This is a genomic window from Lautropia mirabilis (assembly GCF_900637555.1).
GTDB lineage: Bacteria > Pseudomonadota > Gammaproteobacteria > Burkholderiales > Burkholderiaceae_E > Lautropia > Lautropia mirabilis.
The window spans coordinates 2023325-2138667 of the sequence record NZ_LR134378.1 but is presented as its reverse complement, the minus strand read 5'-3'; the positions used below and the strand labels follow the sequence as shown (position 1 = coordinate 2138667).

Below are 115343 nucleotides of genomic sequence, written 5' to 3'. Positions count from 1 at the left end.
GCCTTGGCGGCCTGCGCATCCTTGCCCGCGTCCTTCACATCCTTTGCGTCCTTCGCGGCGTCCTTGCCTGCATCCTTGGCCGATGCCGCAGCGCCCTTCGCGCCCGCAGCACCAGCCGCACCAGCCGCACCCGCGGCGGCTGTACCCTGAACGCTCAGGCCCGCATCGGCCGGCGCCTGCGCCACCACCGTGGGCTTGGGTGTCCCGTAGGGGCGTTTCATGCCCTGCGGCCCCACCTTCAGGTTCGGATCCTGCGGCGCGCCGTACTTGCCCGGGGCATTGATGGCACCCTGATAGATGGGCGTGACCTCTGCGGCGCCCTCGTCAGCCTGCCCCTCGTCGCCGGCCGTGCCGGCATCGGCCACACGGCCCGGATCAGCGGAATGCCCGTCCATGGCGGGCACCACCGGTGCAGGCTGGGGAGCCGTCGCCACCGGCGCCGGTCCCGGACTGGTGCGGTGAACCACCGGCGCAGGCCGCGTGGCCGCACATCCGCCCAGCAGCAAAGCCACGGAAACCCACAGCAACAGGTGCGACTGTTTCTTCAGCGCATCGCTTTTCATGCAGAAAATTCCTCCGTCTTCGCCACCTACCGGGCAACGCCGGCACGCAGCGGTACGAATCGTACCGGATCCAGAACCGTCAGCGACCATTCGTCCGGGCTTACCCGATCCACCACATGCAGGGTCTGCATGTCGCTGTCGGGTGCCTTGACAGGCGCCACCAGACGCCCGCCCACCGCCATCTGCCGCAGCCAGTCCTTCGAGATCGACTCGCTGGCCGCAGCACTGATCACCACATCATAGGGAGCCCCGGCCGTCACGCCCGCCGTGCCGTCCCCGAAAATCAGGCGCAGATTGGGCAGCCGGAACGGACGCACATTGACCTTGGCCAGCTCATGCAGCCAGTGTACCCGCTCCACCGACACCACGTCCGCAAACAGCCGGGCCATCACGGTCGCCTGATAGCCACAGCCGGTGCCGATCTCCAGCGCCCGCAGCTTGCGCACCTCCTGGGGCCGCACCGATTCCGCCAGCAGCCAGAGCATCCGCGCCACCGTGGACGGCCGGGAGATGGTCTGGCCGTGCCCGATGGGCAGCGCCACGTCCTCATAGGCCCGGCTGGCCAGCCCCTGCTCGACGAACAGGTGGCGCGGCACCTTCTTCATGGCGCCCAGCACCAGCTCGGAATCGATGCCCTGATGCGCCAGCTGCTCGACCATGCGCAGCCGCGCACGCTCGGAAACCAGACCGTCGCTGTCGGAACGCTGGATCACGCCAACCATTGCCGGGTCTTTTCCAGCTGGGCCGTGGAAGTCAGGTCGATCTGCAGCGGGCTGATCGACACCTTGCCCTGCGCCGTGGCGTGGAAGTCCGTGCCTTCCCCGTTGTCCGCCACCGGCCCGGCCTTGCCGATCCAGTAGACCGTCTCGCCGCGCGGGTTCAGCGCCGGAATGACCGGCTCGGTGTGATGCCGCCGTCCCAGCCGCGTCACCTCGTAACCCTTCAGTTCCTCATACGGCACGGACGGAATGTTGACGTTGAGCAGCACCGGCTCCGGCCAGGGATCGGCCAGCTGCCGCACCACCAGCTCGCGCGCCACGCGCATTGCCGTGTCCAGGTGCGCATAGCCCTTGTCCACCAGCGAGAAGGCGATGGAGGGCACGCCCAGCAGGTAGCCCTCGGTGGCTGCTGCCACCGTGCCGGAATAGATGGTGTCGTCGCCCATGTTGGCGCCGTCGTTGATGCCCGAGACCACCAGGTCAGGCGGCCCGTCCAGCAGGCCGGTGACGGCCACGTGCACGCAGTCGGTGGGCGTGCCATCGACGAAATGGAAGCCGTTGGGTGCCTTGCGCACCGTCAGCGGCCGGCTCAGCGTGAGCGAGTTGGACGCGCCCGAACGGTCGCGCTCCGGCGCGAAGACGACGACTTCTCCCAGATTGGCCAGCGCGCTGGCCAATGCCTCGATGCCCGGCGAAAAATAACCGTCATCATTACTGATCAGTATCCGCATCGGATCATTCTATCAATGCCGGGCCGCCGGCTGCGCGACACGCCCCTGCAGCGTCGCATCCGTGCACCGCCTCAGAGCCCGCCACCCTGGGTGTTGTTCTCGTCCTGCGGCCAGTCGCGGATGTAGGCCTTCAGCATCCTGTTCTCGAAGCTCTGGGCCTCCAGCACCGAACGGGCCACATCATGGAAGGAGAGGATGCCCAGCAGCACCCCATCGTCCATCACCGGCACATAGCGGGCGTGCGATTCCACCATCACCCGGCGCAGCTCGTTCACCTCCGTCGACGGCGTCACCACCACCGGGTCGGACACCATCACGTCGGACACACGGATCTCGGCCACCGGCCGGGTGGGGCCACTGCGGCGCTCCAGCTGGCGGCGCGCCAGCATCCGCACCACCTCCCGGAAGGTGAGCATGCCCACCAGCTTGCCGTTTTCCATCACGGCCACCGAGCCGATATCATGCTCGTCCATGGTCAACACGGCGTCGGACAGCATCATGTCGGGGTTGACCGTAAAGAGCGTGGTGCCCTTCAGGCTCAGAATATCGGCAACGATCACGACGATTCTCCTTGTCATTCCTGTTTCCGGCCCCTGCCCGAACCTTGCTGCATCCACGGGCCATGGCCAGGCCAGCACTGTAGCAAATTTCCATCGCGCCCCCGGCCTTTGGCAACCCGCCGCGTGCTGCCTTCTGCGCTGGCCGCATGGGCCCATGCGCAGAGCCTGCTATCTTCGGGGGTTGGCTTCCCGCATCACAAAGCGTCCAGACGCTGCTCCAGCCACCGCCTCCCAGCACCTTCCTCAACCGCCCTGCCGCTGCCATGCCCCGTTCCCGCCCTGCCGCTGCCATGCCCCGTTCCCGTCCTGCCCTCATCCCCTCCGATCCGGCCGCCCTGCGCGCCGCCTGCCGGCGCTGGCGCCTGCTGACGGTCGTCCTGGTGGCTGCGCTGATCCTGCTGGGCAGCCTGTGGGAACTGTGGCTGGCCCCGCTGCGTCCGGGCGGCTCAATGCTGGCCCTGAAAGTGGTGCCGCTCGTCTTCGTGCTGCCGGCCCTGTGGCGCGGCTGGGTGCGCGCCTATCAGCTCTGGACCATGCTGATCCTGCTGTACCTGTGTGAAGGCATCGTGCGCGGCATGAGCGACCCGGGCTTCTCGTCCACCCTGGGATGGATCGAAACCGCGCTGGCCGCCGGCAGCTACGCCACCCTGATGCTCTACGTGCGCAGCTACCGCGCCTGGGCTTCAGCTCCGTCCGGACAGCGCTGAAACAGCATGCGTCCTGACACGGCACGGGCACACCGGACACCTGACGGCCCGAAGCGGTCGTGTCACACGCCCCGGCCCTGGGCCACCCTGGCCGCCTCGGCCTCCACCGCGGTGCAGGCTTCGCGCAGCAGGCCGGGATCATTGCGCGACAGCGCCCGGCTCTCGCTCAGCATCCGCCGCCACAGCCGTGCCGCCGGATGACCCAGATACAGCCCCAGCACGTGCCGCGCCAGGTGGCGTACCTCCACCCCGTGCGCTGCGCCCCGTTCCAGATAGCCCACCAGCGCCGCCACCACCGCGGCCCGGGTCAGTGGTTGCGCCGCGTCTGTCACCGGCGCTTCTGCCGCGTGCCGGGCCAACCAGTCATCCACCCCGGCCAGCAGCCAGGGGTCATGGTAGGCACGACGGCCATACATTGCGCCCACCAGCCGCGTGGCGGGGCTGTCGGCCTCGGCCCCCGCCATCGCATCCACCACGGCCGGCCCTTCGGAAGCTGTTTCCGAATCCGGGCCTGATGCCTCCGTCGGACACACCGCCGCCAGCCCGTGCGCCAGGTCCTGCAGCCCGCCGTTCAGCTCGAAGGCACAATGCGGAAAATCCTGCGCCAGCCGGTGCACCACCTCATAGCGCAGCGGCGGAATCTCGCGGTTCTGCTTCGGGTCCAGCCCGTCCAGCCAGGCATTGCGCGCGTGCACCACAAAGCGGCGGCAGCCGGCCGCGGCCACCACGTCCACGAAGTGATGCACGAACTCGTAGTCCTCGCGCCGGTCGATGCCGATGCGATGCTTGACTGTCACCGGCACCTGCACCACCGCCTGCATCGCCGCCACGCAATCCGCCACCCGCTCGGGCTCGGCCATCAGGCAGGCGCCAAAGGCCCCCTCGCGTACCCGGTCACTGGGGCAGCCGCAATTTAGGTTGATCTCGTCGTAGCCATAGGCCTGCCCCTCACGTGCGGCCCGCGCCAGCAACTGCGGATCATTGCCGCCCAGCTGCAGCACCACCCGGTCGCCCTCCTCGCCCCGCCCCAGCAGATGGTCCAGATCGCCGTGCGCAATGGCCTGCGCCGTCACCATCTCGGTATACAGCCAGGTGCGCCGCGACAGCAGCCGGTGAAAGCTGCGGCAATGGCGATCGGTCCAGTCCATCATCGGCGCCACCGAGACGCGGAAACCGGCAGGAAGGACAAGGGCGGAAGGGGCAACGGACATCGGACAGGCACCAGACAAGGGGGAAAGCGCATTCTAGAGTGAACCGGCGGCGGCCGATGTTCCGTTCCCCGCCATCCCCATCGTTCACGTTAACATCCCCGGCAGTCCGTTCCAACGCCCCCTGTCCACCATGAGCCGAGCCCGCCGCACCGAAACCCTCAACGCCGAATTCGTCGATGGCTATGCCCAGGGCTGGTGCTTCGGCGTGCACGAGTCCTTCCGCGCGCCGCTGGACATCAGCCTGGACACCCGCATGGACCGCGCCGCCAACCAGGAACTGGCCGAGCGCCTGGGCCGCAAGCCCACCGCCGCCGAACGCATCACCCGCACTGTCTACACGCAGGGCAATCCGCCCGCCTACGCCTTCTCGCGCGGGCAGCTGATGCACGAACCCGCCATCGTCCACACCCTGCCGTGGCAGGAAGCCCTGCCCCGGCTGCGCCGCTCGGTCATGGTGCTGGACGCCCAGCCCGATGCCGGCGCCCTGCCCGAGGCGCTGGAAGAAGCCAGCCAGACGGACGAAGCCCTGGATGACGAGACCCCGTCAGCCCCGGAGGATGGCGCCGATACGGCCTCTGGCACCGCCTCCGGCTGGGTCGACATCGAGCTGTACCACTACGATCAGGGCCGCATCAGCCGGCGTGAACGCCACCGCCTGAGCCAGGCCGGCTTCGTGCAGTTGCTGAAGGACGGGGTGCTGCCGGAAGGCCTGGCATCCCAGGCATGATGAACATTCAGGATGCCTGACCCCATGCGCCCTTCCGCCATTCTGAATTGCGAAAGCGAAGCCCATTTGACCCCTGTTTTGCGTTGCCGCAGATGCTGCCGGGTACGGTGCTGTCGTGGATAGGGGGAGGGATATCGGATCCAGGGGAGAGCAACGCGGTGCAGAGTGTGCGGAGTCAGATGGCGGGTTCGACGGGCCAGCGTATATTCAACCCCTTGCGTAGACCCGAAAAGGAAGAAGCGGTGAAGGGGCCAGCGAGCAAGAAAGCTGGCAACGTGAACAGCAAGGGCAACCAGACCCTGCAGGGTGGTCAGGGGACTGCGCCGGGGAGTTCAAAGAAAACAAAGTCATAAAACAATTTGCCCCGGCCTGCAGAACATGCAGCCGGGGCAATGATTCAGTGATGGGCGTCGAATCAGCTCATCAGGGCCTCATGAATGAACCTGCTGGTTCGAGGCGCTTCCCTCAGAAACTGCGCATCCTGGTGGATCTGACCATGGAGAGTTCCATCCTTCAGACTTTCTTCCGTCTCGCGTAGATAGCGCTTCTTGAAGGCGCGCAGAATGGCCTTCCGGGCCTCTGGATTCTCGTCGCGCAGAGATTCAATCGCATCAAGGTAGACACTGCACAGAAGAACCTGCTGGTTATATTCCTCCAGTTCCACCCGAGCCTGCAGCTGCTGCTGCAGATCCTCAATCATCTGCTGTTGCTGCTCGATGACCTGGTTGGCCTGCCTGACGGCCTGGTTCCATCCAGCGTTGCGGCCTTGCTGGAATCCCTCGTCCCTGCCGAGGTTGCGGCCACGGGCGACGTAGACCTCGGGAGCCAGTTCCCAGGGATTTTGTTGTTGAGGGACGGGGCGTCCGGGAAACATGATGGGACTCCTTGAGCCTTGAAACCTGCGATTGAGGCTACAGAACACGTTCAGCCGTGTCAATCCCCGAGGCTGATCGGCTTGCTGACCTTGCCGGCATGCCGGCCGATGAAGTCATTGATTGACCCGGTCGGCCGCGCCGCCCTGATCCGGATCTCGCCCCCCGGCATCTTGTCGAACTCGATCCGCTCACCGGGCCTGACCCCCAGATGCTGAAGCAGCTCCCGCTCGAGCGTGACCTCTCCTTTCATCGTGACTGCGAGAGACGACATGCCACCTCCTTCCGTTTCCGGCTTCATCCCATCGTACAACTATAACTTGCCTCAGTCCCCCTGCCCCTCATCCTCCACCGGCGGGGCCGATGACACCCGCCGCACCGGCCCGGCAAAGGTGGGCGGCAGGCCGTCCTCACCAGCGGCGCGCCGCCGGAACAGCGCCGCGCGCGCCAGCAGCACCACCGTCACCGGCACGGTGATGGCCATGAACACCACCACCAGCCAGGCCCGCAGCACCAGCGTCTGGTAGGTGAACGAAAAGCACAGCACCAGCGCCGCGGCCACGCACCACAGCGCCAGCGTGGAGCCCAGCGCCAGCGGGTGCAGCCGGGTGAAGAACTCGCGGATGCGCACCAGTCCCAGCGCCCCGGTGAACGACAGCAGGCCGCTGATGATCAGCAGCACCCCGATCAGCACGTCGGCCCACACCGGCAACGCACCGCCGAACATCGGGATCTGGGTGCTCATTCGATCACCTCGCCGCGCAGCAGGAACTTGGCAATGGCCGATGACGACACGAAGCCGAACATCGACATCAGCAGCGCCGACTCGAAGTAGGCATCCGACGCGTAGATGATGCCGCCGGCCAGCACCATCAGCATGCCATTCACATACATGTAGTCCAGCGCCATGACCCGGTCCTGCGCCGTGGGGCCGGCAAACAGCCGGAACATGGCGATGGCCATGGCCGCCAGAAAGCAGCCCAGCGCAAAATGCACGGTACCCGACAGCCACAGGCTCATTCGAAGATCTCCATCAGGAGCACCTCATAGCGTTCCTTGTACCAGGCCGCAAAGTCCTGGCCTTCCGGAACGTGAAAGACATGGAACAGCAGCCGGCTGCGGTCCATCGACAGCTCGCTCCAGACCGTGCCGGGCACGATGGCGGCAATGGCCGACAGCGCCGCCAGCGCAGCGGGTGTCCGCAGCTGCAGCGGGATCACCACCCACTGCGTGCGCGGCGGATGGCTGCGGAAGAACCACACATGCCAGGCCACCTCGAAATTGGAGCGGATCACGTCCACGAACACCCGCCCGATGAGCAGGAGCACCTTGCCGGGCCGGCGCATGCGCACCCGCGTGGGCCGCAGCGTCTGGGTCATCAGCGGCACCATGATGGCCACCAGCGCCCCCAGCATCACGGTACCCGGGTCGACCGACCCCTGCAGCATCACCCACAGCGCCAGCAGTGACAGCGACAGGAGCGGAGCCGGAAGCAGCTTCATGGCGTGTCCTCCCCATCATCCTTCAGCAACGGAATGCCCTGGCGCAGGATGCGCCGCGTGACCGACGGCGGCGGCAGCGGCCGTACACCCTGCACTGCCTGCACGTAGCCATGCGGGTCCTTCAGCTCGCTGGCGGCAGCCTGCAGGTAGCGTGCCAGCGGCTCGGCACGGAAGCTGATCAGAAGGCACAGCGTCAGTAACAGGCCGATGGGCAGGCATTCCAGCACCTTGAGCTGTGCGGCCGGCCGGTCACGCGGCGTCCAGAACATGCGGATGCCCGTGCGCGAGAGCGCCACCAGTGCAGCGAAGCCGGACATGATCACCAGCGCCAGCATGACCCACGCGGCCGTGCTGACCGGTTCCTGCAGGGCGCTGCCCGCCTCCTCGGTGGACAGCAGCCCCGAGAGCATCATGAACTTGCCGATGAAGCCCGACAGCGGCGGCGTGCCGGTCAGCAGCAGTGTGCAGGCCAGGAACGAGAAGCCCAGGAAGGCGGTGGAGGCCGGAATGACGCGCCCGGTGAGCGCCTCCTGCTGTTCATCCAGGTTGGTGTCGCGCGGCGGCTCGATCTCGTCCAGGAAGAACGGCACCGGGTCGGCATCGTCAGGGTTCGGAAACTCGCTCTCCAGCAGCCGGCTGCGGTCGATCAGCTCGATGAGCAGGAACATCGCCCCGGCAGCCATGGTGGAGCTGAGCAGGTAATACAGCGCGCCGCCCGTGACGGTGGGCTGATTGAAGCCGATGGCAGCCAGCAGCGTGCCGGAGGTGACCATCACCCCAAAGCCGGTGACGCGCCCCAGCTGGCGCGCCTGCAGCAGCCCCAGCAGGCCGAAGGCCACCGTGGCCAGACCGCCGGCCACCAGCCAGTCGGCGCCCCAGCGCAGCGTGCCCTCCTCGCCCGAGAAGCCCAGCGACCACAGCCGCAGGATGGCGTAGATGCCCACCTTGGTCATGATGGAAAAGAGCGCCGCCACCGGCGCACCCGCCGCCGAATAGGCCGGCACCAGCCAGAAGCCCATCGGCCAGACGGCCGCCTTGGTGAGAAAGGCCATGCCCAGGATGGCCACACCGGCATGCAGCATGGCCTGGTCCTGCGCCGCCACCTCGGGAATGCGCACCGCCAGGTCGGCCATGTTCAGCGTGCCCGTGACGCCATACAGCATGGCCGCGCCCACCAGGAAGAAGGACGAGGCCACCAGGTTGATGGCGATGTAGTGCAGCCCCGCCCCCACCCGCTGGCGCCCGGGCCCATGCAGCAGCAGGCCGTAGGAAGCCGCCAGCAGCACCTCGAAGAACACGAACAGGTTGAAGAGGTCGCCCGTGAGGAAGGCCCCGTTCAGGCCCATCAGCTGGATCTGGAAGAGCGGATGGAAATGCACGCCGATCCGGTCCCAGCGGGCCACCGCAAAGATGAGCGCCGCCGTGGCCATGACCGAGGTAAGCAACAACATGGCCGACGACAGCCTGTCCAGCACCAGCACGATGCCGAACGGCGTGGGCCAGTTGGCCGGCAGATAGATGCCCAGCGTGCCGATGGACCCCGGCGTCTGCCCCGGCGAGGCCGGTGCGGCGCCGTGGTGCACCGACCAGGCCAGCAGGATGGACAGCGCCAGCCCCACCAGGCATGAACCCACGTTCAGCCCGGCCAGGGTCTCGCGCCGCTGCTCGCCCAGCGCCAGCATCAGCGCAGCCGTCAGCACCGGCAGCAGCACCGGGGCGATGATCAGATGGGGCGACATCACGCCGATCATGCGTGTCTCCCTGTGGGCAGCGGCCGCGCGACCGGACTCGTGCGTTTCGTCTGGGTCATCATGCTCACCATTCCATGTCCGGGTTGCCGTCGACGTGGTCGGTGTCGGACAGCCCACGCGAGGCCAGCATCACCACCAGGTACATGGCCGTCATGGCAAAGCCGATGACGATGGCCGTCAGTACCAGCGACTGGGGCATCGGGTCGGCGTAGTTGTCGAGGCTGGGCGCCACATCCGGCAGCAGCACCGGCGCACTGTCGACCTTCAGCCGGCCCATGCTGAAGATGAAGAGGTTGACCGCATACGAGATGAGCGACAGCCCCATGATCACCTGGAAGGTCCGGGGGCGCAGCAGCAGCCAGACGCCCGAGCCGCCCAGCACGCCGATGGCAATGGCCAGAATGATTTCCATGTCTTGCGTGCTCCTTCAGCGAGAAGTGATGGTGTCGTCGCCCGTGCCGCGGTGGCCGGCATCCCCTTCGGGCAGACCGGCCTCGCCGTCCTCACCGGCGATGGGACGACGGGTGCGCCGGATGGACTGGTGCGACAGGGCGGTGAGGATCAGCATGGTGCCGCCCACCACCACGGCGAACACGCCCAGGTCGAAGACCGCGGCACTGGGCAGATGGGTCTCGCCGAAGATGGGCAGATTCAGATGGCCCGTGTGGGTGGTGAGGAACGGATAGCCGAACAGCCAGGCGCAGAGGCCACAGCCGATGGCGGTCAGCAGGCCATAGGCGATCCAGCGCGGCGGCCGCAGCTTCATGTGCGATTCCACCCACTGCGTGCCGGCCACCATGTACTGCAGGATGAAGCCGATGGAGACCACCAGGCCGGCGATGAAGCCGCCACCCGGCTGGTTGTGGCCGCGCATGAGCAGGTAGACGGCCACCACCAGCGCCAGCGGCTGCAACAGACGCACCAGCACCGCGGGCACCATCATGTAGCCCAGTGCCGTGTCGGCCGCCGCCTTGGGGTTGACCAGATCGGTGACGATGTCGGGCGGCAACCGCTGCTGCGACGGCAGCCGGGTGCTTTCACGCGGGGGACGGAAGCGGCGCAGCAGCGCGTAGACGGCCAGTGCCACCGCCGACAGCACGGTGATCTCGCCCATCGTGTCATAGCCGCGAAAATCCACCAGCATCACGTTGACGACGTTGCTGCCCCCGCCCTCGGGCAGCGCCCGGGCCAGGAAGAACGGCGAGATGCTCTGCGAGAAGGGGCGCGTCATCATGGCCCACGACAGCAGCGCCATGCCGCAGCCCACCCCGATGGACAGCACCAGGTCGCGGCCACGGCGCATCCGCACCAGCAGCGGCGGCGTGCTGTGCTGGCCGGGCATGTCCTCGATCCGCCGGGGCAGCCAGCGCAGACCCAGCAGGAAGAGCACCGTCGTCACCACTTCCACCGTCAGCTGGGTCAGTCCCAGATCAGGGGCCGAGAACCAGAGGAAGGTCAGACAGGTGACGACGCCAGCGCCGCTCATCATCATCAGCGCCGCCAGCCGGTGGTACTTGGCCTGCCAGGCCGCGCCCAGCGCACACAGTCCGCCGATGATCCACATGCCCACGAAGTACGGCGAGACTGCCAGCGGCGGGCGCGTGCCGCCCTGCGGCAGCTTCAGCTGCAGGCTGGCGCTGACCAGCAGCACGCAGACCGCCATGATGAGAAAGAGCTGCTGCTGCAGCCGGCGCGTACCGGCCAGCCGCGTGCCCCAGCTGCCCACCAGGCGCAGCAGCACCAGCACACCTGAAAACAGCGCCTGGCCGTCGATGGGTTTGAGCCAGCGCAGCGGCACGTAGTCGCGGGTGCGGGTGCGACGGCGCAGCAGCACCCACAGCAGCACCCCGCCCACCATGGCCGCCAGGCTCATGGCCAGCGGCAGGTTCCAGCCGTGCCACAGCGCCAGACTGTAGGCCGGCAGCTCGCCGCCCACCACCGGCCGGGCGGCCGTGTCCAGGATCGGGCCGATCAGCGTGGCCGGCAGCGTGCCCACCAGCAGGCAGAGCACCACCAGCAGCTCGATCGGCACCCGCATCCAGTGCACCGGCTCGTGCGGCTCACGCGGCAGATCGGTGGCCTTGGGCCCCAGAAACACGTCGATCGAGAAGCGCAGCGCATAGGTGACGCTGAACATGGCCGCCACCGTGGCCACCACCGGCAGCACCAGCCCCACCGGGTGCGAGGTGTCCAGGTCGATGGTGGCAGCAAAGAACATTTCCTTGGACAGGAAGCCGTTGAGCAGCGGCACCCCGGCCATGGCCGCACTGGCCACGAAGGCCAGCGCCCCGGTGACCGGCATGTAGCGGATCAGCCCCGAGAGCCGGCGGATGTCGCGCGTGCCGCTCTCGTGGTCGACGATGCCGGCCGCCATGAAGAGCGAGGCCTTGAAGGTGGCGTGGTTGATGATGTGAAAGACGGCTGCCACCGCCGCCGTGGGGCTGTTCATGCCCAGCAGCAGCGTGATCAGCCCCAGGTGGCTGATGGACGAATAGGCCAGCAGCCCCTTCAGGTCGGTCTGGAACATGGCCAGGAACGCCCCGAAGAGCAGCGAGGCGGCACCCGCCCCGCACACCAGCAGGAACCAGTCGTCGGTGCCCGAGAGCACCACCCACAGCCGGGCCAGCAGGAAGACGCCCAGCTTCACCATGGTGGCCGAGTGCAGATAGGCCGAGACCGGCGTGGGCGCGGCCATGGCGCGCGGCAGCCAGAAGAGGAACGGGAACTGGGCGCTCTTGGTGAGCGCGCCCAGCGCGACCAGCACCAGGATGGGACGGTAGAGCGCGTGCTCGCGGATGATGTTGCCGCTGGACAGGATGCGTTCCAGCTCGTAGCTACCCACCACGTGGCCGATCATCAGCACGCCGGCGAACAGGCACAGGCCGCCCGCCCCCGTGACCAGCAGCGCCATCCGCGCACCGCGCCGGGCATCGTCACGATGGTGCCAGTAGCCGATCAGCAGGAAGGAATAGATGCTGGTGAGTTCCCAGAACAGCACCAGCTGCACCAGGTTGCCCGAAAGCACCACGCCCGTCATCGCCCCCATGAACGACATGAGGAAGGCGAAGAAGCGCGGCACCGGATCGGCCGGCGACATGTAGTAGCGCGCATAGAGCACCACCAGCGCGCCGATGCCCAGCACCAGCATGGTGAAGAGCCACGCCAGCCCGTCCATGCGCAGCACCAGATCCAGCCCCAGCGTGGGCAGCCAGGTGATGCGCTGCTCGATGACCTCGCCCCGGGCAATGGCCGGAAAGTAGAGCGCCGCCTGCACCAGCGCTGCCAGCGATATCACCCCGGCCGCCGTGGATTCCGCGTTGCGGGCGTTGGACGGCAGCATGACAGCGACAAGGCTGCCAAGCCACGGCAGGATGACCAGCAGGACGAGAGGCATGGGGGGTATCCGGGCCGAGCAGAAAGGATGTGGCCCGTCAATTATGCGGGAATTCCGATCGATCCGTCGGCTAACGTCAGCTAAAAGATGTGAAGTGACCGGCTGTCACCCCTGTTTTCGATCGACGGAGGCCCACCCGTCGCATGCCCGCAACAACCCGCGTTCGCGGCAGGGTCGGCGTCAGGCCAGCGCGGCCGATGCCCTCGGCACACGCTCAGTTGAAGTGCACGTCCACCGGAAACTCGACGACGCGCGCCGGCACCGCCTGCTCGTTCTGAGCGTACTCCATGCGGATGGTGGCATGCCCGCCAATGACGGCAGCAAACACCCAGACCTGATAGACGCGGCCGTCGATGGTCCGCCGTTCCGGGCCGCTGACGCGGCGCATCTCGGGCGAGCTGTGACCCCGCCGATAGATGAGCAGGCTCTCGTCCACGGCCAGCCTCAGCTCCAGCGCCTGCCCCACCACCAGCCGGGTCTCGGTGCCGGCCTGCTGATCGGTCCGGATGATCCGCTCGCGTCGCCAGCCGTCGTCGTCACTATCGTGACCGCAGGCCGCCAGCAGCATCCCGCCTCCCAGGGCTGCCATGCCCTGCAGAACCCGGCGGCGCGCCGGCTCCCTGTCCCGTCCGGTCATCGTTGTCTGCATGTGCTTGCCTGATTCCTGCATGGACGCCTCCGATTCCTGTGCTTCCGACGCCCTGCCGGGACCTGCCCCGCACGCTGGGGCTCCCCTCAGCCCCCGCGGCTGGCGCCGGAAACGGATACCCTACCATCCTGGGCGGGCCGTGTCTGTATCAGACCCTCCCCAAAGTCCGGAGTTGCATCCTGCATCCGTCACAAGATGGAAACAGGATTTACACACCGACAGGACCAGCCATCCATACCGGCCGTCATGGGCGCAACGGCAATCCGCGAGCACTTTCGGTAGACTTCAGAAGGTCTGGACAACCCGGCGGAACACCCCCTCCGCGCCATGCGCCTCCTCGGTCGCACGGCCCGTTCCGCCCTTATTTCTTGCGATGGACAATCCTGCCAGTCTGCTTGCCGCCCTGCAGAACCGCCTCTATCAGCAGGCCCCCGAGAGACACGGCATATCGGGTGCCTTTCTCAAGGCCCTGGCCGTCTTTCTGGCCGTCGTGCGCGACCTGGCCTTCGGGCAGCTGATGCTGCGCGCCACCAGCCTGGTCTACACCACGTTGCTGTCCATCGTGCCCGTGCTGGCGCTCACCTTCTCGGTGTCCAAGGCCTTCGGCGTGCACGGCCAGATCGAGCCGGCGCTGCAGCGCTTCATGGAACCGCTGGGCCCCAAGGGCGCCGAGATCACCACCAACATCATGAGCTTCATCGACAACATGCACGTGGGCGTGCTGGGGTCGGTGGGTCTGGGGATGCTGCTGTTCACGGCCGTGTCCACCATCCTCAAGATCGAAAGCTCCATCAACACCATCTGGCACGTGAAGACGATGCGCCCGCTCTCGCAGCGCATCAGCTACTACCTGTGCGTCATGCTGCTGGGCCCCATCCTGGTGGTGTCGGCGCTGGGCCTCAACGCCACGCTGGCCTCGTCCCATCTGGTGCAGATGATCATCAGCGTCGAGCCCTTCGGGCACCTCGCGGTGCTGGCCGGCCGGCTGCTGCCCTACGTGCTGGTCATCGGGCTGTTCCTGTTCCTGTACCTGTTCATGCCCAACACGCGGGTGCGCCTGCTGCCGGCCCTCACCAGTGCGCTGGTGGCCGGCATCTGCTGGCAGAGCGCCGGCTGGGCCTTTGCCCGCTTCGTGGCCGGCTCCACCCAGTACGCCGCCATCTATTCCAGCCTGGCCATCCTCATCATCTTCATGATCTGGCTGTACGTGAGCTGGATCGTCGTGCTGGTGGGCGCCAGCGTGGGCTTCTACATGCAGCACACCGAATGCTTGATGGCCCCCCCGGGCGAAGAGCCGCACCTGTCGGCACAGAGCCAGGACCAGCTGGCCCTGGCCATCATGCAGGCGCTGGGCGAGCGCTATCTGCAAGGCAACGCGGCCCTGCGCACCGAGGAGCTGGCCCGGCGCTTCCATACGCCCGGCTATGCCATTGACGGGATCCTGGAAGCCCTGGTGGCCCACGGCATCGTCGTGCGGGTGGACAAGAGCGAGCCGGCGGCCTGGATGCCCGGCCGCGACCTGAGCAACATCACGCCCTGGCAGGTGCTGGAGGCCGTGCGCCATGCCGGCGACATCCATCCGCCCGAACCGGACGCCGACCGGATCATCCAGACCTTCTCCTACGCCCAGGACCAGATGTCGGCGGTGCTGTCGACCATCAGTTTCCGCGACCTGCTCACCCAGCCACCACGGGAACGTCAGCCAGTGCGCAGCAACATGGCGCATGGCATCGGCAACGGCCTGCACACCGCCCCCGGCGGCGCCGTCGTGACGGGTGCCACCAAGGCGGCACTGCCCTCACCGGACACCGGCGTCAGCCTGGCCGACGAGGTGGGTGGCGTGGGCCTGCGCAGCACGGCTCAACGCCGGGCCGCGCTGCAGCAGCTTGAGCGTCATGCCCAGCGCGATGCCGACGACGCGGCCCGCCTGTCGCCGATCTTTGCCGACGCACCCCCGGCGGACCATCCGTTCGACGGCAACCGGCTGGAAGCCAGGCTGCAGGCGGCAGAACGTGCCACGGCCAGGCCCTCCCAGGTCGCAGGTGCGCACGGCACCAGCGCCCCGGAAAAACCGGAACACCCTGCAGGGCAGCCGTCTCCGGCCTTGCCCAGCGCAGCCGACAAGGGCATCGCATCCCGACATTCCCCTGCGTCGGGGAGCCCCCCGCCTGCCGTGAGCGCCTCGGCCACTGACAAGGCATCCCCGCACGTCGCGCCCGGACCTGCCGCAGCCCTTCGGGCTGGCACACCGCCAAAAGGCGCATCCCCGGTCCGCCCAGTGCCCTCCACCGGCCATGCCCGAGACCTGTTCCGCGGGTCGCTGGGCAAGGCCTGAGACCCGCTGGACATCAGCGAGCCGGGGCTTGGTCTTGCCCCGGCATGGCCGCTTGAACACGAGCGCCCTCGTCCCCAATAATCACCCGAACCCCGGGTTCACTCCCATTCCGGCCCCGGCCACCCGCTGGCCGGCCCATCGCCCTCCCATCGAGACCTGCCGTGCCCCCATTTGTCCGCGCCGTCCTGCTCATCAACACCATCTTCTACCTGCTGCAGCAGAACTTCTATTACGAGATGATGGCCTGGTTCGCGCTCTGGCCCGACCTGTCCATATTGCTGACCCATCCCTGGCAGATCCTCAGCTACAGCGTGCTGCATGGTGACTTCACCCACCTGCTGTTCAACATGTTCGCCGTCTGGATGTTCGGCTCGCGCATCGAGATGGTCTGGGGGCCACGCCGCACCGCCATCACCTATCTGTCGGCCATCGTCTTCGGTGCCATCGCCCAGATGCTGGTCGGCGAAATCCTGTCCATCAACGGTGCCCCGATCATCGGCGCCTCGGCCGGCGTCTTCGGCATCCTGCTGGCCTATGCCCTGGTCTTCCCGCACGAGCGGGTCATGCTGCTCATCCCGCCCATCCCGCTGCCGGCCCGCGTCTTCGTGGCCATCTACGCGGCACTGGAACTATGGTTCGGCCTGACCGGCACGCAACAGGATGTGGCCCACTTCGCCCACCTGGGCGGCCTGCTGGGCGGCTGGATCGGCTATCGCTACATCCGGCGGTAAAAGGCGTAGCCGGTAAAAGGCGTATTCGGCGGTAGCAGGCACCATCCACGATGCGGGTCTGCTACCGGGAAACCAACAACGACTGCCAGCAACCCGGCAGCACAGGAGACACACTTATGAGCAACGACCACTCCCATGCCCTGATGGAACGCCTGGGCCTGGCCCTGCCCATCCTGCAAGCCCCCATGGCTGGCGTGGCCACGCCGGAACTGACCGCTGCCGTCAGCAACGCGGGGGGACTGGGCGGTCTGGGCGCGGGCGCCAGCTCGCCCGAAGACGCGCGCCGGATGATCGAGGCCACCCGTGCCCTCACCGACCGGCCCTTCAACATCAACGTTTTCTGCCATCGGACGCCTGCCCCCGATCCGGCTGGCGATGCGGCCTGGCTGCACCATCTGGCACCGCTCTATGCCCGTCTGGACATGGTACCCCCCACCCGGCTGGTCGAGGTCTATTCCAGCTTCATGGATGACGATCAGATGCTGGACGTCCTGCTGGAAACCCGTCCGGCGGTGGTGAGCTTTCATTTCGGGCTGCCGGCGCCCCACCAGCTGCAGGCCCTGAAGAAAGCCGGCATCTGCCTGCTGGCCAGTGCCACCAACCTGGATGAGGCCCGTCGGATCGAAGCCGCCGGACTGGATGCCATCATCGCGCAAGGCATCGAGGCAGGCGGCCACCGGGGCTGCTTCGATCCCGAGCCCGGTATGCCGCTCCCGCCCGACGAACACCTGAGCACCGCCGTGCTGGTGAGGCAGCTGGTCCTGAACACCCGGCTGCCCATCATCGCTGCCGGCGGCATCATGGACGGCCACGCCATTCGCGCCATGCAGGAACTGGGCGCCGCTGCCGCGCAGCTGGGCACCGCCTTCGTGGCCTGTCCGGAATCCGCCGCCAACGCAGCCTACCGGGCACGCCTCCGGAGCCCCGACGCAGCCCATACCCGGCTGACCCGTGTGCTCTCGGGCCGCCCGGCCCGTGGCATCGTCAGCCCGTTCATCGACTACGGCGAAGCGCCGGATGCACCGCCGCCTGCCGCCTACCCGCGTGCCTACGATGCCGCCAAGCAGCTCCATGCTGCGGCCAGCCGCCGGGGTGAGCACACTTATGCCGCTCACTGGGCCGGCCAGGGCGCGCCGATGATCCGCGAGATGCCCGCTGCGCAACTGGTGGCCACACTGGCCCGGGAGTGGCGGACCGCCTGACCGGTCAGCAGGTTCAACCCAGCCGATGGCGGAACAGCCAGGCGGCCAGCGGCAGCGTCACCGCGATCATCACGACAAGCGGAATCAGGTGCGGCACGATGTCGACGAATGTTGCCCCCTCCAGGTACACGCCCCGCGCAATGGCCACACCGAAGCGCAGCGGATTGGCATGGGTGGCCACCTGCAGCACCTCGGGCATGTTGCGGACCGGCGTGAGCATGCCCGAGAGCATCATCAGCGGCATGACCACCAGAAAGGTGTAGAGCATGGCCTGCTGCATGGTCAGCGACAGCGCCGACAGCGACAGCCCCATGCCGACGGCGGCCACCGTGAACACCAGGAGCCCCAGGTACAGCGTCACGATCGACCCTGCCATCGGGATCTGGAACCAGAAGCGGATGATCAGCAGGATGATGGTCGACTGCATCAGCCCCACCATCACCGACGGCACCGCCTTGCCCACCAGGATCTGCATCGGCGTGAGCGGTGTCACCAGCAACTGGTCGAAGGTGCCCTGCTCGCGCTCGCGCGCCACCGACAGCGCCGCCAGCAGCAGCGTCTGTATCAGGCTCAGCGAGGCGATCAGCGTCGGCATCAGGGACCAGCGCGACTCCAGGTTCGGATTGAACCAGGCACGCCGCTCGATCTGCACCCCGCCCGTGCCGGAAAGCCCCGCCGCCTGCCGCAGCGTCTGGTTGTAGCTGCCCACGATGCTGCCCACGTAACCCGAAGCCAGCCCCGCCGTCACCGAGTTGCGGCCATCGAGAATGAGCTGCACCGCCGTGGTCTGTCCCTGTGCGAGCCGGGGCGCAAAGTCGGCCGGAATGCTCACGACGAACATGGCGCGCCCCTCATCGATCACGTCGGCAATCTGCCGGGCATCAGCCAGTGTCGCCACCTGCCGGAAAAGCCCGTTGCTCTCGACGCGGGCCAGCAGCCGGGCCGAGGCCTCGCTGCGGCTCTGGTCCAGCACTGCATAGGGCGTGTCGTGCAGGTCGTAGGTACCCACGTAGCCATAGAGCAGCGCCTGCAGCAGCGCCGGCACGAACAGGATGATGCGGTTGGCCGGCTCCTTGAAGAGCGCCACCAGCTCCTTGCGGATCAGCGCCAGCACCTGCCGGACTGCCAGCAGCCATCCGGCCAGCCACGCCCCATGCATTTCATCCTGCCTCATCCGGATACCCTCCCGGGCAGGGTCGACAACACGCGCCTTCACCTGCCGCTTCTCTCTCTGCGTTCGGATCTCCACCGCCCTGCCCTGTCAGTCCAGCCGCTTTCTTACCGTGCGCAACGTGGCCCACAGCAGCAGCACCGCATACAGCAGCAGAATGACCAGGTCCTGCACGATGGTCGGCCAGTGGTTGCCCATCAGGAACAGGCTCTTGGTCAGCCCCATGAAGTGCGTGGCCGGCAGCAGATGCCCGATGACCTGAACCAGTGCCGGTGCATTGCGCAGGTCGAAGATGAAACCCGACAGCATCATCGACGGCAGCAGGCTCCCCAGAAGTGCCACCTGACTGGCCTGAAACTGGTTGCGCGTGCGCCCCGAAATGAAGAGCCCCATCAGCAACGACACCACCAGGTACAGCGTGCCCCCCAGCACCATCATGCCCAGCGAGCCGCGCATCGGCACCTCGAAAAGGAAATGCGCCGCCAGCAGGCACATGGCCAGATCCACCAGCCCCACGCCCACGTAGGGAATCAGCTTGGCCAGCACAATCTCCAGCGGCCGCACCGGCGTCACGAAGAGCGACTCCATCGTGCCGCGCTCCCATTCACGGGCAATGAGCAGCGAGGTGAGAAAGGCCCCGATCAGCGTGAGCACCAGTACCAGCAGTCCCGGCACCAGGAACCAGGTGCTCTCGCCGGCCTCGTTGAACCAAAGCCGCTGCTGCACCTGCACGCTGCCTGCCGCCAGAGTCTGCCCGGCCGGGCCAGCCCGATCCACCTCCTTCTGCGCCCAGAGCGCCAGCACGCCATTCACGTAGGACTCGATGGTGGCGGCCGACGTGGATTCACTGCCATTGACCACCATCTGCACCTTCGCGTCGCCGGTCTGCAGCCGCCCGGAAAAGTCCGATGGCACCCGCAGGATGGCCTCCACCTCGTGCCGGCGCAGCCATTGCTCGGCCTGCGGCATGCTGCCCGCCCAGCGCGGCTCCATGTAGGTGGATCCACGCAGTCCGGCCAGCACCTGCTGCACGCGGGGCGACGCATCTTCCAGCACCATCGCCACCCGCACGTCCTTCACGTCGAAGGACATGCCGTAGCCGAACAGCAGGATCAGCGTCACCGGCAGCGCCAGACCCACCAGCAGGTTGCTGCGGTCGCGCAGCATCTGATGGAACTCCTTCTTCACAAGCGCCCACAGCCGGTGCCAGAAACCCGTCGCCCTCATGAACAGCTCTCCTGCGTCCACAGGCCAACAACAGGGTACTGAGGGTGAGTGTCAAACAGGATGGTGCACTTCCTTGCCCGCAGGCAGGCGCCCAGCCCGGATGTCATTCGCCTGACTGACAGATTCACGATAGCGATCCTGGTCATGTCACAGCCTCCCGGCGTCCCTGCTCGACAATGGCGATGAACGCCTCGTTCATGTCGCTGCCCGCCCCGCCCGCCAGCTCGCGCACCTCGTGCGGCGTGCCCAGCGCCAGCATCCGCCCCGCATCCTGGATGGCAATGCGATCACAGTATTCGGCCTCTTCCATGAAGTGCGTGGTGATGACGATCGTCACGCCCTGTGCCGACAGCGCCGTGATGGTGCGCCAGAATGCACGCCGCGCCAGCGGGTCGATGCCGCTGGTGGGCTCGTCCAGGAACAGGATGTCGGGCGCATGGATGAGCCCTGCCGCCATGGCCAGACGCTGGCGATAGCCGGCCGGCAGCAGACCGCTTTCGGCCTCCGGATCCAGATCGAAGCGCTGCAGCATGGCCTGCATCCGCTCGGCGAGCTGTCGGCCGTGCAGGCCATAGGCCGCGCCATAGAACGCCAGGTTCTCGCGCACGGTCAGCGTGGCATAGAGCGAGAACTTCTGTGCCACATAGCCGATACGGGCCCGTGCCCGCGCCGGTGCCACTCGCAGGTTCGCGCCCGCCACCTGCAGCGAGCCGCTGGTGGCCGGCAGCAATCCGCACAGCATCCGGAACGTGGTGGTCTTGCCGGCCCCGTTGGGTCCCAGCAAGCCGAAGATCTCGCCCCGCCGCACCTCGAACGAGGTGCTGGCCACCGCCGTGAAGTCACCGAAGCGGCGCACCAGATCGCGCACCACGATGACGGGTTCAGCATGGTCTTCCACCGCGGCCGGGGCGGTCGGTTCATCATTCCTCCGCCCCTGCAGGGTTCGGTCCGCTCCGGCCGCAGACAGCTCTTCCGAAGATGATTGCCCACCAGCCGCCTCTGCGTGCTGGCGCAGCATCAGCATGAAGGCATCCTCCAGCTCGGCCGGTCGGGGATGCACTTCCACGTTCTCCAGCAACGGCCGCAATGCCGCTTCATCAACATCCGGCCGATGGATGAAGCGTACCTGCCCGCCCCGGGGCACGGCATCCACCACGGCAGACGCTGCATCCAGCAGCCGCGCCTGCAGCATGCGCGCCGCCATGCCAACTGGCGGCGTCGCCACGAAGGTGAGGCCCTGCGCCCGCTGCGCCAGTGCCTGCGGCGTGCCGTTGGCCAGTACCTGACCGGCGTTCATCACGTGAACGTGCGCACAGCGTTCGGCCTCATCCATGTAGGCGGTGCTTACCACCACGCTCAGCTGCTCGTCCCGCACCAGCTGCAGCAGAATCTCCCACAGATCACGGCGCGACAGCGGATCCACCCCTACACTGGGCTCGTCCAGTAGCAGCAGTTCGGGCGATCGCACCAGCGTGCAGGCCAGGCCCAGTTTCTGTTTCATACCGCCGGAAAGCTTGCCGGCGGGGCGCGCCGTGAAGCGCGCCAGATCCGTCATGGCCATCAGCCGGGCAAAGCGTTCGCGGCGCACTGCCTGCGGCACGCCATGCAGATCAGCATACAGGTCCAGGTTTTCCTGCACGCTCAGATCCTCATACAGGCCAAAGCGCTGCGGCATGTAGCTGATGCGGTCCTGGACCTCCTGGGCGTTACGAGCCACATCCCGTCCCAGCACATGGAGACTGCCCTCATCCGGCGCCAGCAATCCGGCCACCATCCGCATCAGTGTGGTCTTGCCCGCGCCATCCGGCCCCACCAGGGCCGTGAGCTGCCCCCGGGTCACCGACAGCGACACCCGATCCAGTGCCACCAGCGGACGCCCATCTGGCCTCGTGAAGCGCCGGGTCAGGCCCTCGGCGCGAACCACGGATTCATCCGCCCTCATGGTTCCGGTCCGCCGTGCCTGACTCCAGCCGCACCGTCACCGGCTGCCCCAGCCGCAGCGCATCATCGGGGTCATCCACCAGCACCCGCACCTCGTACACCAGGCTGGTGCGCAGCACCTCGGTCTGCACCGACTTGGGCGTAAACTCGGCCACCGACGAGATGTAGCCGACCCTGCCGGCCAGCGTCCGTCCCGGCATCGAATCCACGCTCAACTGCGCTGCCTGCCCGGGCTTCACCTGCCCCAGGCTGGACTCATCCACGTAGATGCGCGCCCATTTGGGACTGGTCACCGCCAGCGCCAGAACCGGACGCTGCGGCGACGCCATGTCACCCGGCTCCAGCAGGCGCGAACGCACCACGGCCGTCACTGGCGCCCGCAGTTCCCCCTGGTCCAGCTGATGACGCAGCAGCGCCAGCTGGGCACGTGCTGCCGCCACCTGGGCATCGGCCGCATCGATCTCCTCGCGGCGTGCGCCCTCCTGCACCAAGGCCAGTGCATCCTGCCGCTCCTTCACGGCGGCCTGCGCCACCCGGGCCGCACTGCGCGCCCGGTCCACATCCTGAACACTCACCGCGCCGGCACTGGCCGTCGCAATCCGCTCCAGCCGCGCCTGCTCACGACGGGCACGCTGGGCATCCGCCTGGGCAGCCGCCAGCCGGCTGCGTGCCTGGGCGATCTCGGCCGGCCGTGCACCGTTCTTCAGCCGCCGCAGGTTCTCTTCCTGCACCCGCAGCTGGGCCGCCGCCTGATCCGCCTGCAGCGCCAGCGTGCGCGTATCCAGTACCGCCAGCACCTGGCCCGGCTGAACCCGGTCACCTTCCTCCGCATCCACCTGCGCCACACGCCCGCTGCCCTCGAAGGCCAGCGACACCTGCCGCACGTCGATGTTGCCGTAGAAAACGCCGGCGTCCTGTCCCTGCGGACGCCAGTGCTGCCAGCCGTACCAGCACGCCGCCACGGCGGCCAGCAGCACGATCATCGCGATGGGTTTCTTCATGAGCGCATCCCCGGACGGACAGTAGGCCATCCCGTGGAACCCATCTTACCTTAAAGTTAAATTGAATTGAAATTAGTCCTATGGAAATATCAAGTGAATGCTGCTTACGTAAATGGCGACCATACGTCGTAGATCACGGGGCTACCTGCACCCCAGCCGGCACACCCGGGATGGCACAGGATGGCCAGAGCGCCGCAAATCAGGAACAATGCGCCCATGATCCCCAACCCCGCCAATGCCCGCGCCTCCCGTACCGACGGCGAAGCCACCCGTGCCCGCATCCTGCAGGCCGCGGGCGAGCTGTTCGGCAGTCGGGGCTTTGCCGAAACCACCAGCAAGGCAGTGGCTGCCCACGCCGGCGTGGACCTGGCCTCCATCAACTATCACTTTGGCAGCCGCAGCGGCCTCTACCAGGCCACGCTGATCGAAGCCCACCGGCGGCTCTTCACCGTCGACGCACTCAGCCAGCTCGTGCATGCACCGCTGCCAGCGTCCGAAAGGCTTCGCATCCTGATGGCCCAGCTGGTCAGCCAAGCCACCAGCGCACAGACCAACTGGCACCTGGGCCTGCTGGCCGCCGAAGTGATGGCCCCTTCCTCGCACCTGCAGGTGCTGTTCAGGACCGAGAGCGCCCCCAAGCTGTCGCTGGTGCGCCAGCTGGTGGCCGAGATCATCGACATCGACGCCGACGACCCGGTGGTCACACGCTGCATGTTCAGCGTCGGCGCCCCCTGCATCATGATGCTGATCGCCCGGCGAGAGCTGCCGGGGCCACTGCATGAGCTGCGACACATGCAGCCCGAGGTGCTGGTCGACCACCTGCATCGCTTTGCAATGGCCGGATTGGCGGCCATCCGTGCCAGCCTCACGCCGCCGGCTGATCCTCTGCCCTGAGGATTCAGGGACTTGTCTGCCGATGATGGGCCGCCAACGGCTGTAGCGCAACCCGCTTCATTGAGCGTCCCAGACCGGCACCCGGGAAAACAGGTCGGCCAACCCCGGGTTGTCCTGTTCCGGACGGTCCAGCATGTCCAGGATGGCCTGATACTGGCTGCCAGACATCATGAGCAGGCGCTGATCAAGCAGTGCCTGCTCGGCATGCTGACACGCCGTCAAGCGCCAGCTAGCCTCACTCCGCCAGCAGCTGCTCGGCCGGGACCTTGTCGCCGTAGACCGGGCGCAGGGTCTTCTCGTAGGCGGCTTTCAGACGGCCGTCCTGCTTGAGCTTGGCCACTTCCTGGTCGATCCAGGCGCGCAGGGCGTCATCACCTTTCTTCACCGCCGGAGCGATGAATTCCGGCTCACCCAGCTGGCCGATGGCGACTTCATAACCCGGATTTTCCTTGGCCCAGGCCCACAGCAAGGCGTTGTCGTGGGCCAGTGCTGCACCACGACCATCCTTCAGCGCATCGAAGGTCTCAGTGTTCTGGTCATATTTCAGCAGCGAAATATCCGGGTACTTCTTGCTGAAATACGCATCGGCCGTGGTGCCCTTGTTCACCAGCAGCGTCTTGCCTTCCAGTTCGTTCACCGACTTGATGGGCGCCTTGGTGGGCGAGACCACACCCAGCGACACCTTCATGTAGGGCGCGGCGAAGTCCACCACGCGGGCGCGTTCCTTCGTCTGCGTGAAGTTGGCCAGAATGATGTCCACCTTGCCGGATTTCAGATACTCGACCCGGTTAGCTGCCTCGGTGATCACGTATTCCACCTTGTCGGGGCTGCCCAGCAGATCCTTGGCAAAGTCCTTGGCAATTTCCACATCGAAGCCCTGACTCTTGCCTTCGCTGTCAATGTAGCCAAAGGGCGGCTTGTCACCGAACACACCGATGCGGATGCGGTCGCTGGCCTTGATCCGTGCCAGCCCGTCATCAGCCGCCATCGCATGGCTGCCACTCACCACACCGGCCGCCAGCAGGGCGGCCATCAGTACCGGCTTGAATGCAAATTTCATGATGTCCTTCCTTTCCAGGTTGTTTCGGATACTTACCACTCAGACAAGCGGCACGGTTCATACCGCCCTTGCTTCTCAAACTTGAGGCACGACGCGACCGTGCCCCACAACATCCATCGTCCATGCCCCTTCCAGAGCCGGAACACCGCCAGAGTGTCGAACGTCAGATCGCCACACGCCAAACGCCGTCACCCATCCGCCTTCGGCGTCGGCCTTTTCTTCAATAGTCCAGCCCGTTCAGGAACACCCGGGCCCGTTCGGTCTGCGGCCGGGCAAAGAATGCGGCGGGTGCTCCTTCCTCGATGATCCGCCCCTGATCCATGAACACGATCCGGTCCGCCACCTTCTCGGCAAAGCCCATCTCGTGGGTGACGATGATCATGCTCATGCCCTCGCGCGCCAGCTCCAGCACCACGTCCAGCACCTCGCGCACCATTTCCGGATCCAGCGCCGCCGTGATCTCGTCCAGCAGGATCACTTCCGGATTCATGCACAGTGCCCGCACGATGGCAATGCGCTGCTTCTGACCGCCTGACAGTTCGCGCGGCCAGGCCTGCTTGCGCGCCAGCAGCCCCACCCGCTCCAGCAGCCGGTCCGCTTCGGCCTCGGCCTCGGCACGGTCACGCTTCTGCACCTTCAGCGGCCCCAGCAGAATGTTGTCGATGACGTTCATGTGGGCAAAGAGTTCATAGCTCTGGAACACCATGCCCACCTTCTGGCGCACCTGGTCCCACGACACGTCGCGCCCGAAGACGCCCACACCCGCCATGCTGATCTCGCCGCCCTGGATCGGTTCCAGGCCGTTGATGGTCCGCAGCAGCGTGCTCTTGCCGCAGCCCGACGGCCCCAGGATCACCACCACTTCGCCCCGGTGCAGCGTCAGATCGATGCCATGCAGCGCCACGACCTCGCCATAGCGCTTGTGCACGCCATGCAGCGTCAGCAGTGCCTCACCGGATTCATTGCCCGGCGTGGCGCGATGCGTTTCTTCCTCGTGCCTCATCCTTCACGTTCTCCCGTCCCGTTCCTGCGCCCCTTGCCTCACGTTCTCCGAGCCCTGACCTTGCGCGCCATGCACCGACCATGCGGCCAGCCCGCGGCGTCCGGTGCGTTGCGTCCGTCCTTGCCCTGTCATGCCGCCCAGCGTCGTTCCAGCCGCGCTGCCCACCATGACAGCGGCCAGCACACCAGGAAATACAGCAGGAAGATCAGCCCATAGATCCAGAACGAGGCCGTCGGCACCTTCGGCTCGATCATCTGCGAACGTTCAATGATCTGCTGTCCCACCTTCACCACTTCCATCACGCTGATCAACGCGGCCAGCGACGTGGTCTTGACCATCCGCGTGAACAGGTTGATGGCCCCCGGCAGCACCCGACGCAGCGCCTGCGGCGCCTCGACGTACCGGAACACCTGCGCCCGCGTGAGCCCAAGGGCCAGTGCCGAGGTGCGCTGATGCGGCGGCAGCGACGAGAGCGCCCCGCGTACCAGGTCTCCCATCTCGGCCGTGCCCCACAGCGAGAACACGCCCACGCACACCCACAGGGCATCCACGTGCCAGCCCGTCCAGGTGGGCAGTCCGAAATACAGCACGAACAGCCACACCAGGATCGGCACGATCCGGATCGTCTCCAGGTACAGGCGGCAGCCGGCGCGCACTGCTGCGCTCCCGCTTCGCATCAGCAGCCCCAGCCCCGTGCCCAGCAGCGCCGAGGCCGCCACCGAGATCACCGAGATGTAGAGCGTCAGCCACAGCCCGTGCAGCAGCCGCGGCACGTTCTGGCCCGAGAGCAGCACCTCAAGCGCCGCCATATTCCGCCCTCCGCATCCGTTTCTCCACCCATGCCGCCAGCCACGACAGCGGCAGCAGCAGCACCAGGTACGACACCAGCAGCATGAAGAGCGCCTCGTTGGTCATGTAATCGGTGCCGATGATGTCCTTGGTGACGAACAGCAGCTCGGCCACCGACACCGCATTGATCACCGAGGTCTCCTTCACCAGAAAGAGCGCATTGGCCGTCAGCGCCGGCAGCGCGATGGCCAGCGCCTGCGGCAATACCACATGCCGGAGAATCTGTGCCCGCCGCAGCCCGATGGCGCGCGCCGATTCCACCTGTCCGCGTGGTACCGCCTGCAGGCCGGCCCGCAGCGCCTCGGCCATGTAGCTACCGCCCAGGAAGGTCAGCGCGATCACGCCGCAGGTGAAGCCATCCCAGTGAATGCCGATCTTGGGCAGCCCGTAGTACAGGAAGAAGAGCTGGATGAGCAGCGGCGTGTTGCGCGACAGTTCGATGTAGACGCGCGCCAGGCTGTCGAAGGGACGCACCCGGTAGCTGGTGACAAGCGCCACGGCCAGGCCCAGCAGCAACGACAGGCTCACGCCCCAGGCCGAGAGCCTCAGCGTCACCAGTGCCGCCTGGACAAAGCGCGGAATGATTTCCTGCACGTAGGACCAATCCATGCGGCGGATTCTAGGCGCTTACATATGCGAAAAACGATGAAGCAGGCCATTCGATCATGAGATTTTCAGATATGACCGGCTTTTGACGCCAAGGACTGTTCCTCAACGCGGCGGATGCTCCCTGCACATGCTCCCTGCACATGCTCCCTGCACATGCTCCCTGCACATGCTCCCTGCACATGCTCCCTGCACATGCTCCCTGTACATGCCATCTGCCTATGCTCCCTGGCGTGCCTCATGGCCGGCGACACAATCCTTCCCTCCAGCCCCTCTCTGTCAGCACGGTTTCACGAATCGGGCCATTGAACGTCGGTCCATCATCCCGGCCAATGATTTCCATCCACCTTGCAACGAGATTCAGGGTCAAGCGCACTACCTTGCCTGCCGTGAGGTTATATTGATGACTGTGTGTCACAGGCCGACACGCCTGGCAGAAAGACACCGTCCTCCCCTCTCCCACGGAATCCTCCCCATGCAACTGACCGATCGGCAGACCCAGGTCCTGGCCACCATCGCCACGATCACGGCAGTCTCGATGTACGTATCCTACATCCCCCAGATCCAGATGAACCTGGCCGGCCAGAAAGGCAGCGCCCTGCAGCCGCTGGTGGCCGCCATCAACTGCACCCTGTGGGTGATATATGCGCTCTTCAAGCCGCAGCGCGACATCCCGGTGGCGCTGGCCAACGCCCCCGGCATCGTGCTGGGCCTCATCACCTTCTGGACTGCTCTCTGAGGGACGGACGCCACCATGAAACTCTCTGCAAAAGCCGCCAGCATCCTGGGCATCATCGCCACCATCACTGCCATCGGCATGTACGTGGCCTACCTGCCGCAGATCCAGATGAACCTGGCCGGCCAGAAGGGCCACCCCATCCAGCCGGCCGTGGCCTGCGTCAACGGCCTGCTCTGGGTCATCTACGCCCTCTTCAAGAAAGGGCGTGACTGGCCCGTCACCATCTCCAACGCTCCGGGCTTCATCCTGGGCGGCATCACCTTCCTGACGGCCATCCTCTGACGTGCGACATCCATGGCATGCAGGCCCCCCTGCATGCCATGGCAAAAAACGCATGACGATATGCGTCTGACGCATATGGAGCCATCCTTGGCATTCAGCTCGGCGGGCTGGCGCTAATATCGCCGGGACCGAATCATTTTCCCGGAGAATACGTCATGCACACCCCTTCCCGCCGTCGCTTCGTCGGCGCCGCGCTGTCCGCCGTCATCGCATCGGCCACCCTGCTGCTCCCGATCGGGCATGCCCAGGCCGCCGACCCCGCCCACACGCACCTGGTTCTGGGCGCCACGGCCGGCTACAACTACGACGTGCTGAAGAAAGCTGTCGTGCCCCAGCTGGAAAAGGACGGCTACACCGTCAAGCTGATCGAGTTCAACGACTACATCCAGCCCAATCTGGCGCTGGCCGAAGGCTCGCTGGATGCCAACCTGTTCCAGCACATCACCTACCTGAAGCGTTTTGCCGAGGACCGCAAGCTGGACCTCGTGGCGCTGGTGCCCAGCACCACCGCGCCCATGGGCATCTACTCGGAACGGGTGGGCAAGTTTTCGGACGTGAAGGAAGGGGACAGCGTGACCTTGCCCAACGATCCTGCCAACCTGGCGCGTGCCCTGCAGCTGCTGGCCCAGCAGGGGCTCATCACGCTGAAGGACGGCATCGACCCGCTGCGCGTGGGCACCCGGGACGTGGCCAAGAATCCCCGAAAGCTGCGCTTCGTGCCGGTGGAAGCCGCCCAGCTGCCACGTACCGTGGGTGATGCCACGCTGGCCATCGTGCCCGGCAACTACGCCACGGCCGCCGGCCTGGACTTCACCCGCGCCCTGACCCTGGAAAAGCCCCCGGTGGCCTACCAGCAAGTGGTGGCCGTGCGCCAGGCCAACCAGAACGCCGCCTGGGCCCAGGACCTGAAGAAGGCCTTCCGTTCCGAAGCCTTCCGCCAGGCCCTGGACCAGCACTTCCCGGGCTATGTCCGCCCCGAGGGCCTCTGACCTTCCCCTCGTTTTCTCCGGCCGGCCGGAACGGTCGGCCGGTACCTGCCCTGGGACCATGGTCTTTCCATGCCGGAAATGATCATCCGGCGCACCGTGCCGCGTGCCAGCTTCTGTAGCCTTCGCCTACGTTTTATCGTTGTTTCAATGATTTTCGGAAGTGCATGAAAATGCGAATGCGTCAGCGACTGCATGTATGAAATGAAGCGGGCGTCATCACGGCAGATTAACAAAGAAAGACTGCACGTTCGCAAGAAATCAGGCACAATTCCGCCCATGGCGGCCTGCCTTTCCGTATCCTCGCGGCCGCCGTCCGTAACTGCACACACATGGCTGCCGATACCCCCGTCACCTTCACCCCGCAGACGCCGCCGGGCGTCGTGCTCGCGCATTTCCGTCCCTGGCTCACCATCGCCCATCAGGTGCCTGGTCGCCTGCGTCTCAAGCTCGGCAAGGGTGCCCTCAATGGCGTCAGCTTCGATGGGCCCGAAGGCCGGTCGGAGGCCATCACCACGGCCCTGCGCCGCATCCGGGGCGTGAAGAACATCAGCTGGAACCTGCTGGCACGCTCCTGCACCATCGAATACGATCCCGCCGTGATCCCGAATGCCGCGTGGCCCGATCTGCTGGCCAATGCCGACACGCCCGCGGCGCAGACCCTGCGAACCATTCTGGATGAAGCCCATGAACAACTTCGCCATGCCGCGCCCTGACCTGGCCTACGGTGGCCCCGGCCCGATCCTCGCTGTCGCCCTGCAGGAACAGCAGGCCTCCTGGGCCTTCTACACGTCGGCCGTGGCCACCCACGGCAACCAGGCGCCGCTGCAGACCCTGCTCGACAGCACCGTCCAGCGCATCACGCTGCTGGGCAACCTGTATCAGCAGTTCGGCATTCCGCTCCCGGCCCTGCCCGCTCCTGCCCCGGAGCCCCTGGTCACCGGCTGGCGTGAAAGCCTGGAGCGCGCCATGCAGGGCACGTTCAACAGCGCCGGCGTCTACCAGCAGCTGGTCACCCTCACCCCTGACCCCACGCTGCGCCGCCAGCTCGAGCGCCTGCAGTCCGAGCTGCTCACCCGTGACCTGCCCGCGCTGCAACGTGCCTGGCAGGCCGCCGTCGACCGTGAGCGACTGCATGCCGCCCAGGGCATCGACCCGGCGCAGGCCCATGTCAGCCATGGCGTCATCGGTGACGCCATGGAAGCGTTCTTTGCCCTGCTCACCCGTCAGGGGGGCGTTCTGGGCTTCACAGGCACCGTGCTGCGCGCGGCCCACCCCATGCTGGTGGCCGGTGCCGTCGTCGGCAGCCTGGCCGTGCAGGGCGGGCGCCACGCCCGCATCCTGCGCGAACAGCGCGCCGCCTGCGCCGCCGCCTGCGACTGCAGCGGCCAGGCCGCGCCTTCCGACCATCCGGACGAAACGGACGATTCCACCGATGCCGCCTGGTCTCCCTCCCATGACCCGGAGAACTGAACCATGCTTCCCATCCTGCCCCTGATCATCGGCGCCGCCGCAGGCGCCGCCGCCACCCAGCTCGTGCGCACCAAAGCCGTTCAGCAAGGCCTCAAGAAGGCCGGCAGCCAGATCCGTCAGGCTGGCGACACGCTGAAACAGAAAGCCAGCGACGGTCTGGACACCGTGCGCGAGACCGGCGCCGAAATGCGTCGCAAGGTGGCGGACAAGCTGCATCGCCGCAGCGCCGCCCACGCCGATGATGCCGACAGCGCCTATGAAGACGCCAGCGCCCTGCTGCTGCCCGCCCCGCACGAGGAGGCTCCGGCACCGAAGAAGGGCAGCCGCAGCGCAACAGGCACCCGCAGGCGGGCGGCGCGCAGCGCCAGCACCTCGCAGGCGGGCGGCGCCAGCCCCAAGAGCACCCGTCGCACCACGACGCGCGAGGCTTCCGAGGAGACGCCAGCACCGCGCCGTCGCCCCCGCAAGCGTCCTCAGACCCCCAAGACCGAGCAGGCCGCGGCCTCCGCCACGCCTTCGACCGAATCCGGGTCGAATGACGACGCCGGCCAGCACTGACCCTTTCGCCAGCACTGACCTTTCATGAGAACCCCCTTCAACCGTTCCGGCTCCCCCTTCGGCACCAACCTGCCCACCCCGGCTCGCACGCCCCAGGGGTCCGGCCTTGCTGCCAACGTGCCCGCCACGTTGCGCAATCTGGGCGCACAGGCCTTCCCCTCGCTGCGCCCCGGCAATCCGCCCCTGGCACTGGGCAGCACCGCCGTGGAAGACTTCTTCAAGGGCTGCATCACCACGGGCCTGCTGGTCACGCTGCAGGAACGCGCCGAGCGTGCCCGCAACGCCGACGGCAAACCCGCTGGCAAGCGCCTTGACCGCCGCGCCGTGCGCATGGCCCTGCAGGGCGGAGCCGCGCTCTCGGCCGGTACCGCCGCTGCCCGCGCCCTGCGCCAGTCCCGACCGGGTGCAGCCCTGCTCACGGCAGCCGCCGGCGCAGCCGTCGTGCTGGCCGCCGAACGCTGGCTGGCCGATCGTCCCGCCCGTCCGGCAGTCATCGAGGTGGACAACCTCGTCGACGACGCTCCGGAAAGCCAGGAAGACGCGTCCCCCCGCTACATCCAGATGGCACACACCCCGCGTGACGAGGCCTGAGCCCAGCACGCCCACATCGATTTCCAGGATCCGCCCTCACACCCTTTCGCTCGGACCCCGGGTGGTTCCTGTTCCCCGAACACACGCTTTGTCCATGACGGAGAACTGAAATGGCCAAGAAAAATCAGAAGTATCCGAACCGCAACAATCAATTCAATACCTGGAACAACGACAACCAGGATCAGGATTCCAACGACAACCAGGCTTACCCCAACCAGGGCTTCGACAACGGCTACGGCAATGGCGGCTTCAATCAGGCTGCCTATGGCAACGCCTTCAACCCGCAAGGCTTCAACGGCCAGGGTTTCAACGGCCAGGGTTTCAACGGTCAGGGTTTCAACGGTCAGGGTTTCAACGGTCAGGGCTTCAATGGCCAAGGCTTCAACAGCCAGGGCTTCAATGCTCAAGGTTTCAACGGACAGGGTTTCAACGGCTTCCCGCAGAATGCCAGCACGCCCAACGCCAACGTCAATGGCGCCTTCCCCAATGCCGCTCAGGCCAACGGTCACAGTGCCTGGCAAAGCTTGGGTCTGTCGGGCCTGTTCGGTGGCAACCGTCAGACGGAACAGTTCATCCTGGGTCTGCTGCTGGGTGGCGCTGCCGCCTATGTGCTGGGTGATCCCGAGAAGCGCGCCAAGCTCATCCGCATGGGCATGAAGCTCTACGCCGGTGTGGCTGGCAGCGTCGAGGAGTTCAAGGAGCAGATCGCCGACCTGAAGGCCGAAGTCGCGGCCGAACAGGAAAACGCCGAGGACTGATCCACCCCAGGCCCGGCCAGCCCCCAGGGCAGCCGGTGCCATAAGCCGTCGGATGCACCGGTCCAGCCGGTCTTTCGGTTCCCACCACACGCCTTGCCATCCACGCATTCATTGCACGTCATGCCCCTGGAACAACAGCCGGACGCCAAAGGGCGCCCTTCTTCCTCCAACGCCGCAGCCCCCCTGCTGTTCGAGACGCTCGATGTGGCTCACCAGTCGCACGGCCGAGTCCGCTATCGCTACACGCTGCCCAAGGGCAGCGCCAAGCTGGCGCCTCAGGCACTGGAACGCGTGGTACGTGACCAGCCCGGTGTTACCGGCGTGCGCCTGAACCCGGCAGCACGTTCCATCGCCATCCAGTTCGACGGCAAGAAGACCAGCATCCCCAAGCTGCAGCGCGTGCTCTCGCACATTCCAGCCTCGGTCTGCACTGGCGCCAGCGGCGCCGCCGTCCAGGCCGCCAGCTGCGAGAAGCGCAAGGCCGGCGAGAACGTGCTGTCCACCGGCGGTGACCTGCTGGCCAGCGCGCTGCTGCTGCTGACCACCAACAAGGTGCCCCAGCCGCTGGCGAAACCGGCCACGCTGGCCGTCTCGCTTCCCCTGTACAAGGACGCCATCGAGGATCTGCTCAAGGAAGGCCTCAACAACCACGTGCTGGAAGCGCTGGCCGTGGCCATTTCCACCGCCAGCGGCGACCAGATGGCCGCCAACGCCACGCTCTTCATGCTGGCGCTGGGCGAGTATCTGGAAGAGTCCATCGCCCGCCGCTCCGACGACCTGCTCAAGCACCTGCTGCATCCCGATGCCGACACGGTCTGGGTCGAGCGCGACGGCGAGGAGCTGCAGATCGACGCCGCCCAGGTGGTGGTCGGCGACACCGTCATCTGTGCGGCTGGCGCCGTCATCCCCGTTGATGGCACCGTGCTGAGCGGCGAGGCCACCGTCAACGAGGCCAGCATGACCGGCGAGAGCGTGCCGGCGCTGCGCCAGCGGGGTGACAGCGTGCTCTGCGGCACCGTCATCGAGGAAGGCCGCATCCGCATCTACGCCGAGCATGTCGGTACCGGCACGGCCAGCGCCCGCATTGCCAACTACGTCCAGCACGCCCTGCAGGTCAAGAGCGGCACCCAGCTCACCGCCGACCGCCTGGCCGACAAGCTGGTGCCCTGGATCCTGGGCCTGGCCGGCAGCACCTGGCTGGTGTCACGCAACTGGAAGCGGGCTGCCGCCGTGCTGCAGGCCGACTACGCCTGCGCGCTCAAGCTCTCCACCCCGGTCGCCTTCAAGTCCGCCATGTACACCGCCGGCCGTGACGGCGTGCTGTTCAAGGGCGGTGACGCACTGGAGCGCCTGTCCCAGGCCGACACCTTCGTCTTCGACAAGACCGGTACCCTCACCACGGGCACCCTGGTCGTCACCGACGTGCTGGCCTTCGACCCCGAGTTCGATCCCACGGACGTGCTCGACCTGGCTGCCTCGGTGGAAGAGCATTACTTCCACCCGCTGGCACATGCTGTGGTCGAGGCCGCCCGCCGGCACAGCAACCGCCACTTCCCGCACGAGGAGGTCGACTTCATCGCCGCCCACGGTGTGGCCAGCGTCATCCAGGGCAAGCGCGTCGTGGTCGGCTCGCGCCACTTCCTCGAAGAGCACGAGTCCATTGACATGGGCGCTCACGAGGAGGATATCGAGCGCCTGCAGGCTGAAGGCAAGACCCCGCTCTACATCGGCCTGGGTGGCCGACTGCTGGGCATCATCGCCCTGAAGGACAGCCTGCGCGCCAATACGGCCCAGACGCTCAAGCGCCTGCGCACCCTGGGCGTCAAGCGCATCCTGATGCTGACGGGCGACCACGAAGTCCGTGCCGCCGAGCTGGCCCGTGACCTGGGTCTGGACGCCTACCATGCCCAGCTGATGCCCGAGGACAAGGCCCGCATCCTGCACGAGCTGACCGAGAGTGGTGCGAAGATCGCCTTCGTGGGCGACGGCATGAACGACGCCCCGGCCCTGGCCGGTGCGCACGTCGGCATCGCTATGCAGCGGGGCGCCGACCTGGCACGTCTGACTTCCGACATCGCGCTGCTGGAAGACGACATCGCCCGCGTAGCCGATGCCAAGGCCATTGCCAACCGCACGATGAAGCAGATCGACACCAACTTCAAGCTCATCGTCGGCGCCAACACTGCCATCCTGGCCGGTGCCGCCACCGGCAAGCTCAGCCCCATCGCCACCTCGGTCCTGCACAACGGCAGCACCATCGCCATCCTGCTCAACGCCCTGCGCGGCGGCCTGCAGGCAGTGCCGGGTTCCACACGCAAGGGCAAGAAAGGCGCCAAGGCATCGCCCAAGGCCCTGCCTGCCCCCGTAAACCACACCCGGCCCGGCAAGGCGGCAGGCTAACGGCCCACCTCCTCGCCTCCGGCAGACAGGCCGGCACAGGTTCATGCCTGTGCCGGTTTTTTTCATGCATCGAACGGATGTGCACTGATTCCGTAGGGTTACGGCTGCCCCGCACCTCAGCGTCCCCCCAATAGCCGGAGGTCCCGAACGACGATCGACCAGGACGCGGATCGATCAGGACGAGGATCGCCTAGGCACCGAATGACATCTGCTGTCCGCGCCATCCTGTGCGGCGCAGAAAGCCCTCCCAGTCGAGCATGTCCGGATTCACCTTCCGGCTCCAGTTCAGGTCCAGCGACGCGTCGAAGTAGCCATGCTCGACCGCGTGGCTGACCATGCCCTGCAGTTCCTCCACCAGCAGCGGGTTCTCGGCAAACTGCGGGAAGTACTGCAACAGGCCGCCGCGCGTATAGGCATTGCGGTATTCGGCCTTCACGCCCGTCACCCGCTGGAACGCTTCCACCATCTCGCGCGGCGAGATCATCTCCCCCACCACCGGCATGGTCCTGCCCTGGTAGTAGGCGGGATTCGACAGGATCTCCAGAACCGCAGGCCCGGTGGCCGTCAGCGGATCGACGAAGGGTGCCCGGAAATCCTCCGGCAGATAGATCGGCATCAGCAGCGTGTCACCGTCCATCCGCGGCACGTAGTATTCCAGCAGATTGGTGTAGAAGAACGCCAGCATCACGAAGGTATGCGAGACCCCCAGACTGCGGATGTGGTCGGCCACCTTCGCCTTGTCGGTGAAGTGCGGCGCGTACTTCGTGCCGCCCGAGCGCTGCTCGACATTCTCCAGGGTACTGAACACGATGTGCCCCACGCCTGCCGTCGCTGCAGCATTGGCCAGCTGGAGGCCCAGCATCCGCTCATCGTCGCGCCCCGGCATCGATGGCGGCGTCATCAGGAACGCGCCAGCCGATCCCTCGAACGCCTGCGCCAGTGCATCTGGACTCCGATGGGGATCAACCTCCCACAGTTCTGCACCGGCTTTCTGAAGCTGCAGCGCCTGGGGCGAATCCTTCCTGCGCGTCAGCGCCCGTACCCGGAAACGCTGGCTTTGCATCAGTGAGTTCACCACGCTGCGCCCCTGCTTGCTGGTGGCACCCACCACGGTGATCAAGGGCTTTTCGATCCTCTCCATGTCCGATTCTCCATTCACGCGCCTCTCGGCCGAAGTGGCCCCACGACGACCAAGGCCACGATAGGGAGAAATGGGCCATAACAGAAATGAATTCTTGCGATGCCTGCCATCGCTGATGGCGATAACATGCCGCTGTCACGACTCGTTCCGTGCAGGCCTCGGCCCCCTCTCCGACAGGTTCCATCCTCCAGACGGCAACGGTTCCCATCCCTCAGGAGCGACAGGTCCCATCCTTCAGGCAGCCCATCACTGCAAGCAGCGGACTCACGGAATGGCCCATTTCTGGGGACCAGAATCTGTCCGAACGCCCTGATTGCAGCCCAGGTTGCACCCCCTCCTGAACCATGAACGCCCCTGACTCCGGACCACGTCCACTTCACGGCATCCTGCGCCGTATCGACCTGAATCTGCTCGTCACGCTCGACACCCTGCTGCGAGAACGGCATGTCACCCGCACCGCCCAGGTCCTGAACCTGGCACAGCCCACCGTCAGCATGCAGCTGGCGCGCCTGCGTGAGCTGCTGGATGATCCTCTTCTGCTACCCGGCCCGCAGGGCATGCAGCCCACGGCGCGCGCCGAGCAACTGCGCATCCCGCTGCACGATGCGCTGCATGCCCTGGGTCAGGCTGTTGCTCCTCCCGAGCCCTTCAACCCCGCCACGGCACACCACACCTGGCGACTCGTCGCCACCGACTACACGTTGATGACGGTCCTCCAACCCATCCTGCCCCGGCTTCGAGAGCAGGCACCTGGCATGCGCCTGGCCATCCACCAGCTCTCGCCCCCGCTCCTGTCGCAGCGCGCTCGGCAGGATGACTTCGATCTGGCTTTCCACATCACAGCCGAAGCGCCGCCTCACCTGAGACGCCGCAGCCTTTTCCATGAACGCTACGTGCTGGCCGCCCGTGCGGGGCACCCGGTCCTGAAGCGGCGGCCCACGCTGGCCAAGTTCTGTCGTCTGGAACATGCCATCGTCTCACCCGATGGGGGAGGCTTTCAGGGCGCCACCGACCGGGCACTGGCTGCGGTCGGCCTTCAGCGCAACGTCGTGCTGTCGGTACCCCACTTCCTGTCGCTGCTGCATGTGCTGGCCAGCACTGACCTGGTGGCCATGGTGCCTGAACGTCTGGCAGGCAACCATCCCGGTGTCGGGGTTGTGTCTGCCCCCCTTGAGATCCCTGGCTTTGAGATGCTGATGCTCTGGCCGGAACGTCTGCACCGCGACCCGGCCCACCAGTGGCTGCGCTCGCTGGTCAGCGAACGATTCCGGAACGAGCCGTCCGAGTGAATCCTGTGCGTGGCGCCTTCAATGGCGTTGGCCGATGGGCACGCGATGACGAAGCGAAGTTCAGGCCGTTGCCGCCCTGTTTCAGCCTACCTTGCGCTGATTGACCACCCAGTGCGAATCCGTGATGTCGTAGATCTTCTGGATGTCGTCCATCAGGTGCGCGAAGTCGATGTCCAGGTCGATGAGCCGGCCATTGCGCAGGTTGAACACCCAGCCATGCACGATCGGATAGCCGTCAGCCACATAGCGCGCCTGAACGCAATCCATCTTGATGACATTGATGCACTGCTCCTGCACGTTCAGCTCCACCAGACGGTCGTAGCGCTGGTGCTCGTCCTCGATGGCATCGAGCTCGTCCTTGTGCAGCCGGTAGACATCGCGGATGTTGCGCAGCCATGGATTCATCAGCCCATGGTCCTGGGGCAGCATGGCGGCCCGGATACCTCCGCAGTTGTAATGGCCACAGATGATGATGTGCTTCACCTTCAGGTGGCTGACCGCATACTCGATGGTCGACGAGACATTGAGATCCATGCCGATGACCAGATTGGCCACGTTGCGATGGACGAACACCTCGCCCGGCTCCAGCCCCATCAGCTCCTCGACGGCCACACGACTGTCCGAACAGCCGATGTACAGGTAGGAAGGATTCTGAGAACGCGACAGGCGTCGGAAATAGTCGGGGTCAAGTTCCTTCTTGTGCTCGGCCCATTCCCGATTGTTCTCGAATATCACCTGGTAGGAATGGCTCATGCGGGTTTCCTCGGTTGCACGAGATGGCTTCCATGAAACATCTTCATGGACATGGATTCTGCACGACATCCGCACCGATGTTGGTTGCATGGCCGTCACACAAGTTCCGCATCCTGGATGCATTCAATACCCGGCACTGTCGTCAGGATCCCGCCGGTATCTTCGACAGGCCGCACGCCCAGCCCGACGTCCGCAGCTACCCTGTTCTGCGCCACACTGTCAACATGGTTACAACTCCCTACTGACAGTATCGTTAATCATCCTCATTCTTAGAAACCATATACAATCCACCACGTTCCGTAAGACAGTGTCTGGTTTTCTTTCCATGGTCAGCGTTTCGTTGCCCATCCTGCAACCAGGCGGGGCCTTCCCGGCTTCTGTTTCTCAGGAACGCGCCACCAGACGGCGTGCGGCCCAGGGCACCATCCCATCGTGCACGCCACCGTAGGGCGGCTCTCTGTGTGATTCCCTCGATGATGTCTTGTTCCCTTCGTATACCGGAGAAATTTAATGAGAAAGTCTTCTATTGATATTCGCACCAGCGCCCGCCTGAAGGGCACGGCACTTGCCGTTGCCCTGGCCGCACTGTCGTTCAGCGTCGGCGTGCAGGCCCGCGGCCTCACCCACCCAGTCGATCCGGACTATACCGGCCGTGTCAAGGTGACGGGCGTTGCCTATCCGGGCGAGACCGTGGACGTGACCGGCAGTGGCTTCAAGCCGGGCCAGCAGGTTCAGCTGCTGAGTGATGGCGCCACCATCACCACCCAGGCCATCCTGAGTGTCGACGCCGAAGGGCGCATTGCCGGTCAAGTGGAGATTCCGCCCGAGTCGCCGGTGGGCATTCACCCGGTGGTGGTGCAGACGGTGAACCCCGGCTATGCCGAGATTCTGGATTTCAAGATCTCGCCCAAGCTGCCGTTCTCGGGCGTCAACGCCTACCATATCGCCCGCGCACCGCTGAATCCGGGCCTGTACCAGGGCGCCTACAGCGCCCGCAGCCACGCCGTGTATGTCACCTCGGCCGCGGGTCGTCCGCCCATCAAGCAGTCCAGCCTGATGAAGGTCAACCCCAGCTCGCTGGCCATCGAACACCAGGTCACGCCGCCGGCTGATTCGACCGGCAAGGGCCTGGAAGCGGTCTACGGCGTCGCCGTCGATGACACCACCGGTACCGTCTGGACGGGCAACACGCGCACAGGTGCTGTGGCCGTCTACAAGCAGGATGACCTGTCGCTGGTCAAGCAGTTCCCGGACAAGCTGGCCCCGCACAACCACGGGGTGCTGGTCGATGGTCCGCGTCATCGGGCCTATGTAGCCGCCGACCGCAAGAACTACGTGAGCGTGTTCAACACCCAGACGCTGGAACACAAGGTCGACATCGCGCTGGAATCGCCGACCCGCACCAAGATTCCGCCGGCGCCGCTGAACTTTGCCCTGGATCAGGACGGTGGCAAGCTGTTCGTGGTGGCCACGACCGACCAGATCTACGTGATCGACGAGCCGACCGAGAAAATCGAGAAGGTCTACAACCTGAAAGGGGCCAAGGGCGCCATCAGCATCGCCTATGCGCCGGAAGAGAAACTGCTGTTCGTTGCGTCGCAGAGCACCGACAACCTGCAGATTCTGGACGCCACCGATGGCAAGCTGAAGGCTGACGTGAAGGTTGGCGCCGGCCCGCTGGCCGTGGTCTGGGAGCCGGTGCGCAAGCAGGCCTACGTGGCCAACCGGGGCAGTGACTCGGTGGCCGTGGTGGATGTGAACGGCAACCTGGTGGCCAACCTGCCGGGTGGTTCGTATGCCAACCACGTCTTCACCGACGGCAAGGGCACGGTGTGGAGCGTGAACAAGGCACGCGGCGAGAACGATCCGCAGGGCGATCACATCAGCCGCTACGCCGCCAAGTGATCTGATCCGTTTCCGGCCACCCCGTGGGTGGCCGGATATCGGGTTCACGACGAAGCGCTGTCGCAGGATGACTCATCCGGCGGCAGCGCTTCTTTTTGCAAACTGCGGCGTCAGTCCCGGATGGACAGTTGGGTCTGCGCCGGCATGGCCGTCACGCCGCCGGCAGCCTGCGAGATACTCAGCTGCCGCACCGGCAGGTCGGTTACGCTGCGGACATGGAACTTGCGGTCAGCCCCCACCGTCACCTCGATGGTGCCAGCGGTGGCGATGTAGCTGGTTTCCTGCCGGGTGGTGGTGTCACGCACGGCTACCCGCAGCACGGCCAGACGCGCCTGGCGACCGGCATTCTGGAAACGGTTTGCGTCGGTGGTGATCTGATAGGTGCCTGCGGTTCGGCCGGTGAATTCCACCCGCAGGAGGCTGTCCAGTGTCTCGGTGGCCACCGGCGTGCCACTTGTCGTGACTGCAGAAGCCGAACCCGCAGCACCATTCACGGGCGTGGCCGGCGGAATCCGCCCATGGATCTCGAGCGTTGATTCGACGTGGTCATTCACGTCCACCGTCGATTGTTCGGACTGGCCGCTGCGCTGGAAGATGCGTCCTGCCAGTTGCCAGTAACCGGAAGCATTCGGTGCAACGTTGTTGTTGCCTGCGTTGCCGCTGCTGGCCGAAGGCGCCTGCGCCGTCTGATCGCCCGGATGGATATCGCTGCCGCAGGCCGACAGCAGCACGGCCAGCGAAGCCGATGCAAGAATCATTGAAACCGGACGCATGCGCACCATGATCGCTCCTTCAGGAAAGGGGCCGATCATAAGTGCGCACTGCGTGCGCCGGCGTGACATTGTGCCGCGCCAGGCACGCCATTCCGCCCGGCGGTATCAGTACGCCGGACGGACGGGCCATCAGGCCAGCATCAGAAGCTGATGCGTGCGACGCTTTCCTTGTCGGTCATCGACTTTTCCTTCGGCAGCTTCACCGTCACGTAGACCGTGCCGGTCTTCGGGTTCAGCGCAAAGCTGTTCGGGTGCGTGGGCAGGTCGATGGTCTTGATCTCCTGGCCGGTGCGCGGATCCACCACCGAGATATTGCTGGAGACACGGTTGCTCACGTACAGGCGATTGCGCGGTGCGTCCAGCAGCATGGCCACCGGCTGCGTGCCCACCTTGATGTTCTGCAGCACCTTGCCGCTGGACGGATCCAGGGCCAGCACCTGGTTGCCCTGGGTGCGCGTCTGATAGTTGAGGCCGCCCCGCTCCTTGCGAACCACGTCCAGGCGGTCGAAGCCCTGATCCACGGCCAGCAGGCGCTTGTTGTCGTGGTCCACCACCAGGTTCAGGAGCTGATCACCCTGCACCTCGAAGCGGTCGGTGATGGCCAGCGTGCCGATGTCCACGACAAAGAGCTGCCCCATCAGGTTGGAGACATACAGCTTGCCGGCGCCCGAATCCATCGAGATGCCGGTGGCACCGAAGTTGAAGCCCGGGATGGTGCGCTCGACCGTCAGGGTCTCAAGGTTGACCACCTGCAGCTTGCTGTCGTGATAGGACATGGCAGGCAGGTACAGCCGGTTGTTGGCCTTGTCCACGACGATCTCGCGGTACTCGATCTTCTCGGGCTTGCCCTGGGCATCCAGCACCGGCGGCATGGTCAGCGAAGCCGTCACCTGGCTGGAGGTGGTGTCGAAGACCATCAGCGTGCCGCCGCGGGTGTCCACGATGTAGAGGCGATGCGCCTCGTCATCCAGCGTCAGGCCATAGCCGGGCTTAGGCAGCTCGATTTCCGCCTTCACGGCCAGCGTCTCGGGGTCCAGCTTGAAGAGCTTCGACTTCACGCCGGAAGCCGGATCCTTGGGGTTGCCCGCCGAGACGGCATAGACCACGTTCTCGCTGGGCGAATAGGCCACTTGATAGAGCGCCGGGGCCACGTCCTGGCGAACGACCTGGGCCTGGCCCGTGGCCGACTTGACCATATTCATGGCCGAATGACCGGCATCCTGCGTGGCAGCGCAGCCGGCCAGCGCCGCCGCCACGGCCAGCGCCAGGAAGGAAGAAGTACGGAAAGACTTGGGGAACGATTTCATGGACACAGGTCTCCTGTTTCTGTAACAAAGGATTCGGCACCTGGCACCGGGAAAATGCCAGCTGCACACTGGCCGGGCTGCAACCTCCCGGGCCTGGAGAAACCGGAAAGTTCCCTCCCCGGCTTCCGGTCCGGACTGCCCTTGATCCTGCAGGCAGCCCGACCTCATGTTGTCCCGGCCTCACGCCGGGCAGATGGAATCAATACTGGATCCGGGCCACGCTCTCGTTGCTGCCACGCGCGGCGTCACGGGCGTTCTTGATCGTCACGTACACCTCCCCCGTCTTCGGGTTCAGCGTCAGGCTGTTGGGGTGCCGCTGAAGGTCCACGGACTTGAGCAGATGGCCGGTGCGGGCATCGATGATCGAGACATTGCCCGAATCACGGTTGGACACGTAGAGGCGGTTGCGCTCGGCATCCAGCAGCAGGGCCACCGGCTGCGTGCCGACGGCAATGTTGCGGGTAACCTGCCCGTTGGCCGGGTCGATGGCCACCACCTGGTTGCCCTTGCCGCGCGGCGTGTAGGCAATGCCGTCCTGCTGGCGCTTCTCGTCCAGGCGGGCCATGCCCTGATCCACGGCCAGCACCTGACCTGCCGCACGGTCCACCGCCAGGTTCAGCAGCTGGTCGGCGGCCACCTCGAACTTCTGCGTGACGGCCAGCGTGCCGGTATCCACCACGAAGAGTTGACCGACCAGGTTGGAGACGTACAGCTTGCCGGCCGCCTCATCCAGCGCAATGCCGGTGGTTCCGAAGCCCAGACCCGGCACCACCTTCTGCACCTTCAGCGTATGGGCATCAACCACCTTCAGCACCCCGTTGCTGCCCGCCTCCAGGCTCATGCCCGGCAGATACAGACGGTTGTGCGTGCGGTCCAGCACCACCTCGCGGTACTTGTACACGCCATCCTTGTCCTCATCAGCGGGCTTGGCGCTCTTGCCTGCCCGGGAGGCCTTCGCAGCCCTGGCTGCCTGGGAAGCCTTGGCAGGTGTCTGGCTGAAAACGGCATCCGGCGCTTCATTCAGCGCCACCGTGCCCACCACGGTGTCGCTGGCCACGTCGAGAACCGTCAGCGAGCCGGCACGGGTATCGGTGATGTACAGGCGGTGCGCGGCATCATCCAGCACCAGCCCGAAGCCATTGACGGACAGGGGAATCTCGCCCTTCACGTCCAGCGTCTTCGGATCGAGGCGCAGTACCTTGGAAGCCGGCGCATCCGGACCGAAACCACCGGCCGACACCACGTAGACCACGTCCTGGCTGGGCGAGTAGGCCACTTCATACAGCGCCGGCGCCACCGCCTGGCGGGTGACCTGTGCCTGGCCTGCCAGCGACTTGACACTGCTGACGGCGGACTGGGCGGCATCCTGCGTGGCGGCGCAGCCCGAGAGCGCGGCGGCAACGGCCAGCGCAACCATGGAAGAGACCCGGAATGCCTTCATGAAAGAACCCTCTGGTGAAAGACAGGGAAAGGGGGACAGCGACGAATTCTCGAATGATAGAACGTGAGCGAATGGGAATCCAATTCAATACCATGACTGAGGGCAGGTTTGTACGTCCTCAGACCGGCACTTCACGCATGCAGGCCGCCATCCGCGACACCGCCTCATCTGTCAGGTGCGTGACGTTGATCCGTGTCCAGGCCCGGAAATCCTGCGACACGGCAAAGGCCGAGCCCGGCAGCAGCAGGATCCCATGGCGGGCCAGTGCCGTGATGAAGGCCGACAGGTCCTCCAGCTGCGGATGGCGGATCCACAGGAACATGCCCCCGTCAGGCTGCGTGGCGCACTGCCAGCCCAGCGCAGCCAGCCGTCGCTGGGCCTGTTTCTGGTGCTTCAGCATGCGGCGCTGCAGCTCCCGCATGTGCCGTGCGTAGGATCCGTCCACCAGGATGGTGTTGACGAAGCGTTCACAGAAGCCTGGTACCGCCACCGTGGTCATCAGCTTCAGCTCGGTCAGCCGGCCGATGATCTCCGGGCTGGCCACGACATGGCCGATGCGCAGCGACGCCGACAGTGACTTGGAGAAGCTGCCGATGTAGATGCCGTGCTCCAGCCCCGACAGCTCCACCAGCGTCTGGCGACGCTCGGGATGGAAGTCCCCATAGACATCGTCCTCCACCACCAGAAAGCCGTGCTCGGCCGCCCGCTTCATCACCCCGAAAGCCGTGCGTGCCGACAGCGTGCCTCCGGTGGGATTGTGAAAGGTGCTGTTGCAGATGAAGAGCCGGCAGGGCTGCCCATCCTTCAGCGCCTCATCCAGCGCCTGCAGGTCCGGCCCGTCGGCGTTGCGCCGCACCCCCACAGGCGTGCCCCCGGCCAGCCTCACCAGGTGCACCAGGGAACCGTTGCAGGGCTCGTCCAGCAGCACCCGGTCGCCGGGCCGCACCAGCAACCGGATGATCAGGTCCAGCGCCTGGGTAGCCCCCACCGTCGTCAGCAGCTGCCCGGGCGGCACGTCGATGCGCGTGGTGCGACGCAGATGTACCGCCAGCTGATGGCGCAGCGACACATGGCCCTGGATGTCCCCATAATCCGTCAGCGTCCGCTGCCCCATCCGCGCCGTCTTGCGCACGCCTGCCGCCAGTGCCTCGGTGTCCCGCCATTCCGACGGCAGCCAGCCACAGCCCAGCTTCAGATATTCCGGCCCCGCCTGCAGCAACCGGAACAGGGCCGTCTGCCCGGCTGGCGCGGTGTCCTGCGATGCGGAGGACATGTCCGGCGGTGTAGCAGGCAGGCCTTTCACCGGAGGGGACACGTAGTACCCGCGCCCATGCTGCACGTCCAGCAGCCCCTCGCTGACCAGCTGCGCGTAGGCGCTGGCCACAGCGTGCAGGCTGACCTGCTCGCGCTGCGCCATCTGCCGCAGTGACGGCAGCCGCTCGCCGCTGGCCCACTGGCCATCGGCCAGACGCTGGCGGATCTGATCGACAAATGCCATGGCCTGCTCCTTCGCGCAAGAAAGCGCTGATTCTGCCACCGGGCTCAGACACTTGCCGCGTTCGGAACCCGGCAGAAGATGCTGCTCATGACCATGCCTGTTCAGGCGGGAAAGCCCGGCATCCGTGCCTGTACCGGCGTCGGTACCCGCAGACGCGGCACGACTGTCCGCGGCTGTCCGCGACTGTCGGGGCACTTTACTGCAACTGTTTGGCAAACAGATGACGACTGTCTGACGAAATCGCAGAGAGCAGCCAGTAGCATCCCCATCCATCAGGGACGCCAGACCTGATCGGCGCGGTTTCGCGGTCAGCCCGCTTCCACTGTCAGCCCGTCATCGACCGCACGTCCCATCAAGACGCTTTCAACCCACACCCTCATGTCCGCTCGCCTGCCCGCCCGCACGTGGCTGTACTTCATCGCCCAGTCCGTCAACCTGACCACGGCCGTGATGGCTGTCACCATTGCCGCCCTGGTGGGCGCCGTGGTGGCCCCGCGACCATGGATGGCCACCCTGCCCTATGGGGGCCAGTTCCTGGTGGTGATGCTGGCCACACTGCCGGTGGCGCGACTGATGCGCCGCCACGGCCGCAAGCGCATATTCCTGGCGGCCACGCTGCCACTGGCTCTGGCCGGCATCACCGGCTACCTGGCCGTGCAGGACCGCTCGTTCGGGCTGTTGATCGTCTCCCATGCGCTGCTGGGGCTGTACATCGCCGTGGCCAACTTCTCGCGCTTTGCCGCCACGGACGGCCTGTCCACCTCGCTGAAGCCCCGCGCCATGTCCCTGGTCATCGCCGGTGGCGTGGTGGCCGCCTTCACCGGCCCCAGCCTGGTCAACAGCCTGAGGGAATGGGCAGGCATCCAGGACTTTGCCCTCTGCTACGCCGCCTTTGCCGGGCTGGCCGTGCTGCATGCGCTCACCATCCTGCCCATACGCAACCGGGACGATGACACCCGCCAGCCTGTCCCTTCTGGTGCCCAGCCCCATGCTGCCGTACCTCACCCTGTCGCCGCCAACGCCTGGCAACTGGTGCTGCACGACCGGCCGCTGGTGGCCGCCATGCTCTCGGCCGCCGTCGGCTACGGACTGATGAACCTGCTGATGATCCAGTCCTCCATGAACATGACCCAGCTGTGCATGGCCTTTTCGGACGTGAACCGCGCCATCCAGTGGCACGTGCTGGCCATGTTCCTGCCCTCGTTCGTCACGGGCTCCATCATCCAGCGCGTGGGTACCCACGCCGTCATCGTGGCCGGCTTCATCCTCATCGGCATCAGCGCAGCGTTCAACATGGGCAACGACGGCTACGCCCTGCTCAGCACCTCGCTGATCCTGCTGGGCCTGGGCTGGAACTTCACCTACATCGGCGGCAGCGCCATGCTGAACGAGCGGCTGGATCAGCTGCGGGCACAGCCGTCGGCCGCTGCCTCGGCAGCGGATTCACCATCAGCCACCCAGGACGCAGCCCCGGCAGCCCACCGCCCTGACCCGACCGTCGAGGTCCAGGGGATCAACGACCTGTGCATTGCCGTGATGGCCACCCTGGGCGCCTTCCTGCCCGCCCCGCTAATGAGCTGGCCCGGCTGGGCTGGCAGCAACCTGCTGGGCGGGGGGGCCAGCGTGCTGCTGATCGGGTTGGTGGTGGGGGTGTGGCGGCGGCGGGTGGGTTGAGCCTGGTCAGTGCGGGGGAACCCCTTGTGAACGCTAACGGCGAGATTGGGGTATCGGGATGCGAAGGGGGGTATCAGGACGGATCAGCGTCCCCCTGCCATGCCGCAGACACGGCCTCGACCACTTCGGCCCATACACCGGGTTCAGCCAGTATCGGAATCTCGCCTGCCAGCACATTGCTGAGGGCGCCCTCGTTCTGCTGCAGCGAACGGATCACCCGATCCGCCTGGGCATCCGGCATCTCCACAACTTCCTTCAACGCGGCACGTGCCCGGGCATGCAGCTGAAGATAGCGGGATTCCTCCCGCATCTTCGTGGCCAGCGTCTTTCCAAGAACATCCGCCAGAAAGCAGACATGCGGCCCCAGATCAGGGTATCGCCACAGTGGGCGCGCCAGCGCATCCCCTGAAAAGCAGAAATTGGAACTGACACCATCGGGATACACGATGGGCTTGCGAGCGAAATCGACATGCTCGCGCACCAATGACATCAACGGCCGAGACACGCCGTCCAGCACCTGATCGTAGCGTCGACGTACCTGGGCATCATCGGCGATCAGGCTGGAAACCGGCAGGATCATCGTGTCCGGCACCACGCCATCGCGCCGCAGGATATCGTTGATGAGAAAGCGGTGAACCCGCCCATTGCCATCGGCCAACGGGTGGATGTAGACGAATCCGAAAGCGACCACCGCGCTGCGCATCACGGCAGGCTGACCCTGCGTCCGATCCAGAAAGACCCGCACCCCTTCGAGCATGGCCGCCACGTCTGCAGCGGGCGGCGCCACGTAATGGACGATGTCCTGATAGCGCACCGTTTCACCCACGAACACGGGCGACTGCCGAAGTCCAAACTGCCCCAGGGACGTGCGCCTGCCCAGGATATCCTGCTGCAACTCTGCCAGCACATCAGCCGACAGAGGCACTGTCCCCTGCCCCAGCCGGCGAGCCATTACATCGGCAAAGCGCTGCACACGGCTCACCTGATTGCCCTCGCCCTCGATGCTGAAACTGGCCCGGCTTTCGCGCAGCGTCAACCACACCGCCGAACGCATCAGCAGATCAGGACCGAACTCCGCCATGAGCCCGTCCAGCAGCCGATGCACATCAAGAGACTCCGCAGACCTGAGTGCCTCCGTCTTGACCACCAGAGGGCAGAAATGGCGGGTTCCCGGCAGATTGTCGACAACCCGCCAGCGGGGCACCCGCTGCCCACGGCCGGTGGATGCCACCACCCGTCGCGTCCCATCAAGGGCGTCCACATAATTACCTGCAAGGCCCACGGGCACGCGCAGCGTCTGGCCGGTCAGCCACTCATACAGGAAGGCGGCTCGACGCGCGTACTGCCCGGTGGGCTCGGTATCCACCCAGGTCTGGATGACGTCCGGTCCGATTTGCTCGAACAGACGTGCAAGCAACCCCAGGTGCGGCACCTCGTGCCGCAGGTGAAACAGCAGATGCGAGACCACATCCGCGGATGGGCGAGCCGCCTCCGGCCAGGTTTCCAGCCAACCGTTGGCCGTCACCTGCGTGGCACGACGCCCCCCCATCCGGCTGACGACGGGCAGGTCTTCGGGCCACGGCAGCTGGAAGGCCTGAGCCAGCCAGGCGCCGCCGAGAGGATCTGAAGGCGGGGCAGTCGTGAGCGTGGAGAGATGGCCAGACATGCGCGGAATCGATCATTCTTGCAATGAAACGATTAGCATACAGGGTTCTTGCGTGGAATCAATTAACTTCAGCCGCCGCCAATAGCCCCCTCACTCCCACTCGATCGTCGCCGGCGGCTTGCTGCTCACGTCGTAGGTGACGCGGTTGATGCCGCGCACTTCGTTGATGATGCGGCTGCTGGTCTTCTTCAGCAGGCTGTAGGGCAGCTCTGCCCAGTCGGCGGTCATGAAGTCGCTGGTCTGGACGGCGCGCAGGGCCACGACGTAGTCGTAGGTACGGCCGTCGCCCATGACGCCGACGCTCTTGACGGGCAGGAAGACGGTGAAGGCCTGGCTGGTGAGGTCGTACCAGCTCTTGCCGCTGTGGGGTTCGATGGTGGAGCGCAGTTCCTCAATGAAGATGGCGTCGGCCTGGCGCAGCAGGTCGGCGTATTCCTTCTTCACTTCGCCCAGGATGCGAACGCCCAGGCCCGGCCCCGGGAAGGGGTGACGGTAGACCATGTCGGGGGGCAGGCCCAGGGCAACGCCCAGTTCGCGCACTTCGTCCTTGAAGAGGTCGCGCAGGGGCTCCAGCAGTTTCAGGCCCAGCTGTTCGGGCAGGCCGCCGACGTTGTGGTGGCTCTTGATGACGACGGCCTTCTTGCTCTTGGCGCCGCCCGACTCGATGACGTCGGGGTAGATGGTGCCCTGGGCCAGGAAGGTGGCACCCTTGTGACCGGCGCCGCTGGCCTTGAGCTTCTCGGCTTCGGCCTTGAAGACGTCGACGAACAGGCGGCCGATGATCTTGCGCTTCTGCTCGGGGTCGGAGACGCCGGCCAGGGCGTCCAGGAAGAGCTGGCTGGCGTCGACGCGCACGACCTTGGCGTGCAGCTTGCCGGCGAACATGTCCATGACCATGTCGCCTTCGTTCAGCCGCAGAAGGCCATGGTCGACGAAGACGCAGGTGAGCTGGTCACCGATGGCGCGATGGATGAGGGCGGCAGCCACGCTGGAGTCGACGCCACCGGACAGGCCCAGGATGACTTCCTCGTCGCCCACCTGTTCGCGGATGGCGGCCACGGCTTCCTCGATGTGATCACGCATGACCCAGTCGGGACGGACGCCGCAGATGTCAAGCACGAAGCGCTCAAGCATGGCCCTGCCCTGCACGGTGTGGGTGACTTCGGGGTGGAACTGCACGCCGTAGAAGTGGCGATCCTCGTCGGCCATGCCGGCGATGGGGCAGCTGGGGGTGCTGGCCATGAGCTTGAAGCCTTCGGGCAGGGCCGTGACCTTGTCGCCGTGGCTCATCCACACCTTCAGCATGCCGTGGCCTTCGGGGGTGTGGAAGTCCTGGATGCCGTCCAGCAGCCGGGTGTGGCCGCGGGCGCGGACTTCGGCGTAGCCGAATTCCCGGGTGTTGCTGCCTTCCACCTGTCCGCCCAGCTGCATGGCCATGGTCTGCATGCCGTAACAGATGCCCAGCACGGGCACGCCCAGCTGGAAGACGGCGTCGGGGGCGCGGTCATCCACTTCATAGACGCTGGCATGGCTGCCGGAGAGGATGATGCCCTTGAGCTGGCCGTCGGCGGCGTATTGCCGGACCCAGTCGCTGCTGACGTCGCAGGGATGGACTTCGCAGTAGACGTGGGCTTCGCGGATGCGCCGCGCGATGAGCTGGGTGACTTGCGAGCCGAAATCCAGGATCAGGATCTTCTGATGGTTCATGGCGCGTGACAGAGGGGTTGTGACCCGCCCGGGCCGGGCGTGTCCGGAAACGAAACAGGCTGCCGACCAGGCGGCAGCCTGTGTGGGGCGGCAACGATCACTCGACGTGATAGTTGGGCGCTTCCTTGACGATCTGCACGTCATGGACGTGCGATTCACGGATGCCGGCGTTGCTGATCTCGACGAACTGGGCACGCTGCTGCATGGCGTCGATGGTGGGGCAACCGCAATAGCCCATGCTGGCACGCAGGCCGCCGCACAGCTGATAGATGATGCCGCTGACCGCCCCCTTGTAGGGGACGCGGCCTTCGATGCCTTCGGGCACCATCTTCTCGGCGGCGACGTTGGAGTCCTGGAAATAGCGGTCGGCCGCGCCCTGCTGCATGGCACCCAGCGAGCCCATGCCGCGGTAGAACTTGTAGGAGCGGCCCTTGTACAGGACGATCTCGCCGGGGGATTCCTCGGTACCGGCAAAGATGGAGCCCATCATGACGCTGGAGGCGCCAGCGGCAATGGCCTTGGCCACGTCGCCGGAGTAGCGGATACCACCGTCGGCGATGAGGGGCACGTCGGTACCCTGCAGGGCAGCGGCCACGTCGCCCACGGCGGTGAGCTGGGGCACGCCCACGCCGGCCACGATGCGGGTGGTGCAGATGGAACCCGGGCCAATGCCGACCTTGACGGCGTCGGCGCCGGCATCGACCAGCATGCGGGCGGCATCACCGGTGGCGATGTTGCCGGCAATGACCTGCAGGTCGGGGTAGTGGCGCTTGATCTCGCGCACGCGCTCGATGACGCCGCGCGAGTGGCCGTGGGCGGTGTCAACCACCACCACGTCCACGCCGGCAGCCACCAGGCGCTCGAGCCGTTCATGGCTGTCGCCGCCGGTGCCGATGGCAGCGCCAACGCGCAGCTTGCCGACGCTGTCCTTGGAGGATTCGGGGTGGGTGTCGGCCTTCAGGATGTCCTTGACGGTCATGAGACCGCGCAGCTCGAAGGCGTCGTTGACGACCAGCACGCGCTCGAGACGGTGCTTGTGCATGAGCTTCTGGGCGTCATCCAGGCTGGAACCCTCGGGCACGGTGATGAGCCGCTCGCGCGGGGTCATGATGTTGCGCACCGGCTGGTCGAGTTCGGACTCGAAACGCAGGTCACGGTTGGTGACGATGCCGACCACCTTCCTGCTGCCACCCTCGACCACGGGCAGACCGGAGATGCGGTGTTCGCGGGTGATGGCGATGACCTCGCGCACGGTCATCTCGGGGGTGATGGTGATGGGGTCGCCCACCACGCCGGACTCGTAGCGCTTGACGGCCAGGACCTCGGCAGCCTGCCGCTCGGGCTTGAGGTTCTTGTGGATGATGCCGATGCCGCCGAGCTGGGCCATGACGATGGCCATGCTGCTTTCAGTGACGGTATCCATCGCCGCCGAGACAAGCGGGATGTTGAGGCTGATTTTCCGGGTCAGGCGCGTGCGCAGGGATGCGTCACGGGGGATGAAGTCTGAATAAGCGGGGACGAGCAGGACGTCGTCGAATGTCAGTGCCTTCTTGGCTATCCGCATTGCAGTTTTTATCCGCAAAGCGGCATGATAGCAAATTATCCTTCGGACTGGCGCTTCGTGGCGCGGATCTGACGATCAGCCACGCCTCGTCGGCCCCAGCGACCGTCGGTCCGCTCGGCGCGACTTTTTGCCACCCGGGCAAAACGTGCCGCCTTTGCGTCGGCCAGGATCGGGCACAGCACTTCCACCCGGTCGTCGGGCCGCAGCGGGTCATCCAGCCAGGCGCGGCGGCCGAAGCGGGACAGGCCCAGGGCCTTGGCCTCGATGGCCTGGACGAGATCGCACGGCTCATCGCGCCCAGGGCATGCGCTGCCCAGGCCGGCCTCATCCGTCCGGGATGTCGGATGCTGCGGAGCTGGCGACGATCCAGATACAAGCGGGGCCTGCAGGTTCGAAGCGGCCGCCCGTTGCAGCAGCTGCCGGATGGTGGTGCCCGCGGGCACGCGGTGCAGGGTCCGCACCAGTTCGTACCGTACCGGCTGGGCAGCCTCCTCGGGATTGGTGGCCTCGGGATTGGTGGCCTCGGAACTGGTGGCATCGGAACTCGTGACCTCGGGGGCCGTGGCCTCCGGGTACTGGATGACCAGCTCCACCATCAGGGCTGCCGCAGAGCTCTCCGATACCAGCTGGCCCGAGGGGGCGGACGGCGGATCCTGCGGAGCCTGCCGGTGTGCGCCAGGGGTCATGAGGCCCCGAAGCCCGGGCCGTAGCGGCGCTCGGCCTCCTTCACGAAGGCATCGACCAGGGTGTTGGCGATGTGGCCGAAAACGGGATTGAGCACCCGCGCGATGAGGCCGCTGCCCACTTCATAGTCCAGCTCCAGGTCGATGCGACAGGCATCCTCGGCCAGCGGCTTGAAGGTCCAGCCGCCCTGAAGGCGCGAGAACGGGCCATCCTTCAGGCGCAGCCGGATGCTGGTGGGGCGCTGGTGGACGTTCTCGGTGGAGAAGGTCTGGCGGATGCCACGGAAGTCGATGGTGATGGCGGCCGACATGCCCTCGTCGGTGCGCGACAGCAGCTGCGTGCCTCCACACCAGGGCAGAAAACCGGGATAATCCTCTACCCGCTCGACCAGGTCGAACATGGCCTGCGCCGAATACGGCACCAGGGCGGACTTGCGGATCACGGGCATGGCTGGCCCCCGAACACGGATGGGATCCTCTCGGACGGGATCCTTTCAACAGGCACAATATCGACCATGTCGACCATTACAGAAAACCGGAAAGCCGGGTTCAATTATTTCATCGAGGAACGGATCGAGGCCGGGCTGGCGCTGGAAGGCTGGGAGGTGAAGGCCATCCGGGCCGGCCGCGTGCAGATCCAGGAAGCGTATGTGATTGTAAGGCGCGCGGAGATCTTCCTGATCGGTGCGCACATCACGCCGCTGATCACCGCCTCCACCCACGTCAAGCCGGATGTTACCCGCAACCGCAAGCTCCTGTTGCACGCCGCCGAGATCGCCCGCCTGATCGGCAAGGTGGAGCGCGCCGGCTATTCGCTGGTGCCGCTGGACCTGCACTACACGCGCGGCCGGGTGAAGCTGGCACTGGGGCTGGCCAAGGGCAAGAAGCAGTTCGACAAGCGCGCCACCGAGCGCGAGAAGGACTGGCAGCGCGAGCGTTCGCGGCTGATGAAGAACGGCAACCGCTGAGCGTGCCTGCGCGGCCCCGGAAGGATCCCGTACAGCCCGCATCATCTTTGGGGGTGCATTCGCGCCGATTGCGCTAGTCTGTCAGAGAGGCCCGACGCTGTGCGGGTCCGTGGCGTTCGACATTCGTTTTGCCCAGGCCGACAGACATGGCGAAGAAGAAGAGCGACAGGTTCACCCTTCGGACATGGGTGACCGAATCCATGGGCTTCCGCGACCAGGAGGCCTCCCCGAAACGCGACCGCAGGCGCGCCGAGAGTCTCTTGGCGCCGGCCGACGCGGACGCAGGCCGGGGTGAGGAAGAAGCGGATTTTCAGCCAACCCGCTGCAGCGCTTCCGGTACCGACACCCTGCCCCCCTACACGACGCGCGGCATCAACGCCTTTCCGGCGGAGACGGAAGCGCACGACAGGGCGCCTGTCACGGGCGAGCTCGACCCGGGCAGCGCCAATGGCGCCATGACAGAGACAACAGAGACAACAGAAACAACCGAAGCGGTCGCCTTGTCCGATCGGGAAGCCAAGAAGGCAAAGAAGGCAGCCAGGAAAGCCGCCAAGCTTAAGGCCCTGAAGGAGGAGTGGGCCCGGGAAGCCGGCGTCGCCGCGCCCCCTGCCCCGATGGGCACCGCCAAGGGCGTGGAGACAATGTTCCGCAACGCTTTCCGGACCGAGATGGAGCTGCTGGCGCTGGCGGCCACCAAGGCCAACATCATGATCTCGCTCAACGGCTTCATCGTGTCGGCGCTGATGGTGTCGGGGGCCTTCATCTTCTCGTCGTCGCCCGAGTTCCTGGTGCCCGCGGGCATCTTCATGCTGACAGCGGCTGCATCGATCGTCTGCGCGCTGCTGTCGGCCTCGCCCGAGCGGGTGGGCCGGCTGCAGGCGACCTGGCGCTGGCTGAAGGACGTGTTCCGGCGCAAGGCCCGGCTGCGCGACTTCAAGGCCCGGGTGTCACACAACCCCACCGTCCATTTCTTTGGCGACTCCCCCAACATCCTGATCTACGAGGATCGCGCCAAGATCCCGAAAGATCGCTACTGGCAGATGATGCAGGACATCATGAACGACCGGGAGCAGATCTATTACCGGATGAGCGAGGAGCTCTACTGGCTGGGACTGATGGCCGACAAGCAGTTCAAGTTCCTGCACATGTCGTATGTGGTGTTCCGCTGGGGCCTTCTGGCCTCCGTCATCGCCTTCACGGTCGTGAAGACGCTGCCGAGCGTGATTCCGGCCATGCAGGCGCAGAAGCAGGCTGCCCATCTGCAGACGCTGGGCATCAACGTCTTCAAGAGCCTGTACGAACCCTCGGCGGTGCAGCAGCTGCCCGATGGGCGCATCCTGGTGGTGGAGGACGAGCCCACGCGCGCGGCCAGTATCCTCACCATCGAGCCGGATGGCTCGCTGCGGGAGGACGAGGCGCTGGATACGCGCATCATCCGCGACTTCCGTCGCAAGCTGAACGACCTGGAAGCGCTGACCCGCGACCCGGAGGGCTACATCTACGCCATCACCTCGCATTCACCCAATCGCAACGGCCAGCGCCGCCCGGACCGCGAGCACTTCCTGCGCTTCCGGATCCAGGGCAGCGACATCCAGCAGCTGGAGTCGTACAGCGGGCTGATCGATGATCTGAAGAACTCGTCTGAGCTGAAGGAGCTGATCAAGGCGAAGACCGGCACGGAACTGGATTTCCGCAACACCAACATCGAGGGCCTGGCCTTCGACCCGCGCAAGAACCGGCTGATGCTGGGTTTCCGGGATCCGGAGTTCAACGAACTGGCGCTGGTCGTCTCCATCGACAACCCGAAGGACATGTTCGAGAAGCGCGTTCCGCCGCACTTCGTGTCGGTCGCCTTCCTGGACATCAAGGGGGGCGGCATCCGTTCGATGAACTATGACCCGGTGCTCAAGAGCTTCATCCTGGCCAACGAGGTCAAGGACGACGATGGCACGAAGTTCTCGCAGCTGTGGACCTGGAGCGGCAACCCGAACGATGCGCCCAAGGCCATCCCCCTGCCCAACCTGCGCTATCTCAGCAATGTGGAGGCCATCGATTCGGTGGTGATCAACGGTCAGCACCGGCTGCTGCTGATGGGCGACGAGGGAGATGCCAAGAAGAACCTCCCCGCCAAGTACATGGTGGTGGACTACAGCGATCTGTGACGTCGTGAATGAAGGCCGCACCGCGTGATCGGGTGCGGCCTTCGTCTGGTGATCCTCAGCGACCGGCGGAGAGGATCACCTGGGCGATGATGCCGGTGGCCGCGGCCACCAGCACGAAGTCGCTTCCCAGGCGGACCCAGTCATGGCCGCGCGGCGGCGGATCCAGCCGATGATCGCGCCAGTCCTGCACCACCATCACCGACTGGCGTGCCTCGGGCGGCAGCCGGTCGCCCCGATGGTAGCGGTGCTCGGGGCCTGCCCCCGGCCCCATGCGCATGTCATCGGTCGGGACCTGCGTATGGATCTGGACGGACACCCGGGGTTCCTGACGCCCTGAATGGCCGCGCCCTTCCCAGTGCTGGCTCGGGCCGTGGTGGGGCTGATCGCCTTCCCAGTCACCACGGCGATCGTCCCGGCCGTCATGGCCATCGTGGCCGGGGCCACGCGGTGAATGACCGTACCGATCCCCTTCCCCGCCCGGCTCATGCCAGGGCTGTGCCGATGCGGCCAGACTGCTGGCACCCAGCACCAGGGCGACGGTGGAAGCCACAAGACGGCGGGAAACGTGTGCAAGACGCATGTGTCGTATCCGGATCCTTGTCCGGGTGGTGTTGAACACAGGCGGCATTGTGGGCGCTGTGTGTGAAGCAGGCACTGGGCGCAAGTAAAGATCGGGTAAAGCGCAGCGATACGTCAGCGGCATACATCTGCTGGGATACATCGGTAACACTTTATCGCTGAAGGCGACATCCCCTGGGTGATAGCCTTGGCCCGCTTTCCAGGCGATATAGGGGAAAACGATGATGCTGAAAAACCGACACATTCTTGCTGCCATGGTTGTAACGACAGGGATGCTGGCATTGGCGCAGCCGCCGGCCGTGCTGGCGGGAACGACGACCAGCACGGAGTACCAGCAGATCAACCACTACAACACGCCGGCCGGTTTCATGAACGACATCCAGACCCTCTTCAAGGGGGCGGATGGCTACTTCCACCTGTATTACCTGCTGAACAGCAACTACAAGTCCGACAACGACGGCACCGAGTGGTACCACGTCCGGACCAGGGACTGGGAGCATTTCGAGAACCAGGGCGTGGCCATTCCGAAGTTCACGCATGGCTGGTCGGCCGTGGCCACAGGCTCGGTGATCGACAACGCCAGCGGCTTCTTCAAGGATCTGCCAACGGCAGCCATCGTCGCGTATTTCACGAGCTACACCGAAAGCGGCCAGCATCAGTACGCTGCCTATTCGCTGGACTTCGGCAAGAGCTATGTGCCCTACAACGGCGGGCAGCCGGTCCTGAAGGGCACGACCGCCACCTCGGACAACCGCGACCCGTACATCTGGCATGACGCTGCCCGCGGCAAGCTGATGATGTACCTGGCCGAAGGCGACAAGATCGGTGTCTATGCCAGCAGCGACGGCAAGGCCTGGACCTATGAAGGTGCGACGATCCTGAACGCGGGCGCGCTGGGCGGCAAGGACCTGGGTCTGGTGGAATGCCCGAACCTGAAGACGATGAAGGCGTCGGACGGCACGACAAAGCACGTGCTGTTCTTCGGTGCCAACGGCTACCAGTATGGGTCAACCACCGGCACCTACTACATGGTGGGGCACCTGGATGACAAGAATGTGTTCGTGGCGGAAACCCAGCCGAGGCGCGTGGACCAGGGCACGGACTGGTATGGGGCCAACTTCCTTCAGGAAAGCGACACGACCGTGAAGGCGCTGGCCTGGCTGGGCAACTGGGCGTATCTGCAGGGCGACATCCGCGACCAGAATGGTGAGGTCTCGAAACACCTGAGCGGCATCAGCATGACCCGCAACCTGACGCTGGTCCGGGAAGGCGACGCCTACGTGATCAAGTCCGCCTTCGTGAACGGCAACCCGAAGACTTCGGTCGATACGGGCTTTGCGGACACCTTCAACGCGAAGATGGCCAGCGACAACTACCACAAGGTGCTTTACGACGTGAAGCGCTGGACGTCGCAGAATCTGAACCTGGCATTCACCGGCGTGAATGGGCGACCCGTGAACGGGCACATCCGCATCTTCCTGAACCAGGCCGACAGTACGGTGTTCATCGATTACGACGCGGACAACGGGCAGTATGAGGTGCGCCGCACCAGCACCCGGATTTCCGGCGATGCCAAGGCCAACTACGAAAAGAGCATGGTCGTGTCGTCAGGTTACGCCAGCCCTGCATCGTTCCGGATGAATCTGGTCGTGGACCGGACAAGCGTGGAGCTGGTCTATGGCAACGGCGAGAGCTATTCGCTGACGAAGCTCTCGACCGAAAACGACATGGGCGTGCTCATCGAGACCAGCGGGGAGAACCGGCTGGATTACTCGATGAGCAATCTGGAGGGCAAGTAGGGCCGATTGAGCAGCGAATCGATGGGGGCAACTTCGTTGTATGGCCCCCTGGTCACGTTGATCAGTCGGTAAATGGATTCAACAAGGGCACCGATGTTTCGGTGAAATCCGAAACATTGCGGGTCACCAGCGTCAGGCCGTTGACCCAGGCCGTGGCTGCAATCAGCTTGTCGATGGCGTGCTCGTGATGGGGAACGCGCAAGCGTCCCCAGAGCAAGGCGGCCTCGGTATCGATGGGCAGGATGCGGTCGTGGTGTTGCTCCACGATCAACGTGAGCCAGTCATCAAGCAGCCGGGACTGGATGTGGTCTCCTCGATGCCGGATGAGATCCACCCCGCGCCGCAGCTCACCCAGGGTGATGACGGACAGGTAGAGTGCGCTTCCCTGCTCGGCAGCCTCCCGGAAGAAGGCCTGAACGCCTGCATTGGCCCGCCTGCCCTTGCGAGCCTCGCTGATGACGTTAGTGTCAATCAAATACATGGGCGGACTGGCCGTCGTCCTGTTGACGCTCGAAGTCTGAATCCAGGCCAACATCCGGCATGCTGGCCAGGATCTCCGCCAGAGGTTTCCTGGGCGGCCGCTGGAGGGTTTCCAGCAGGATGGCACGATGCTCGGCTTCAGCACTGCGACCGTTGGCGGCTGCGCGCTGCTTCAGAGCCTGCACCAGGGATTCGTCCAGTCCACGGACCAGCAGGCTTGTCATGGTCATCTCCAGGCAGGAATCCCCCGAACAAGTCCCGTACTGCATACCGGCGCGCAAGAACGGGCGCACGACGTGTTCGGAGGATCGTCAGGTGATAGCAATGTTATCACCTTAGCCCTTGTTCCCAGCCCCCGTACCCTGCACGGTCTTCATGGCGGTGGCGATGAGGCCGGCCACGTCGCCGAGGTTGGCGGGCACGATCATGGTGTTGTTGGTGCGGGCCAGCTGGGCGAAGGCCTCGACGTACTGTTCGGCCACGCGCAGGTTGACGGCGGTGTCGCCGCCGGGAAGCTGGGAGGCGTTGCCGACGCGTTCGATGGCCTGGGCGGTGGCTTCAGCGATGGCGGAGATGGAGGCAGCTTCACCCTGGGCGCGGTTGATGGCGGCCTGGCGCTCACCCTCGGAGCGCTGGATGGCGGCTTCGCGTTCGCCGGAGGCGATGTTGATCTGTTCCTGGCGGCGGCCTTCGGAGGCGGCAATGACGGCACGCTTTTCCCGCTCGGCGGTGATCTGGGCCTGCATGGCGCGCAGGATCTCGGCGGGCGGGGTCAGGTCCTTGATTTCGTAGCGCAGCACCTTGACGCCCCAGTTGGTGGCGGCTTCGTCCAGCACGCTGACGACGGCCAGGTTGATGGCCTCGCGTTCCTCGAAGGTCTTGTCCAGTTCCATGCGGCCGATGACGGAGCGCAGCGAGGTCTGGGCCAGCTGGGTGATGGCGTCGATGTAGTTGCTGGAGCCGTAGGAGGCGCGCATGGGGTCGGTGACCTGGAAGTACAGCACGCCGTCGACCTGCAGCTGGGTGTTGTCGCGGGTGATGCAGACCTGGCTGGGCACGTCCAGCGGGAACTCCTTCAGCTCATGCTTGTAGGCCACGCGGTCGATGAAGGGCACGATGATGTTGAGACCCGGCATCAGGATGCGGTCGAATTTGCCCAGCCGCTCGACGACCCAGGCGTGCTGCTGGGGCACGATCTTGAGGGTCTTGATGGCAAAGACAATGGCCAGGACCAGGATGGCGATGGAGACGGTGGTAACAGGTGGCATCGACGGTCACTCCTGAAGGATGGTTATGGGATGAAGGCAGGATAGGCGTTCTGCCCGGGCAGCGTGTGCCTTGCGCGATTGCCGGCCGGCCCGGGCGGTGCTTCGGCGGCGTGGCGGCTGGCGTGGGCACGGGCCTGCCCGGCCCAGGCCGCCGTCACGGCCTGAGGGGGTGGTAAAGGGACTAGCCGACGGCCACCGGGGCGGGGGCGCTGCCCGTGGCACGGGCCAGCTCAACCGGGATCAGCACGAGGCGACTGCCGGCGATGGCGTGGATGCGGTGGGTACCGATGCGGCGCGGGTAGCCGGACAGCAGCTCGGCCTGCCAGATGGTGCCGCGATAGTTGATGCGGGTCTGGCCGTTGTCTTCCCAGCCTTCGACGGTGACGGTCTGGCCGATGTCGAGATTGAGGTCGGGGTTGCGCTCGGGCGCCTGCTGCGACGGGGCGATGGGCCGGAGGTAGCGCACCAGGCCTGCGCCCAGCGCACTGGCGACGGCGGCGACCAGCAGCTGGATGCTGAAGGTGGCGCCCAGCCAGGCGGACAGGCCCGCCAATGCCAGCGCCACGGCGATGACCAGCAGGTAGAAGGAGCCGACGAACAGCTCGGTGATGCCGAGCACCACGGCGAGGATCCACCAGCCATAGTGTGTTGCCATATCTGCCATCTGCGCCTCCATCTGCCTTGCCAGGGGGGTGTTCCGGGCCCGTGCCATGTGGACGCAGTCTCTGCACAGATGCGCGCAGATGAGGTCCGTTCATGGGCGAAGCGGCCGGAAGAGCCGTTTGGGGCCCTCTTTTTCATTTTGGGACACTTTTACCGAGTGTCAAGGCAAAGCCGCACAAACGGCTTTCCGGGGTGGAAATTTGGCGACAATGCGCAGACAGTCCGAAGAAATGTGCATGCTGCAGCCACAAAAAACGCCACCCGAAGGTGGCGTTTGAGTGACCGGCGCAATGCACGACCTTTCGGTCGGCGTCCAGGCAGCACGGTGCCAGAACGGCCCGGTGCCCCGGTCGATGTACAGCACGTGCCCGGCCGCCAGGGCGACCGGGCAGGCGGAGGGCTTATTTCCCGGCCCGGGCCCCGAGCCGCTGCCAGGTGGAGACGACGGTGTCGGGGTTGAGCGAGATGGACGTGATGCCCTGGTCAACCAGCCATTCGGCGAAGTCCGGATGGTCGGACGGGCCCTGACCGCAGATGCCGACGTACTTGCCGGCCTTGCGGCAGGCCTCGATGGCACGGGCGAGCAGCGCCTTGACGGCAGGGTCGCGCTCGTCGAAGCCTTCGGCCACCAGGCCCGAATCACGGTCCAGACCCAGGGTGAGCTGGGTCATGTCGTTGGAGCCGATGGAGAAGCCGTCGAAGTGCTGCAGGAACTCGTCGGCCAGGATGGCGTTGGAGGGCAGCTCGCACATCATGACGACACGCAGTGCGCCGGTGCCATCCGGTGCACCGCCCTCGCCCCGCTTCAGGCCATGGCTGGCCAGCAGCTCGATGACGCGCGCGCCTTCCTTGACGGTGCGCACGAAGGGGATCATCAGCTGGACGTTGGTCAGGCCCATGTCCTCGCGCACGCGCTTCATGGCCTTGCATTCCATCTCGAAGCAGTCGGAGAAGGTGTCCGACACGTAGCGCGATGCGCCCCGGAAGCCCAGCATGGGGTTCTCTTCCTCGGGTTCATAGCGCGAGCCGCCGATGAGCTTGCGGTACTCGTTGCTCTTGAAGTCAGAGAGGCGCACGATGACCGGCTTGGGCCAGAAGGCAGCGGCGATGGTGGCCACGCCTTCGGCCAGCTTCTCGACGTAGAAGGCACGCGGGCTGGCATAGCCACGGGCCACGCTCTCGACGGCCTGCTTGAGGTCGGCGTCGACGGCCGGATAGTCGAGAATGGCACGCGGGTGGATGCCGATGTTGTTGTTGATGACGAACTCCAGCCGGGCCAGGCCCACGCCGTCGCAAGGCAGCGCCGCAAACTCGAAGGCGAGCTGCGGGTTGCCGACGTTCATCATGATCTTGGTGTCGATCTTCGGCATGGTGCCGGTCTGGACGTCGGTGACTTCGGTCTCGAGCTGGCCGTCGTAGACGTAGCCGGTGTCGCCCTGGGCGCACGAGACGGTGACGAGCCGGCCATCGGCCAGCACGTCGGTGGCGTTGCCGCAGCCGACGACGGCAGGAATGCCCAGCTCACGCGCGATGATGGCGGCGTGGCAGGTGCGCCCGCCCCGGTTGGTGACGATGGCCGAGGCACGCTTCATGACCGGTTCCCAGTTGGGGTCGGTCATGTCGGTGACGAGGACGTCGCCAGGCTGCACACGGCTCATCTCGGACGCATCGCCCACCAGGCGCACGCGGCCGGCACCGATCTTCTGGCCGATGGCACGGCCGGAGGTCAGCACGTCGGAGCTGCTCTTGAGGACGAAGCGCTGCTGCTTGCGGTCCTTGCTCTGCGACTTGACCGTCTCGGGACGGGCCTGCAGGATGAAGAGCTTGCCATCGATGCCGTCCTTGCCCCACTCGATGTCCATGGGACGGCCATAGTGCTTCTCGATGATGGTGGCATAGCGGGCCAGCTGGGCGACTTCCTCGTCGGAGAGGGAAAAGCGCGCGCGCTGCTCGGCCGGGGTGTCGACGGTGCGCACGGTGCGGCCCTGTGAGGCAGCATCCTCGAACTCCATCTTGATGAGCTTGGAGCCCAGGTGACGGCTGATGATGGGGTACTTGCCGGCGGCCAGCATGGGCTTGTGGACGTAGAACTCGTCGGGGTTGACAGCCCCCTGCACGACGGTCTCGCCCAGGCCCCAGCTGCTGGTGATGAACACCACGTCCTCGAAACCGGATTCGGTGTCGATGGTGAACATCACGCCCGAGGCGCCCAGGTCGCTGCGGCACATGCGCTGGATGCCGGCCGACAGGGCCACACCCTCGTGGGCAAACCCCTTGTGGACGCGGTAGGAGATGGCGCGATCGTTGTAGAGCGAGGCAAAGACCTCGCGGATGCGGTCCAGGATGGCGTCGATGCCGACGACGTTGAGGACGGTCTCCTGCTGGCCGGCGAAGGAGGCGTCGGGCAGGTCCTCGGCGGTGGCGCTGGAGCGCACGGCGAACGAGACGCCGGCCGGGGAATCCTTCGTGAGGCGGGCGAAGTGCTCGCGGATGGTCTTTTCCAGGTCAGGCGGGAAGGCAGCCTCGCTCACCCAGCTGCGGATCTCGGCACCAGCCTGGGCCAGGGCCTTCACGTCGTCGGTGTTGAGGGTGGCCAGACGGGCGTTGATGCGTTCGGTGAGCCGGTTGTGATCGAGGAAGTCCCGGAAGGCGTCTGCGGTGGTGGCAAAGCCGCCGGGCACCTGGACGCCCGATGCCGAGAGCTGGCTGATCAGCTCGCCCAGCGAGGCATTCTTGCCGCCCACGACCTCGACGTCGGTCATGCGCAGCTCTTCGAACGGGATGACGAGCCGTCCTGCGTGCGTATTGCTCATGGTTGAAGTACCGGATGGTTGAAAATTCTGATGTCCGATATTCTAGGGCCAGTCCATTTCCGGCGTGTTTCCTCGTTCACACTTCCATGTCTGCCAACCCAACTTCCACACCCCAGGGCCATGAACGGACGGCCTACTTCATTTCCGACGGGACCGGCATCACTTCCGAGACCGTGGCGATGTCGCTACTGAGCCAGTTCGATGACCTGAAGACGCGCAACGTGCGCCTGCCCTTCATCGACAGCGAGGCCAAGGCCCATGAAGCCGTGGCGCGCATCAACCTGGCCGCACAGAACGACGGACGCCGGCCGCTGGTGTTCTCGACGCTGGCCATCCCGTCCATCAGCGGGATCGTGCAGACGGCCAACGCCTGCTATCTGGACCTGATCGGCACCTTCGTGTCCAGCCTGGAGACGGAGCTGGGGCGTGAGGCCTCACGCGGGGTGGGCCAGTTCCACCGCATCAAGAGCCCGGACGAGTACCAGGCCCGGATCGACGCGATCAACTTCTCGCTGTCGCACGACGACGGCCAGCAGCATGCGGAGCTGGGCACGGCGGACGTGATCCTGGTGGGGGTGTCGCGCTGCGGCAAGACGCCCACCAGCCTGTACCTGTCCATCCAGCATGGCATCAAGGCGGCCAACTACCCCCTCATCCCCGAGGACTTCGAGCGGATGCGGCTGCCGGAGGTGCTCTATCAGTTCCGTCACAAGCTGTTCGGGCTGACCATCTCGCCGGAACGGCTGCACGAGGTCCGCAGCGAGCGCCGGCCCGACAGTCGCTATGCGGCGCTGGAGAACTGCCGTGACGAGGTGCGTCAGGCGGAGTCGATGATGCGTCGTGAGGGCATCTCGATGCTGTCGACAACCACGAAGTCGATCGAGGAGATCGCGGCGACGATCCTGACGGTGATCCAGCTGGACGAAGGCGGGAAGTAAGCCCGCCAGACTTTTTTCGACCCTCCCCCTCGGTCGGTACCCCGCCCCCTCCTCTCCCGGCCCTGCCGCTCAGGCAGTGTCCACGCCAGGGCCCGTCAGGACGCGCTGGCGAGCCGCTGGCGCCGCTGCTCGAACAGGCAGACGGCGGCGCTGGCGGCAACGTTGAGCGATTCGACCCCGGGATCCTGCGGGATGGTGAGCCGGCAGCCCAGCCGGGCTTGCAGCTCGGGATCGATGCCCTCGCCTTCGTTGCCGAAGACCCAGGCCAGCGGCTGGCGCAGGTCGCTGGCGTAGAGCGACTGGCCGTCCTGAAGGACGGTGCCGGCCAGGGGCAGCGCACCGACCTGCGCCTTCAGCTGTTCGAGGGGGATGTTCTCGTGGATCTCCAGCACGAAGTGTCCACCCATGCCGGCGCGCAGCACCTTGGGCGCCCAGCAGGCGGCCGTGCCGGCCGTGGTGAGCACGGTGCGAATACCCGCTGCGGCAGCCGTGCGCAGGATGGTGCCGACGTTGCCCGGATCCTGGATGCGGTCAAGGATGACGAGATCGTGGTCCGGAGCGGAAGCCGGCAGCGCCGGTCGGGGCGTCTCGACCACGGCCAGCAAAGGTGACGGCGACGGCATGATGTCGAGCTGGTCGAACAGCCAGTCGTCCAGAACCAGCCAGCTGGCCTGTGCAGCCTGAGCAACCATCTCGGGATTCCCGTTCATGCTGGCGACATTGCCGGACGGGATGGGTGCACCCGGCTGCCGCTGCGGCGACACGCGCTGCCATGGGTTGGCAGACGGGGATCGACCGTGTTCCCGGCGGGAGGCTGGGGAAGACGGTTCGCCGCCCTGCCCCAGCTGCTGGAACGTGCGCCGAGGCAGAACCAGTTGCAGGACGGGCTGACCACCGGCCAGCCAGGATTCCAGCAGATGCCAGCCTTCCAGCACGGTCTGGCCGCTTCGACGACGCTCCCTGCCTGATTCGAGCAGCTCACGCAGGTGACGCAGACGCGGATTGGCGGCGGACTCGATCTCGACGGGGCTGTGGCGAAGCGCCTGGCGGGCGTGCGCCAGCAAAGGAGTGGGATCGGACATGATGGGCAGAGGGTTCAGTGACCGGCCAGCACGCGGGCCACGGGGGCAAAGCTGCGGCGATGGATCTCGCAGGGGCCATGCTCGCGCAGGGCCGCCATGTGCACGGCCGTGCCATAACCCATGTGCCGCTCGAAGCCGTAGGCAGGAAACTGCTCGGCATACTGCAGCATCAGGTGGTCGCGGACAGTCTTCGCCAGAATGGAGGCCGCAGCAATGGCCGGGTCCTGGTCATCACCGCCGATGACGGTCTCGACACGCAGACCTTCCAGCTTGGGAGCGCGGTTGCCGTCAATGCGGACATGAAGGGGCTGGGGTTGCAGGCCCTGGATGGCGCGGGTCATGGCCAGCAGGGTGGCATGCAGGATGTTGAGGCGGTCGATCTCTTCGACGCTGGCACTGGCCACCGCAAACGCGAGGGCCTTCTCCCGGATCTCGTTGGCCAAGGTTTCCCGGCGGCGGGCGCTGAGCTTCTTCGAGTCCCGCAGGCCCTCAATGGGATGATCGGGCGAGAGGATGACGGCCGCCGCCACGACCGGGCCGGCCAGCGGCCCCCGGCCGGCTTCATCGACGCCGGCGATGGAGGGATCGGCAGTGAATGGCAGGTCGGCAGTCATGGTTCGGTGCGCTTGGGGCCCTTCAGGCGCGGGACAGGTCATCGAGCACGGTTTCGGCCACGCGACGGGCACAGCCCTGGGCCAGCACGTGGTGCATCTCGGCAAAGCGGGCCACCAGGCGCTCACGCCCGCCGGCATCGTCGTGCTGCCGGACCATGGCCTCGGCCAGCGCCTGGGGTGTGGCGGCATCCTGGATGAACTCGGGCACCAGGAACTCGCCCGCCAGGATGTTGGGCAGGCCGAACCAGGGCTGATAGGCCTTGTTCTTCATCATCCGGTAGGACAGCGGGGCCAGCCGGTAGGCGATGACCATCGGACGCTTGAAGAGCGCGGCTTCCAGCGTGGCGGTACCGCTGGCGATCAGCGTCTGGTCGCAGGCCGCCAGCGCGGTGTGCGACTGGCCAGATAGCAGCTGCAACGGCAAGGTGCGCCAGGCGGGATCGGTATCGATGAGCGCACGCAGCTGGGCCAAGCGGGCCTCGCCGGCGGCGGGCAGGATGAAGTGCCAGTCAGGATGCTGCTGGTGCATCAGCGCGGCGGCGGCCAGGAAGGTGGGCGCCAGGTGCTCGACCTCGGCACGGCGGCTACCGGGCATCAGCGCGATGACGGTACCCTGTGCCGGCAGCCCCAGCGCCTGGCGGGCAGCGGCCTGATCAGGCTCGAAGGGAATCTGGTCAGCCAGTGGATGGCCGCAGTAGGTGGCGGGGATGCCGGCCTCGCGATAGATGGCTTCCTCGAAGGGAAAGACCAGCAGCATGTGATCCACCGCCTGGCGGATCTTCTCGATGCGCTCACGGCGCCAGGCCCAGATGGAGGGACTGACAAAATGATAGGTGCGCACGCCGGCAGCCCGCAGTCGGGCTTCCAGTCCCAGGTTGAAGTCCGGGGCATCCACGCCGACGAAGGCCTGGGCAGGCCAGTTCAGCAGCCGCTGGCGGAGCTGGCGGCGTACCCACAGCAGGCGCGGCAACGCCTTGAAGGCTTCGGCGTAGCCATGGACGGCCAGCCATTCGGAAGGCCACCAGGCCTCGAAACCCTCGGCCTGCATGCGCGGACCGCCAATGCCGGCGCAGACCATGCGGTCCGAGCCGGATGATGGAGGATGCGAAAGCGCGTCCCCTGCCCCGGACGACACGGCTGCGTCGTCAGGCTGGCCGGCGGAAAGCGTGGCGCTAGAAGCGCCCTGCCCGCGCCAGCAGGCCAGCACCGAAGCCGCCAGCAGGTCGCCGGAGGCCTCGCCGGCCACCATGCCGATGCGGGGCGTGGCCATGGCGCGGCTCAGCGGGCGATGCCGCGGGTGGCGTCGCCCAGGAAGCGCACCAGCGGACCCAGGCACTTCTCGTGGGTGGCGTCGGTGGCGGCCTGGGCCTGCAGCGCCTCGCGGGCCTCGGCCAGCGTGAGCCCCTGCCGATAGAGCGTCTTGTAGGCGCGGCGGATGAGGGTGATCTCTTCCGGCGCGAAGCCGCGGCGACGCAGGCCCTCGCTGTTGATGCCATGGGTAGCCAGCGGGTTGCCGGAGGCCATGACATAGGGCGGGATGTCCTGCAGCACGATGGAACCGGTGCCGGTCATGGCATGCGCCCCGATCTTGCAGAACTGGTGAACCTGCGAGTTGCCGCCCAGGATGACCCAGTCACCAATGTGGACGTGGCCCGCCAGGTTGGTGGTGTTGGCGAAGATGGTGTGGTTGCCCACCACGCAGTCATGCGCGATGTGGACATAGGCCATGATCCAGTTGTCGTCACCGACCCGGGTGGTGCCGCCGTCCTGCACGGTGCCCCGGTTGATGGTGACGCACTCGCGGATGGTGTTGCCGTTGCCGATCTCGAGTGCGGTGTCCTCACCCGCGTACTTCTTGTCCTGCGGCGCGGCGCCGACGGAGCAGAAGGGATACAGGCGGTTGTTCTCGCCCAGCATGGTGGGGCCTTCGAGCACGACGTGCGCACCCACCTTGCAGCCGGCGCCGATGCGCACGTGCGGCCCGATGACGGCATAGGGGCCGACCTCGACGCTGCTGTCCAGCTCGGCAGCAGGGTCGATGACGGCGGTGGGATGGATCAGGGGCTGCACCATGCGGTCAGGCCTTGCTGGTACCGACCTTGCCGGCCAGGGGGGGCTCGCCGGCGGCCTCCTGGCTGATTTCCCGCAGGGCGCACATCAGGTCAGCCTCGGCCACCTTCTGGCCGTCGACCGTGGCCACGCCATGGAACTTCCAGACCAGGCGCGACTTGCGAGCGATGCGCACGTCCAGCACGAGCTGGTCGCCAGGGCTGACCGGGCGCTTGAAGCGTGCCTCGTCGATGCCGGCGAAGTAGTAGACCGAGTTGGAGTCGGCATAGCGTCCCATGCTGGCAAAGGACAGGATGCCGGCGGCCTGCGCCATGGCTTCCAGCACCAGGACACCCGGCATGACCGGCAGGTGCGGGAAGTGGCCCTGGAAGAAGTGCTCGTTGATGGTGACGTTCTTGATGGCGAGGATGCGCTCGTCGTGGACGATCTCGGTGACCCGGTCGATGAGCAGGAACGGGTAACGGTGCGGCAAGTAGCGAAGGATTTCCGAAATATCGATCGCCGGCTGATTTTCACTCATGCTTGGACAATTCTCTGGCTGCTTCTTTCTTCATTGGACGGCATCGTCGTTGCGGGTGCCACCTTCTGCCGTCGCCGGGGCATCCGTGCCTGCGTGAGCAGTCTGGACCTGCTGCTCCAGCCGACGCAGGCGCCGGCGCATGTCGGGCAGCTGCCGCACCACTGCCGCCGCCCGCTCCCAGTCGGCATTTTCCATGGACGGGAAGATGCCGCTGTAGAAGGCAGGCTTGGTGATGGACTTGGAGATCAGGGTCATCGTCGAGACCACGGCATCGTCGCAGATGCTGATGTGGCCAAAGATGCCGGATGCTCCGCCGATCTGGACCCGCTTGCCGATGACCGCGCTGCCCGCGATGCCGGCGCAGGCCGCAATGGCCGTATCTGCTCCGATCCGGACATTATGGGCGATTTGCACGAGATTATCGATCTTGCAGCCATCTTCGATGACGGTGTCGTCAAGCGCGCCACGGTCGATGCAGGTGCAGGCCCCGATCTCCACACGATTGCCGATGACGACCGCCCCCAGCTGGGGAATCTTGGTCCAGCCGCCGCCCTTCTTCGGCGCAAACCCGAAGCCGTCGGCGCCGATGACGGCCCCCGAATGGATCAGGGAATCTTCGCCCACGCTGCAGTCGTCGCCCAGCGTGATGTTGGCATGCAGCCGGGTGCGTGCACCCACCGAGGCGCCAGCCCCCAGTACGGTGTTGGCGCCGATCCAGGCGCCCTCGCCCACCACGGCACCGGCACCGATGACGGCACCGGGCTCGATGACGGCGCTGGCGGCCACTCGGGCATCCGGATGGACATGGGCACCCTCGGCGATGCCGGCAACGGGCCGGGGATTGACGCGGGCGTCGAACCACTGCGCCAGGCGCGCATAGGCCCCGTAGGGGTCGGGATCGATCAGCAGGTTGGCGTCGGCCGGCAGATCATCGACCAGGCGCGGCGAGACGATGTAGGCTACGGCATGACTGGCATGGGCGGCCTCACGCTGCTGGGGCCGCACCAGGAAACTGATGCTCTCGGTATCGGCCTTCCTAAGGCTGGCCAGGCGACGTACCGTCACGGACGGATCGCCACGCAGTTCGGCGCCCAGGACCTGGGCGATCTCCGCCAGGGATACCGGGGTCTGAAGGTTCCGTTTCATGAGGTGCTCTGCTCTCCCGAGATGCTGGAGGGTCCGGCCGGACCCTCCGGAATGGTACGTCCGCCTGCCTTCGCGCAGACGGAACGGACCGCGCCACAGGACGCCGTGACGCGGGGTGGCCAGGTGCATCACACCCGGCCGGCCGGTCAGGCCAGGACCGCCCGCTCAAGAGGCGGCCAGCCCTGGGGCATGACGGATCAGCGACCGGCGTTGAGCTGCTTGATCACGCTGTCGGTGATGTCCAGCTTGGGACTCACGTAGACGGCGTCCTGCAGGATCAGGTCGAACTTGTCGCGCTCGGCGATGGTCTTGATGGCCCGGTTGGCCTTGTCCAGCACGGCGGTCAGCTCTTCGTTGCGGCGCTGGTTCAGGTCCTCGCGGAACTCGCGCTGGCGACGCTGGAAGTCCCGATCCATGTCGGAGAGCTCACGCTGGCGACGGGCACGGTCGCTGTCGGACATGACCGCGCTCTCCTTCTCGAAGTGCTCGGAGGCGGTACGCAGGCGGGCGCCGAGATCCTGGATCTCCTTGTCGCGGCGCGAGAAGTCCTTCTCGATCTTGGCCTGGGCGGCCTTGGCCGGCGCCGAGTCACGCATGATGCGCTCGGTGCTGACGAAGCCGATGCGGGGGCTGGTCTGGGCCATGGCCGGTCCGGCCACGGAAGCCAGGCCGACCGTCAGCGCGCAGGCCAGCGCGGCCCGGTGAAGCGTAGAAAAGCGGGGGGTCTTCGGGATGGAAAAGGTCATGGGTAGAAAAACTCGGTTTGGGTTCGATGGGAGGGCGCGGGGCCTGTGGGCACGGGAAGGACCTGTGCCGTGGCCGGGCACCCGGACACTCGACGGGTGATTCTTGCACACTTCGGCAAACTGCATGCGCAATGCCGGGCGCATGGCGCCGTGCCTGCCCGACGGGTGCCCGCCCCGTCAAGGGCCGGGGCACGCCGCCGGTTGCAGCCTCGTCAGAACGAGGTGCCGAGCTGGAACTGCACGCGCTGGGTATCGTCACCGGGCTTGCGCTTGAGCGGGTAGCCCAACGACAGCTTGATGTCAGCCCCGATGGGCGCGAACCAGCTGATGCCGATACCGGCCGAATAGCGCAGATCGCCGAAATCATAGTGATTGTCGAAGACGTTGCCCGCATCGGCGAACAGGAAGGCACGCACCGTCTTGTCGTTGCCGGTGCCCGGCAGCGGGAAGAGCAGCTCGGTGCTGGCCACGAACGAGGCGTTGCCCCCCAGCGCGCTGTTGTCCTTCACGTCGCGCGGGCCCAGGCTGTTGGAGCCGAAGCCCCGCACCGAGCCGATGCCGCCGGCGTAGAAGTTCTTGAACACCGGATAGGGCTTGCCCCCGAAGCCGCGGCCATAGCCGAGGTCAGCGGACAGCAGCCAGGTGTAGTCCTTCGTGACGGGGATGTACCAGGCATGCTGGTAGGTGGCCCGGTAGTAGGACAGATCCTGCCCCGGGAAGGTCACGTCGAAATTGAAGCGCTGCAGTCGGCCGCGCGTGGGCATGTAGCCGCTGTCACGCGAGTCACGCGACCAGCCGAAGGTGAGCAGCCACGCATCGCTGGTGGTGCCGAACTGGTTCACGTAGTCGATGTAGCGCTGCGGCAGCCCCGTGGTGCCCGGCTTGATCTGGTTCTGCTCGAAGACGAGGCCGAAGCTGAGGCGGTCCAGCTCGGTGTACGGGATGCCCAGCCGCAGGCCCGCGCCCGAGGAGCGGATGCGGTAGTCGCCCAGGCCCGAGTTGGAGGCATTGAAGGTGCGGGAGTAAAGATCGGCTCCCAGGCTCACGCCATCGTTGGTGAAGTACGGGTCCACATAGGAAACCGAGGCAGTGCGCTGGGTCTGGCCGGTGTTGACTTCGACGCCGAAGGTGTTGCCGGTCCCCAGGAAGTTGGGCTCGTTCAGCGCCACCTGCAGGAGCAGCTTGTCGGTCGTGGAGTAGCCGGCACCGAAGGTCATGTTGCCGGTGGGGCGTTCGGTGACCTTCACCAGCAGATCCACCTGGTCCGGCACGCCCGGCACCGGCACATTGGAGATCTGCACGTCCTGGAAGTAGCCCAGACGCTCGACCCGGTCACGCGAAAGCGCAATCTTGTCGGAATCGAACCAGGCCCCCTCGAACTGGCGCAGCTCGCGGCGGATGACCTCGTCACGGGTGCGCTGGTTGCCGGCAATGGTGATGCGCCGCACGTAGGCACGTCGGCCCGGGTCGATGTTCAGCGTGTAGTCGACCTCGCGCTTCTCCCGGTCGATGGTGGGCACCGGGTTGACGCTGGCAAAGGCGTAGCCGATGGCCCCCAGGTCGTCGGTGATCTTCTTCTCGCTCTGGGTAAGCTTCTCGCCCGAGAAGGTGTCACCCGGCCTCAGCGCCAGCGCCTTGCGGAACTGCTCCTCGCGCCCCAAGGTGTTGCCGCCGAACTTGAGGTCGCGGACCTTGTAGCGCTCGCCTTCCCGGATGGTGAGCGTGACGTAGACCTTCTCGCGGTCCGGGTCGATGGAGACCTGCGTGGACTCGATCCCGAACTCCAGATAGCCGCGGTTCAGGTAGAACGAACGCAGCGTCTCCAGGTCGCCGGCCAGCTTCTCGCGCGAATACTGGTCGGTCTTGGTGTACCAGGACAGCCAGTTGGGCGTGGTGAGCTTGATCTGGTCGAGCAGCTCGGATTCCTTGAACACCTTGTTGCCCAGGATGCGGATCTGGGCAATGCGGGCGCTGGCACCCTCGTCGATGGCCAGCGACACCGCCACCCGGTTGCGGGCCAGCGGCGTGACGGCCGAGGTGATCTTGACCGAATACTTGCCGCGCGACAGGTACTGACGGCGGATCTCCTGCTCGGCCCGATCCAGCACCGAGCGGTCGAAGATGCGTGCCTCGGCCAGACCGGCCTGGCGCATGGCCTTCTTCAGCGCCTCGGCATCGAACTCGCGCGAACCGCTCACGTCGACGGAGGCAATGGCCGGGCGTTCCTCCACCCGTACCACCAGCACCTCGCCGTCACGCGCGAGCTGCACGTCCTTGAAGAAGCCGGTGGCGTAGAGGGCCTTGATCGCCTCGCTGGCGCGCGCCGGCGTGAACTCGTCGCCGACGCGGATGGGCAGATAGCCGAAGACGGTACCGGCTTCGGTACGCTGCAGGCCCTGTACGCGGATGTCGCGGATGACGAACGGCGAGAACGCCAGGGCCTGGGCCGACCACGCCAGGGTGGCCAGGCCGGCCAGCACGACGGCGGCACCGTGGCTGGCCCAAGGGGGGAAAATCGCGTGTTTGATACCCGGTTCCTCGGCGCGAGACCAAGGCAGCCGGAATCGTCTATCGCGCAGTCAGAGATTCTGTGGAAATGACTGTGGCCGGCGCGTCACCCGAACAGGCGGGAGAGATCGTTGAAGAGTGCGACGATCATCAGGCCGACCACCATGACAAGGCCCACCTGCATGGTGACCTGCCGGAAACGCTCGGAAAACGGGCTGCCTTTGAGCGCTTCGAGCGCGTAATATACCAAACGCCCGCCATCGAGCACGGGCACCGGCAGCAGATTCAGCACACCCAGGCTCACGCTGATCAGGGCCATGAAGCCCACATAGGCAAACCAGCCGATGGCAGCGGACTGCCCGGCATAGTCGGCAATGGCCACAGGACCGGAAAGGTTTTTCCAGGACAGGCTGCCCACCACCATCTTGCCCAGCATCCGCAGCGAGAAGACCGACATCTCCCAGGTCTTCGTGGCCCCGTAGCCCAGCGCCTCGATCGGCCCCAGATCCACCGTCACCATTTCGAACTGCTGCACCAGACCGGCACCGATACGCCCCTTGCGCAGCGGCGGTGCGCCAGCGTCCTGAGCGTCCTGCTCGTAGACGAGCTGCGGCGTGACCGGTACGGTGATCTCGCCGTTGCCACGGCGTACCAGCAGCTGCAGCGGCCTGGTGTCATCCGAAGCCTGCACCTGCTGGATGAGCTGCTGGGCGCGCGAGATGGGCTGGCCATTCACGCGCAGCACCTGGTCACCCAGCTGCAGACCGGCGCGGGCCGCGGCGCTGCCCTCTTCCACCGAGGCCACCTGCACCAGACCAGCCTTCAGATCCACGCCCAGCGTGCGGGTGAAATCACGCTCCAGTTCGCCGGCCGGTAGGCCGCTGGTGGGGATGCTGCGATGGTGACGGCCATCAGGCCCCTCCACCTCCAGCACGATCGGGCGACGCTCGACGATCGGATCGATCATCTTCAGGCGCATCTCACTGAAGGACTGGACGGCATGGCCATCGACCGTCAGGACCCGTTCACCCTCCTGGATGCCGGCAGATGCCGCGGCCGTGCCAGCAGGCGGGGTGGCCAGCACCGGCGCGGGCTCCTGCAGGCCGGCCATGCCCAGCACCGCATACAGCACGATGGCCAGAAGGAAGTTGGCAGCCGGACCGGCGATGACGACGGCCGAGCGCTTGAGCAGCGGCAGCCGGTTGAAGGCGCGATGCACCTCGGCCGGGTCGATCTCTCCCCCCTCTTCTTCATCGAGCATGCGCACGTAGCCGCCCAGCGGAATGGGCGACAGGCTCCATTCGGTCTGATCCTTGCCAACTTTCCAGGTCAGCAGCGGCTTGCCGAAGCCGATGGAGAAGCGCAGGATCTTGACGCCACACCAGCGGGCCACCAGGTAGTGACCCAGCTCGTGCACGAACACCAGCACGCCCAAGGCAAAGAGAAAGGCAATCAGGGTGGTCATCGGCGCAGACTCCGGCGGAATTCGGGGTATTGAAGGGATGGGGGCCGAACGTCCCCACCCCTGACAGATAGGGCATCATGCCGCAAAGCACAAGGCACGCCGCCTGACCGGATGGTCCGGACCGACCGGCAGCCGCCCTTGCAGGCCAGCCCGAGCCGGGCCCGGCGACGGATGCCCCCCCGGGACACCCAGGCTTTCCGGGCCGATCGGCTTGCTCAGCCGCCCCGCTGCTCAGCCACTCGGTCGCGCCATCGCCCGGTTGCCCGTCAAAAAGCCCAGGCGGTGATAGCCCCAAGGCAACGAAAGCGCTCAGGCGGCGATCTGCTGCTCGGCCAGCAGGCGTGCGGTGGCGTCCAGTGCCAGGGTATCGGCCAGCGAGTCGGGCGCCGCGGGGTTGCCCAGCGCCGTCAGCACGGCCTCGTTGATCCGGGCAATATCGGCAAAACCCACGCGGCCGTCGAGGAAGTTCTGCACGCTCACCTCGTTGGCCGCGTTGAGCACGCAGGGAGCACCGCCGCCGGCCCGCATGGCCTCACGGGCCAGGCGCAGGCACGGGAAGCGCGTCTCGTCGGGCTCCTCGAACTGCAGCGTGCCGGCCGCCACCAGATCCAGGGAGCTGACGCCACTGTCGAAGCGTTCGGGATAGGCCAGCGCATGGGCAATGGGAACCCGCATGTCGGGATTACCCAGCTGCGCCAATACCGAGCCGTCGACATATTCCACCATGGAATGGATGATGCTCTGCGGATGGATGATCACATCCAGCTGCTCGGACGGCATGTCGAAGAGGAACTGGGCCTCGATCAGCTCCAGCCCCTTGTTCATGAGCGTGGCCGAGTCGACCGAGATCTTGCGGCCCATCGACCACTTGGGATGCTTGCAGGCCTGCTCGGGCGTGGCGGCGGCAATTCTCTCCGGCGTCCAGGTCCGGAACGGCCCGCCCGAGGCGGTAAGGATCAGGCGTCGGACGGCACGGCGGGAGTCCACGCCAGTAGCGCGATCCGGCAGGCACTGGAAGATGGCATTGTGCTCGCTATCGACCGGCAGCAGCGTGACACCGGACTGGCGGCAGGCGGCGCCAAAAAGTGCGCCAGCCATGACGATGGATTCCTTGTTGGCCAGCAGCACCGAGCGTGCGCCGCGCGCCGCCGCCAGCGTGGGCGCCAGGCCCGCCGCCCCGACGATGGCGGCCATGACCGCATCGATGCCCGGCGTGCCGGCCACCTCGACCAGCTCGTCGGGGCCGACGGCCAGCCGGGCCGTGACACCAGCCGCACGCAGCCGGGCCTCGAATCCGGCGGCAGCCTGGGCATCCGACACAGCCAGCACCTCGGGTCGGTGCCGCACAGCCAGCGTCAGCAGCTTGTCGACATTGCGATGAGCCGACAGCGCGTGCACCCGATAACGGTCGGGGTGGCGGGCCACGACATCGAGCGTGCTGTCACCAATGGAACCGGTGGCGCCCAGAACGGAGATGGTCTTCATGTGTATGGTTGGATTGAGGCAGGGAACGGCCGCCAGGCAGGGACTGGGCGGGCGGGCCGACGACGTCCGGCCTCTCGTTGCGCTGATGGACGTTCAATGCACCATCAGCAGCCAGATGAGCAGGCACAGCGGCATGGTGGGCACGAGCGCATCGATGCGGTCGAACATGCCCCCATGGCCCGGCAGGCACGTGCCGCTGTCCTTGACACCGGCATGGCGCTTGAGCAGGCTCTCGTACAGGTCCCCCATGACCGACAGCAGCACCAGCAGCATCAGCACGATCGCCATGCCGATCAGCCCCAGGTGCTGGGCAACGACGGTGGAAAACAGCGGCAGGCTGCCCTCGGCGGCCCCTGCCCCGGCTCGGGCCACGACCAGTGCCGTCCCGATACACAGCACGGCACCACCGGCCACGCCCTCCCAGGTCTTGCCCGGCGAGACGCGCGGTGCCAGCTTGCGCCGCCCGAAGGCACGACCACTGAAATAGGCGCCGATGTCGGCCAGCCAGACGATGGCCATGGCGGAAATCAGCACGCCGGCCCCCAGGTTGCGCAGCTCGAAGAGCGACACCCACAGCAACAGCATGCTGAAGGCGGCCAGCCAGGGAGAACTGCAGGACGGCCTCACCCGGAACACCGAGCGAAAAGCCACGAAGATCCAGGCCAGCACGCCGATGCCCAGCACCGGCACCAGCCATTCCGGGGCGGGAGTGGCATCGCTGCGCCAGGCGCCATAGGCGATGGCAACAGCCAGCGAAATGGGCAGTGCAGGCGAGGCCTGACGTCCCAGCAGACGGGTCCATTCATGGATGGCCAGCGCCATGACGGGCAGCATCAGCACCCCCCAAGCCGTGGTGCCACCCAGTGCCAGCACGCCAATGATGACGGCCAGCAGGATAAGAGCGGTGATGACGCGCTGTTTCAGCATGACAAGGCGCCTCCTGCGAAGAATGAAAGGGAGTGGCGACGGATCACCGTGCCGCGTCCTGCCGGGTCTGAACGCTGGTCCGTCCGAAACGACGCTCGCGCTGGCCATACCACTGGATGGCTTCCTGCAGGCGCTCGTCGTTGAACTCGGGCCAGAAGCACTCGCAGAAGTACAGCTCGGTGTAAGCGAGCTGCCAGAGCAGGAAGTTGCTGATGCGCTGCTCGCCCCCGGTGCGGATGAAGAGATCCGGCTCGGGTGCATAGGCCAGTGACAGGTGGCTGGCCAGTTCAGCCTCGGTGACGGGCTGATCGGCGGGCACTCCCTTGGCCGCCCTTTCGCGCAGCAGCGCGTTGCCGGCCTGCAGGATGTCCCAGCGGCCGCCATAGTTGGCGGCGATGGTCAGCGTCATCCGGGTGTTCTGCGCCGTGCGTGCCTCCGCATCGGCGATCATCTTCTGCAGGCGGGGCTCGAAGCGCGCCAGATCGCCGACGATCCGCAGACGGATGCCGTTGCGATCCAGCAGCGCCACTTCACGCTGCAGCGCCGACAGGAAGAGCCGCATCAGCAGCGACACCTCGTCGGCGGGGCGACGCCAGTTCTCGGAACTGAAGGCAAAGAGCGTCAGGAATTCGACACCGCGCCGGGCACAGCCCTCGACCGTGGTGCGCACGGCCTCGACCCCCTTGCGGTGGCCGGCGGCGCGGGGCAGGTGCCGACGGGTGGCCCAGCGCCCGTTGCCGTCAAGGATGACGGCGATATGGCGCGGCACGGAACCGGCGACAGGAACGGACTGCGTCGAACTGGTGAAGCTCATGATGGCAGGATGGGGTCCGGGGAAAGAAACGAAGGTGACGACGGATCAGACCGTCATGATCTCCTGTTCCTTGGCGGCCAGCAGCTTGTCGATCTCGGCAATGAAGCGGTCGGTGGTCTTCTGGATGTCTTCCTGACCCCGGCGCTCGTCGTCCTCGGAGATCTCCTTGGCCTTGGCAGCAGCTTTCAGTTCGTCATTGGCCTCGCGGCGCACGCCACGGATGACCACCTTGGCAGCCTCGCCCTCGTGCTTGGTGACCTTGACGATCTCGCGGCGGCGCTCCTCGGAGAGCGGCGGCATCGGCACGCGGATGGCGGTGCCCATCGACTGCGGGTTGACGCCCAGGTCAGAGTCGCGGATGGCCTTCTCGACGACGACGGCCATGGACTTCTCCCAGACGTTGACCAGCAGCGTACGGGCGTCAGCCAGCGAGATGTTGGCCACCTGGTTGATGGGCGTGGAGGTGCCGTAGTAGTCGACGTGGATGTGATCCAGCACGCCCGGGTGCGGACGGCCGGTACGGATCTTGGAAAGTGCGTTGCGGAAGGACTCGATGCCCTTCTGCATCTTCTGTTCAGCGGATTTCTTGATTTCGGCGGGTGTGGGCATGGGTGCGTGCGTTTCTGGCGTGTCGGTCGGAAAGGCCGGGCAGGAGCCCGGCCAGGGGCTTGGGCGCGAACCGGGTCAGACGTGGACCAGCGTGCCTTCGTCCTCGCCGCACACCACACGGGTCAGTGCGCCGGTCTTGAAGATCGAGAAGACCTTCAGGGGCAGCTTCTGGTCACGGCACAGCGCGAAGGCGGCGGCGTCCATCACCTTCAGGTTGCGCATGATGGCCTCGTCGAAGGTGATCTCGCGGTAGCGGGTCGCGGACGGATCCTTGACCGGGTCGGCAGTGTAGACACCATCGACCTTGGTGGCCTTGAGGATCAGCTCGGCGTTGATCTCGGCACCCCGCAGCGCGGCGGCCGTGTCAGTGGTGAAGAAGGGGTTGCCGGTGCCGGCCGCGAAGATGACGACCTTGCCCTCTTCCAGGTAGCGCAGCGCCTTGGGCCGGATGTAGGGCTCGACGATCTGCTCGATGTTGAGCGCCGACTGCACGCGAGCCTCGACGCCGGTCTGGCGCAGGGCATCCTGCAGGGCCAGCGCGTTCATGACCGTGGCGAGCATGCCCATGTAGTCGGCCGTGGCGCGGTCCATGCCGGCTGCGCCCGAAGACACCCCACGAAAGATGTTGCCGCCGCCGATGACGACAGCCAGCTCGACGCCGAGCCGATTGACCTCGGCGACCTGCTGACACATCTGCTCGATGGTCTGGCGGTTGATGCCGTAGCTGTCGCTACCCATCAGGGCCTCGCCGGATAGCTTGAGCAGGACGCGGCGGTAGGCAGCCTTCGTGCCGGCGCCCTGGGCGCCGGAAGTCGATGCGGAATCAGTCATGGGGGTGTGCTCCGGGTGCGTTGGACGAGATCAGCGGGCAGCTGCCACCTGGGCGGCCACTTCAGCAGCGAAGTCGTCCTGTTTCTTCTCGATGCCTTCGCCCACCACGTACAGCGTGAAGGAATCCACCTTGGCCTGGCGGTTCTTCAGCAGCTGCTCGACGGTGGTCTTGTCATCCTTGACGAAGGGCTGGCCCAGCAGGGTCACTTCCTTCAGGTACTTCTGCACGGCGCCCTCGACCATCTTGGCAGCGATCTCGGCAGGCTTGCCGGATTCGGCGGCCTTCTGCTCGGCGATGGAACGCTCCTTGGCGATGACCTCGGCCGGCACCTGCTCCTTGGAGAGCGCGATGGGCTTGGTGGCCGCGATGTGCATGGCCAGGTCGCGGGCCAGGGCCTCGTCGCCGCCTTCCAGGTCGATCAGCACGCCGATGCGGGCGCCGCCGTGGATGTAGCTGGCGAGCTTGCCCTTGGCAGCGGTGCGCACGAAGCGACGGACGCTCATGTTCTCGCCGATCTTGCCGACCAGCGCGGCACGGGTTTCCTCGACGGTGCGGCCATCAGCCATGGGCAGTGCCGAGACGGCGGCCACGTCGGCCGGCGCCTTGTCCAGCACCAGCTGGGCGATACCGGCGGCCAGGGCAAGGAAGTCCTCGTTCTTGGCCACGAAGTCGGTTTCGCAGTTCATCTCGACGATGGCACCGGTCTTGCCGTCGGCCGAGATCTGCACGGCCACCACACCTTCGGCGGTGATGCGGGAGGCAGCCTTGCTGGCCTTGCTGCCGAGCTTGACGCGCAGGATTTCCTCGGCGCGCTCCATGTCGCCGTTGGCCTCGGTGAGTGCCTTCTTGCACTCCATCATCGGTGCGTCGGTCTTCTCGCGCAGCGTCTTGACCATGCTTGCGGTGATTTCCGCCATGTCTTTCTCTCTATTCCTGTTCTTGAATTCAAATGGCACGACAGCCGGGACGCTCAAGGCGACACCGGCTGTCCTTGACGACCGGCCCGGGTCCGTGCCCAGACGGCCGGTCGTGGCCGATCAGGCCTCTTCCTCGGTGCCGACCTCGACGAACTCGTCTTCCTCGGTGGCAGCTTTGACGGTTTCCTGCAGGCGGGCAGCCTTGCCTTCCAGGATGGCGTCGGCCACGCCACGGGCGTACAGGCGCACGGCACGACCCGAGTCATCGTTACCCGGGATGACGTAGTCGATGCCTTCGGGCGAGTGGTTGGTGTCGACCACGCCGACGATGGGCACGCCCAGCTTGCGGGCCTCGGTGACGGCGATCTTGTGATAGCCGACGTCAACGATGAACAGCGCGTCCGGCAGGCCGTTCAGGTCCTTGATGCCGCCCAGGCTGGAGGTCAGCTTGGCCAGTTCACGGGTGAAGAGCAGCGCTTCCTTCTTGGTCATCTGGTCCAGGGCGCCGTCTTCCACGGCCTGTTCCATGTCCTTCAGGCGCTTGATGGAGCCCTTGACCGTCTTGAAGTTGGTGAGCATGCCGCCCAGCCAACGCTCGTCGACGTAGGGCATGCCGGCGCGTGCAGCTTCTTCGGCGATGATCTCGCGCGACTGACGCTTGGTGCCCACGAACAGGATGGTGCCGCCATTGGCTGCCAGCTGACGCAGGTAGCGGGTGGCTTCCTGGTATTTGACCAGGGTCTTTTCCAGGTTGATGATGTGAATCTTGTTGCGATGGCCGAAGATGTAGGGGGCCATGCGCGGGTTCCAGAACCGGGTCTGGTGTCCGAAGTGGACACCGGCTTCGAGCATCTGGCGGATGGTGACTGACATGAAGGGAAAAACTCCGATACAGGGTTGACAATACCCCGGGACCAGCACGGAACCAACCCGCACCCGGCAGCTCTTGAATGATGTGTGGCCGACAGGACGGGCACCCTTGTTCCGCGGCAGGGGCCGCTGCGCCGCGGGATGCGGCGGCGGCCGGAAGTCGCATCGACCCGGGGCCTTCTGAAAGCCGCCGGTGCCCGGCCCCACCTGGAAGGGAGACCGCGCCCGGCAGCGCCCGTGATTCTAGCATCCAATGCGCCCGCGTGCCGATGCCATCTGACGGGAGATGACATCAGGATGCTGCAGATTGCAACGCAGAACCAGACAGGAGGCCAGCCGGACTTCTCGTGCCGGCAGCCCCCATGGTCCGGGCCGGCCGGCCCTGCGACGGCGAATCAGTTAACATGCAGTCCTGATCCCGCCTTGCTCCCCACCATGTCCATCAGAATCAAGACCCCGGAAGAAATCGAGAAAATGCGTGTTGCCGGCCGACTGGCGGCCGAGCTTCTGGACTACATCACCCCCTTCGTGGTGGCGGGCACCACCACCGAGGAGCTGGACCGTCTCTGCCACGCCTACATGACCGACGTGCAGGGCACGATCCCCGCGCCGCTCAATTACGCCCCTCCCGGCCATTCGCCCTACCCCAAGTCGATCTGCACGTCGATCAACCACCAGATCTGCCACGGCATCCCCGGGGAGCGCAAGCTCAAGAACGGCGACATCCTCAACATTGATGTCACGGTCATCAAGGACGGCTTCCACGGCGACACCAGCCGCATGTTCATGATCGGCCAGCCCTCGGTGCTGGCCAAGCGTCTGGTGGACGTCACCTGGCAGTGCCTGTGGCTGGGCATCGAGCAGGTGCGGCCCGGCGCACGCCTGGGCGACATCGGCCACGTCATCCAGACCTATGCCGAGAAACAGGGCTTTTCCATCGTGCGCGAGTTCTGCGGCCACGGCATCGGCCGCAACTTCCATGAAGATCCCCAGGTGCTGCACTACGGGCGCCCCGGCACCGGTCCCAAGCTGGAGCCCGGCATGATCTTCACCATCGAGCCGATGCTGAACGCCGGACGCCGCGAGATTCGCCAACTGGCCGATGGCTGGACCGTCGTCACCAAGGACCACAGCCTGTCGGCACAATGGGAGCACATGCTGTGCGTGACACCAACCGGCTACGAAGTGCTGACCGTGTCGGCGGGCACGCCGCCGAAACCCGAACTGCCGGCCTGACGCCCGACGACATCGCCGCCCTGCGCGATGAGCGCGAACGGATGCGCACCGCGCGCATCGAGCGCTTCCGCGCCGACCAGCGCATCGGGCTGCTGATGCACGGACTGGCCCGTGACACCGACCACCTGCTGAAGAAGCTCTGGAAGCTGGCTGACATGCCGCCCGACTGGGCGCTGTTCGCCGTTGGGGGCTATGGCCGCGGCGAACTTCAACCCGCTTCCGACGTGGACCTGCTGCTGCTGGCGCCGGAGCCCGAACAGGCTCGCAATGCAGCAGCAACGTCGGCGAACACTGTCCCTCCGGTACCCCAGGCCTCTCCGGCCAACAGTCCATCGGTGGGCGCACACGACACTCCGTCCGCCAGCGCCCCGGCAGACGCAACGACGGCTTCTCCCGCCCCTGCCCTGTCCGACGACACCATCGCCCACATCGAGCGCTTCATCGGCGCCTGCTGGGACATTGGCCTGGAAATCGGCCACAGCGTGCGCACGCCTGCCCAGTGCGCTCAGGCCGCCCGCGAGGACATCACCGCGATGACGGCACTGCTGGAGCGCCGCCAGCTCACCGGCCACCGGCGGGCCGCACGCCAGCTGAGCGAGGCCATGGCCGGCCAGCTGCAGCTGCCGCTCTTTCTGCGCGACAAGCTGCTGGAGATGCGCCAGCGTCACCAGAAGTACGAAGACACTCCCTACAGCCTGGAGCCCAACTGCAAGGAAAGCCCGGGCGCCCTGCGCGACCTGCAGGTGGTGGCCTGGATCAGCCGCGCCGCCGGCTTCGGGCAGGCCTGGGTGTCACTGGTGCGCGCCGGCGTCATCGAACCGCTGGAAGCCAGCCAGCTGCAGCGCTACGAGCGACTTCTCAAACGCATCCGCGCCTGGCTGCACATCCTGTCGGGCCGGCGCGAGGATCGGCTGATCTTCGACCTGCAGCCCGCCGTGGCCCAGGCCATGCACCTGAAGGGGGAAGGCCCGCGCGCGCTCTCGGAAAAGCTGATGCAGCAGTACTACCTGGCGGCCAAGGGCATCACGCAACTGAGCACGCTGCTGCTGCAGTCGCTGGAGATCCGCCTGCTGCGCCAGCATCCGGGTCCGGCCCGCCGGCTGGACGACCATTTCGACCAGATTGACGACCAGCTGGACCTGCGCAACCCGCAGGACTTCGAGCGCGATCCCCGGCTGATCCTGCGTGCCTTCCGCGTGCTGCAGCAGAACCGCTCGCTCAACGGCATGACGGTGCGCACGCTGCGCGCCCTCTGGCATGCGCGCTTCCGCATCGACGGCGCCTACCGGCACGATCCGATCAACCGCGCCTGCTTCCTGGCCATCCTGCAGACCCCGCCCGGCATCACCCACACGCTGCGGCTGATGAACCAGTGGTCGGTGCTGGGACGCTATCTTGCGCCCTTCCGGCACATCGTGGGCCGCATGCAGCATGACCTCTTCCACGTCTACACGGTCGACCAGCACACGCTGATGGTGGTGCGCAACCTGCGCCGCTTCATGATGGCCGAGCACGTGCACGAGTACCCGTTCTGCAGCCAGCTGATGAGCGATTTCGAGTCGCCCTGGCTGCTGATCGTGGCGGCCCTCTTTCATGACATCGCCAAGGGGCGCGGCGGCGACCACTCGAAGCTGGGCGAGCGCGACGTGCTGCGCTTCTGCCGTACCCACGGCATCACCGGCGACGACCAGCGTCTGCTGGGCTTTCTGGTGCGCGAGCACCTCACCATGTCGATGACCGCCCAGAAACGCGATCTGGCCGACCCCGAGGTGATTGCGGAGTTCGCCCAGCGGGTACAGACCCCCCGTCGGCTCACGGCCCTGTATCTGCTCACGGTCGCCGACATCCGCGGCACCAGCGCCCGGGTCTGGAACGCCTGGAAGGGCAAGCTGCTGGAAGACCTGTACAGGGCCACGCTGGCCTACCTCAGCGGCCACACCACCCGTCCCGCCACGCAGATGGACGTGCGCCGCCAGGCGGCTGCCGGGCTGCTGCGCGAACGGGGCATCCCCGACGATGCCTACCAGGCCTTCTGGAACACGCTGGATATCGGTTACTTCCTGCGCCATGACCCGCAGGACCTGGCCTGGCACACCGAGATGCTGCATGCGCACGCCGACGAGCGCCGCACCAGCGTGCATACCCGTGCCAGCGGCGTGGGCGACGGTATCGAGTTCCTGATCTTCACGATGGACAAGCCGGCGCTCTTCGCACGCATCTGCCGCTTCTTCGACCAGCAGCGGCTCTCCATTCTGGAGGCCCGCGTGCACACCACCCGCCACGGCATGGCGCTGGACAGCTTCGAGGTGATGACGACCGACCAGCGCCGCCTGCCTCCCGAACAGCTCACCCGCCTGGAAGCCGAACTGACCCGTCTGCTGGATGCCCCCCTGGACCCCGGACAGCTCAAGCCCGCCGGTCCCAGCCGCCTGTCACGTCGTTCGCGCGCCTTCCCGCTGCCCCCGCGCATCGACCTGCGCCCCGATGAGGCCGGCCAGCGCTACCTGCTGTCGATCACGGCCACCGACCGCCCCGGACTGCTGTACGACCTGGCGCGCATTCTGGCCAACAACGCGGTGGAACTTTTCGGGGCACGCATCGCCACGCTGGGCGAGCGCGCCGAAGACAGCTTCACCATCGGCTCCGACAACCTGCACACCGAGGCCGAGCGGCTGAAGCTGGAAAAGGAACTGCTGGAGATCCTGTAGCCCCGGGCGGCAGCGCCTGCCCGCGACCTGCCGGAAGGATCCATGCCCCGGAAACGGAAATGCCCGCCCAGGGCCAGCATCGGCACCGGGCAGGCATCTTTCGGGGACTGGACAATCAGGCCTCTTCAGGCCATCTGCGTCACGGCCCTCGTCAGCACCTTCAACAGCTTGGGCATGGCAGCGGACAGCGCAGCCGAGATCTGCAGCGCCAGGTCATCCTGGGTTTCATCCTTCGCCCCACCGTTGGCCTGGGCGATGGCCACGTCCGGCACGATGCGCCCCGGGTGGCCCGTCTGAGCGGCATCACCCGCCGCAAGGCCGGCTGCAGGCAGACCGGCAGCACGGTTGGCCACCGCCGCCAGCATCGCATACGGCAGATCCAGTTCACGGGCCAGCGCCGCCTCGGGCATGGCCGTCATGCCCAGCATGTCGCAACCATCGCGCCGGTAGCGGCGCACCTCGGCCAACGTTTCCAGGCGGGGGCCCTGGGTGCAGCCGTAGCAGCCATCAGTCGCCAGCGGCTGCCCCACGGCCTGCGCCGCCTCGATCAGCCGGCGACGCAGCGTGGCGTCGTAGGGATGGCTGAAATCGATGTGCACCACGGGCTGGTCCTCGCCACTGAAGTAGCTGACAGCGCGCCCCCAGGTGTAGTCGATGATCTGATCGGGCACCACCAGCGTGCCTGGCAGCAGGTCATCACGAATGCCCCCCACCGCCGAGCAGGCGATCAGGGCCTTCACGCCGGCCTCGCGCAGCGCCCAGACGTTGGCCCGGTAGTTGATGTCATGCGGCGCGATGGTGTGGCCGTAGCCGTGCCGCGCCAGGAACACCACCGGCACCCCGGCCAGCCGCCCGAACGACAGCGCGCCGGAGGTCTGGCCCCAGGGCGTGCGCGCCACCTTGCGGTGCACGTCTTCCAGCCCAGCCAGATTCAGCAGGCCACTGCCGCCGATGATGCCGACCACCGGCCGGTCCACCGGCATGCTGGCCGCAGCCAGTGCCGGTGCCATGCTGTCGTCGATGCCGTCGATCACTTCACCAGGCCCAGCTCGGCGGCCTTCGCTTCCAGGAAGGCACGGAACTCGGCACCGACCTCGGGGTGCTGCAGGCCCAGCTCGACCGTGGCTTCCAGGTAGCCGATCTTCGAACCGCAGTCATAGCGACGGCCCTCGAAGGCGTAGGCCAGCACCGGCTGGTCATGGATGAGCTGTGCCAGTGCATCAGTCAGCTGGATCTCGCCACCGGCGCCCGGCTTCACGTTGGCCAGGTGATCGAAGATCATCGGCGACAGCAGGTAGCGGCCCACGACAGCCAGCGTGGACGGAGCCTCCTCGGGCTTCGGCTTTTCCACCATGCCGGTGATACGGCTGGTGCGCTCGGCCCACGGCGTGCTGGACACGATACCGTAGGCGCTGGTTTCCTCGCGCGGCACTTCCTGCACGGCCAGCACGCTGGCGTGCTGCCGGTTGTGCAGGTCGACCATCTGCTTCAGCACCGGATCGCCACCGGGAGCCGGCTGCATCAGGTCATCGGCCAGCAGGATGGCGAACGGCTCGTTGCCCACCACCTCGCGGGCACACAGCACCGCGTGGCCCAGGCCCAGCGGCTCGGCCTGGCGGATGTAGACACAGTTCACGCCACTGGGCAGCGATTCCTTGACGGTTTCCAGCAGCTTGTCCTTGCCCTTGGCCTGCAGCTCGGACTCCAGCTCATAGGCCTTGTCGAAGTGATCCTCGATGCTGCGCTTGTTGCGCCCGGTGATGAAGATCATCTCGGTGATGCCGGCAGCCGCTGCCTCTTCCACCGCATACTGGATCAGCGGTCGGTCGACGATCGGCAGCATCTCCTTGGGCTGCGCCTTGGTGGCGGGAAGGAAGCGGGTACCCAGCCCGGCGACAGGGAATACAGCTTTGCGAACGCGGTTGTTGGCCATGATCAATTACCGATTTTGTTGAAAAAATCTGCTTCTGCAAGAACGGAGATTCCCAGACTTCGGGCCTTGGTGAGTTTCGAGCCGGCGTTCTCTCCGGCCACGACGAAGGCGGTGCGTCCCGAGACCGAACCAGCGGGCTTGCCCCCCAGCGCGCGGATCATTGCCTCCGCCTGATCGCGGCTGAGATGCTCCAGCGTGCCGGTGACGACGATCGACTGGCCGGCAAACGGCTGCCGGGCCACGGCGGCCGCCCAGGTTGCGGCATCCAGACCGGGCGGAACCGCTTCGCCCGCGCCGGATGTCTCATCCATAACGCCCGGGCTGGCCACCCCGTCGACAGCCGAAGCGTCGACGGTTGTCGGATCGGCGCCGCGAGGCTGCCCATCCTGCGCCGCCAGGGCGAGCTCACCCTGCCCGAAGGACGGCACGCCGGGACGTGCGGCCGACCGTGCACCCTGCACCGGGCGGGGCTCGACCCCGACGGCACGCAGATGCGCGATCGAATCCCGGTTGTGCGCCTCGCCCAGGAAGGCCGAGACGCTGCCGATGATTTCAGGCCCGATGCCGTCAAGCGGCACCGGCAGGGGTCGTTCACCCCGACTGCGACGGCGCTCGTTCTCCTTGAGCGTCGCCGCCTTCTCTTCCAGCAATGTAGCCCAATCGGCCGCCAGGAAGCCTTCCAAATCCCCAAAGGCCCGTGCCAGCACTCGGGCAGCCTCTTCGCCCACCGCACGGATGCCCAGCGCGAACAGGAAGCGCTCGAGCGACGGGTGGCGCGATCCGTCGATGGCAGCCAGCAGGTTGGCCGCGGACTTCTCGCCCATGCGCGGCAGGGCCTGCAGGGTGGCGGCATCCAGCCGATACAGGTCGGCAGGCTCATGCACGAGGTTGCCATCCACCAGCTGCTCGACCAGCACGTCCCCCAGACCGTCGATGTCCATGGCACGCCGGTGCGCGAAATGCCAGAGCGCGCGCTTGCGTTGCGCGCTGCAGAAAAGACCGCCCACGCAGCGCCAGTTGGCCTCGCTGGGCAGGCGCTGCACGGCCGAGCCGCAGACCGGGCACTGGCTGGGCATGCGGAACTCGCGGGCGTCGGCCGGGCGCTGATCCAGCACCACACCGACCACCTCGGGAATCACGTCGCCGGCACGACGCACGATGACACGGTCACCGATCAGAAGATGCTTGCGGCGGACCTCGTCCTCATTGTGCAGCGTGGCGTTGGAGACGTTCACGCCCCCCACGAACACCGGCTCAAGCCGGGCCACGGGCGTGAGCACCCCGGTGCGCCCCACCTGCACGAAGATGTCCTGCAGCGTGGTGACGGCCTCTTCGGCCGCATACTTGTGGGCCAGTGCGAAACGGGGTGCGCGGGCCACGAAACCGGCCTGCTCCTGCAGGTGACGGTCATCCAGCTGATAGACTACGCCATCAATGGCGTAGGGCAGCGTGGCACGCACGCTGCCAGTATGACGGTAGTAATCCAGCAGCGCCGAAACGCCCTGCACGCGCTCCGCCCCCGGTGGCGGCAGGAAACCCAGCGTGCCCAGCCACACCAGCATGCCGTGCTGCGAGGCAGGCACCTGATCTGGATCACTGACTTCACCGATGCCATAGGCGTAGAAGGTGAGCGGCCGGCTGGCCGTGACCCGCGCATCCAGCTGGCGGAGGCTTCCGGCAGCCGCATTGCGCGGATTGGCAAAGAGCTTGTCGCCCCGGGCCTCCTGCGCACGGTTCAGCGCCAGGAAGTCCTCCTTCAGCATCAGCACCTCGCCCCGTACCTCCAGCACCTCGGGGGCCGGGCCAGAGAGCTGCGCGGGTACGCCGCGCACTGTACGCAGGTTGGCCGTGATGTTCTCGCCCGTGACGCCATCGCCCCGGGTGGCACCCTGCACCAGCCGGCCGTGCTCGTAGCGCAACGTGGCGGCCAGGCCATCCAGCTTGGGGGTGGCGCTGAAGGCAAAGTCCTCCGTCACCCCCAGCAGCGACTTCAGCCGACGGTCGAACGCCAGGACATCAGCCTCGCTGAAGGCATTGGACAGCGAGCGCATGGGCACCCGGTGCGTGACGGTGCCGAAACCGGCCGAGGGGGCCGAGCCCACCCGCTGGGTGGGTGAATCGGGGGTCAGCAGCGCCGGCCAGCGGGCCTCGAGCTGCTGCAGCTCCAGGAAAAGACCGTCGTAGACACTGTCCTCGACCGTGGGGGCGTCTTCTTCGTAGTAGGCCCGGTTGTGTGCCAGCAGCTCGGCACGCAACGTCTGGACGCGCGCCCGAATGTCGGCAGGGACATCGTCGGGCGCGGCGTCGGCAGGCTTGGCAATCGGGACAGGTTCAGTGTGCATCGGGCAAGTGTAACAAGCCCGGCGCGATTACTCAGTGAAATACTCGTAACGCAGCGGCATTTCCCGCCGCAAGGCCGACCTGGGCCAGTTCAGCGTAGCGACGGGCCAACTGACGCGACACGGTGCCGATCATGCCGACCGACAGACCACGGCCGCTGCTGTCCACCAGCCGTCCGCCCAGCGCCTGGGCCATGCTCTGGGCGCAGGCCACCATGCCCTCCCAGGCCTCGTACTTCTCGGCCGTGCGGGGCACATCCAGCATGAAGTCGATCTGATCGCGCGTCTGGTTGAAAGCCAGCGTGAACAGCGAATCCCCCGAGTCGGCAAAGGCCTCGTAGCGGCCGTTGCCACGCTCGGACAGCCCCAGATGGCGCACCACCCCCGCCACCCGATTGGGCTCGGCGGCCTCGGGCAGCTCGACGCGCACCTCAATCTGGGTGTCGAGCCGCGCCGCCAGCGTATCCAGGTCACGCGCGTTGCGCAGGATCGGCGCCATGTCGGGAATGTTGACCGGTGCCTGAAGCTTGCTGGCCAGCGACTCGATGGCCGCGTTGAAGTCCGACAGCTCGACCGCATTGAGCGGCCCCTGGCGGTTGGCCAGCAGCAGGCTGCAGCGGATGCGCACCGCCTTCTCGCCCGCCGTCAGCGGCCCCCAGTGACTGCCCAGCCGCTCGACCTCGATGCGGACCGGCTTGCTGCCCACGTGACGCAGCGACGAGGTGAGCGCCACCAGCCGGTCGGTATTGACCGGAGCGGGCGGCTCCAGGATCACCACGTGCTCGACCTGGGCGTCAGGCAGCGGATCGGGCTCGGCCACCTCGGCCGGTACGGCCTCTGCCCCTTCGGCCTCGATGTCATCTGCCTGAGCCGGCGACACGTCGTCCACTCGACGCTGCCCGTCGGCCTCGCCATCATCTGCCGCAACCGATGTGGGCGATGCGTCCCGATGGCTGCCGCGCCGGTCATCGTCCTCCGGCGTCCCCTGGCTGGCCACACCACGCGTCATGCGCTGTGCCGCCGACGAATCCTCCTCTGCCGGATGCTCGGCCCCGCCGCCGTCATGATCGACCGCAGGGCGTGCCATTGACGCCTCCATCCGGGAATCATCCGCATCCGCCCGGTGAGCGCCGGCCGTGCGGCCTCGGCCGACCCGGGTTCCGGCCGCCTCGAACGGCGCATCGCGCCCCTCGTCCCGTGCACCGTGACGGTCATGGCCAGCATCAGTCTGTCCGGCATGCACGGGCGAATGCCCGTCACGGGCCGACTCCCGGCGCAGACTGTCCGGAATGCGGCGCGATGCCAGCGCCTGGGCCTCGGCCCGGCGTGCGGCCTCGACACGGGCCCCATCCTCGGCACTGCTCCAGGGGCGCACGGCCGCCGGGTTCTCGAACGGCGTCTCGATGTAGTCCTCGTCATCCAGCGCCAGAGACGGGTGCCGATCGGCCGGATCACTGGACGGCCCACCCTTGCGGAGCGAGCGCGAATCCTCGCCCTCGAAGCGTGCCGGACGGGCGGCCAGATCGGGCGGAACCTGCCGTGCTGCCCCCCGCATCACGGGCTCGCGGCGACCGCGCCCCCGGCGCGGGGACGACTCGTCATCCGGACCGGCCCCGCCGGTCAGCGTCTGGGGATCATCATCGAAATACCCCTTGCGCAGGCCGAGTGCGGAAGCCTGCTGGCGCCGACGACGGCCCTGCCACAGGTTGTGGGCAATGACGATGACCAGCACCACGACGACCAGCGCGATGATGCTCCATGTAAGCGTGCTCAAAAGTGTTCCCCTGACTGTAAATGACGACCGGATTCCACCGCAGGTGTGAGCATCCGGTAACGATGCTGTCGATCCTGCGGCATCAGGCGGCCTCGGCGAGTTCGACCGCAGAGGTCAGGTCCACCGCCACCAGGCGGGAAACCCCCTTCTCCTGCATCGTCACGCCGATCAGTTGATGGGCCATTTCCATGGCGATCTTGTTGTGCGAGATGAAGATGAACTGCGTTTCCTCGGACATCGCCGCCACCATCTTCGCGTAACGTTCCGTGTTTGCGTCGTCCAGCGGCGCATCCACCTCGTCCAGCAGGCAGAACGGCGCCGGATTCAGCTTGAAGATACCAAAGACCAGCGCAATGGCGGTCAATGCCTTCTCACCCCCTGAAAGCAGGTGGATGGAAGCGTTCTTCTTGCCCGGGGGCTGCGCGAACACCTGCACCCCCGCATCCAGGATTTCACCACCGGTCAGCACCAGCCGTGCCTCGCCGCCCCCGAAGAGCATCGGGAAAAGCCGACCGAACTCGGCGTTGACGGTATCGTAGGTGGACTGCAGCAGCGACCGGGTTTCCTGGTCGATAGTGCGGATGGCGTTCTCCAGCGTGGCCATCGCCTCCTGCAGGTCGGTGGACTGGGTGTTCAGGAACACCTCGCGCTCGCGCGCCGCTGTCAACTCGTCCAGCGCCGCCAGGTTCACCGGCCCCAGCCGGGCCACCGCCTGCGCCAGCCGGCTCACCTCGCTCTGCAGCCACGACGGCTTGGGCCGCTGCGGCTGCGCCTCAAGCGACGCCTTCAGCTCGGCCAGATCGGCCGACGCCTCGGCGAGCGCCTCGTCCATCTGCTCGGCCGTCAGGCGTGCGGCCTGCTCCTTCATGCGCAGCTCGATCAGCCGCTGACGCAGCGGCTCCTGGCCGCGCTCGGCACGCAGCCGCTCCTCGTCCAGCCGGCGCAGCTCGCCCGAACGCTCGTCGGCCAGCCCGCGGGCCTCCGAAAGCGCCTGCTCCGCTTCCATGCGCCGCTCCAGCATCACTTCCAGCTGCTCGCGCAGCGCCTCGTCCGACATCCCTTCCAGATCGGCCAGCAGCCGCTCGCGGTTGCCGTCGGCCTGCGCCAGCTGCTCGTCCGCGCGGGCGATGCGCTCGCGCAGGTTGTCGATCTCCTGCTCCAGCGAGCGCACCGCGTAGGCACTCTCGCGCACGGCCAGCTCGCTCTCGCGGGCATGGTCGCGCCGGCTCGACAGCGTGGTCTCCAGCATCTCGGCCGCCTCGCGCGCGGCCGCCAGTTCCTCGCTGGCCACCTCGGCCTTCTCCTCGGCCTCGGCCAGCCCGTCCACCAGTGCCTGCAGCGCTTCCTCGCGCCCGGCCTGGCGCATGGCCAGCTCCTCGATCTCTTCCGAGAGCCGCTGACGGCTTTCCTCGCGGCTTCTCACCGCCTGGGCCAGCCGCTCATGCTCGATGGTGGCCGTTGACACCCGTCGCACCGCCCGGGCGCTGGCATCGCGCGCTGCGCGCACCTGCTCGGCCAGCTGTGCTGCCATGGCATCAATGCGCTCGGCCTGCTGGCGGGCCTCGTCACCCAGCAGCTGCTGCGCCCGCAGCTCGCGCTCCAGGTTCTGCAGCTCCTGCTGGCGGGCCAGCACGCCCTCGCCTTCCGAATCCATGGCGAACAGCACCACGTCGAAGCGGCCGATGGCATGACCTTCCCGCACCACGAAGCGCCCGCCCGGGGGCAGCTGCCCCCGACCGGCAAAGGCCGCCTCGGTGGATTCGGCGCTGAAGAAGCCATCCAGCCACTCGGCCATGATGGGCTTGAGCCGCGCATCCTGGCAGCGCACCAGCGAGGCCAGCGGCACCAGCCGCCCGGCCGGCCGGGCCGGCAGCGGCGCTGCCCCCGCAGGCAGGTCCGTCAGGAACAGCCCCACCTTGCCCGGGGGGGCCTCCTGCAGCATGGCAGCCACCTGCTGCACGCTCTTCGCTTCCAGCGCGTGCACCCGCTCGCGCAGCACCGCTTCCACGGCCGTTTCCCAGCCGGGCTCGATGCGGATGTACTGCCAGATGCGCTCGGTGTCCTCGCCCAGGCCGTGCTTCTCCAGCCAGGGGCGCATCTGGTTCTCGCCCTGCATGCGCGCCTGCAGCTGTTCCAGCACCGCCATGCGCGCCTCGATGGTGGTGGTCTTGGTCACGGCCGCCTGCAGGGCCTCCTGTGCAGGGCCCCGCTCGGCCTGGACCTCGGCCAGACGAGCCTCCAGCGTCTGCTGCTGCTCGGCCGTGCGCGCCTCTTCCTCCTGCGCAGCGCCCAGCTCCAGCGCCAGCCGCTCCAGCTGATCCGACGCATCGTCACCCAGCTGCGACAGCGAAGCCTGCAGCCGCTGGCGGCGCTCCTGCATCTGCGCCAGTGCCTCTTCATGGGAGCGACGCTCCACGCGCCCCACCTGCAGCGCCTGCTGGGCCGTGTGCGCGGCCTGACGCGCGGATTCCAGCGCTTCGCGCCGTTCGCGCTCCTCGTCCTCGCAGGCCGCCAGCTGTTCTTCCGCCTCGGCCAGCGCCATCTCGGCCGTGGCCTGCTGCTCGCGGGCTTCTTCCAGCTGCGCCTCCACTTCCTGGCGGCGCTGCAGCCCGCCCTCGGACAGCGCCCGCGCCGACTGGATCTGTTCTTCCAGCGACTTCAGGCGAGCCTGGGCCTGATTGCGGTTCTGCGCAATCATCCGGATCTGCGATTCCAGCGTGGAGATCTCGCTGTTGACCTCATAGTAGGCGGCCTGACAGCGGCTCACCTCGTCATTGGCCTGGTGCACCGCCTCGCGCAGCGTCTCCATGCGGTTCTCGGCCGAGCGCAGCCCGGTCTGCAACCCCTCGATCTCCAGATCCAGACTCTCGGCCGTCTTCTCCAGCAGCTGCTGCTCGGCCTGCGCATCATCGCGCTTGATCAGCCACAGCCACTGCTGCTTCTGTGTCCGCTCGGCCTCCATGGCACGGTAACGGCCCGCCACCTCGGCCTGCGCATCCAGCTTGCTGATCTGCCCGTGCAGCTCGCGCAGGATGTCCTCCACACGGGTGAGGTTCTCGCGCGTGTCGGCGAGGCGGTTTTCGGTTTCGCGGCGGCGCTCCTTGTACTTGGAGACGCCGGCGGCCTCCTCGAAGAACACGCGCAGCTCGTCGGGCTTGGCCTCGATGATGCGCGAGATGGTGCCCTGCCCGATGATGGCGTAGGCACGTGGCCCCAGGCCCGTGCCCAGGAAGATGTCGTGCACGTCCTTGCGACGTACTGGCTGCTGGTTGATGTAGTAGGTGGACTGCCCCTCACGCGTGAGCACACGCTTGACCGAGATCTCGGCAAAGCCGCCCCACGCCCCGCCGATGCGGCCCAGGCTGTTGTCGAACACCAGCTCCACGCTGGCGCGCGACGAGGGCTTGCGCTCCAGCGAGCCGTTGAAGATCACGTCCTGCATCGACTCGCCGCGCAGCTCGGTGGCGCGCGACTCACCCAGCACCCAGCGGGTGGCATCGATGATGTTCGACTTGCCGCAGCCATTGGGACCGACGATGCCCACCAGCTGGCTGGGCAGCTCGAAGGTGGTCGGATCACAGAATGACTTGAAGCCTGCGAGCTTGACTTGCTTGAGGCGCACGAAAACCCTTTGGAACAGACGACGGATGACGAACGCTGCCGATGGGGCCGTGAGGGCCTGGACAGCCCACTTTCGCATCCGGGAAAGGCCCGTATGATAGCAAGGCCCCGCCCGTTCCCGCCCCGGACTGCACGGTTTTTCGACACGTGTGTCCGGGGCAACAGAATCGCGGACTCACTGCACCGTGATGGTGCGCGTCGCCTCCAGCGTGAAGTCCCCGTCACCCTTCCACGACAGGCGCAGCTCGCCGCTTTCACGCGCCAGGAAGGTGAACTCGATGTACGGGTTGCGCGCCGTGGCCGGCCCAGGCTCCCAGGAGTACAGCAGCCCCTCGCCCAGACGGGCCTCGAAGCGGGTCACGATGTCGCGCGGCTTGATCTGCCCGTGCCCGTCCAGCCGAAGGCCGGTCTCCATGCGGTGGCTGATCTGTGCACGCACACGCACCATCTCGCCCTTCTTCGGCGTGAGCGTGCTGGTCCAGATACGCGGTGGTGTGGATGTGCTCATCGTCTTTCCCCCTTACATGCCGCAGCCGCTGGCGGCCACCGTCACGTCCCTGCGGGCCTCCAGGATCTGCCCATCCTTCATCCGCGCCAGTGCGTGGATGGCCTGAGAACGCGCCAGCCGCACCCGAACCGCTGCCTCGGCCACCCCGGCCAGCGGCGTGAAGTACATCCGGCAGGCCAGCGGAATGGGGTTCTTCTCGGCCAGGATGATCAGTTCCTCGCACCAGTTCGATTCAGTGATGAGAGAGGGATCGACACTGACGCGCACCGGCACGGCGCTGGGGTTGTCGGCCAGCATGGCCACGTCCAGCAGAAGGCCCTTGGCGCTGGGCGTCCTGCCATCCACGAAGGCCGTGATCACGTTCTGCACCGCATCCGGATGCGCCAGAAGCATCTCGGCCTGCCGCTTGGCCAGCACCTCGGGTGACAGCACGCCGGCTGTGGAAGAGGCCTGCGCCAGGGCGCGCAGCGGCAATGCCAGCGTGGCCCCCGCGGCCACGGCACCGGCAGCCAGCAGGCTGCGCCGGCCGCGGTCATGCACGGTCCCGGGCTGCGCACGCAGGGACGGAGAAGAAGCGGTATCCGCATCCGGGCGGCCGCTCATGTCGGAAAGGGGATGAAGGGTCTGCATGTTCCTGAAGGTCGGCTCGTCGGCGGGGCCCCCGTGGCCGGGGCATGCCCCGCCGGATTCACGAAACCGGACGGTTGGATGAAATGAAGATGGCCGAAGAGGCCATGTCCTGAAAAGCCCCGATCTTACGGCACCAGGAACTCGCTGAACTTGCCGTTGATCCAGGCGAAATCATCCTTGACCATGTCGGCCGACCGCACGTCCACGTCCACCTGGTTCTGAACGATACGTCCGAGCGCATCCAGCTCGTAGTCAAAGAGCACCGAGATCTCTTCCTGCGGCTCCAGATTCACCATCATGTAGCACAGGTTGTCGGGCAGGATGCGCTCGACCGTCTTGCCGGCCACGCGCTGCGACAGGTTCTTGGCCACGATCCGGCCGAGGGTGGATGCCACGTGCGCGCTCTTCGGATAATGGCCGAACAGCGGCGAGACCTGTCCAATCGAATCACCGATGATGTAGACCCGGTCGTCCGACTTCGCCGTGAAGAACTTGTTGTCGATGTCACCCCAGGTGGTGGGCTTGCCGTCCGGTCCCTTGCCGATCAGGCCGGCGTGCCAGACCATGTCGGCTGCCTGGTGCGGCGGCATCAGGATGGCCTCGTCGAAATCGAAGTCACCTGCCTTGGTGCTGATGTGGCGCTTGTACGGATCGACCGACTTCACCTGCGCATTGGGCACGTGCACGATGATGTCCGGATACAGCTCCTTGAAGGCCTGCTGATAGCCGGCGCTGATCGGCGCCAGACGCGGTTTCGGATCCAGGATCACCACCTTGCCCGGAATCTTCTTGCGCTTGAAGATCGCGGCAATGAGACAGGCGCGCTCATAGGGCGACGGCGGGCAGCGGTGCGGCGGCGGCGGCATGGTCATCACCAGCGTGCCGCCCTTGAAGGCATGCACGCGCTGCTTCAGCGACATCATCTCGCGGTTGGGCAGATAGGCGCTGGAATAGTGCATGCGCGTGTAGTCGATCGTGCGCTGGTCGTTGCCGAACCACACGTCGAAGGCATCGCGGATGCCGCCGGCCAGGATCAGGTAGTCGTAGTCCAGCCAGCCCATCGAGGTCTGCACCCGGCGCTTGTCGCGCTCGAAGGCCATCACCTCGGCCTGCAGCAGCGTGTAGCCCCAGGTACGGGCCGGACGCAGGATGTCGCGGTTGACGAAATCCGTGCTGACCACGTCCGCCAGCCACTTGTTGCTCATTGGCCCCGACCAGAAGGTCGGGTTGCGATCCACCAGGATCACGTCGGCCTGCGGGATCCACTCACGCAGGTAGCGGGCAGCCGAGAGCCCGCCCCAGCCGCCTCCACAGATGACGATGCGCGGCCCCTTGCCGCGACGGGGAATGAAGCTGCTCTTGCCCGAGACCACAGCCGGTGCGGCCGATGCCAGCGGCGGCAGGGCCGCCGAGGCGGCAAGCATGGAAGTCAGCGCAAGCGCTTGACGGCGTTTCATGACACGGATTCCTATAACACTCGCAAAAGACAGGTCCTTTGTGCAGCACCCTCCCGACAGGATGCTGCCGCCCGAAGGACTGACGGGATGAAACTCAGTAGCGGCGACCCCACTGCAGCACGCACAGCGCCCCCAGCACGATGCCGAATGCGGCCGGCATGCTGGCCAGCGACAGTGTGGACAGCCCGGACAGACCCTGGCCGATGGAGCAGCCCATGGCCACCACCCCGCCCAGACCCATCAGGATGCCCCCCAGCGCACTGCTGGCCATCCGGCGCGGACTGCCAAAGCCTTCCCAGCGGGCCGTGCCGCTGACCAATGCCGTCACGCAGGCTCCGGCCAGCACACCCAGCACCAGCGCCACCGCGGCCGCCAGCTCGCGCCCCACCGCCACCTGCAGATACAGCCAGCTCTCGGCCACCGGGCTGATGAAGCTGAGCGAGGTGAGCGGCCGTTCCTCGAACGGATCAACATCGATGTGGGCACTGATCCACCAGCCCGCCACCACCATCGCCCCCACCAGCAGCGCGCCCACCCATTGCAGCGGCGCATGACGCAGGGCCGGGCGCCGCAGCGCATACACCAGCAGCAGAAGGACGATCAGGGCCGTCACCGCCACCGTGGCCACCGACTCGGGCACACCCAGGGCGGCCAGCCAGCCCGGCAGCGTGGCGCCCTGCGGCTCGATCACCAGCAGGCCCTGCAGCGTCTGTCGCACCGGCGCCAGCACGCCGGTCATCGTGGCCTGGGCCGTCAGCCCCAGCCACAGCAGCACCCACAGCGACCGCAGGTTGCCGCCCGCCAGCAACACCAGCGCCCGTGCGCCACAGGAATGCGCCAGCGCCATGCCCACGCCGAACATCAACCCACCGGTCAACGCCCCCAGCGGCGAGAAGCGAGGTCGCACCACCAGCACCTGCGACAGCGAGATCTCCCCGAGCATCGCCAGCACCTGCGTGCCGACCAGTGCCACCGCCAGCGCCAGCGCGAAGGCCTGCAGCGCCGGCGCGCCCTGGGGCGCCTGCTCCTCGCCCCAGTCCGACGGCTCCGGACGCGCCAGGGTCTGACGCAGCCCGCGCAGCAGGCAGAAGTTTCCAGCCCGTGCCGCCACGCCGAAGACGCATCCCAGCGCGAAAGTGGCCCAGAAAAGGTCCAGCGACGGCATCATTGATCCCAGATCTCCGTGCTGATGCTCTCGTACCAGCCCATGCTGTTGCTGGCCTCCTGGGCGCGATAGGCCGCATCTGCATCCAGCGGGCTGGTGCCCAGTCCCGGCAGCTCGACCAGCTGGTCGTCCTTCGCTTCGTAGAGGCCCGAGACCGAGATGGCATAGCCCGGCGCCACCAGGCTGTAGCAGGTGTTGGCATAGGTCGGCTTCGGACGCGGCTGCCCGGTCAGGTCGGCCGCAATCACGCCCGCCGCCATGCGACCCTGCACGTTGGCCACGAAGCCCGACTTGGGCATGGGCGCCGCAATCGTGGCATCGCCCAGCACATAGATGTCCTTCACCTGGCGGGACTCGAAGCCATCAGGATGCACCGGCACCCAGCCGCTGGCATCGGCCACGCCGGCCCGCTCGGTGATGATCCCGGCCCGCTGCGGCGGGATCACGTTCAGCACCGAGGCCTTGTGGATGGTGCCGAAGAGCGTCTCCACCTCGCCCCGCTTCACATCCACGCGCTGCACCTGGCCATCATCCGACTGGCCCACCCACTCGATCATGTTTCCGTATTTGGCCGCCCAGCCCTGCTGGAACAGCGCCTTCTTGGAAAAATTGTCCTTTGCGTCCAGCAGCAGGATCTTGCTGCGCGGCTTGTTCTGCTTGAAGTAGTGCGCCACCATGCAGGCCCGCTCATAGGGACCCGGCGGGCAGCGATACGGCAGGTCGGGAATCACCATCACGAAGGTGCCGCCATCGGGCATGGCGCGCAGCTGCCTGTACAGCAGTTGCGTCTGCTTGCCTGCCTTCCAGGAGTGCGGGGCAATCCACGAGGCCGCCTCGTCATAACCCGGCAACGCATCCCAGCGGAAATCGATGCCCGGCGACAGCACCAGCCGGTCCCACTTCAGCGTGCGGCCGTTGGACAGGCGCACGGTCCTGGCCGTCGCATCCACGTCCTCGGCCCGCGCATGCACCACCTCCACGCCGTCGGCCCGCAGTCCGTCATAGCCGTGACCGATGCTCTCGAACGTGCGCAAGCCCCCCAGATAGAGATTGGAGAACGGGCAGGTATAGAAGCGCGTCGCCGGCTCGACCAGCGTCACCTTCACCTCGGGGGCCAGCTGACGCAGATAGCGGGCCGCCGTGGCACCGCCAAAGCCGCCGCCCACCACCACCACATGAGCCGAGGCCGCCCGGGCACGCACGAATGCCGGCATGGCCAGCATGGCAGCCCCGGCGGCCAGCACCTGTCGGCGACCGGGCCGGAAAGCCTCATCCGTCTGCATCTGGACATCGCCATTCCGAGTGGACAGGGCGGTGTCGATGAAATCGGGCAGGAGGCATCCGCCGTGGGATGCCGTGGGCTGTGGTCTGCTGGTCATTGCGCTGCTGGTGCTCCCGGCTTGTCGCGGCCAATGTCTGGCCGATGTGTTCTTTTTCGGGTCTGCTGCCGGGTGCCATCCGCTGCATGTCGGTACTGCAATGGGCCAATCCCCCGGATCAGGCCTGCTGCAGAAGCGCCGCCGTTCACCGGCCCCGCTCCTGTTCCGAGCATTGTACCGTTCGTTTCATTCTGCGACGAATTCTCGCTCCTTATAATCAGAATCCCTTGCCTGAAACGACGATCCACCCGCGTGAGCCTGCCCGCCAACCCCCGCCTTGATCTCCTGCACCCCTACCCGTTCGAGCGCCTGCGTGCGCTGCTGGCTGCCAAGCCCGCAGGCCTGCAGCCGTCCAGCCTGCCGCTGGTGGATCTCTCCATCGGTGAACCGCGCCACCCCACCCCGCCTGTGGTGCTGAACGCCCTGGCCGATGCCACGGACGGTCTGGCCAGCTACCCGGCCACCGCCGGCACCCCGGCGCTACGCGAGGCCATCGCTGCCTGGATCCGGCGCCGCTACGACACCCCCGTCGATGCGGCCACCCAGGTGCTGCCCGTCAACGGCTCGCGCGAGGCCCTGTTCTCCTTCGCGCAGGCCATGCTCGACCCGGCGCCCGCGGGCACCCAGGTCGTCATCGCCCCCAATCCCTTCTATCAGATCTATGAAGGCGCCGCGCTGCTGGCCGGTGCCCGCCTGCACCTGCTGGACCAGCGCCCCGACAACGGCTTCCGGATGGACTGGACCCAGGTGCCCGACAGCCTGTGGCCGCAGGTGAAGCTCGTCTACGTCTGCTCACCCGGTAACCCCACCGGTGCCGTCATGGACCTGGACGAATGGCGCACCCTGTTTGCGCTGGCCGACCGGCACGGCTTCATCATCGCCTCCGACGAGTGCTATTCCGAGATCTACCACGACGAATCCGCCCCGCCCCTGGGCGCCCTGGCGGTGTGCCGGCAACTGGGCCGCACCGACTATCGGGGCGTGGTGGTCTTCTCCAGCCTGTCCAAGCGCTCCAACGTGCCCGGCATGCGCAGCGGCTTCGTGGCCGGCGACGCCGCCCTGCTGGCGCGCTTCCTGCGCTACCGCACCTACCACGGCTGCGCCATGAGCCCGATGTTCCAGCAGGCCTCCATCGCCGCTTGGAACGACGAGGCCCACGTGGTGGACAACCGTCGCCTGTACCGGCAGAAATTCGACGCCGTGCTGCCCATCCTGCAACCGGTGGTCCCCGCCCTGCAGATGCCGGCCGCCAGCTTCTACCTGTGGCTGCCCGTGCCCGGCGGCGATGACGAGGCCTTCACCGCCCGCCTCTTCCATGAAGCACACGTGAAGGTGCTGCCTGGCAGCTACCTGGGCCGCCCCTCCAGCCTGCGCCCCGACGACCCCGCCAGCAACCCTGGCCACGGATTCGTGCGCATCGCGCTGGTGGCCCCGCCCGAAGCCTGCATCGAAGGAGCACGGCGGATTGCGGCGCTGATCGGGTGAGGCCGCGCCCTGTTCCTGCTGCTTGTCAGGTTGATGGGCGAAGGTCGCGTCTGCCCGCCGCCTTCAACCGACAGAGGGCAACCGCCCTCTCGTTATTTCGACTTTCCCGGCCTGCCCGGATCCGTCAGCTCCGGCAGCGCTCCGCCCGCAATCGCCCACAGATACAGGCTGGCCGTACTGCCATAGGGGCTGTAGCGGCGACGGTAGCGGGCAAAGAGCTGCGGCGTGATGGACCGGTGGCGATAGAGCATGCGCATGCCGCGCAGAATGGCCAGATCCCCGTAACTGACGATGTCCGGGCGCTGCAGCGAGAACAGCATCAGCATCTCGGCCGTCCACACGCCAATGCCCCTGAACTGCGACAGCGCATGGCAGAGCGCCTCATCATCCAGCTGGGCCAGCGCATGCAGATCGGTACGACCCTCGACGATGCTGCGCGCAATGTCCTGAATGTAGCCCGCCTTGCGGAAGGTGATGCCAACGCCCTGCAGCTCGTCCAGCTCGCATGAGGCCATGACCTCGGGGCTCACCCCGGGAAACCGCGTCTGCATCTTGCCCCAGATGGTTGTCTGGGCCTTGGTGGAAATCTGCTGGCCGATGATGCTGTGCACCAGCGCATGAAAGAGATCCGGCTGCACCTCGCGCCGGATCAGCCCGATGCGGTCGATGGCCACCGCCAGACGGGGATCCCGGGTGCGCAGGTGGTCCAGCTCGGTCTGGCCGTAGCGGAAACAGGGCGGGTTGTCGGCATGCTCGTCCATGCGGACATGATACGAAAGAACGCCGCCCCACCATCCCCGATAGAATCCCGCCCATACTCCCCGCCACGATGGCCGCCACGGCAGCCCGTATCCCCCCGTTCACGTATCGGCCATCCCGGCGGCCCACCCTTGCCCCTTCAGGAGATTTCCCATGACCGACCCGAGACAAGCCCTGATCGAATCCGCCTGGGACAACCGCCAGGCGCTCAGCCCCTCTGCCGCACCGCAGGACGTGCGCCAGGCCGTCGAATCGGTGCTGGCCGACCTGGACGCCGGCACGCTGCGCGTGGCCACCCGCTCGGCCGATGCCGCTGCCGAGGGCGCAGCACGCTGGAACGTGCATCAATGGATCAAGAAAGCCGTGCTGCTGTCGTTCCGACTGGCCGACAACGTGCCGATGCAGGCCGGCATGCTGCAGTTCTTCGACAAGGTGCCCACCAAGTTCGACGGCATGAGTGCCGAGGACTTTGCAAGGGCAGGCTACCGGGTCGTGCCGCCCGCCGTCGCCCGTCGCGGCTCGTTCATCGGCCGGAACGTGGTGCTGATGCCCTCCTACGTCAACATCGGCGCCTATGTCGACGAAGGCACGATGGTCGACACTTGGGCCACCGTGGGCTCGTGCGCGCAGATCGGCAGGAATGTCCATCTTTCCGGCGGGGTCGGCATTGGCGGCGTGCTGGAGCCGCTGCAGGCCAACCCCACCATCATCGAGGACAACTGCTTCATCGGCGCCCGCTCCGAAGTGGTCGAGGGTGTCGTCGTCGAGGAAAACTCGGTGCTGGCCATGGGGGTGTATCTCAGCCAGTCCACGAAGATCTACGAACGCGAGACCGGCAAGGTGTACTACGGCCGGGTTCCTTCCGGATCGGTCGTGGTGCCGGGCAGCCTGCCGTCGAAGGATGGAAGCGTCAGCCTGGCGTGTGCCGTCATCGTGAAGCGGGTCGATGCCCAGACACGGGCCAAGACCGCCATCAATGACCTGCTGCGCGGGGCGGATGCCTGATTCCGGTCCGGCCTGATCCGGACTGGCCACGCACGGCGGCCCTCGGGCCGCCTCCCTTCCGGATACGCAAAGACCATGAGCGGCACCAACCCCGGCAGCACCAGCAGCCCCTTCAACCAGCTGCTGGAAGTGATGGCCCGGCACAAGGCTTCCGATCTGTTCATCTCGGTGGGTTCACCGGTGCAGATGAAGATCAACGGCAACATGGTGGCCGTGACGGCAGCCGACAAGCGCCTGATGCCGCAGCAGGCCGAGGCGCTCCTGCGTTCGGCCATCAACGACCAGCAATGGCGGCGCTTCCAGGAAGAGAACGAGCTGAACATCGGCTACGGCGTGAAGGACGTGGGCAGCTTCCGTATCTCGCTCTTCCGTCAGCGCGGCACGGCCGCCGCCGTGGTGCGCTACATCCCGGGTGACATCCCCGAGTTCGACACGCTGGGCATGCCGCCGGTGCTGAAGGAGCTGATCCTGCAGCCGCGCGGCCTCTTCCTGATGGTGGGTGCCACCGGCGTGGGCAAGACCACCACGCTTGCCTCGCTCATCGACTACCGCAACGCCAACCGTACCGGCCACATCCTCACGCTGGAAGACCCCATCGAATTCGTCTTCCGCAACCAGCAATCCATCGTCAACCAGCGCCAGATCGGCTCGGACACGAAGGACCTGCACACGGCACTCAAGAGCGCGCTGCGCCAGGCGCCCGACTGCATCCTGATCGGCGAGATCCGGGACATGGAAGCGATGGGCGCGGCCATTGCCTACGCCCAGTCGGGCCACCTGGTGCTGGCCACGCTGCACGCCAACAATGCCGCCCATGCGCTGAACCGCATCCTCAGCTTCTATGCCCCCGAGAACCGGGGTGCGCTGCTGGCCGACCTGTCCACCACGCTCAAGGCTATCGTCTCGCAGCGACTGCTGGCCAGTACCGACGGTGGCCGGGTGCCGGCCGCCGAGGTGCTGATCAACACCCACCACGTGGCTGAACTGATCTCCACCGGACGGCTTTCCGAGATTCCGGACGCCATCGCCAACAGCCTGGCAGCCGGCTCGTTGTCCTTTGACCGTTCACTGACCCGGCTGCTGCGCGCCGGCCGCATTTCCCGCGAGGACGCGCTGCAGCACAGCGATTCGCCCACCAACCTGCTGTGGCTGCTGGACAACAACGCGGAGGACCTGGCACAGGACGCCCCCACCACGGAGGAAACCGCGTCAGGCCTGACGCTGCCCGACCTGCTGCAGAAGCAGGCTTCCAGCTTCGAGAGCCGGCGCACCGGCCCGTCAGCGCGTGGCGGCTCGGTGGCACGCCAGACGCTGGCCGACATGGATGCTGCCGGTGAGGCGCCCGCTGCCGCGGCCGCACCGTCCGCTCACCCCTTCGCCAGCGCGGTCAGCCAGGCTGCCATGGCCGTGCCGTCCGGCATGAATGCTGCCCCGGCTCCCCAGCCTGCACAGGCGGGCGGGTGGCCCAGCACCGCCACGTTTGCGGCCACCGACAGCGTACAGGGTCCGGCCACGCAAACGGCCCCCACCAGCACCGCCAGCCCGGCAGGCAACGCCGCCCCGGCGGCCGCCAGCACGGCCTTCCCCTCGTCCAGCCCGGCCTTTGCGCCCACCGGCATCCAGTCCAGCCCGCCGGTTGCAAGCAACCCGCCCACTGGCATCTTCATGACGGACCCGACCCGCAACGCGGCAAAACATGGCACACTGCCAGCCCAGGCAGCCAGTGCGCCCACGCCTGGCCAGGGTGGGCCGGCTGCCCATGAAGCGCCCGCCCCCACGCAGGGCGCCTCCTTTGCAGAGTTCCTCATCAAGCTCGAATGACAGTCACCGTCTACGGCATTCCCAACTGCGACCAGATCCGCAAGACCCGACGCTGGCTCGACCAGCACGGCGTCGATTATCGATTCCACGACTACCGCAGCGATGGCCTGGACCGGGCCACACTGGAGGACTGGCAGGCGCGGGTAGGCCTTTCCGAGGTGATCAATACCCGCAGCCAGACCTGGCGCACGCTGGACGAGGCGCAGCGCAAGGCCGTGGCCGACGTCAGCACCGACGCCGCCTATGAACTGCTGCTGGCCCATCCCACGCTGATCAAGCGCCCCATCGTCACCACCGACGCCCGGCCCGACGAACTGCAGATCGGCTTTCAGGAAGACGAACTGCACGCCTTCCTGCGACTGCCCTGAGCCCCACCCCATGAGTTCCGACAAGTTTCCGTTTGCCCCGGTGGCCCCGTTTTCCCCGTACCGAGCCAACTACAGCCCCCAGTCGGCCAGCCTGATCGACGCGCAGGAAAGCCTGCGCACGCTGCGCGACTGGGTGCGTTATGCCATCAGCCGCATGCAGGCAGCTGGCGCCTCGTTCGGACACGGCACCGACAACCCCTTCGATGAAGCCGTCTGGCTGGTCTGCTGGTGCCTGCACCTGCCCGTGGAGCAGTACGACGAGCTGGCCAACGCCACGCTGCTGCCCGACGAGCGCCGCAAGCTGCGCAACCTCATCGACGCGCGTGCCCAGTGCGACCAGCCGCTGGCCTACCTGATCGGCGAAGCCTGGCTGATGGGCTTCCGCTTCCGCGCCGACGCCCGCGCCCTGGTGCCGCGTTCGCTGCTGGCCGAGGCGCTGGTCAACCACGCCTTCGATCCGTGGCTGAACCGCGAGATGCTGCAGCCCTTCCATGACCTGGCCGAGGAGCTGGACCAGGGCCTGGGCGCGCAGCCGCCGGCCTCGGCGCCCTACCGCGTCCTGGACCTGTGCACGGGGGGTGGCAGCCTGGCCATCATCGCCGCCCACTACCTGCCGGATTCGGAGGTGGTGGCCAGCGACATCTCGGCCGACGCCCTGCAACTGGCCGCCGAGAACATCGCCGACTACGGGCTGGAGAATCGCATCCGCCTGGTACAGGGCGACCTGTTCCAGAACCTGCAGGGCGAGAGCTTCAAGCTCATCCTGTGCAACCCGCCCTACGTGAATGCCGAATCGATGGCGGCGCTGCCCAGTGAGTACCGTGCCGAGCCCGAGAAGGCACTGGGGTCCGGCCCCGACGGCATGGACCTGATCACCCGGCTGCTGCACGAGGCGCCCGAGCACCTGTGGCCGTGCGGCGTGCTGGCCCTGGAGATCGGCCACGAGATGCCCAACTTCCAGGCACGCTTCCCCACGCTCACCTGGACCAGCATCCCGGTGGCGCAGGGTGATGACCGCATCGTGCTCATCACGGCCGACGACCTGCGCCAGTGGCGCGAGCAGCAGCCGCTGGGCTGAGTCCCCGAAAGGCCTCGAAAATTTGGGATAATCAAGGGCTTGCAGGCCGCCTTGGGCCTGCCTTCTGCCGTCCTGACACACTTCGGGCCCGCCCTTGATCCGCTTCGACGACCTCAGCCTGGCCCGCGCCGGGCGCCCTCTCTTTTCTCACGCCTCGCTCATCATCAACCCCGGTGAGCGCGTTGCCCTCATCGGCGCCAACGGCAGCGGCAAGAGCTCGCTGCTGGCGCTGCTGCGCGGCGATCTCGCCCCCGAACAGGGCAACGTCGACCTGCCCAGGCTGCGCATCGCCTGGCTGGCCCAACATGCGCCGCGCGCCAGCATCAACCCGGTACGCTTCGTGATGAACGCCGATGCCGCCCTGGTGGCCGCCGAACAGGCCATCCAGCAGGCCGAGGCCCGCCACGACGGCGAGGCGCTGGGCGAGGCCTATGCCCGCTGGGTCGATGCCGGCGGGCCTTCTGCCGAGGCCCGCGCTGCCGAACTGCTGGACGGTCTGGGCTTCGGACAGGCGCAGCTGGCACGCACGGTGGACGAACTCTCGGGCGGCTGGAAGATGCGCCTGAACCTGGCCTGCGTGCTGATGGCGCCCAGCGACCTGCTGCTGCTGGACGAACCCACCAACCACCTGGACCTGGACGCCGTGCTGTGGCTGGAGCGCCAGCTGCTGCGCCATCCGGCCATCCAGCTCATCGTCTCGCACGACCGCGACTTCCTTGACCGCGTGGCCAACGCCAGCCTGGTCATCGAGGATGGCCGGCTTGAGCGCTATCCCGGCGGCTACACCGCCAGCGAGAACATCCGTGCCGAGCGCGCCGCCCAGCGTGAGCGTGCCCGCCGAGATCAGCAGGCCCGCATCGAGCACCTCAACCGCTTCATCGCACGCTTCCGCGCCAAGGCCACCAAGGCCCGCCAGGCGCAGAGCCGCCTGAAGGCCCTGGAGCGCATGGAGGCCATTGCGCCACTGCGCGCCGCACGCGGCATCGACTTCGAGTTTGCCCAGCCCCCCGAGGGACCGGATCCGCTGATCCGTGCCCACCACCTGGCCTGCGGCCACACGGCCGGCCAGACCGTCGTCACCCTACCCGAACTCATCGTGCGGCGCGGTGCCCGCATCGGCATCCTGGGGCGCAACGGCACCGGCAAGACCACCCTCATCCGCACCCTGATCGGCGAGCTTCCCCCGCTTTCCGGCGAGCTGACCCGCGCCAGCACACTGGACACCGGCTATCTGGCCCAGGAGCAGATCGAGGACCTGCGCCCGGATGAATCCCCGCTGCAGCATCTGTCGCGGCTGGCCCCGCAGGAGCGCGAGCAGGTGCTGCGCGGCTGGCTGGGACGTTTCGGCTTCCCCGGCGACGACGCCCTGCGTCCCACCGGCCCCATGTCGGGGGGCGAGAAGACGCGACTGTGCCTGGCGCTTCTGGCCTGGAAGAAGCCCGGTTTTCTGGTGCTGGACGAACCCACCAACCACCTGGACGCCAACACCCGCGACGCACTGGCCGACGCACTGGCCGAGTTCGAGGGACCGCTGCTGCTGGTCTCGCACGACCGCTATCTGCTGCGCAGCACGGTGGACGAGTTCTGGCTGGTGGACGACGGCATCCTGCGTCCCTTCGACGGCGATCTGGACGACTACGCTCAGTGGCTGCAGAAGGAACGCAGCGCGCGTCAGCGTGGCACGGATGCCGACCCGTCGGGCAGCGCGTCGGAACAGGCCGGGTCGGAAGGCGCGAATGCGGCCGGCAGTGACGCCTCCCGTTCGGCGGGAAGTGCTCAGGAAGGCAGCGGCGCGTCCAGCCAGCAAGGCGCCTCCACGGGGGGCTCGCGCGCCGACAACCGGCGCGAGCGTGCCCAGCAACGTGCGGCCCTGGCTGCCCGCAAGAAGCCTGTCGAGCAGGCCATTCAGAAGATAGAGCGCCAGATGGAAAGCCTGCAGGCCCGCGCCACGACGCTGGACGAGCAGCTGGCTGCCCCTGATGCGTTTGCTGACCGCGCGGCAGCTACCGAGCGCCAGCGCGAACGCGCCCAGATCGCCACCGAGCTGGAGAATCTGGAAAACGACTGGCTGGAACGCCAGGCGGAAATCGAGGAAATCGAGCGCCAGGCGGCGGAAGGCTAGGCTTTCCGCCTACTGAAGCCGCCCTTTCAGCGCCGGCGGCAGGGGGAGCGTCAGCACCTCGATGCCCTCCTCGTGCAGCGCCTTGGTCTCCTCAGGCGTGGCCACGCCCCGAATGGGGCGGTCCGGCGCCTCGTCAAAATGGATGCGCCGAGCCTCCTCGGCAAAACGGTCACCCACATCCTCGGTCGCGTCGATCAGCTTGCGCAGCCCCCGCATCAGCTGCCCCTGCAGCTCGCGGATCTCGGCCGTCACCGGGCCGGAACGCGCTGCCTTCTCGCCACGAGCCCCGGCTGCTTCGTCAGCTGACGGGCTGCCATGGGACAGGTTCAGCCGGGGCGCCGACAGGAGCTTCTTCACCTGTCGGGACCCGCACATCGGGCATTCGATGAGCTGATGCTCCTGCTGCCGCTCGAAGTCCTCGGCAGAGGAGAACCAGCCCTCGAACTGGTGTTGCTGCTCGCAGCAAAGATCGAAGACTTTCAGACGGGCCTCCGTTCACTCCGCATCGCCCGAACCGCTGTCCTTCTCCAGATGGCGGTCGATCTTCAGGGTGCTCTTGAGGGTATCCACCCAGGCCTGGCGCTCGGCGTTGGCCATCAGCTGCCGCAGCTGGGTACGGTAGGTGTCCAGACGCTGACGGGCCGCTTCATCAGGCGGCAGGGCCTTCTCCACATGGATGAGCTGATAGCCGTCCTTGCCCAGATCGGCGCCTACCCAGGCAGGCAGCTGATCGGCCGACACGCCAAAGGCGGCCTTCAGGGCCGGCTGCTGCAGACGGCCCGGCTGGGAACGGCTGATGGTGTTTTCCTCGCTCAGACCCGACGGCAGCGCGGCCTTCGCATCCTTGGCGCCTGCGGCCTCACGCAGCTCGGCCAGGCGCTTCTCGCCGGCCTCGCGGGCCAGTCGTGCAGCCTCATCGGCAATCCAGCGCTGACGCACCGTGTCCTTCACCTCGTCCAGGGTCTGGCGACGCTGCGGATGATGGGCATCCACCCGGGCTGACACCAGCACGCCCGGGCTCACCTCGATGGCGGTGGTGTTGCGCTTCTCTTCCAGCGCGTCAGGCGCGTAGAGCTGCTCCAGCAGGCGGGCATTGGCCAGCGGCGAACCCTCCGGCGCATTGGCGGCCGGCTTGCGGCCCACACCCTTGGCCTGCTCGATGTTCAGCTTGAAGCGCTCGGCAGCCGGCTTGAGCGACTCGGCCTGCTCGTAGACCATGTTGGACAGGGCCTCGGCTGCCTGGTTGTAGCGCCGTGCCGCCTCTTCCTCACGCCACATCTTCACCAGCTGGGGCTTGACCTCGGCCAGCGGCTTTTCGCCACCGCCCTTCACGCCCGTCACCTGGATGACGTGGAAGCCATACTCGGTCTCCACCACATCGGTGAAGCCCGGCTTGTCCAGCCCGAAAGCCGCATCGGCAAAGGGCTTGACCATCGTGTCACGCTCGAAGAAGCCCAGATCGCCCCCCTGCTCGGCCGAGCCCGGGTCCTCGGAGTTCTTCTTCGCCAGCTCGGCAAACTTGTCCGGATGGGCCTTGGCCTCAGCCAGCAGCGCCTCGGCGCGAGCCTTCACCTTCTCCTTGGCCGCTGCATCGGCTCCTTCCGGCACCTTCAGCAGGATATGGCTGGCCTGACGCTCCTCAGCCTCGTTGAACTGGTTGCGGTGCTTCTGGTAGTAGGCTTCCAGCTCTTTCTCGGACGGCTCGACATCCTTGGGCAGCATGTCGGTGCGGCGCAGCGCCACATAGCTGATGTCCACCGACTCGGGCAGGTCGAAGGCGGACGCATGGGCGTCGTAATAGGCCTTGAGCTGCTCATCGGTGGGGGCCAGCCCCTTCTCGTAGTCACGCGGGGTCACCAGCAGCGTGCGAACCACCCGCCGGTTCTCCTGGGAGGCAAAGACGCCATCCACCACGGTCTGCGGCACCATCGCCGAATCCGCCACGGCACGCTCGACGGCGCCCACAGCCAGCATCTGCCCCATCTGCGCCTCGTACTGCGCCGGCGTCAGGCCATTGGCCGCCAGCAGCCGCTTGTAGCCCTCGATGTCGAACTTGCCATTGGCATCCCGCAGATCGGCATGCTGATCCAGGATGGCCTTCTGGATCTCACCTGGCGTGACCGTGATGCGGGCACGGCGTGCATCGGCCAGCAGGGCCTGGCGGGTGATCAGGTTCTCCAGCACCTCCATGCGCGTGGCCTGATTGTCGAAGACGGCGGCGTCGTAGTTGTCGCCCATCATCTGCTGCATCTGCTGCACCTGCTGCCGGTACGTCTGCTCGAAATAGGCACGCGGCACCGGCTCGCCGTCAACGGATGCCACCGAGTCGCCATCGCCGAACATCCGGTCGTAGCCGGAGATGCCGAAGAAGACGAAGGCAGGCATGATCAGCACCAGCAGCAGCCCCTGGGCCAGGCGCTGGTGGGTTCGGACGAAATCAAACATGGAGATGGGGATCCGATCGTGAAAAGGAACGTAGATCCCCGTAGTTTATTCGAGATGTCGGCAACTGCACGGAACATCATGGCCCGCGCACTGCCAGATGCAACAGGGCGCGCTCAGCCCCCGGTCAGATCCTGTTCAGATCTCGGCCAGCCAGCCGTCGCGGCGGGCCGCCTTCACCGCTCGATGGGCACACGAGAGCACGCCGAAGGCCACGGGTGCCGCCAGCAGCAGCGAACCCCACAGGGGCGAAGCCGCGGCCACGAACACCGACGGCACCAGAACCAGTGCCTTGACGAGAAAGCGAGCCCAAGCAGCCATTCATCGACCCCGGGGTACCGTAGCGTGTCCGGACTGGACAGCCCCTTGCATTCGATTCACCCGGGAAACCCATTGTTTCAGATTGCAGACAAGGGCATCGTACCGATGTCGCCACCCGCCATCCGGCCCCGGCCGACAATCGACCAGCCTCGCCCCCTGGACGGCAAACCGGCCGGATGTCGCAACCGCCGGATACGTCGGGCAGCGTCGTGCCGCGCGGAGGAAAACAGCGCCCCATCCCCACGCCCAGCCCCGAGGCAGCCTCACTCCTTTGAGCCCTTGGGCGAACGCTGCATGAAGTAATGGTTGTAGGCCATGCGCCGGTCAGCGGTCGAGTCCGTATACCAGCCCACACAACGCTGGGCGTAGCGGCGCATCGAATCCAGTACCCGTGCAAACACCGGGTCGCCATTGCTGTTGCGCACCGTCACCCGATCCCAGGCCTGCAGCTGGGCGCGCAGCACCGACTCGGGTGTCTTGTAGAAGCGCACGCCCTGCACCTCACGCATCTCGATGTAATGCGTCGCCCCCTTGTTGATCTGCTGCCCGATCAGCGTGGCCGTCACCGCCTGCGTCGCCTGCTCCACCACGGCCTGCCAGGCAGGCGGCAGCGCGGCCCAGCGCTCGGCATTGATCAGCAGCTCGGTCTGCTCGGCCACCTGGTGATGGCTCTGCAGCATGCACACCTTCAGCACCTCGGGCAGACCCAGCGCACGGTCACCGGAGAGCGTGCTGAACTCGGCCGCCTCGATCTCGCCCCGGCGCAAGGCCGGGATGATCTCGTCGATGGGCAGCTGAAAGACGGTCGCCCCCAGCTCCTGATAGATCTGCGCGGCCAGCCCCCCGGCATGGAAGCGCATGCCGTTCAGATCCTCCACCCGCGCGATGGGACGCTTGAACCAGCCAAAGGCCGGCGTGGGCAACGCCCCGTACAGCAGCGAATGCACCTTCAGGCCGGACGCTGCATAGATCTCCTGCAGCAGCGCCTCGCCACCGCCGTACCGATGCCAGGACAGCAACGTCAGCGCATCCATGCCGAACGCGGGCCCGCTGCCCCAGAGCCCGATCGATGGCTGGCGCAGACTGTCGAGCGTGAGCGTGCGGTGACAGGCATCCAGCCGGCCACTGGAAACGGCCTCGGCCAGCGCATCGGTGGGAACCACCTTGCCGGCTGGCAGAATCTCCAGCTGCAGCCGACCCTCGGTCAGCATGCCCAGGACATCGGCCAGCGTCTTGATGTAGGACTGAAAATCATCCTCCAGCGACCAGGCGGTCTGGCAGCGCCAGACCACCGGCTCCTGGGCCGGCATCGTGCCCTGGCTGGCCGCCGCACGACTGCGTGCCAGCGCCGGGGACGACAGCGCCAGTGCCGCCATGCCGGCGGCACCGACACCGGCGCCCTTCAGGATCTGCCGCCGTCCCGGCACACTACCCTCGGGAACGGCATCCCGGGAACGTGGCATGACCTGATCCTGCTTCATGGCATCGGCACCTGCTGGAGAATCCTGTACATCATCGTGTCCGATCGCCGATCAGCGCACGTCACGACGCCAGTACACGTGGCCGCTCTCGCCGTGGTAGTACTCGCGGTCATCATCGATGAAGACGCCACGATCCACCAGCGGCTGACCGGCCTGCCAGCCCGACGGCACCTGCCAGGTCTGGCAGTACAGACGGCCCAGCGTGGGCAGCGCATAGTTCCAGCACAGCTGGGCCTCGTTCTCGCCCTCGCCCCGGCGCAGCATCAGCTGCACGAAGGACTCGTCGTTGCGCCACTGCTGCAGCACCTTGCCGAACGGCACCTCCTCATCCTTGCGGACGCGATAGGCACTGTGCGTGGTCAGCATCAGCGAGCTGGTGGCGGCCGGCGCCGGCGACCAGAACTGCGTGCCATACTGGAAGCCCACGTTGGTCGAGAGCATCGTGCGCGTGGCCAACCAGTTGCCCAGCACCACGTTGTTGGGGCCCTCGGCCAGATAGGTCAGCACCCACAGGTCGCGGAAAGGCTTCGTGGCCTGCGTGCTCAGCTTGTTGTCGTTCTGGACCTGGTGGCGCTGGTCGTAGCGGAACGTGCCCGACAGCGACGCATAGCGCTCGGCCACGTTGTAGAGCGGCGGCATCGTCGGATTGGACGGACGCGAATAACGCGTCACGCCACTGCGGGCATTGACCGGCGGAACCGCCACATCGTTCGTGGCCGAACCCTTCTCGCCGCTCACGGCGTCAGCATGGCTGCTGGCGCTGCCTGCACTCTGATCCAGCATCGTGGCCAGCACCGCACCGCTCACGCCGGTATTGCTGAACGGTGCCACCGTCTGCGCCTGGACATTGCCTGCCAGCACAGCCAGTGCAGCAGCCGTCACCCACCCTTTCTTGCTCATCTTGAACATGTGTGTATCCCTGATCCGTGTGTTGATCACTGAGCGGCCGAAAGCTGCTGCCAGTACAGATTGCCCGAACCGCCCTGCGGCTCGCGGTTGTCATTGACGAAGTTGCCACCGTTCTGCAGCATGCTGCCTGCAATCCAGCCGGCCGGCACCTGCCAGGCCTGGCAGTAGGTACGCTTGAGCTTGGGCAGCCAGAAGTTCCAGCACAGCTGCGGCTGGCTGCTGCTGCCGTTCTTCAGCAGCCACAGCTGCACGTAGGTATTGTCGGCGCTCCACTGCTGGATCATGCTGCCGTAGGGCACCAGCTGATCCTTGCGCGCCGCAAAGCCGATGGGTGCATACAGGTTGCTCTGATGGAAGGCGATGCGCGAATCGCCCGGCTGCACCGTCACGCCCGGCACCCCAGCACGGCTGAACGTGCCATTGGCGCGTTTTTCCGGCGTCCACGACAGCACATGCAGCATGCCACCCACCGAGACGCTGTTCTCGTCGGTGGACACCGCGGTGTTCATGTTGAACTCGCCAAACGGCGTGGTGGCCTGCGCGCTGGCGCGGCCCAGGTTCTGCACCCGCATGTACATCTGCAGCTGCTGGCGGCTGCTGGCTGCGCGGTACTGCCCATCCACGTAGTTGTCGGGCGTCAGGCTGTAGCCCGCCGTCACGAACGGCAGCGCCGCATCGTTCACCTGACCGGCATTGCGGGCCGTCACCGGAACCAGCATCGTGCGGTCGGTCGGTCCAATCTCGTCCAGACGATTGCCCACCCGCTGATCCAGCATGGCCGACAACAGCGCACCGCTCACACCCGACACCGAGTACGGCGACACTGCCTTCACGGCATGTGCCGAGGCCGGCGCAACCGACACCTCGGTCTGACCCGGTGCGGACGCCTGCAGCTCCTGGCCGGCAGCCCGATCCACGTTCGCCTGCAGTTCGGCGGCATCGGCATCCGTACCACCGGCGGCCTTCACCACGGCCGCCAGCGTCGCAGCCTCGGCCGCCTCACCCGTGAAGGCGGCCAGCTGGGCCGAACGGCCCTCCACGGCCTTGGTCGACGACGTGCTCATGCCGGCATCGGCACCATCACCGCCACCGCAGCCTGCCAGCAACGCCAACAGCGCTGCCCCCATCGTGAATTGATTGCGCTTGCTCATCTTTTTTCCTTCTACCCGGTTGAAAAGGAACTTCAGAAACACGTCATCGCGTCATGCAGCACCCGCTCCTGGCGGACAGGCGCTGCCGACGAAGGCAGAAACCTTAACCAACCCGTCACCAGCGGCCAACTTCGGGGCGACGAACGGCACCCGCATGCTCGTCCTTTCGGCCTGCATGACGAAGTCGTCACCACCACCGTGCCATCAAGCAACACACGGCTTGCGCCCGCCTTCTTCCGCTTTTGCCCCCCATGCACGGCGCCTGTTCCGCGTCCGTCTTTTCCCGACGGACGGTCCCCCGAAGTGCCAGAAAAGTCACACCCCGGCCGTTCATTCACCTTCATCGGCCACTCGTCTTCATCCGGATGTGACCAATTGCCGCGCCCTCTTCGGGATCAGCCCCTACGATGCACGGCACTGACAGCCCGACGAAAGGTCGCCGACTCGACCTTCCTGCACTGTCCCGATCCAGAAGCTCTCGATCACTGCCTCCCCCTTCCCCTCACGCCGGTTGCTGCTGGCACCGGCCCTTCGGAACACAGGTGCACACCATGTCGATCAACACCCGCAAACTGCAAATCAGCGCTGCCGTCATGCTGCTTCTGGCCGGCTGCGGTGGCGGCAGCAACGGCAGCTCCGAGCCCCTGGCCACCAACACGCCTGCTGCTGCAAACACCACGACCACGGTGAACAGCACCGCTGCTGCCCAGCCCGCGCCCTCGCAGCCGGCAGCGACGGTGTCGCAGCCGAGCACGCAACCTGCCGCGCAACCGACCGTCCCG

At 66.4% G+C, this 115343-nt stretch carries 104 protein-coding genes (2 of these 104 running past the window's edge); 31 read left to right on the top strand and 73 right to left on the bottom strand.

Annotated features, from left to right (window positions below):
• The 4 genes from EL249_RS08730 to EL249_RS08715 form a co-directional block, all read right to left on the bottom strand.
• Window positions 1-563 carry the 5' portion of a murein hydrolase activator EnvC family protein gene (locus tag EL249_RS08730; protein WP_005673054.1) on the bottom strand. Its footprint begins 400 nt before the window's first position, so only the first 563 of its 963 coding nucleotides appear in the window; it begins with the start codon at window positions 561-563; the stop codon falls past the left edge of the window.
• Between the two features lie 26 nt (window positions 564-589).
• Window positions 590-1285 (bottom strand): protein-L-isoaspartate(D-aspartate) O-methyltransferase, encoded by a 696-nt coding sequence (locus EL249_RS08725; RefSeq protein WP_005673055.1) that lies wholly within the window; start codon window positions 1283-1285, stop codon window positions 590-592.
• Window positions 1273-2013 (bottom strand): 5'/3'-nucleotidase SurE, encoded by a 741-nt coding sequence (gene surE / locus EL249_RS08720; protein WP_005673056.1) that lies wholly within the window; start codon window positions 2011-2013, stop codon window positions 1273-1275. The genes EL249_RS08725 and surE overlap by 13 nt, the downstream gene beginning before the upstream one ends.
• Window positions 2014-2084: 71 nt before the next feature.
• Entirely contained in the window at window positions 2085-2573 is a 489-nt protein-coding gene (locus tag EL249_RS08715; RefSeq protein ID WP_040529762.1) for a CBS domain-containing protein, read from the bottom strand.
• A 290-nt stretch (window positions 2574-2863) separates the two neighbouring features.
• Here EL249_RS08715 and EL249_RS08710 point away from each other — a divergent pair, with 290 nt between their 5' ends.
• The gene (locus EL249_RS08710; RefSeq protein WP_040530957.1) at window positions 2864-3280 is read left to right on the top strand and encodes a DUF2069 domain-containing protein; all 417 of its coding nucleotides are present in this window, start codon (window positions 2864-2866) and stop codon (window positions 3278-3280) included.
• A gap of 62 nt (window positions 3281-3342) precedes the next feature.
• On the opposite strand, the gene dusA is transcribed toward EL249_RS08710, so the two are convergent.
• Window positions 3343-4491, bottom strand: a complete 1149-nt coding sequence (gene dusA, locus EL249_RS08705; protein ID WP_005673059.1) for a tRNA dihydrouridine(20/20a) synthase DusA — start codon at window positions 4489-4491, stop codon at window positions 3343-3345.
• 130 nt (window positions 4492-4621) lie between these two features.
• Here dusA and EL249_RS08700 point away from each other — a divergent pair, with 130 nt between their 5' ends.
• Window positions 4622-5218: a hypothetical protein gene (locus EL249_RS08700; protein ID WP_005673062.1), complete on the top strand. Its 597-nt coding sequence runs from the start codon at window positions 4622-4624 to the stop codon at window positions 5216-5218.
• A 415-nt stretch (window positions 5219-5633) separates the two neighbouring features.
• Here the strand turns inward: EL249_RS08700 and EL249_RS08695 are convergent, their stop codons facing one another.
• From EL249_RS08695 to EL249_RS08655, 9 genes are all read right to left on the bottom strand, one after another.
• On the bottom strand, window positions 5634-6092 hold the full coding sequence (locus EL249_RS08695; protein WP_005673064.1) for a hypothetical protein: 459 nt from the start codon (window positions 6090-6092) through the stop codon (window positions 5634-5636).
• A 59-nt stretch (window positions 6093-6151) separates the two neighbouring features.
• Window positions 6152-6364, bottom strand: a complete 213-nt coding sequence (locus EL249_RS08690; RefSeq protein WP_040530963.1) for an AbrB/MazE/SpoVT family DNA-binding domain-containing protein — start codon at window positions 6362-6364, stop codon at window positions 6152-6154.
• Between the two features lie 51 nt (window positions 6365-6415).
• Window positions 6416-6835: a cation:proton antiporter gene (locus tag EL249_RS08685; protein ID WP_005673066.1), complete on the bottom strand. Its 420-nt coding sequence runs from the start codon at window positions 6833-6835 to the stop codon at window positions 6416-6418.
• The gene (locus EL249_RS08680; protein WP_005673067.1) at window positions 6832-7110 is read right to left on the bottom strand and encodes a K+/H+ antiporter subunit F; all 279 of its coding nucleotides are present in this window, start codon (window positions 7108-7110) and stop codon (window positions 6832-6834) included. Before EL249_RS08680 ends, EL249_RS08685 begins: the two co-directional genes overlap by 4 nt.
• Window positions 7107-7592, bottom strand: a complete 486-nt coding sequence (locus EL249_RS08675; protein ID WP_005673068.1) for a Na+/H+ antiporter subunit E — start codon at window positions 7590-7592, stop codon at window positions 7107-7109. Before EL249_RS08675 ends, EL249_RS08680 begins: the two co-directional genes overlap by 4 nt.
• Complete coding sequence (locus tag EL249_RS08670; protein WP_005673069.1) at window positions 7589-9343, bottom strand: monovalent cation/H+ antiporter subunit D; 1755 nt, start codon at window positions 9341-9343, stop codon at window positions 7589-7591. Before EL249_RS08670 ends, EL249_RS08675 begins: the two co-directional genes overlap by 4 nt.
• Before the next feature lie 64 nt (window positions 9344-9407).
• Window positions 9408-9755, bottom strand: a complete 348-nt coding sequence (locus tag EL249_RS08665) for a Na+/H+ antiporter subunit C (protein ID WP_005673071.1) — start codon at window positions 9753-9755, stop codon at window positions 9408-9410.
• A 15-nt stretch (window positions 9756-9770) separates the two neighbouring features.
• Window positions 9771-12737 carry a monovalent cation/H+ antiporter subunit A gene (locus EL249_RS08660; protein ID WP_005673073.1) on the bottom strand — a complete coding sequence of 989 codons (2967 nt, stop codon included), beginning with the start codon at window positions 12735-12737 and terminating at the stop codon, window positions 9771-9773.
• A 214-nt stretch (window positions 12738-12951) separates the two neighbouring features.
• On the bottom strand, window positions 12952-13326 hold the full coding sequence (locus EL249_RS08655) for a hypothetical protein (protein ID WP_083799462.1): 375 nt from the start codon (window positions 13324-13326) through the stop codon (window positions 12952-12954).
• Between the two features lie 433 nt (window positions 13327-13759).
• On the opposite strand from EL249_RS08655, the gene EL249_RS08650 reads away from it, so the two are divergent.
• The 3 genes from EL249_RS08650 to EL249_RS08640 all read left to right on the top strand — a co-directional run bounded on the left by EL249_RS08650 (window position 13760) and on the right by EL249_RS08640 (window position 17654).
• A complete protein-coding gene (locus EL249_RS08650) occupies window positions 13760-15721 on the top strand; it encodes a YihY/virulence factor BrkB family protein (protein WP_005673075.1) in 1962 nt (653 codons plus the stop codon).
• Between the two features lie 161 nt (window positions 15722-15882).
• Window positions 15883-16452, top strand: a complete 570-nt coding sequence (locus EL249_RS08645; RefSeq protein WP_005673076.1) for a rhomboid family intramembrane serine protease — start codon at window positions 15883-15885, stop codon at window positions 16450-16452.
• A gap of 116 nt (window positions 16453-16568) precedes the next feature.
• On the top strand, window positions 16569-17654 hold the full coding sequence (locus EL249_RS08640; protein WP_005673077.1) for an NAD(P)H-dependent flavin oxidoreductase: 1086 nt from the start codon (window positions 16569-16571) through the stop codon (window positions 17652-17654).
• A 13-nt stretch (window positions 17655-17667) separates the two neighbouring features.
• Here the strand turns inward: EL249_RS08640 and EL249_RS08635 are convergent, their stop codons facing one another.
• The 4 genes from EL249_RS08635 to EL249_RS08620 form a co-directional block, all read right to left on the bottom strand.
• The gene (locus tag EL249_RS08635; RefSeq protein WP_083799464.1) at window positions 17668-18828 is read right to left on the bottom strand and encodes an ABC transporter permease; all 1161 of its coding nucleotides are present in this window, start codon (window positions 18826-18828) and stop codon (window positions 17668-17670) included.
• 87 nt (window positions 18829-18915) lie between these two features.
• Complete coding sequence (locus tag EL249_RS08630; protein WP_040529765.1) at window positions 18916-20052, bottom strand: ABC transporter permease; 1137 nt, start codon at window positions 20050-20052, stop codon at window positions 18916-18918.
• A 142-nt stretch (window positions 20053-20194) separates the two neighbouring features.
• On the bottom strand, window positions 20195-21994 hold the full coding sequence (locus EL249_RS08625) for an ATP-binding cassette domain-containing protein (protein WP_005673080.1): 1800 nt from the start codon (window positions 21992-21994) through the stop codon (window positions 20195-20197).
• The gene (locus EL249_RS08620) at window positions 21981-22994 is read right to left on the bottom strand and encodes an HlyD family secretion protein (RefSeq protein ID WP_040529768.1); all 1014 of its coding nucleotides are present in this window, start codon (window positions 22992-22994) and stop codon (window positions 21981-21983) included. The genes EL249_RS08625 and EL249_RS08620 overlap by 14 nt, the downstream gene beginning before the upstream one ends.
• 216 nt (window positions 22995-23210) lie before the next feature.
• Between EL249_RS08620 and EL249_RS08615 the strand changes: the two genes are divergently transcribed.
• Window positions 23211-23888, top strand: a complete 678-nt coding sequence (locus EL249_RS08615) for a TetR/AcrR family transcriptional regulator (RefSeq protein WP_005673082.1) — start codon at window positions 23211-23213, stop codon at window positions 23886-23888.
• A 57-nt stretch (window positions 23889-23945) separates the two neighbouring features.
• Here the strand turns inward: EL249_RS08615 and EL249_RS08610 are convergent, their stop codons facing one another.
• The 5 genes from EL249_RS08610 to EL249_RS08590 form a co-directional block, all read right to left on the bottom strand.
• On the bottom strand, window positions 23946-24110 hold the full coding sequence (locus EL249_RS08610) for a type II toxin-antitoxin system TacA family antitoxin (protein ID WP_005673083.1): 165 nt from the start codon (window positions 24108-24110) through the stop codon (window positions 23946-23948).
• 13 nt (window positions 24111-24123) lie between these two features.
• On the bottom strand, window positions 24124-24948 hold the full coding sequence (locus EL249_RS08605; protein ID WP_005673084.1) for a cysteine ABC transporter substrate-binding protein: 825 nt from the start codon (window positions 24946-24948) through the stop codon (window positions 24124-24126).
• 220 nt (window positions 24949-25168) lie between these two features.
• Window positions 25169-25894: an amino acid ABC transporter ATP-binding protein gene (locus EL249_RS08600; protein WP_040530982.1), complete on the bottom strand. Its 726-nt coding sequence runs from the start codon at window positions 25892-25894 to the stop codon at window positions 25169-25171.
• Between the two features lie 185 nt (window positions 25895-26079).
• Window positions 26080-26760 (bottom strand): amino acid ABC transporter permease, encoded by a 681-nt coding sequence (locus EL249_RS08595; RefSeq protein ID WP_005673088.1) that lies wholly within the window; start codon window positions 26758-26760, stop codon window positions 26080-26082.
• Window positions 26747-27409, bottom strand: coding sequence for an amino acid ABC transporter permease (locus tag EL249_RS08590; protein WP_005673089.1), 663 nt, complete (start codon window positions 27407-27409; stop codon window positions 26747-26749). Before EL249_RS08590 ends, EL249_RS08595 begins: the two co-directional genes overlap by 14 nt.
• Before the next feature lie 472 nt (window positions 27410-27881).
• Between EL249_RS08590 and EL249_RS08585 the strand changes: the two genes are divergently transcribed.
• The 9 genes from EL249_RS08585 to EL249_RS08545 all read left to right on the top strand — a co-directional run bounded on the left by EL249_RS08585 (window position 27882) and on the right by EL249_RS08545 (window position 35193).
• The gene (locus tag EL249_RS08585) at window positions 27882-28145 is read left to right on the top strand and encodes a SemiSWEET family transporter (protein WP_005673090.1); all 264 of its coding nucleotides are present in this window, start codon (window positions 27882-27884) and stop codon (window positions 28143-28145) included.
• A 15-nt stretch (window positions 28146-28160) separates the two neighbouring features.
• Entirely contained in the window at window positions 28161-28427 is a 267-nt protein-coding gene (locus tag EL249_RS08580) for a SemiSWEET family transporter (protein WP_005673091.1), read from the top strand.
• A 155-nt stretch (window positions 28428-28582) separates the two neighbouring features.
• A complete protein-coding gene (locus tag EL249_RS08575; protein WP_005673092.1) occupies window positions 28583-29416 on the top strand; it encodes a MetQ/NlpA family ABC transporter substrate-binding protein in 834 nt (277 codons plus the stop codon).
• 329 nt (window positions 29417-29745) lie between these two features.
• Window positions 29746-30129, top strand: coding sequence for a heavy-metal-associated domain-containing protein (locus EL249_RS08570; protein WP_005673093.1), 384 nt, complete (start codon window positions 29746-29748; stop codon window positions 30127-30129).
• On the top strand, window positions 30101-30886 hold the full coding sequence (locus EL249_RS08565; protein WP_126348158.1) for a hypothetical protein: 786 nt from the start codon (window positions 30101-30103) through the stop codon (window positions 30884-30886). The genes EL249_RS08570 and EL249_RS08565 overlap by 29 nt, the downstream gene beginning before the upstream one ends.
• A gap of 3 nt (window positions 30887-30889) precedes the next feature.
• Window positions 30890-31444: a hypothetical protein gene (locus EL249_RS08560; protein ID WP_005673095.1), complete on the top strand. Its 555-nt coding sequence runs from the start codon at window positions 30890-30892 to the stop codon at window positions 31442-31444.
• Window positions 31445-31468: 24 nt separating this feature from the next.
• On the top strand, window positions 31469-32035 hold the full coding sequence (locus EL249_RS08555; protein ID WP_005673097.1) for a hypothetical protein: 567 nt from the start codon (window positions 31469-31471) through the stop codon (window positions 32033-32035).
• 110 nt (window positions 32036-32145) lie between these two features.
• Window positions 32146-32793 carry a hypothetical protein gene (locus tag EL249_RS08550; protein ID WP_005673099.1) on the top strand — a complete coding sequence of 216 codons (648 nt, stop codon included), beginning with the start codon at window positions 32146-32148 and terminating at the stop codon, window positions 32791-32793.
• A gap of 120 nt (window positions 32794-32913) precedes the next feature.
• Window positions 32914-35193, top strand: a complete 2280-nt coding sequence (locus tag EL249_RS08545; RefSeq protein WP_005673100.1) for a heavy metal translocating P-type ATPase — start codon at window positions 32914-32916, stop codon at window positions 35191-35193.
• 190 nt (window positions 35194-35383) lie between these two features.
• On the opposite strand, the gene EL249_RS08540 is transcribed toward EL249_RS08545, so the two are convergent.
• Window positions 35384-36334 carry an NmrA/HSCARG family protein gene (locus tag EL249_RS08540; RefSeq protein ID WP_005673101.1) on the bottom strand — a complete coding sequence of 317 codons (951 nt, stop codon included), beginning with the start codon at window positions 36332-36334 and terminating at the stop codon, window positions 35384-35386.
• A 344-nt stretch (window positions 36335-36678) separates the two neighbouring features.
• Between EL249_RS08540 and EL249_RS08535 the strand changes: the two genes are divergently transcribed.
• Complete coding sequence (locus EL249_RS08535; protein ID WP_005673102.1) at window positions 36679-37623, top strand: LysR family transcriptional regulator; 945 nt, start codon at window positions 36679-36681, stop codon at window positions 37621-37623.
• A gap of 81 nt (window positions 37624-37704) precedes the next feature.
• Here the strand turns inward: EL249_RS08535 and EL249_RS08530 are convergent, their stop codons facing one another.
• A complete protein-coding gene (locus tag EL249_RS08530; protein WP_040529771.1) occupies window positions 37705-38376 on the bottom strand; it encodes a carbonic anhydrase in 672 nt (223 codons plus the stop codon).
• A gap of 510 nt (window positions 38377-38886) precedes the next feature.
• Here EL249_RS08530 and EL249_RS08525 point away from each other — a divergent pair.
• On the top strand, window positions 38887-40281 hold the full coding sequence (locus tag EL249_RS08525; protein WP_005673104.1) for a YncE family protein: 1395 nt from the start codon (window positions 38887-38889) through the stop codon (window positions 40279-40281).
• A gap of 110 nt (window positions 40282-40391) precedes the next feature.
• Here EL249_RS08525 and EL249_RS08520 read toward each other — a convergent pair whose 3' ends face one another.
• From EL249_RS08520 to EL249_RS08505, 4 genes are all read right to left on the bottom strand, one after another.
• Window positions 40392-41063, bottom strand: a complete 672-nt coding sequence (locus tag EL249_RS08520) for a hypothetical protein (RefSeq protein ID WP_126348156.1) — start codon at window positions 41061-41063, stop codon at window positions 40392-40394.
• A 131-nt stretch (window positions 41064-41194) separates the two neighbouring features.
• Entirely contained in the window at window positions 41195-42361 is a 1167-nt protein-coding gene (locus EL249_RS08515) for a YncE family protein (protein ID WP_005673106.1), read from the bottom strand.
• Between the two features lie 199 nt (window positions 42362-42560).
• Window positions 42561-43802 (bottom strand): YncE family protein, encoded by a 1242-nt coding sequence (locus EL249_RS08510; RefSeq protein WP_005673108.1) that lies wholly within the window; start codon window positions 43800-43802, stop codon window positions 42561-42563.
• A gap of 118 nt (window positions 43803-43920) precedes the next feature.
• Entirely contained in the window at window positions 43921-45300 is a 1380-nt protein-coding gene (locus tag EL249_RS08505; protein WP_005673109.1) for an aminotransferase-like domain-containing protein, read from the bottom strand.
• A gap of 378 nt (window positions 45301-45678) precedes the next feature.
• On the opposite strand from EL249_RS08505, the gene EL249_RS08500 reads away from it, so the two are divergent.
• Complete coding sequence (locus EL249_RS08500) at window positions 45679-46974, top strand: MFS transporter (protein ID WP_005673110.1); 1296 nt, start codon at window positions 45679-45681, stop codon at window positions 46972-46974.
• A gap of 73 nt (window positions 46975-47047) precedes the next feature.
• Here the strand turns inward: EL249_RS08500 and EL249_RS08495 are convergent, their stop codons facing one another.
• From EL249_RS08495 to EL249_RS08475, 5 genes are all read right to left on the bottom strand, one after another.
• Window positions 47048-48640: a Fic family protein gene (locus tag EL249_RS08495; RefSeq protein WP_005673111.1), complete on the bottom strand. Its 1593-nt coding sequence runs from the start codon at window positions 48638-48640 to the stop codon at window positions 47048-47050.
• 90 nt (window positions 48641-48730) lie between these two features.
• Window positions 48731-50347 carry a glutamine-hydrolyzing GMP synthase gene (guaA, locus tag EL249_RS08490; protein ID WP_005673112.1) on the bottom strand — a complete coding sequence of 539 codons (1617 nt, stop codon included), beginning with the start codon at window positions 50345-50347 and terminating at the stop codon, window positions 48731-48733.
• Between the two features lie 97 nt (window positions 50348-50444).
• Window positions 50445-51911, bottom strand: coding sequence for an IMP dehydrogenase (gene guaB, locus EL249_RS08485; RefSeq protein WP_005673113.1), 1467 nt, complete (start codon window positions 51909-51911; stop codon window positions 50445-50447).
• A gap of 35 nt (window positions 51912-51946) precedes the next feature.
• The gene (locus EL249_RS08480; protein WP_005673114.1) at window positions 51947-52597 is read right to left on the bottom strand and encodes an RnfH family protein; all 651 of its coding nucleotides are present in this window, start codon (window positions 52595-52597) and stop codon (window positions 51947-51949) included.
• A complete protein-coding gene (locus EL249_RS08475; protein ID WP_005673115.1) occupies window positions 52594-53043 on the bottom strand; it encodes a type II toxin-antitoxin system RatA family toxin in 450 nt (149 codons plus the stop codon). The genes EL249_RS08480 and EL249_RS08475 overlap by 4 nt, the downstream gene beginning before the upstream one ends.
• A gap of 66 nt (window positions 53044-53109) precedes the next feature.
• Between EL249_RS08475 and smpB the strand changes: the two genes are divergently transcribed.
• Both smpB and EL249_RS08465 read left to right on the top strand, forming a co-directional pair.
• The gene (smpB, locus tag EL249_RS08470) at window positions 53110-53562 is read left to right on the top strand and encodes an SsrA-binding protein SmpB (protein ID WP_005673118.1); all 453 of its coding nucleotides are present in this window, start codon (window positions 53110-53112) and stop codon (window positions 53560-53562) included.
• Window positions 53563-53708: 146 nt separating this feature from the next.
• Complete coding sequence (locus tag EL249_RS08465) at window positions 53709-55724, top strand: DUF3616 domain-containing protein (protein WP_005673119.1); 2016 nt, start codon at window positions 53709-53711, stop codon at window positions 55722-55724.
• Window positions 55725-55779: 55 nt separating this feature from the next.
• Here the strand turns inward: EL249_RS08465 and EL249_RS13575 are convergent, their stop codons facing one another.
• A complete protein-coding gene (locus EL249_RS13575) occupies window positions 55780-56304 on the bottom strand; it encodes an RcnB family protein (protein ID WP_232002002.1) in 525 nt (174 codons plus the stop codon).
• Between the two features lie 271 nt (window positions 56305-56575).
• On the opposite strand from EL249_RS13575, the gene EL249_RS08455 reads away from it, so the two are divergent.
• Window positions 56576-58102: a glycoside hydrolase family 32 protein gene (locus EL249_RS08455; protein WP_197721579.1), complete on the top strand. Its 1527-nt coding sequence runs from the start codon at window positions 56576-56578 to the stop codon at window positions 58100-58102.
• Window positions 58103-58163: 61 nt separating this feature from the next.
• Here the strand turns inward: EL249_RS08455 and EL249_RS08450 are convergent, their stop codons facing one another.
• The 5 genes from EL249_RS08450 to ppsA form a co-directional block, all read right to left on the bottom strand.
• Window positions 58164-58583: a type II toxin-antitoxin system VapC family toxin gene (locus EL249_RS08450; protein ID WP_005673122.1), complete on the bottom strand. Its 420-nt coding sequence runs from the start codon at window positions 58581-58583 to the stop codon at window positions 58164-58166.
• Entirely contained in the window at window positions 58570-58806 is a 237-nt protein-coding gene (locus EL249_RS08445; RefSeq protein ID WP_040531012.1) for a FitA-like ribbon-helix-helix domain-containing protein, read from the bottom strand. Before EL249_RS08445 ends, EL249_RS08450 begins: the two co-directional genes overlap by 14 nt.
• 111 nt (window positions 58807-58917) lie before the next feature.
• On the bottom strand, window positions 58918-59850 hold the full coding sequence (locus EL249_RS08440; RefSeq protein ID WP_005673124.1) for an SPFH domain-containing protein: 933 nt from the start codon (window positions 59848-59850) through the stop codon (window positions 58918-58920).
• A 181-nt stretch (window positions 59851-60031) separates the two neighbouring features.
• Entirely contained in the window at window positions 60032-60505 is a 474-nt protein-coding gene (locus EL249_RS08430; protein WP_040531014.1) for an NfeD family protein, read from the bottom strand.
• A gap of 409 nt (window positions 60506-60914) precedes the next feature.
• Window positions 60915-63326: a phosphoenolpyruvate synthase gene (ppsA, locus tag EL249_RS08425; RefSeq protein WP_005673128.1), complete on the bottom strand. Its 2412-nt coding sequence runs from the start codon at window positions 63324-63326 to the stop codon at window positions 60915-60917.
• An 86-nt stretch (window positions 63327-63412) separates the two neighbouring features.
• Here ppsA and ppsR point away from each other — a divergent pair, with 86 nt between their 5' ends.
• The gene (ppsR, locus tag EL249_RS08420; protein WP_005673129.1) at window positions 63413-64264 is read left to right on the top strand and encodes a posphoenolpyruvate synthetase regulatory kinase/phosphorylase PpsR; all 852 of its coding nucleotides are present in this window, start codon (window positions 63413-63415) and stop codon (window positions 64262-64264) included.
• Between the two features lie 95 nt (window positions 64265-64359).
• On the opposite strand, the gene EL249_RS13570 is transcribed toward ppsR, so the two are convergent.
• The 16 genes from EL249_RS13570 to rpsB form a co-directional block, all read right to left on the bottom strand.
• Entirely contained in the window at window positions 64360-65346 is a 987-nt protein-coding gene (locus EL249_RS13570; protein ID WP_005673130.1) for a TrmH family RNA methyltransferase, read from the bottom strand.
• Window positions 65347-65360: 14 nt separating this feature from the next.
• Entirely contained in the window at window positions 65361-65960 is a 600-nt protein-coding gene (gene rnhB / locus EL249_RS08410; protein ID WP_005673131.1) for a ribonuclease HII, read from the bottom strand.
• Window positions 65961-65982: 22 nt separating this feature from the next.
• On the bottom strand, window positions 65983-67230 hold the full coding sequence (gene lpxB, locus EL249_RS08405; protein ID WP_005673132.1) for a lipid-A-disaccharide synthase: 1248 nt from the start codon (window positions 67228-67230) through the stop codon (window positions 65983-65985).
• Between the two features lie 8 nt (window positions 67231-67238).
• Complete coding sequence (gene lpxA, locus EL249_RS08400; RefSeq protein ID WP_005673133.1) at window positions 67239-68033, bottom strand: acyl-ACP--UDP-N-acetylglucosamine O-acyltransferase; 795 nt, start codon at window positions 68031-68033, stop codon at window positions 67239-67241.
• Window positions 68034-68037: 4 nt separating this feature from the next.
• Window positions 68038-68550 carry a 3-hydroxyacyl-ACP dehydratase FabZ gene (gene fabZ, locus EL249_RS08395; protein WP_005673134.1) on the bottom strand — a complete coding sequence of 171 codons (513 nt, stop codon included), beginning with the start codon at window positions 68548-68550 and terminating at the stop codon, window positions 68038-68040.
• 30 nt (window positions 68551-68580) lie between these two features.
• Window positions 68581-69696 (bottom strand): UDP-3-O-(3-hydroxymyristoyl)glucosamine N-acyltransferase, encoded by a 1116-nt coding sequence (lpxD, locus tag EL249_RS08390; RefSeq protein ID WP_083799465.1) that lies wholly within the window; start codon window positions 69694-69696, stop codon window positions 68581-68583.
• Between the two features lie 197 nt (window positions 69697-69893).
• The gene (locus EL249_RS08385) at window positions 69894-70442 is read right to left on the bottom strand and encodes an OmpH/Skp family outer membrane protein (protein WP_005673136.1); all 549 of its coding nucleotides are present in this window, start codon (window positions 70440-70442) and stop codon (window positions 69894-69896) included.
• Window positions 70443-70654: 212 nt separating this feature from the next.
• On the bottom strand, window positions 70655-72922 hold the full coding sequence (bamA, locus tag EL249_RS08380; protein ID WP_005673138.1) for an outer membrane protein assembly factor BamA: 2268 nt from the start codon (window positions 72920-72922) through the stop codon (window positions 70655-70657).
• A gap of 134 nt (window positions 72923-73056) precedes the next feature.
• On the bottom strand, window positions 73057-74415 hold the full coding sequence (rseP, locus tag EL249_RS08375) for an RIP metalloprotease RseP (RefSeq protein ID WP_005673139.1): 1359 nt from the start codon (window positions 74413-74415) through the stop codon (window positions 73057-73059).
• A 309-nt stretch (window positions 74416-74724) separates the two neighbouring features.
• Window positions 74725-75900, bottom strand: a complete 1176-nt coding sequence (locus EL249_RS08370) for a 1-deoxy-D-xylulose-5-phosphate reductoisomerase (protein WP_005673140.1) — start codon at window positions 75898-75900, stop codon at window positions 74725-74727.
• Window positions 75901-75993: 93 nt separating this feature from the next.
• Entirely contained in the window at window positions 75994-76827 is an 834-nt protein-coding gene (locus tag EL249_RS08365; RefSeq protein ID WP_005673141.1) for a phosphatidate cytidylyltransferase, read from the bottom strand.
• 43 nt (window positions 76828-76870) lie between these two features.
• Window positions 76871-77641, bottom strand: coding sequence for a polyprenyl diphosphate synthase (gene uppS / locus EL249_RS08360; RefSeq protein ID WP_005673142.1), 771 nt, complete (start codon window positions 77639-77641; stop codon window positions 76871-76873).
• A gap of 45 nt (window positions 77642-77686) precedes the next feature.
• Window positions 77687-78250, bottom strand: coding sequence for a ribosome recycling factor (gene frr / locus EL249_RS08355; RefSeq protein WP_005673143.1), 564 nt, complete (start codon window positions 78248-78250; stop codon window positions 77687-77689).
• Window positions 78251-78325: 75 nt separating this feature from the next.
• A complete protein-coding gene (pyrH, locus tag EL249_RS08350) occupies window positions 78326-79081 on the bottom strand; it encodes a UMP kinase (RefSeq protein WP_005673144.1) in 756 nt (251 codons plus the stop codon).
• Between the two features lie 30 nt (window positions 79082-79111).
• Window positions 79112-79999, bottom strand: coding sequence for a translation elongation factor Ts (tsf, locus tag EL249_RS08345; RefSeq protein WP_005673146.1), 888 nt, complete (start codon window positions 79997-79999; stop codon window positions 79112-79114).
• Between the two features lie 120 nt (window positions 80000-80119).
• On the bottom strand, window positions 80120-80872 hold the full coding sequence (gene rpsB / locus EL249_RS08340; protein ID WP_005673148.1) for a 30S ribosomal protein S2: 753 nt from the start codon (window positions 80870-80872) through the stop codon (window positions 80120-80122).
• Between the two features lie 432 nt (window positions 80873-81304).
• Here rpsB and map point away from each other — a divergent pair, with 432 nt between their 5' ends.
• Both map and EL249_RS08330 read left to right on the top strand, forming a co-directional pair.
• Complete coding sequence (gene map, locus EL249_RS08335; RefSeq protein ID WP_005673149.1) at window positions 81305-82105, top strand: type I methionyl aminopeptidase; 801 nt, start codon at window positions 81305-81307, stop codon at window positions 82103-82105.
• On the top strand, window positions 82030-84813 hold the full coding sequence (locus EL249_RS08330; protein ID WP_126348151.1) for a [protein-PII] uridylyltransferase: 2784 nt from the start codon (window positions 82030-82032) through the stop codon (window positions 84811-84813). The genes map and EL249_RS08330 overlap by 76 nt, the downstream gene beginning before the upstream one ends.
• Window positions 84814-84938: 125 nt before the next feature.
• Here the strand turns inward: EL249_RS08330 and EL249_RS08325 are convergent, their stop codons facing one another.
• From EL249_RS08325 to EL249_RS08280, 10 genes are all read right to left on the bottom strand, one after another.
• The gene (locus EL249_RS08325; protein WP_005673151.1) at window positions 84939-85847 is read right to left on the bottom strand and encodes an S-methyl-5'-thioinosine phosphorylase; all 909 of its coding nucleotides are present in this window, start codon (window positions 85845-85847) and stop codon (window positions 84939-84941) included.
• Window positions 85844-86746, bottom strand: a complete 903-nt coding sequence (gene galU, locus EL249_RS08320) for a UTP--glucose-1-phosphate uridylyltransferase GalU (RefSeq protein WP_005673153.1) — start codon at window positions 86744-86746, stop codon at window positions 85844-85846. Before galU ends, EL249_RS08325 begins: the two co-directional genes overlap by 4 nt.
• Window positions 86747-86748: 2 nt before the next feature.
• Window positions 86749-89088 carry an NAD-dependent DNA ligase LigA gene (gene ligA / locus EL249_RS08315; RefSeq protein ID WP_005673155.1) on the bottom strand — a complete coding sequence of 780 codons (2340 nt, stop codon included), beginning with the start codon at window positions 89086-89088 and terminating at the stop codon, window positions 86749-86751.
• A 31-nt stretch (window positions 89089-89119) separates the two neighbouring features.
• Entirely contained in the window at window positions 89120-90859 is a 1740-nt protein-coding gene (locus EL249_RS08310; RefSeq protein WP_005673157.1) for a cell division protein ZipA C-terminal FtsZ-binding domain-containing protein, read from the bottom strand.
• Window positions 90860-90941: 82 nt separating this feature from the next.
• Entirely contained in the window at window positions 90942-94481 is a 3540-nt protein-coding gene (gene smc / locus EL249_RS08305) for a chromosome segregation protein SMC (RefSeq protein WP_040529775.1), read from the bottom strand.
• Between the two features lie 174 nt (window positions 94482-94655).
• The gene (locus EL249_RS08300) at window positions 94656-94988 is read right to left on the bottom strand and encodes a thiosulfate oxidation carrier complex protein SoxZ (RefSeq protein WP_005673160.1); all 333 of its coding nucleotides are present in this window, start codon (window positions 94986-94988) and stop codon (window positions 94656-94658) included.
• A 12-nt stretch (window positions 94989-95000) separates the two neighbouring features.
• Complete coding sequence (locus EL249_RS08295; RefSeq protein ID WP_005673161.1) at window positions 95001-95618, bottom strand: thiosulfate oxidation carrier protein SoxY; 618 nt, start codon at window positions 95616-95618, stop codon at window positions 95001-95003.
• Between the two features lie 125 nt (window positions 95619-95743).
• Window positions 95744-97075: an FAD-dependent oxidoreductase gene (locus tag EL249_RS08290; RefSeq protein WP_005673162.1), complete on the bottom strand. Its 1332-nt coding sequence runs from the start codon at window positions 97073-97075 to the stop codon at window positions 95744-95746.
• A gap of 94 nt (window positions 97076-97169) precedes the next feature.
• Window positions 97170-98243: a YeeE/YedE family protein gene (locus tag EL249_RS08285; RefSeq protein WP_005673163.1), complete on the bottom strand. Its 1074-nt coding sequence runs from the start codon at window positions 98241-98243 to the stop codon at window positions 97170-97172.
• A complete protein-coding gene (locus EL249_RS08280; RefSeq protein WP_040531028.1) occupies window positions 98240-99523 on the bottom strand; it encodes an NAD(P)/FAD-dependent oxidoreductase in 1284 nt (427 codons plus the stop codon). Before EL249_RS08280 ends, EL249_RS08285 begins: the two co-directional genes overlap by 4 nt.
• A gap of 348 nt (window positions 99524-99871) precedes the next feature.
• On the opposite strand from EL249_RS08280, the gene dapC reads away from it, so the two are divergent.
• Window positions 99872-101104 carry a succinyldiaminopimelate transaminase gene (dapC, locus tag EL249_RS08275; RefSeq protein WP_005673165.1) on the top strand — a complete coding sequence of 411 codons (1233 nt, stop codon included), beginning with the start codon at window positions 99872-99874 and terminating at the stop codon, window positions 101102-101104.
• Window positions 101105-101196: 92 nt separating this feature from the next.
• On the opposite strand, the gene EL249_RS08270 is transcribed toward dapC, so the two are convergent.
• Window positions 101197-101865 carry a DNA-3-methyladenine glycosylase family protein gene (locus tag EL249_RS08270; RefSeq protein ID WP_005673166.1) on the bottom strand — a complete coding sequence of 223 codons (669 nt, stop codon included), beginning with the start codon at window positions 101863-101865 and terminating at the stop codon, window positions 101197-101199.
• 151 nt (window positions 101866-102016) lie between these two features.
• On the opposite strand from EL249_RS08270, the gene dapD reads away from it, so the two are divergent.
• From dapD to EL249_RS08245, 5 genes are all read left to right on the top strand, one after another.
• On the top strand, window positions 102017-102868 hold the full coding sequence (gene dapD / locus EL249_RS08265; RefSeq protein ID WP_005673167.1) for a 2,3,4,5-tetrahydropyridine-2,6-dicarboxylate N-succinyltransferase: 852 nt from the start codon (window positions 102017-102019) through the stop codon (window positions 102866-102868).
• Window positions 102869-102943: 75 nt separating this feature from the next.
• The gene (locus EL249_RS13365; protein WP_005673168.1) at window positions 102944-104689 is read left to right on the top strand and encodes a PilT/PilU family type 4a pilus ATPase; all 1746 of its coding nucleotides are present in this window, start codon (window positions 102944-102946) and stop codon (window positions 104687-104689) included.
• Window positions 104686-105057, top strand: a complete 372-nt coding sequence (locus tag EL249_RS08255) for an ArsC family reductase (RefSeq protein ID WP_005673169.1) — start codon at window positions 104686-104688, stop codon at window positions 105055-105057. Before EL249_RS13365 ends, EL249_RS08255 begins: the two co-directional genes overlap by 4 nt.
• A 10-nt stretch (window positions 105058-105067) precedes the next feature.
• Complete coding sequence (locus EL249_RS08250; RefSeq protein ID WP_005673170.1) at window positions 105068-106135, top strand: HemK family protein methyltransferase; 1068 nt, start codon at window positions 105068-105070, stop codon at window positions 106133-106135.
• Between the two features lie 94 nt (window positions 106136-106229).
• A complete protein-coding gene (locus tag EL249_RS08245; RefSeq protein WP_005673171.1) occupies window positions 106230-108257 on the top strand; it encodes an ABC-F family ATP-binding cassette domain-containing protein in 2028 nt (675 codons plus the stop codon).
• A 9-nt stretch (window positions 108258-108266) separates the two neighbouring features.
• Here EL249_RS08245 and EL249_RS08240 read toward each other — a convergent pair whose 3' ends face one another.
• The 6 genes from EL249_RS08240 to EL249_RS08215 all read right to left on the bottom strand — a co-directional run bounded on the left by EL249_RS08240 (window position 108267) and on the right by EL249_RS08215 (window position 114561).
• Window positions 108267-108740, bottom strand: a complete 474-nt coding sequence (locus EL249_RS08240) for a DUF1178 family protein (protein ID WP_040529778.1) — start codon at window positions 108738-108740, stop codon at window positions 108267-108269.
• 12 nt (window positions 108741-108752) lie between these two features.
• Window positions 108753-110702, bottom strand: a complete 1950-nt coding sequence (locus EL249_RS08235) for a SurA N-terminal domain-containing protein (protein ID WP_005673173.1) — start codon at window positions 110700-110702, stop codon at window positions 108753-108755.
• A 135-nt stretch (window positions 110703-110837) separates the two neighbouring features.
• Entirely contained in the window at window positions 110838-111020 is a 183-nt protein-coding gene (locus EL249_RS08230) for a hypothetical protein (RefSeq protein WP_005673174.1), read from the bottom strand.
• Between the two features lie 263 nt (window positions 111021-111283).
• Entirely contained in the window at window positions 111284-112483 is a 1200-nt protein-coding gene (locus EL249_RS08225) for a TRAP transporter substrate-binding protein (RefSeq protein ID WP_169311666.1), read from the bottom strand.
• A gap of 69 nt (window positions 112484-112552) precedes the next feature.
• Complete coding sequence (locus EL249_RS08220) at window positions 112553-113401, bottom strand: hypothetical protein (RefSeq protein ID WP_126348146.1); 849 nt, start codon at window positions 113399-113401, stop codon at window positions 112553-112555.
• Between the two features lie 35 nt (window positions 113402-113436).
• Window positions 113437-114561 carry a hypothetical protein gene (locus tag EL249_RS08215; protein ID WP_005673179.1) on the bottom strand — a complete coding sequence of 375 codons (1125 nt, stop codon included), beginning with the start codon at window positions 114559-114561 and terminating at the stop codon, window positions 113437-113439.
• Between the two features lie 551 nt (window positions 114562-115112).
• Here EL249_RS08215 and EL249_RS08210 point away from each other — a divergent pair.
• Window positions 115113-115343: the 5' portion of a hypothetical protein gene (locus EL249_RS08210; protein WP_005673180.1), read on the top strand. It continues 786 nt past the right edge of the window; the window shows 231 of its 1017 coding nt (coding positions 1-231); it begins with the start codon at window positions 115113-115115; the stop codon falls past the right edge of the window.

Excerpts from the sequence above, each read along its gene's own strand:
- EL249_RS08725 (WP_005673055.1), bottom strand. The coding sequence starts at position 1,285 with ATGGTTGGCGTGATCCAGCGTTCCGACAGCGACGGTCTGGTTTCCGAG.
- EL249_RS08655 (WP_083799462.1), bottom strand. The coding sequence starts at position 13,326 with ATGGCAGCCCTGGGAGGCGGGATGCTGCTGGCGGCCTGCGGTCACGAT.
- map (WP_005673149.1), top strand. The coding sequence starts at position 81,305 with ATGTCCATCAGAATCAAGACCCCGGAAGAAATCGAGAAAATGCGTGTT.
- EL249_RS08580 (WP_005673091.1), top strand. The coding sequence starts at position 28,161 with ATGAAACTCTCTGCAAAAGCCGCCAGCATCCTGGGCATCATCGCCACC.
- EL249_RS08365 (WP_005673141.1), bottom strand. The coding sequence starts at position 76,827 with ATGCTGAAACAGCGCGTCATCACCGCTCTTATCCTGCTGGCCGTCATC.
- EL249_RS08555 (WP_005673097.1), top strand. The coding sequence starts at position 31,469 with ATGAGAACCCCCTTCAACCGTTCCGGCTCCCCCTTCGGCACCAACCTG.
- EL249_RS08440 (WP_005673124.1), bottom strand. The coding sequence starts at position 59,850 with ATGCCACCTGTTACCACCGTCTCCATCGCCATCCTGGTCCTGGCCATT.
- EL249_RS08620 (WP_040529768.1), bottom strand. The coding sequence starts at position 22,994 with ATGAAGAAACCCATCGCGATGATCGTGCTGCTGGCCGCCGTGGCGGCG.
- EL249_RS08625 (WP_005673080.1), bottom strand. The coding sequence starts at position 21,994 with ATGAGGGCGGATGAATCCGTGGTTCGCGCCGAGGGCCTGACCCGGCGC.
- uppS (WP_005673142.1), bottom strand. The coding sequence starts at position 77,641 with ATGAGCTTCACCAGTTCGACGCAGTCCGTTCCTGTCGCCGGTTCCGTG.
- EL249_RS08475 (WP_005673115.1), bottom strand. The coding sequence starts at position 53,043 with ATGCCCGTGATCCGCAAGTCCGCCCTGGTGCCGTATTCGGCGCAGGCC.
- EL249_RS08270 (WP_005673166.1), bottom strand. The coding sequence starts at position 101,865 with ATGGACGAGCATGCCGACAACCCGCCCTGTTTCCGCTACGGCCAGACC.
- EL249_RS08510 (WP_005673108.1), bottom strand. The coding sequence starts at position 43,802 with ATGAAGGCATTCCGGGTCTCTTCCATGGTTGCGCTGGCCGTTGCCGCC.
- EL249_RS08570 (WP_005673093.1), top strand. The coding sequence starts at position 29,746 with ATGGCTGCCGATACCCCCGTCACCTTCACCCCGCAGACGCCGCCGGGC.
- EL249_RS08565 (WP_126348158.1), top strand. The coding sequence starts at position 30,101 with ATGAACAACTTCGCCATGCCGCGCCCTGACCTGGCCTACGGTGGCCCC.
- EL249_RS08370 (WP_005673140.1), bottom strand. The coding sequence starts at position 75,900 with ATGAAGACCATCTCCGTTCTGGGCGCCACCGGTTCCATTGGTGACAGC.
- EL249_RS08640 (WP_005673077.1), top strand. The coding sequence starts at position 16,569 with ATGAGCAACGACCACTCCCATGCCCTGATGGAACGCCTGGGCCTGGCC.
- ligA (WP_005673155.1), bottom strand. The coding sequence starts at position 89,088 with ATGCACACTGAACCTGTCCCGATTGCCAAGCCTGCCGACGCCGCGCCC.
- EL249_RS08545 (WP_005673100.1), top strand. The coding sequence starts at position 32,914 with ATGCCCCTGGAACAACAGCCGGACGCCAAAGGGCGCCCTTCTTCCTCC.
- EL249_RS08690 (WP_040530963.1), bottom strand. The coding sequence starts at position 6,364 with ATGTCGTCTCTCGCAGTCACGATGAAAGGAGAGGTCACGCTCGAGCGG.
- EL249_RS08520 (WP_126348156.1), bottom strand. The coding sequence starts at position 41,063 with ATGGTGCGCATGCGTCCGGTTTCAATGATTCTTGCATCGGCTTCGCTG.
- EL249_RS08285 (WP_005673163.1), bottom strand. The coding sequence starts at position 98,243 with ATGATGCCGTCGCTGGACCTTTTCTGGGCCACTTTCGCGCTGGGATGC.
- EL249_RS13570 (WP_005673130.1), bottom strand. The coding sequence starts at position 65,346 with ATGTCCGATCCCACTCCTTTGCTGGCGCACGCCCGCCAGGCGCTTCGC.
- EL249_RS08430 (WP_040531014.1), bottom strand. The coding sequence starts at position 60,505 with ATGGCAACACACTATGGCTGGTGGATCCTCGCCGTGGTGCTCGGCATC.
- dapD (WP_005673167.1), top strand. The coding sequence starts at position 102,017 with ATGACCGACCCGAGACAAGCCCTGATCGAATCCGCCTGGGACAACCGC.
- EL249_RS08515 (WP_005673106.1), bottom strand. The coding sequence starts at position 42,361 with ATGAAATCGTTCCCCAAGTCTTTCCGTACTTCTTCCTTCCTGGCGCTG.
- EL249_RS08605 (WP_005673084.1), bottom strand. The coding sequence starts at position 24,948 with ATGAAATTTGCATTCAAGCCGGTACTGATGGCCGCCCTGCTGGCGGCC.
- EL249_RS08530 (WP_040529771.1), bottom strand. The coding sequence starts at position 38,376 with ATGAGCCATTCCTACCAGGTGATATTCGAGAACAATCGGGAATGGGCC.
- EL249_RS08290 (WP_005673162.1), bottom strand. The coding sequence starts at position 97,075 with ATGAAACGCCGTCAAGCGCTTGCGCTGACTTCCATGCTTGCCGCCTCG.
- EL249_RS08540 (WP_005673101.1), bottom strand. The coding sequence starts at position 36,334 with ATGGAGAGGATCGAAAAGCCCTTGATCACCGTGGTGGGTGCCACCAGC.
- EL249_RS08255 (WP_005673169.1), top strand. The coding sequence starts at position 104,686 with ATGACAGTCACCGTCTACGGCATTCCCAACTGCGACCAGATCCGCAAG.
- guaB (WP_005673113.1), bottom strand. The coding sequence starts at position 51,911 with ATGCGGATAGCCAAGAAGGCACTGACATTCGACGACGTCCTGCTCGTC.
- galU (WP_005673153.1), bottom strand. The coding sequence starts at position 86,746 with ATGGCCAACAACCGCGTTCGCAAAGCTGTATTCCCTGTCGCCGGGCTG.
- EL249_RS08695 (WP_005673064.1), bottom strand. The coding sequence starts at position 6,092 with ATGTTTCCCGGACGCCCCGTCCCTCAACAACAAAATCCCTGGGAACTG.
- fabZ (WP_005673134.1), bottom strand. The coding sequence starts at position 68,550 with ATGAGTGAAAATCAGCCGGCGATCGATATTTCGGAAATCCTTCGCTAC.
- EL249_RS08585 (WP_005673090.1), top strand. The coding sequence starts at position 27,882 with ATGCAACTGACCGATCGGCAGACCCAGGTCCTGGCCACCATCGCCACG.
- ppsR (WP_005673129.1), top strand. The coding sequence starts at position 63,413 with ATGTCTGCCAACCCAACTTCCACACCCCAGGGCCATGAACGGACGGCC.
- EL249_RS08630 (WP_040529765.1), bottom strand. The coding sequence starts at position 20,052 with ATGAGGGCGACGGGTTTCTGGCACCGGCTGTGGGCGCTTGTGAAGAAG.
- EL249_RS08550 (WP_005673099.1), top strand. The coding sequence starts at position 32,146 with ATGGCCAAGAAAAATCAGAAGTATCCGAACCGCAACAATCAATTCAAT.
- EL249_RS08280 (WP_040531028.1), bottom strand. The coding sequence starts at position 99,523 with ATGCAGACGGATGAGGCTTTCCGGCCCGGTCGCCGACAGGTGCTGGCC.
- EL249_RS08220 (WP_126348146.1), bottom strand. The coding sequence starts at position 113,401 with ATGAGCAAGAAAGGGTGGGTGACGGCTGCTGCACTGGCTGTGCTGGCA.
- EL249_RS08685 (WP_005673066.1), bottom strand. The coding sequence starts at position 6,835 with ATGAGCACCCAGATCCCGATGTTCGGCGGTGCGTTGCCGGTGTGGGCC.
- EL249_RS08560 (WP_005673095.1), top strand. The coding sequence starts at position 30,890 with ATGCTTCCCATCCTGCCCCTGATCATCGGCGCCGCCGCAGGCGCCGCC.
- EL249_RS08660 (WP_005673073.1), bottom strand. The coding sequence starts at position 12,737 with ATGCCTCTCGTCCTGCTGGTCATCCTGCCGTGGCTTGGCAGCCTTGTC.
- EL249_RS08575 (WP_005673092.1), top strand. The coding sequence starts at position 28,583 with ATGCACACCCCTTCCCGCCGTCGCTTCGTCGGCGCCGCGCTGTCCGCC.
- EL249_RS08495 (WP_005673111.1), bottom strand. The coding sequence starts at position 48,640 with ATGTCTGGCCATCTCTCCACGCTCACGACTGCCCCGCCTTCAGATCCT.
- rpsB (WP_005673148.1), bottom strand. The coding sequence starts at position 80,872 with ATGTCAGTCACCATCCGCCAGATGCTCGAAGCCGGTGTCCACTTCGGA.
- EL249_RS08650 (WP_005673075.1), top strand. The coding sequence starts at position 13,760 with ATGGACAATCCTGCCAGTCTGCTTGCCGCCCTGCAGAACCGCCTCTAT.
- EL249_RS13365 (WP_005673168.1), top strand. The coding sequence starts at position 102,944 with ATGAGCGGCACCAACCCCGGCAGCACCAGCAGCCCCTTCAACCAGCTG.
- EL249_RS08615 (WP_005673082.1), top strand. The coding sequence starts at position 23,211 with ATGATCCCCAACCCCGCCAATGCCCGCGCCTCCCGTACCGACGGCGAA.
- EL249_RS08225 (WP_169311666.1), bottom strand. The coding sequence starts at position 112,483 with ATGCCACGTTCCCGGGATGCCGTTCCCGAGGGTAGTGTGCCGGGACGG.
- lpxA (WP_005673133.1), bottom strand. The coding sequence starts at position 68,033 with ATGGTGCAGCCCCTGATCCATCCCACCGCCGTCATCGACCCTGCTGCC.
- EL249_RS08465 (WP_005673119.1), top strand. The coding sequence starts at position 53,709 with ATGGCGAAGAAGAAGAGCGACAGGTTCACCCTTCGGACATGGGTGACC.
- pyrH (WP_005673144.1), bottom strand. The coding sequence starts at position 79,081 with ATGACTGATTCCGCATCGACTTCCGGCGCCCAGGGCGCCGGCACGAAG.
- EL249_RS08635 (WP_083799464.1), bottom strand. The coding sequence starts at position 18,828 with ATGAGGCAGGATGAAATGCATGGGGCGTGGCTGGCCGGATGGCTGCTG.
- rnhB (WP_005673131.1), bottom strand. The coding sequence starts at position 65,960 with ATGACTGCCGACCTGCCATTCACTGCCGATCCCTCCATCGCCGGCGTC.
- dusA (WP_005673059.1), bottom strand. The coding sequence starts at position 4,491 with ATGTCCGTTGCCCCTTCCGCCCTTGTCCTTCCTGCCGGTTTCCGCGTC.
- EL249_RS08215 (WP_005673179.1), bottom strand. The coding sequence starts at position 114,561 with ATGAGCAAGCGCAATCAATTCACGATGGGGGCAGCGCTGTTGGCGTTG.
- lpxB (WP_005673132.1), bottom strand. The coding sequence starts at position 67,230 with ATGGCCACGCCCCGCATCGGCATGGTGGCCGGCGAGGCCTCCGGCGAC.
- EL249_RS08385 (WP_005673136.1), bottom strand. The coding sequence starts at position 70,442 with ATGACCTTTTCCATCCCGAAGACCCCCCGCTTTTCTACGCTTCACCGG.
- EL249_RS08535 (WP_005673102.1), top strand. The coding sequence starts at position 36,679 with ATGAACGCCCCTGACTCCGGACCACGTCCACTTCACGGCATCCTGCGC.
- frr (WP_005673143.1), bottom strand. The coding sequence starts at position 78,250 with ATGCCCACACCCGCCGAAATCAAGAAATCCGCTGAACAGAAGATGCAG.
- surE (WP_005673056.1), bottom strand. The coding sequence starts at position 2,013 with ATGCGGATACTGATCAGTAATGATGACGGTTATTTTTCGCCGGGCATC.
- EL249_RS13575 (WP_232002002.1), bottom strand. The coding sequence starts at position 56,304 with ATGCGTCTTGCACACGTTTCCCGCCGTCTTGTGGCTTCCACCGTCGCC.
- EL249_RS08675 (WP_005673068.1), bottom strand. The coding sequence starts at position 7,592 with ATGAAGCTGCTTCCGGCTCCGCTCCTGTCGCTGTCACTGCTGGCGCTG.
- ppsA (WP_005673128.1), bottom strand. The coding sequence starts at position 63,326 with ATGAGCAATACGCACGCAGGACGGCTCGTCATCCCGTTCGAAGAGCTG.
- EL249_RS08665 (WP_005673071.1), bottom strand. The coding sequence starts at position 9,755 with ATGGAAATCATTCTGGCCATTGCCATCGGCGTGCTGGGCGGCTCGGGC.
- EL249_RS08480 (WP_005673114.1), bottom strand. The coding sequence starts at position 52,597 with ATGACCCCTGGCGCACACCGGCAGGCTCCGCAGGATCCGCCGTCCGCC.
- tsf (WP_005673146.1), bottom strand. The coding sequence starts at position 79,999 with ATGGCGGAAATCACCGCAAGCATGGTCAAGACGCTGCGCGAGAAGACC.
- EL249_RS08445 (WP_040531012.1), bottom strand. The coding sequence starts at position 58,806 with ATGACAAGCCTGCTGGTCCGTGGACTGGACGAATCCCTGGTGCAGGCT.
- EL249_RS08295 (WP_005673161.1), bottom strand. The coding sequence starts at position 95,618 with ATGCAGACCCTTCATCCCCTTTCCGACATGAGCGGCCGCCCGGATGCG.
- EL249_RS08300 (WP_005673160.1), bottom strand. The coding sequence starts at position 94,988 with ATGAGCACATCCACACCACCGCGTATCTGGACCAGCACGCTCACGCCG.
- EL249_RS08230 (WP_005673174.1), bottom strand. The coding sequence starts at position 111,020 with ATGGCTGCTTGGGCTCGCTTTCTCGTCAAGGCACTGGTTCTGGTGCCG.
- EL249_RS08455 (WP_197721579.1), top strand. The coding sequence starts at position 56,576 with ATGCTGGCATTGGCGCAGCCGCCGGCCGTGCTGGCGGGAACGACGACC.
- lpxD (WP_083799465.1), bottom strand. The coding sequence starts at position 69,696 with ATGAAACGGAACCTTCAGACCCCGGTATCCCTGGCGGAGATCGCCCAG.
- EL249_RS08500 (WP_005673110.1), top strand. The coding sequence starts at position 45,679 with ATGTCCGCTCGCCTGCCCGCCCGCACGTGGCTGTACTTCATCGCCCAG.
- EL249_RS08250 (WP_005673170.1), top strand. The coding sequence starts at position 105,068 with ATGAGTTCCGACAAGTTTCCGTTTGCCCCGGTGGCCCCGTTTTCCCCG.
- EL249_RS08450 (WP_005673122.1), bottom strand. The coding sequence starts at position 58,583 with ATGTATTTGATTGACACTAACGTCATCAGCGAGGCTCGCAAGGGCAGG.
- EL249_RS08680 (WP_005673067.1), bottom strand. The coding sequence starts at position 7,110 with ATGAGCCTGTGGCTGTCGGGTACCGTGCATTTTGCGCTGGGCTGCTTT.
- smpB (WP_005673118.1), top strand. The coding sequence starts at position 53,110 with ATGTCGACCATTACAGAAAACCGGAAAGCCGGGTTCAATTATTTCATC.
- EL249_RS08710 (WP_040530957.1), top strand. The coding sequence starts at position 2,864 with ATGCCCCGTTCCCGTCCTGCCCTCATCCCCTCCGATCCGGCCGCCCTG.
- guaA (WP_005673112.1), bottom strand. The coding sequence starts at position 50,347 with ATGAACCATCAGAAGATCCTGATCCTGGATTTCGGCTCGCAAGTCACC.
- EL249_RS08590 (WP_005673089.1), bottom strand. The coding sequence starts at position 27,409 with ATGGATTGGTCCTACGTGCAGGAAATCATTCCGCGCTTTGTCCAGGCG.
- EL249_RS08595 (WP_005673088.1), bottom strand. The coding sequence starts at position 26,760 with ATGGCGGCGCTTGAGGTGCTGCTCTCGGGCCAGAACGTGCCGCGGCTG.
- EL249_RS08235 (WP_005673173.1), bottom strand. The coding sequence starts at position 110,702 with ATGTTTGATTTCGTCCGAACCCACCAGCGCCTGGCCCAGGGGCTGCTG.
- EL249_RS08670 (WP_005673069.1), bottom strand. The coding sequence starts at position 9,343 with ATGATCGGCGTGATGTCGCCCCATCTGATCATCGCCCCGGTGCTGCTG.
- EL249_RS08525 (WP_005673104.1), top strand. The coding sequence starts at position 38,887 with ATGAGAAAGTCTTCTATTGATATTCGCACCAGCGCCCGCCTGAAGGGC.
- EL249_RS08505 (WP_005673109.1), bottom strand. The coding sequence starts at position 45,300 with ATGGCATTTGTCGATCAGATCCGCCAGCGTCTGGCCGATGGCCAGTGG.
- EL249_RS08700 (WP_005673062.1), top strand. The coding sequence starts at position 4,622 with ATGAGCCGAGCCCGCCGCACCGAAACCCTCAACGCCGAATTCGTCGAT.
- rseP (WP_005673139.1), bottom strand. The coding sequence starts at position 74,415 with ATGACCACCCTGATTGCCTTTCTCTTTGCCTTGGGCGTGCTGGTGTTC.